We start from the raw sequence: 115343 nt of genomic DNA on the forward strand, positions 1-115343 counted from the left end.
CAACGGCCGGCTCGAGCACCTCCGCGGCTCCGCACTGGGCTTCCGCAACCTCGTCCACTACATCGCTCGCAGCCTCCTCGAAGCCGGCGGCTTCAGACCCCTCCTACACCCTTAAATGCGAAGAGCCACTTAAGTATACCGGCGACAGGAAACGGCACGGTCGCCGCGCCCGGTTGCCAGGCGTTCTCAGGGATCCTCTCGCCGGAGAGCATTCCCTGCCATGCGGCACGCAAATGGGTCTCGTCCATCTCCCCAAGGCGGCGCCAGTGCCACCCCGCTTCAGGGCTCAATTGAGTCGCGGCGAGTGCCCGTGATCCGTGCTCCACCTTGGCCCGGAACTGCTCGAAGCTGCGCCAGGGGAGATGGACGATGCCGAGTCCAGGCACGATGTCTCCGGGGCGCATCACACGGTGATTCCCCATGCCGATCACCGTTCCTCGCATTGGGCGGAAGGCCATCTTTGGGTCGTGGTGGGCCGTCGGATCCAGCCGCCACGCCCCGTCCTGAAGAGGATCGGGAAAGGCATTCACGAGCTCAGCGAGGACGATGGGCGCTGCGGTGCCGCGGAGCACGTCGGCGACGGAGCCGCCCTGCCCCATCCAGCGCTCGTCGGCGTCGAAGGGCAGAACCCATGAGGCACCCGCTCGCCGTGCGGCATCGGCGAGGACTGTCATCTTCGCGGACTGCTCGAACGCCGTCCAGGAGTCGTGACCGACGATTAACGGGAGATCTCGCGCGGCGGAGGCGAGAACGTCCCGCGTGGCATCGGTCGAGCCGTTGTCCACGCAGAGCACGCGGTCCACGCCCTGTGATGCCAGCTGAGTGACCGTGCCCTCCAGGACGTCAGCCTCGTTCCGGACCATGGCGATGCCCCAGATCTCGCCCCGCCCCGCGGTCGGCAGTGGGGGAAGAGTGATCCCCGTCGCTGCACGTCGCAGTGCATCACGACGGCGAACTCGGAAGGTGACGGCATCGGAGGCTGCAGCAGCGCTTCGGCGAGCGACGAAGAGACGATGCTTGGCGGCTCGTGCGGTCGCCAGTGGATCGAATGACGGCAGCGCGCTCATCCGGTTGCTCCTCGGCGCGGTGAGTATTCGGTGCGGGGCCAGGACGGGTCGAACATCGGGGCGATGGGGTTGCCATCCGGTGCGATCTCGTGATGGGACGGCGCGATCGCAAGATGCTCGTCGTCGAACGAGGAGGCCAGGTGGCTACCCCAGTAGGAGAACGTCGAGTTCGCGAGGACCAGTGTGGTGGCTGAGGACAGGGCGGCGAGATCGTCGAACGGCGAGGATCTGCCCTCCAGTGTCCGGATGTCGCCGAGCGCAGGTGTGAGCTCCCGACGGCACCAGTCGACGTCGTCGGAGACGACCAGGACGTCGTCGACAGGGCGACCGGCCTGTCGCGCGAGCTCGACTGCACCGGCGACGTGGCTGTGGATGTCCAGGCCGAATCGTGCGAAGAACTCGGGCACCTCGTAGTAGTCGCCACGGCGCACGTTCACGACAAGAGTCTCTGGATCGATCTGAGCTCGGATACGTGACCGTCGTTCACGGAAGGCGTCGCTGCTGTCCACGAGCGCCAGGCAGAAGTTCCGGTTCTGCGAGCGATCGAAGTCGTGGTCGAAGAAGAAGCGGGTCGCGAACCGTCGGCGATCGAGGATCGAGACGTCCTTCTGGTCGATCGTGAGGTCCCTGAGGAGCGGGAACTCCTCGATCCAGTCGGGCATGGTGGCGGAGCGCAGCACGGCGGCACGTCGTCCGGCGCGTTTTTCCTGATGGGCCCACTGCCAGAGGTACAGGTTGTTCCCGCCTCGGATGCCGTCCGACGATCCCTGTACGGTGCGCGCCCCGGGGCGTTCGCGCACGATGTCCAACAGGCGCCGTGCCGCGCTCTCCGCCGCAGACCTGATCATCGGTTGCACCCTCCCGTCTCGAGTTCGGAGAGCTCATCCTGGAATCGTGCGGACGGTGCGAGTCCGAGCGCGAGAGCGATCTCGTGGATCCTCCATCGCCAGTCCAACGTTGCACGTGCATGAGCGTGAGCCTGCCCGGGGACCAGTCGGGACCAACGGTCGACGGCCTCACGGATCTGCTTGATTCCGTGGGAGAGGTCTGTGGGATCGATTTCGACCGTGCTGCCCGGACCGAGCGTCCGGTCAGAGGCGCGTGGCGCAACCCCGGCGACGATCGCGCCCGCACCCAGCGCATCGGTCCAACGGCCGGTGACGTAGTCCCTGGTCGGATGTGTGTAGTCGGCAGGGCTCACGAGATTGGAGAAGGCGAGCACGAACTTGGAGCGCAGTAGGGTCGAGCGCACGTTCTGCTGATTCACTGCAGGATCCGGGTCCATGGCAGGCCGACCCTCGAACGTCAGCCCCACTGCCGCAGCGGCTTCCGCGGTGCGACGGTCGTCGTCCCAGGCGGCTGGCTGTCGCCCGATGCGGAGCAGGTCCACGGGGCGTTCGGTCGGCAGCTCGTCGATCGCGAGCGTGTCCGTGCCCCACGGTGCCCAGTGGATCTGGGTCCCCGTCGTGGACGCCCACTCGTCCTGCAGCTCGCGGTCGGTGATGAAGATGTGGTCGAAGTGGCCACGATCCCGGGCCATGCGCGAGATGCGATCGCTCCAGAACGAGTCGATGACCCAGGCGGCAGTCGTGCGATATCCGGGCAGCCAATGGCGGAGGCGGGCGGCGTAGGCGAGGTGCGCCGGGTTCGAGGCGAGGACGAGGAGCGTCCGGCGGCCCGAACGGTGCCGAGGGAGCTGGCCGAGGAGCTTTCGGGCGATCGAGACCTCGCCCTCGTCCTGCAGGGTGACGAGATTGCCCTCCAGGAGCCGTGCGGTGAGATCGGCGAGCTGATCGATGGGTCCCCAGCCGTTCCCGCCTGCTCGGATGTAGAGGATGTCGAGAGTCATCGGGCAGACACCTCCGACGTCGTCACCGTGATGGACTGCGGTGCGGGGTTACGGTGCAGGATTCGGAAAGCGAGAATGCCCTGCAGAGCCCCTACGTTGCCGCCGAGGATCTGTGCCGTGCGCAGGCGGTCGGCTCGGCTCTGTTGTCGCAGCAGATTCGGGACCTGGCGCGCGATCTGGATGAGCGAGTACTTGAGGCTCGGCCCGGTCATGCTGCTCGAGCGATAGCGGGTCCACAGGAGGATCCGTGCGTAGTGCTGGATGCGTTGTTGGCGGAAGAGTGCCCTCGGCGCGTGCTTGAGTCGGTAATGCACAACAGCTCGGGGACGCGTGACCACCTCGGTCCCTGACAGCTGCGCGCGCCACGCGAAGTCTGTCTCCTCTGCCCCGCCTGGATAGGAGGGGTCCATGCCGTCGAGCGCGAGATAGCGGTCGCGCCGGATGGCGAAGTTCCCGCCTGGGGCGGTGGGCAGGTAGCCGGCGTACCCCTCTGGGGTCAGGAATTCCGGAGTGGAGGCCGGATCGGGATCCGGGGCGATGCTGTACGCCGCGAGGACATCCGTGTCGTTGAACCGCTCATGGTGCAGGGCACCGGCGGAGATGACATCAGCTCCGGCCAGGAGCGGTGCCGAGAGCTCGCGCACCCAATGCGCATCGACGAGGTCATCCGCATCGCAGAACAGCAGGACGGAACCGCGTGCGGCGGCGGCGCCACAATTCCGGGCGTGACTCGCGCTCGACGGACCAGCGGCGTCGACCACGCGGAGATCAAGGGCGCCTGCGTGCGCGTTGGCGACAGCTCGGGTTCCGTCGCTGCTGTTGTTGTCGCACACCAGGACCTCGAAGTGCTCTGCGCCTTCTTGGGCGCGCAACGATTCGAGCTGCTCGCCCAGCACGTTCGCGGCATTGTGTGCGGGGATGATGACACTGAGCCGGGGCGGGGTCTCGCTCACGTCAGTCCGCCTCTCCGCCCTGATCTCCAGGCTCCAGGTCGCGCAGCTTCCTGGCGGGCACTCCTGCATAGACGCTGTCGGGGAAGCAGTCGGAGGTCACCACGGCCCCGGCGCCGATGATGCTTCCGGCGCCGACGGTGATGCCCGGGAGCAGGATGGCTCCTGCTCCGATCCATGCGCCGGCGCCGACGGTGATGCCTCGGTGGGCGCCATCTGCGGCCCGTCGAGCGGATGGGCCGATCCCGTGATTGCCGGTCACGAACATCGCTCGAGGCCCCACGGTGACGTTGGTTCCGAGCTGGATCGGGCCGGCGTCGAAATAGACCTGGTTGTTGATGAAACTGCCGGCGCCGACACGAATCGAGTTCGGGTTGCAGAAGGTGATGCCATGTCCGAGGGCTACGTCGTCGATGCCGGCGAGCCCCAGTCGAGCCAGGAGCTGAGCGCGATATCGGATGGGCACCACGGAAGACCCGGCGGTCTGGAAGAGCGCGCGCCTCACGGACCCTGCAAGCGGCATCTTCATGCGGACATCGTCCCCTCTGAAGGATCGTTGTGTCGGGTGGACGGCGCGGTGAGCCCGAGCCCCGGCGCCGACACGGGCGGCGTGCGCGGCCAACCGAAACGGAGCGCACCGCTCGCATTGCCGAGGGCATGGGACCACCGCATGCCGACGTCGAACGGCGAGGCCGAGCGACGGAACGGCATCAGGACCGTCGCCGCCAGGCATCGGGCGATGTCGACCGGCCACGGCGGGACGGGCGACTGAGAGGACGCTCCGTGGACGATCAGCAGTCGCCGTCGGGCCCGTGCGTCCTGGAACCCGCGGCGCATGCGCTGCTTCGCGGACCACTTCCCCCGATAGCCGATGCGGACTGCCTCCGCGACTGGGACTCGATGGCCGGTGCGCCGGGAACGGAAGGCGAGATCGTTGTCGTCGCCGTAGTGAGCGAAGCCCTGGTCGAAGCCGCGCAGCTCGAGAAGCGTCGACCGGGCCCCTCCGAAGTTTCCCGCCATCAGGACGGGGAACGGGCCGGTCTGCTTGTCCACCGGCGCAGTCCACTCCGGGGGAGAGGCGTCGAACTCCCGGCGGACCGTCTCGAGGCCGTCTGCAAAGGGCGCCTCGGCCAGCAGGATCGACTCCCCGGTCCAGAGCTCGGTGTGCTGGGACGCGAGGTATCCGTTCCTCACCCAGGTCCGTGAGACGACGTCGTCCGCATCGCAGAACTGCAGTGACTCGGCGTGAGCATGGGAGATCCCCACGTTGCGCGCATAGGAGGAGCCCTGGTGCTCGTGTGCGCGGACGATCCTCAGCTCGAAAGCGGTGGAGTGCAGGAAGTCCGCAGCGGCCTCATCGAGTCGTTGCGCGGGGTCGTTGTCCACGAGGATCACCTCGAACGGCGGCGCGTCGATCTGATCCGAGAGCGATGCCAGCTGGAGCGCGATGGTCGACTGCGCCTGGAAGCACGGGATGACCACGCTGACCGATGGACCGGTCACGTCCCCTCCTCGCTCCTCATCCGGGCCCGCGCTCGGTGCGCGCGCGACGAGTCGAACGATAGCGGCAACTCACCAGCCCGGGCCGAAAGTCTCGTCGCCTCTTCTTGCCTCTCAGACCGCGATCGGGCCTCGAGTCCGGGTGCATCGCGGTCGGACGGTCGCGGATGTGACGCCACCCACCGATCGCAAGCGAGAAAAGTTCTCAGTTACCCCTCGGGGCGAGTCGCCGCGCTTCAGCGGCGATGCCGCGCGAGACGGGCGCGCGGCATCGGCAGTGAGGCGTCAGGACCAGCACAGTCACGGGGACTCCAGCCCGCCGGTCAACGCGCCTCGATGCCAACTTCGAGTTCCGCGGGACCGTGCCGAGACGGCATCCGAGAAGTCGGTCCTGAGCAGGGGCTGCGACGGCTGAGCATGGTCCCCCTAAGCCCCGTTGAAGGCGACGCCGTCGTGGATTCGTCACGCCGCTCGCACAGTGCTCAGGGGCATCGAGAGACCAGGGGATGAGAGATGGCCACGCCAGAGCAGGAGATCAGGACGACGCGCCGCGCCGTCGTACGCGGTGCCGCGTGGGCGGCACCCGTCGCACTCGCGACCGTCGCCGCGCCCGCGGTCGCGGCGAGTCGGCCGCCCGCGCAGCACGAGATGGATCTCGGGATCTTCGTCTCCGCCTCGGCGTCGGCGGACACCGTCGGACGCGTCGGCTACTTCGGAGGCAACGCCGGCGGAGTCCAGACCACGGCCGACACCCCTGAGGAATCGTTCCGCAACGGAACGACCTGGGCGGAGTCCGACCTGAACTGGGTGGACGGGCGAGGGACGACCGCGACCACCTGGAATGCCATGAACGCCGACAACGGCGAGGGCAGCTTCACCCCGGCCATCAGTCCAAGAAACGCGGCGAAGGCCTTCACCTCCACGGCTGGCATCTCGGGGACCCCGAAGTACGTCTCGCCCCTGTCCGCGAAGGGATCCCCCACCTTCAACGCGCCGACCGTCACCACCAACAGCAAGGGGCAGGTCGTGGTCACGATGAGCTACACGTTCACCACGAACCAGGCGGTCACCGCCGGCACCGCGAAGCCGTACGCGCAGATCATCTCCCCGCACACCTTCGGGCTGTCCAAGCCCGGCCTGCTGGGCTTCCAGATCGCCGCCGACATCACCGGCACGCTCACGCCGAGCACCACGCAGCAGCCGCTCCAGCTCTCTCGTGCCCTCACGCAGCGGACCTACCTCTCGCTCTCGGGTGCGTGGCCGCCCGGGTGAGCTCAGCGGCTCTGATCACAGTTTCTGCACAACTGTGCTCGACTGTCGCCACCGACCATTAAAGTCGCAATCAAACGTCGCTTCGCCCGTTATCTCCCTAGGGGGCTCGAGGCGGTGGGGGTCGGGCCGAGCGGTCCGACGAGGGCTGTGAGACGGTGGCGGTGGCTGCCGATGAGCCGTGGAGGGCCATTGAACGCTGTTCCCGGGGACCTGGGAGTGGGGACCATGACTGAGCTGGACGCCGAGCGGACCGCTGCGGCACGCCGTCGAGCCGCGACGCGGTCCCAGCGCACGTCGGTGGCACAGCTGCGCCGACTGACCCTGCCGGCGATGATCGTTGCGGACGTGCTCGCGCTCGCCCTCGCGGTGGGCATCGCGTTCGCCGTCCGCCAGCTCCTCCTGCCCCCGGCCGGCGATCTTCGCGAGAACGTCGCCAGCGCCTCCCTCGTCATGGCGCTCGGCTGGCTGGCCGCGATCGCGATGCTCGGCGGGTACGACCGTCGCCAGCTCACCTCCGGCCCGCAGCTCTACCGCAACGTGCTCCACGCCTCCGGCGCCGCCTTCGGCGTCATCGGCGCGCTCGTCTACCTGCTGGACCTCGAGCTCTCACGCGCCTTCTTCATCGCCTTCTTCGTCACCGGCCCGCCGCTTCTGTTGCTGAACCGGTTGCTGCTGCGCCGCGCCCTGGCGTCCGCCCGCGTGCGCGGGCGCTTCCGCCAGTCGCTCATCGCCGTGGGCTCCCTCGCGCACGTCGACGGGATCGCCGCGACCCTTCACCGGGAGCGATGGCTCGGCTACGACATCGTCGGCGCGGTGACCCCCGGCGGCATCGCCGACGCCTCCAAGCTCGGCATCCCCGTGCTCGGCCCGGAGCGGGAGCTTCTGCGGATCGCGGAGACCGCAGCGCCCGACATGCTCTTGTTCACCGCTGGCTCCACGGCGAGCGCGGAGGAATTCCGCCGCACCGCCTGGAAGCTCGAGCACGAGAGGATCGGCGTGATCGTGGTGCCCGCCCTCACCGAGATCTCCGCTGACCGCGTCACGATGCGCCCCGTCGCGGGCCTGCCGCTGGTGCACATGGATCTCCCCCGCGCCCGCCAGGCCCTGCGCTGGACCAAGCGTCTGTTCGACGTGGTCGTCGCCGCGCTCGTCCTCGTCGTGATCTCCCCGCTGCTGGCCGTGATCGCGCTGCGCATCCGCGCCCACGACGGAGGACCGGTGATCTTCCGCCAGCAGCGCGTGGGGCGCGACGGGAAGCACTTCGAGTTCCTGAAGTTCCGCACGATGGTCACCGACGCCGAGGCCGTGAAGGTCGAGATGGTCGAGCGCGCCGTCCAGGACCGCGGCAACACGGTCATGTTCAAGATGAGGAACGACCCCCGCATCACCGCCCCCGGACGCTTCCTGCGCCGCTTCTCCCTCGACGAGCTGCCTCAGCTGTGGAACGTGCTGCGCGGCGACATGAGCCTCGTCGGCCCCCGTCCCGCCCTGCCCGGCGAGGTGGAGCGCTACGACGACGACGCGAAGCGCCGCCTCCACGTGCGCCCCGGGATCACCGGTCTGTGGCAGGTCTCCGGCCGCAGCGACCTCTCCTGGGAGGACACGGTGCGGCTGGACACGTACTACGTCGACAACTGGTCCTTCACCCAGGACCTCCAGATCCTCATGCGCACGGTCAAGGCCGTGCTCGCCTCCTCGGGTGCCTACTGACGATGGCCCGGCTCGCCCCGGAGGCGGGGGCCGCGCAGCGCACCGGCCCTGCCCTTCCCCGCCCCCTCCGCCTCCTCGCCGCGCTCGTGCTGCTGCTCTACCCGCTCGCGGCGGGCGCGCTGCTGCTGACCTCGGACGGCTGGGCCGTGAACCGTCTGAACGTGCGGATCTGGTACGCCGTCACCGGTGCCTTGGGCCTGCGTGAGCAGGTCACCCCGGAGATGTTCGCGGCGCTCGCGAACGTGGCGCTGTTCGTGCCGTTCTTCGCGGCGCTCGCCGTGCTGGTGCCCACCTGGTGGTGGGTGGCGGCCGGCGCGGGGCTCTCGATCGCGGTCGAGCTCTACCAGGGCGAGATCGGCACGCGGGAGCAGGACCTGGTCGACATCCTCGCCAACACCGCCGGGGCCGCGCTCGGCGTCGGCCTCGGGCTGCTCGTGCGACGGTTCGCCGGGAGTCGCGCACGGAATCGCCGCACGGAGCGGCCGGCCGACGCGTCGGCCCGTCAGCCGGGACTCAGCGCCGCAGGAAGCGCCCCCAGCGCGCCCACCACTCCCGGCGCACCTCGCGCCGAGACGGGGCATGGCCCAGGCGGAGGCCCAGATGATCACGATTGACCTGCAGCGCCTCGGCCAGCAGCCGCGCCTTCGCCAACGCGCCGTCGGCGTCCCGCAGCCTCGCCCGCCACACCTCCCGCGGGGCGGCGCCGTCGTGCACCGCCTGCCACACCCGCGCCCCGGGCAGGCCCTCCACGGTCTCCGGGCGACCGATCGCGAGCGCGAGCGGCACCTGGGCACCGAGCTCGGCGGTGAGGCCCTCGATCCGCAGCCGCTCGGCATCGTCCACCTCGGTCCAGGCCACGCGCACATCGCGACGGGAGCGGCCGCTCGCATCGCGGGCGGCGTGCACCAGCAGCACCAGCCGCTGCGCGGTGAGATCCGGGACCGCGCACGCAGCGCCGCCGAGATCCACGCTCTCCCGGTGCGCCCACAGCTGCTCGAAGGTCGCCGCCGCATCCCGGTCCAGGCCCGGGAAGGCGCGGTGCAGATCGGCCGTGCCCCACACGCGATGGTGGAACGTCGCCGCATGCGCGAAGACGCTGCCGTGCTCGAAGGTGGTCACCTGCTCCCAGCCGTCGGCCTCGAGCGCGGCCACCAGCGGCGCGACCTGCGCCGGGTCCACCAGCACGTCGCAGTCCGAGGAGCCGGCGCGGCCCTCGGCCAGCAGCGGATGCAGTGCCTCGCCCTTGAGATGCAGGATCCTCACACCCGCACCTCGGGCAATATGGTCGAGGCAGCCATGGGCCATGCGCAGACGCACCGGGACCGGCACCTGCACGGCGGATGTCATGGGGGCAAGTGTAGGAGCCGCAGGCCCCTTGCCGCAGGATCGACAGCGGCGCCGACGGGCGGAAGGACGCTCGTCATGAGCGCAATAGGACGCAGGGACGAGAAGGGAAGGGGGAGCGGACGTGTGGGAGCTCGATAGCCGCATCCAGCGCTACGACTGGGGATCGACCACCGCGATCCCCGAGTTCCTGGGCCGTCCCGCCGACGGCGCCCCCTGGGCCGAGGCCTGGTACGGGGCGCATCCGCTGGCGCCCTCCACCCTCGCCACCGGGCAGGACGCCGGCGCCGGGCTCGACGCTGCGATCGCCGCGGACCCGCGCCGCATGCTCGGCGACGGCGTGGAGCGCGCCTTCGGCGCCCGCCTGCCGTACCTGCTGAAGGTCATCGCTCCCGAGAAGCCGCTGTCCCTGCAGGTCCACCCCGATCGCGAGCACGCCCAGGAGTCCTTCGCCGCGGAGACCGCGGCCGGGCTCCCGCTCGAGTCGCCGCTGCGCAACTACCGCGACGACAACCACAAGCCCGAGATGCTGATCGCGCTGACCCGCTTCACCGCGCTGTGCGGGTTCCGCACCCCGCGCCGCGCCGCCGCGCTGCTGGAGGGGCTGGGCACCGACCTCACCGACCGGCTCCACACCCTCCTCACCCGCAGCCCCACCGCCCACGGCATGCGCGCCGCGTTCCGCACCCTGGTCTCCTCGGCGATGCGCCCGGACCCCGAGGCGGTGCAGCAGGTCGTCGAGGCATGCCGGGCACGCGCCGAGTCCGGCCACTCGCCCTCCCCGCGCATCGATCAGACCGTCGCGCTGCTGGCCGAGCATCACCCGGGCGATCCCGGTGTGGTCGCCGCGCTGCTGCTGAACCCCGTCACCCTCCGCCCCGGCGAGGCGATGTTCGTGCCCGCCGGGACCCTGCACGCCTATCTTCACGGCGTGGGCCTGGAGATCATGGCCGCCAGCGACAACGTGCTGCGCGCGGGACTGACCCCCAAGAAGGTCGACGCCGACGAGATGCTGCAGTGCGTGAGCGTGCAGGCCGCGCCGCCGCTGCGCGTCGCGCCGGAGCGGCAGAACGCGACGTCGGTCGCCTACTACGCGCCCGTCGACGACTTCGAGCTGTCGCTGACCACGCTCGCCGATCCGCCCGGCACCTTCCGCACCCGCCACCGCGTCCCCGGCGGCGGGCCCCGCACCCTCCTCGGCCTCGAGGGGGAGGTGCTGGTGCAGAGCGCCCTGGGCCGCCACGTGCTCACCGCCGGCAAGGCCCTGTTCGTGCCCGCCGCCGCCGGTCAGCTCCACGCCGGCGGCTCCGGCCGTTTCGTCCAGGCGAGCGTCCCGTGACCCGCTACCGGCTGCGTCCCGTGGTCAGCGAGTGGGACGGGGAGGACCTGTGGGTGGGGGCGCTGCCCCACGGCCCGATCACCCGCATCCAGGGCGCCGGCGCCCTCGTGCTCGAGCTGCTCGCCGAGGCGCCGGACCGCGCCGCGAGCCCCGCCGAGCTCGCCGACCGGCTGCGGCAGGAGGTCGAGGACGTGCCCGAGGACGCCGAGCAGATCATCACCGGCTTCCTCGCCGAGCTCGATACGGGCGGGATCCTCGAGACGATCGAGGAGGACGCCGCATGACCGCTGCACCCACCACCGTCGCCGCGACCCGGCTCGAGGTCGCCGGCCACAGCGTGCTGCTCAGCTTCGGGCCCGGCCTGGAGACCGTGGCCGAGGAGATCGACGCCCTGTGGTCCCACCTGCGCGCGGCCGACGACGACGGCGCGACGCCGCAGATCCGTCTCGACTATGCGCTCGCCGGCGGCGACCTCCCCGCCGGGACCGTCCCGCTGCCGGCGCGGCTCGAGGCGAGCTACACGGTCTCCGGCCACCTCACCCGCGAGGTGATCCGCCGGCTGATCGGCACGCGCCTGCTGCTCCACGCCGGCGCCGTCGCCCACCCCGAGCTCGGGACCCTCGTGCTGGTCGGCGCGTCCGGGGCGGGGAAGTCCACCGCCTCGTCCCTGCTGGGCCGGGCCGGCGCCTATCTCACCGACGAGCTGACGATCATCACACCTGGCAGCTTCGCGCTCACCCCGTATCCCAAGCCGGTCTCCAAGCACGACCCGGAGCTCGGTGCGAAGCGGGATCTCGCCCTGGGCGACCTGGGGCTCCGTCCCGCCGATGAGGTGGCCGTCGCGGCGCCGGCGATGGTGCTGCTGCTCGAGCGGATCCGGGACGAGGACGAGGCGGGGGAGGGGGCCTCGGTGATGCGGGTGCCGCTGTCCGAGGCCCTGACCCGGATCGTGTCGCAGACCTCCTCGCTGTGGGAGGTGCCCGGCGGCCTCGCCGAGCTCGCCGCCCTGCTGGACTCCGTGGGCGGGGCGCTCGAGGTGCGCTACCGGGAAGCCGCCGAGCTCGAGGAGCTGCTGCGCCACCTGCCGCCGGCCGAGCACGTCGAGACGGTCGAGATCGCGCCGTGGCCCGGAGACGCGGCGGCCGGAGAGGACGCGGCGCCGGCGCCCGGCACGATCGCCGCCGCTCCGTTCCGCCAGGCGCTCGCCGTCGAGTCCGGGCTGTTCGTGCTCGGCGAGCACGGCGCGATCCACCTGCCCGGCCTCGCGGGTCTGGTCTGGGACCTGCTCGCCGACGCGGGCCCCCTCACCGTCGACCAGCTCGAGCAGCTGGTGGTCGAGGAGATCGGAGAGCACCCCGAGAGCACGGCCCTCGTCCGCGGCACGGTCGAGGAGCTCGTGGACCACGGCTGGGCCCGCCAGGGCTGATCAGGGGGCGACGACGCCCCGGCGCAGCACCGGCACCAGCTGCTCCACCCGTTCGGTCAGCAATGCGGCTGTCCGTGTCGCCTGCGCCGCGTCCTTGCCGTAGGGATCGGGGACGTCGAGGCCGGAGGGAATCGCGCGGCGCGTCCACGCGGAGATGATTTCCTTCAGCGGAGCGTCCGGATTCTCCGACGCCATCCGAGCGAGTTCTGGAATATGCCCCATATGTCCGATGCGCCGGGCAGCGGCGGGGAATTCATCCAGGAGGTAGGCGCGCTGTCGACGCGACATCGTGAGGATCAGATCTGCTCCGAGGTCCGCGGCGGATAACTGGCGGGCGCGGAAGCCCTGCGAGTCGACGCCGCGCGCCGAGAGCTCGCCCGCCATCTGCGACTCCATCGCACTGCCCTCGAGAGCGAAGATGCCCCTGCTCAGGGTGTGGATGTCGGGCAGTCGATCGCGCAGCAGATGTTCGGCGAAGGGGGAGCGGCAGACGTTGCCGGTGCACACGAACAGGATCGAGGGCAGCTGCGGCTCCGGGCGGCGCGCGGGGGCGGGATACCTCATGTGCACAGACTAGACACCGCAGGAGACTTGTCGGAAATGCCCGGACAGAAGCGGAGGCGCGGGAAACTCATGGAAACTTACCCGACGGTAAAGTCATGGAGAAGTGTCGGAGGTGAAGAATGGTGACCGCCCTCCCTCCCTGTTCGCACTCAGCCGTCGGCCGGCAGTTCCCCGCCTGCCTGCGCCTCCGCCAACTGCTCCCGGATCTCCTGCACGAACTCGATCACCGCGCTGCCGCCGTTGACGGGGCCGCCGGCGAGCTGGCCGTCGGCCCCCAGCAGCACCGCGCTCGGCGCGCTCGTGCCGCCGAGCGCGGTGCGGGCGGTGAACTGCAGATCATGCAGGGCGTACCCCGCCACGCGGTCCGTCGTCCGCTCGCGCAGCTGGTCCAGCGGGCGGGAGAACACGAACCGCACCTGCAGCGTCTGCTCCAGCTCGCCGATCCACTCCTCGGCGTGGTCCAGCACCCGTTCGCACGGCCCGCAGCCCTCGGTGACGAACACCAGCAGCGCCGCCCGCTGCGCGGTGAGCTGGGTGAGGGTGATCAGGCGGCCGTCGGGCTGCTGCAGCACCGCCGCCGGGATCGGGGAGCGCTCGTAGTCCAACAGCTCGTCCTCGTCCGCATCGGCCGCCGCAGGGGCGGGAGCGGTCGAGGCGTCGGCATCGGTCTCGGCGACGCTGCCACCGATCGTGGCGGCCGTCAGCGCGATCGCGATCAGCAGCGCTAGCCCGAGACCGATCAGCCCCATCGGCGCCTGCACCAGGAGAGTGGTCATCGCCCCGCTCGCCGCCGCGACCACGGCCAGGACGCCCAGCACGCTCAGGAGCACGTTCCGCACCAGCGTCGTGCGGGAGACGGTGGGGGAGGCGAGGGTGCCGAAGCAGGAGCAGTGCACCTGCTCCTCGAAGGTCAGCGCCCGCGCGATGATCGCCAGGTAGGTGAACATCAGGAGCGCCACCAGCCCTGCGAGAAACACCTGCAGGGGCGGCACCGGGATCCACAGCGCGAGCGCGAGGATGATCTCCGCGGCCGGGAGCGCCGAGGCGACCGAGGCGTGGAACGCCGGCAGCGGGAGGCGCAGCGAGCGCATCGCGTCCTTCGTCCCCTCGCGTGCCCCGAGCTTCGCGAGCCCGGAGATCAGCAGGGTGATCGACAGCAGGATCGGTGCCGCCAGCAGCACAGCCATTCGGGGAGCCTCCTCACGTCGGCCCGGCCTTCGGGACGGCGTCACCCACTATTCTCCGATATCGAGGGCGGTCGGAGCGGGGCCGGACCAGCCTTTCGCCCACGGCGCATCGCGGCCCGTCGGCCCTACCCTGGAGCCATGTCGACTGACGCTCAGCAGGCCTCCACCGTCCTCGACGACGTCCGACGGGGCGAGATCCTCGCCGACGTCGCCGCGCTGCGGGACTCCTTCGACGCCGGCACCACTCGTCCGCTCGAGGCGCGGCTCGCCCAGCTCGATGCGCTCGCCGCCGGGCTCCGCGCCGAGCGCCCCCGCCTGCTGAAGGCGCTCGAGCTGGACCTCGGCAAGTCCCGCACCGAGTCGCTGATCACCGAGCTGGGCGTCGTCTCCCAGGAGATCGCGCACATGCGGAAGAACCTCCGCGCCTGGCTGAGACCGGAGCGCTTCGGGCCCGGCCTGATGCTCGCCCCCGCCAGTGGACAGATCCGCCGTGAGCCGCTCGGGACCACGCTGATCATCGCCCCGTGGAACTACCCCGTGAACCTCGCGCTCGCCCCGCTGATCGGCGCGATCGCCGGCGGGAACACCGCGATCCTCAAGCCCAGCGAGGTCGCGCCCGCCACCTCCGCCGCGCTCGCCCGCCTCGTGCGCACCCACCTCGACCCTGCCTGGGTGAGGGTCGTCGAGGGCGCCGTCGAGGAGACCACGCTCCTGCTCGAGCAGCGCTACGACCTGATCTTCTACACGGGCAACGGGACCGTCGGCCGGATCGTCGCCCGCGCCGCCGCCGAGCACCTCACCCCCACCGTGCTCGAGCTCGGCGGGAAGTCCCCGGTGTTCGTCGATGCGGGCATGGACCTCGAGACCGTCGCCCGCCGCATCGTGTGGGGGAAGTTCACCAACGCCGGGCAGACCTGCGTCGCCCCCGACTACCTCATGGCCGAGCGCTCCACCCTCGACGCCCTCGTGCCCCATCTGAAGGACGCCGTCGCCGCGATGTACGGGCGCGACCCCCGGCGCAGCCGCGACTACGGACGCATGGTGAACCAGAAGCACTTCGACCGCGTGCTCGCCCTGATCGACGACGACAAGGCCGTCATCGGCGGCACCTCCGCAGCCGATCGGGCCGAGCGCTACCTCCCGCCGACGATCCTCGACGGCGTGGACTGGGACGATCCGGTGATGGGGGAGGAGATCTTCGGCCCCGTTCTCCCGTTGCTCGCCGTGGACGGGCCCGACGAGGCGATCGCCCGCATCAATGGGGGTGAGAAGCCGCTGACCGCCTACGTGTTCAGTCCCCGTCCCGAGATCGAGGAGCAGTTCATCGCCGAGACCTCCTCGGGATCCCTCGCGTTCGGCCACACCCTCGCGCACCTCGCCTCGCAGACCATGCCTTTCGGCGGCGTGGGGGAGTCCGGCATAGGCAAGTACCACGGCCGCGCGAGCCTCGAGGTGTTCACCCACGCCAAGCCCGTCGTGAAGAAGCCGCTGCGCCCCGACACTCTGCGACTGGTCACCCCGCCGTATCGCGGGGCGAAGCGGGCGCTGCTGGGGCGACTGTTTCGCTGACTGCCTGGGAAAACGCCCAAAACGACTGAACCCGGGCGTAGTGCGTCGTGCGGCGTGACACATCGGTCGAACATAGCCGCGAGACCGTTGCGCCGGCGCGAGGTTGAACCGTAGCTTGGCTACCGTTCAGGACTTCCAATGCGCCGGCGAGCATGGGCCGCGACCGCACGCCGTGCTCTAAAGTGAATCGTCCGGGGTCTGTTGGCGGCTTTGATCTCACGGGAGGATGAGCGTCATGGCAGCCCCGAGGAAGTCCCCCGATGAGCTTCGGGAGAGGGCCACGAGGATTGCTGTGGAAGCTCGACTGGATCCTGTGACGAGGTCGGGACCGTTCCGTCGCGTGGGCGAGCACCTCGGAATCCATCCGGAGACTTTGAGGAACTGGGTCGTGCAGGCCGAGATCGACGAGGGCCACCGCCCTGGGACGACGGCCAACAACGCCGATCGGCTTGCTGAGCTGGAGAAGGAAGTGCGCGAGCTTCGCCGAGCGAACGCTATCCCGCGGTCGGCTTCGGCATTTTTCGCGGCGGGCCTCGACCGCCTACCGCGTTGACCGTCCAGTTCATCGAACAGTACAGGCAGGAAATCGGCGCCCGGCCGATCTGTCGCACGCTCATTGCAGCAGGCACCCCGATCGCGCCGAGCACCTCCTACGCCTTCAGGACCCTCCCCCCCCTCGACGCGGGCTATCCGTGACCGGGAGCTACTGGTCCATATCCGGCGCGTGCATGAGAGGAACTTCGGGGTCTACGCGAAGAAGATCCGCGCTCAGCTGCGCCGGGTAGGCGTCCGGTTTGCACGCTGCATCGTGGAACGGCTGGTGCGGGAGGAAAGGCTTCGCGGGATCAGGCGAAAGAAGGGTTCGCAGAACGCGCTCCCCGACGATGGCCCGAGCACTCGCCTCTACCTGGTCGAACGTGACTTCACCGAGAAGGTCGCGAACCAGCTGCGGGTCGCGGACATCACCTGCAGCCGCGCGTTCGCAGGCTGGATCTGTGCTGCGTTGGTCATCGATCTGTTCTCCCGCCGCGCGGTCGGCTGGCAGCTGTCGAAGTCGCTGCGGACCGCCCTAGCCCTGTACGCGCTAGAGATGGGGCCGTGGAGCCGCGAGTACGCAGGTCGTGACGTCTTCGGGCTCTCGCACGACAGTGACGAGGGAGTCCATCACGTCGCCACCCGTTACACCCAGCGCCTCGCCGAAGCCGGCGCAGTCGCGTCTGTGGGATCGACCGGCGACTCCTATGGCTACGCCCTGGCCGAGGTCTTCGACTCGCTGTTGAAGGCCGAGCTGGTCCGCAACTGCGGACCCTGGAGGAGCATCGACGAGCTCGAAATCGCGACCGCTGAATACATCGACTGGTTCATCCATCGATGGCTCCACGGCGAGATCGGCATGATCCCGCCCGTCGAACTAGAGGACACCTACCTTCACTACCAGGCCGTGCCGGCGACCGCTGACGCGGCGCTTGCGAGCCTCTAACAAAACCGGGGCGATTCACCCTGCATCAGCGTAGTAGTGGCGCAAGTACCTGCCGGACCGTTGGGATCCAAAGTGAAGGGGCTCAGATATTCAGGACTCTTCCTGGAGGTTCTCAGCTTCATCGTCGACTCGATCACATGTCAGGAGGCGCCGGCTCGTCACTCGTCACCCGCGGGTAACGTGCGACCGAGACCAACGATGCCCCGGGGTGCTGCGCCATCGCGCGGCCGTCGGGACATCTCTAGACCCCCAGGCCTGGAGGCGACGTGCCACGATCCCAAAGTTCTCACTCGACGACTCGACGAAGCGTGATGCGGGGAGCTGCGCGGGCTGCGCCGATTGCCATTGCCAGCGTCTCGGCACCCGCCCTCGCCGTTTCCCCCACCTGCGCGAGCCAGGACGTGACTCTCAACTGGGGCTTCGCCCAGTATTCAGGGACTCCGTCGCTGACCTCGTCGTTCACGACCAACGTGACCTTCAATCCTAACCCGCCGAACGGAACTTATCCGAGCCTCAACTCGCCGCTCCGGGCCACGATCGTGCACACGTACTTCGGTCAGGCGCGAGGCTCCACCCCGAACGGCACCATCTCGACCTTCAACGTCGGCGGCATCGGTCAGGTCGGCTACTACGTCCGGCAGCAGACCGGGGCGACGGGAAGTGCGACGCCCAGCGCCAACGACTATCAGACGATCCGATTCACGTTCAGCGAGAGCGTCAGCAACCTGCGCTTCTCCATCACCGACATCGACCGCGTTTGGACGACTACGACGAAAGACTTCATCGACGGCGTCTCCCTGACCAGCGGCTCGCGGTTCACTGCCACCGTCCCTAGCGGGTCCACCGTCACGGGAGCAGGCACCGTTGCGAGCCCGTGGCGGAACAGCACCGACGGGAACAAGAGCGAGGATGAACCTGGCGGACAGATCGACATCGCCTTCACAGGGCCGGTCGAGACGTTCACTATCCGCTACGACAACTTGGGGCGACAAGCGATCTCCAGCGGCGTGAATAATGACCAGGCAGTGTTCATCACCGGATTCCGAGCGAATCGGCCGACTCAGTGCTGAACGCGCGTCCGGCAAACGCACGAGATGGGACTGCTGCACTGATAGTTGACATCCGATCTGGCTTGCATGCTGAACGGCCTGTAGGGATGTGCGTCACGCCCGCCCCCTAACCCCGAGAGTTTCGCGAGGACATCGTGGGTGTGGCCCGGTCCCGTGAGGACGGCATCACCATCGCGCAGATCGCGAAGGATTTCGGTGTCCACGAGATGACGCTCCATAGTGGATTCGCCATGCCGACATCGACGACGGCAACCGTCCGGGCAGGACCCGGCAGGAGTCGACCGAACTGCGTGATGCTCGGTAGGAGATCCGGCTGCTGGAGCAGGATAACGAGGTCCTCCGCCGCGATATCGCGAATCTGTCCCAGGCGAAGCCTCCGGGAAAAGGTTCTTCCCGCTCGTGAGCGAGCGCGCCGCGGACTGGAACACCGTTTCGGTGTCCCTGCGGGCCCTGAAGCTCGCCCGCCAGCCCTACTACCGCTGGCTTAAGCACTAGGTCTCCGAGGCCGAACTGGTCGGGGCCTATCGCGCCAACACTCTGTTCGACGCTCACCTGGATGATCCCGGGTACGGGTATCGCTTCCTGGCCGACGAGGCCGCCGATGCCGGCGAGGTGATGTGCGAGCGGACTGCGTGGCGGATCTGTCGAGTCAGCCGGTGGTGGTCCGTCTTCGGGAAGAAGCGCGGCAAGAACGGAAGACAACCAGGACCGCCCGTCCACGAGGACCTGGTCAAGCGTGACTTCTCCGCCGATGACGTGAACGAGCTGTGACTGACCGGCGCTCCCCCGCTGCGCGCTCGGCGCATGATCGCATCGCGAGGTGCCCCCTCCGAACACTGGACTGACGAGGGAAAGCTCTACCTCTGCGGGATCGAGGATGTGTTCTCCGGACGGATCGTGGGCCACTCGATCAGCGACCGGATGAAGGCCCGCCTCGCAGTGAACGGGCTGAACAATGCGGTATCCCGGCGTCGTGACGCTGCCGATTGCGTCGTGTACTCGAACCGAGGATCCCGGTTTCGGTCACGCAAACTCGCGCAGACGCTGAACCGTCGTCACCTTATCGAGTCGATGGGGATAGCCGGTGCCGCTGGGGACAACGCCGCGATGGAGTCCTTCATCGCCCTGCTGCAGAAGAACGTCCTGGACCGGTACGAAGGTTCTGGCACGCGGCGGACAGCCCGGTTCGAACAGCGGTCCGGGCCTCGGCGGGGCGCAAGGCAACGTCGCCCTCGCGGTCGGCACGGATTCCGAGACGACGCAGATCAGGCGGGCACTGGACGGAGCTGCGGGCACTGGCGTCGGCACGGGGACCGGCGGCGGTGGCATCAGAGGCTGGGGCGGCGGAGGCGGTGGCAGCTACATCAGCACCGCGGTCGCAGGGAGCACGACCGGGCACGCCAGGAACAGCTCTGCTGTCGAGGGCCAGCGCAACGCCGGCTCGATCACCATCACCTACTGACCGCGCGGGCCCGGCGTGTTGCCACCCGCGTCGCCACGGGCATCGGTCGCCCGCCCGACCCCCGTCGGCCGCGCGGACGACCCCACTGCGACGAACGTCGCCGTTCCCTCCTCCCTGCGGCCATGATCGGGCCTGACCAGCACGATCGGTGATGCGCAGCGAGGCTCGCGGGTCTACCGTCGGACCATGGCCCGCACGGGTCGACCGACCCTTCCCCGTGAGCAGAACCGCTCGAGGAGTACCCCATGACCTATCCGCCCACCGCCGCGCAGGTGTCACCGACGCCTTCGGCCCCGAAGAAGCCGTCCCTGTTCAACGGCGCCACCACCCACGGCGTCCGCGGCCAGCGCCGGATCCGCCACCCCTGGGAGCTGCCGCTGCTGTGGGCGGGCGCGGCCGCGACCGTGCTCGGCTACCTCTCCTGGGGTGGTGCGATCGGCGGCACGATCTGGCTGTTCGCCGCCGAGGGCGAGGACGCGGTCTCCAAGGCGTGGGAGTACGCCTCGATGCTCCCGCTGGTGATTCAGCTGGTGTTCCTGCTACCGCTGCTGCCGTTTCTGATCTGGTGGATGCGCGCGATCATGTACGCCCAGCTGCGCGCGACCTCCGTGCGGATGAGCCCCACCCAGTTCCCCGAGGGCTACCGGATGGTGGCCGAGGCCGCCGCCCAATTCGGGATGCGCAACGTGCCCGACGCCTACGTGACCATGGGCAACGGCGTGATCAACGCCTTCGCCGCCGGCCACGGGTTCCGCCGCTTCGTGGTGGTGCACTCGGACCTTTTCGAGGTCGGCGGCCAGGGCCGTGACCGCGACGCGCTGAAGTTCGTGATCGGTCACGAGGTGGGCCACCTCGCCGCCGGCCACGTCTCCTACTTCCGTCTGCTGTTCACCAACCTGCTCTCCCTGGTCCCGCTCCTGGGCCCGGCCCTGTCCCGCTCGCAGGAGTACACCGCCGACAACTTCGGCTACAGCTTCGCCCCCGAGGGCTCCGCCGGCGTGATGGGGCTGCTCTCCGGCGGCAAGTACCTGGGCACCGAGGTCAACGTCCACGAGCTCGCCGACCGCGCCGCGACCGACCCGAGCTTCTTCGTGCACTGGGTCAACTGGGGCTCCTCCCACCCGATCACCACCTGGCGCGCCCACGCCCTGCGCGACCGCTCCAAGCCCGGCGCGCTGTGGATCCGCCCCAAGGGCCATCTCTTCGACTCGCCGCTGCCAGCCGGGCACCGCTGGTCCTCCCAGTACCCGAGCCCCGGCGAGGCGATCACGCTGCTCGACGCCGCCGACGGTGTCCGTCCCGCGGGATACGGCGACCAGTTCGGCCGCTTCACCCGCGTGCCCACCCCGGACCGTCCCGGGGTGCGCACCCTGCAGACCTCCGCGCCGCTGCTCAGCGACCGCACCGGCTACGTGATCCCGGCCGGCCCCTACCGCGACGACGCGCGCCGCACCCCGCCCGGCGACGAGTCCGCGAGCCCCTTCGCCGCCCCTGAGCAGCAGGCCGCGACGGGCACCGGCTTCGGGACGGCAGGCACCGACACGACCTCGGGGCCCCGCACGGACGAGTCCGCCGCCGGGCCGGGCGACGAGGATCCCTCCCAGTCCTGACCCGCACTTCCCGCAGCGGCCGGTCCCTCCTCGGGCCGGCCGCGCCGGTGTCCCTCCGGTCACCCCACCCTCCACAAAGGTGCACTCACTGCATAAGGTGGCCGGGTGATCCCCCACTACAGCGCGCCGACCCCTGCGGTGCGTCGCAAGCCGCTGCTCGCCGTCCTCCTCGCACCCCTGTTCATGGCCCTGATCGCCGTGAGCGTCATCAACGTCGCCCTCACCGCGATCGGCGAGGGTCTCGAGGCGGACACCGGGTCGCTGCAGTGGGTCATCTCCGGCTACGCCCTCTCCTTCGCGATCCTGCTGGTCCCCGCCGGACGCCTCGGCGACGCGACCGGGCGTCGGCGGATGTTCGTGATCGGCGTCGGGCTCTTCACCCTCGGCTCGCTGATGTCGGGCCTCGCCCCGAACGCCGAGATGCTCAACATCGCCCGCATCCTGCAGGGCATCGGCTCGGGCCTGCTGAACCCGCAGACCGTCGCCCTGATCCAGCAGCACTTCCGCGGCCAGGACCGGGCGCGGGCCTTCGCGCTGCTGGCCACCACCGTCGCCGTCGCCACCGCCATCGGCCCCGTCATCGGCGGCCTGCTGATCCAGGTCCTCGGCCCGAACTGGGGCTGGCGCTGGATGTTCCTCATGAACGTCCCCATCGGGTTCGCCGCGATCATCGGCACCTTCCGCTACATCCCCGACGACCGCGCCCGCGGCAGGGAGAAGACGGACCTCGACCCCGTGGGCACCGTGCTGCTGTGCCTGGCGATCCTCGGGATCATGCTCCCGTTTCTCGAACGGGGCGCGGGCGTGCTGGTGTGGCTCTCGTTCCCGGCCGGCCTGCTGGTGCTGGGGCTGTGGTGGACCTGGGAGCGGCGCTACAAGGGCCGCGGCGCCGCCCCGATGGTGGACACCGCGATCTTCGCCAACAAGGCGTTCCGCAACGGCATCCTCATCGTCTCGGTGTACTTCCTCGGCGCGACCAGCGTGTGGATCATCGTGCCGCTGTTCCTGCAGATGCACCTCCACCACACCGCCTTCGAGGCGTCCCTGCTGGGGCTGCCCTCCTCGATCGCCGCCGCGATCAGCTCCCAGATCGCCGGCCGCTACGTGCTCACCCTGGGCCGGCGCATGGTGATCGCCGGATTCGGCGTCGCGTTCCTGGGCCTGCTGGGAACGACGCTGCTGGCCGGCTTCGTGGAGTCCGGCGCGGTCGCGTTCTGGTGGCTCGCCGCACCGCTGATGCTGATGGGCCTGAGCCAGGGCATGACCATCTCCCCGAACCAGACCCTCACCCTGAACTCCGTGGACCCCCGCTTCGGCGGCGTCGCCGGCGGCATCCTCCAGCTCGGCCAGCGCCTCGGCGCCGCGATCGGCACCGCGATGATCCCCGGCATCATCTTCTCCCTCACCGACGGCGGCACCGCCTGGCTCGAAGCGTTCACGATCGCGCTGGTGATCATCATGGCGCTGACCCTCGCCGCGGTGGGCGTCAGCTTCGCCGACCGCGCCCGCGAGAAGGAGGCGCCCGGGGCGCTGTGAGCCCCGGGCATGCATCGCACCTCGGGCCGACCATCCGCGCCCGCAGCCCACGCTCGTCGCCGCCGAGAACGCGGCGGTGCCGAAGGGCTCGGCATCATCACCCTGCGCGCGCTGCCCGGGCCCTACGAGATCGAGACCCCGCGCCGCGATGGGCGTCTGGACCCGGTCCCCGCCCGGATGAACGTGCTGCCGCTGCTGAGCCACTGGACTCCGGTGCCACTTCTGGCCGGCTACGCCACGGGCGCCCAGGATCGCGATGGCGAGCTCGTGACCACGCCGAACGCGTGAAACGGCAGGGCAGCGCCTCCGGATGGACGGCACCGGGATACCCTCTCCCGAGGCATAGACGCGAACAGGGGGCGCAGTGGGGCGCAGCAGCCGGCGGGGGAGCGGACGGGATCAGCGGGCGACCGGGCGCGTCATCGCCGGGGGATGGGACGGGGCTGAAGAGCGGCCCCTGTCGGGCCCAAGCCCGTCGGCCGAACTCCCGGCGGCCGGAGTGCCGCCGACTCCCGCCGCCGCGGGGCCCTCTCCCGCGCCGCACCGCCGCCGGCGCTGGTGGCTGCTCGGCGGGATCGCCGCGCTGCTCGCCCTCGTGCTGGTGCTGCCGCAGGTGCTGGTGGGGGAGCGATCGCCGGAGACCGAGGCGCGCAGCTTCGTCCAGGCGATCCTCGACGCCGACACCGACACCGTGCGCGAGCACATGGTCGAGCCCGAGGACGGGGTGCTCGACGTCGCCCTCACCGACCAGGTGGTGCTGGCCGCCGAGGAGCGCGTGGACCGGTTCACGATCGAGGAGACGACCGTCGACGGCGATACCGCCCAGGTCAGGGCCACGCTCCAGCTCGGCCGGCGCACCCAGGAGACGACCCTTCATCTCACCCGGCACCGCGAGGGGGCGCTGCGCCGCCCCGTGTGGGAGCTGGAGCCCGTGGAGCTGCCGGTGATGCGGGTCTCCGTGCCCGTCAGCGCCCCCGCGGTGCTGATCAACGGGGTCGAGGTCCCGCTGTCGGACGAGGCCCGGGCCGACCAGGCCTTCGGGCTCGTCGAGGTGCACCTGGTGGTGCTGCCCGGCGTGTATCAGGTCAGCGCCCCCGAGGGCGGGGAGGCGGTCACCCCGACCACGGTCCGCTCGACCATCCCGCCCGTGCTCGGGCCCTGGCTGAACTCGCTCATCGAGATCGGCTACGACCTCACCGACACCGGCAAGGAGCAGTTCAGCACCTACCTGATCGACACGGCGCTGCTCGAGTGCGTGCGCAGCACCCAGCCGCGCCCCGAGAACTGCCCCTTCGGCGCTTCGGAGGAGGTCACCGGCGAGGGCGCCTGGCAGATCCTCACCCCGCCGCAGATCCACGTCGCGGGCGGGGCGGTGGGCTACTACGACGCCTACGGATACGGCGGCCTGGCCGAGTTCACCGTGACCGCCGAGGACGGGGGCACCACCGTGCACCGCGTGCCGATCGAGGAAGCCGCGATCGGGATGATGGACCGGGACGGCCGTTTCTACGGCACCTGGTTCGGGAACCAGGAGACCACCTACTACTGAGGTGCCCGGCCGCGACGGCTCAGGTCGGGGCGGCCGTCTCCTCGGGCTCGGCCGGTCCGGCCTCGACGGGACGGTCCCCGGCGTCGGCCGGATTGCGGCGGATGAACAGTGCGATCGCCACGGTGACCAGCCCCAGCACCGCCGAGATCGTGAACGCCGCCGAGGTGCCCGCGGAGATCCCCGCGAGCTCCGTGGCACCGCCCGCGGTGGTGCCCGCCGCGACCCGCGCCATCACCGAGACCATCAGCGCGGCACCGGCCGCGCCCGCGACCTGCTGCACCGTGCCCACGATGGCCGAGCCGTGCGGGTACAGCCGCCGCGGCAGCGAGCCCATCGCCGTGGTCATCAGCGGCGTGAACACGAACGCGAGGCCCAGCGACATCACCACGTGGCCCACCACGATCAGCCACGCCTGCTCCGGCACGCGGGACATGATCCCGATGCCCACCACCACGGCGGCGAGGCCCGGCAGCAGCAGCGGCCGCGGGCCGACCCGGTCGAACAGCCGCCCGACGAACGGGGCGAGCAGACCCATCGCGAGACCGCCCGGCAGCATCATCAGCCCCACCGACAGCGTGGACAGCTCCAGCACCCGCTGCAGGAAGATCGGCAGCAGCACCACCACTCCGAACATCGAGCCCATCATCACCACCATCAGCCCGACGGCGACGGCGAAGTTGCGGCTTGCGAAAGTGCGCAGGTCCAGCAGCGCCCGCTCGTGGCGCTGCAGCCGCAGCTGGCGCAGCACGAACAGCGCCAACGCCACCACGCCCACCGCGAGCGCCACCAGCGCCGCCACGGGCGGGCCCGACGGAGCCTCCGCCGCGCCGCCGTGACCGCCGCCGCTGATCCCGGTCAGCCCGTAGACCAGCGGCCCGAAGCCCACCGCGGACAGCAGCACCGAGAGCGCATCGGCCGGCTTCGGATCCGCCTCCGAGACGTTCTCGATGCGGCGCAGTCCGATCGCCAGCGCCGCCACCGCGATCGGCAGCACCAGCACGAACAGGAACCGCCACGGCGCGAAGGAGAGGATCAGGCCCGACAGCGTGGGGCCGAGCGCCGGCGCGACCGAGATGACGATCGAGATGTTGCCCATCACCTGGCCGTGCCGCGAGGGCGGCACCAGGTTCATCACCGTGGTCATCAGCAGCGGCATCATGATCGCCGTGCCCGAGGCCTGCACGATCCGACCCAGCAGCAGCGGCAGGAACGCGGGGGAGACCGCGCAGATCAGCGTGCCGGCCGTGAAGGTCGTCATCGCGATCGCGAACACCTGCCGGGTGGAGAAGCGCCCCATCAGGAAGCCGGTGATCGGGATGACCACGGCCATGGTGAGCATGAACCCCGTCGTGAGCCACTGCGCGGTGGTCTCGGCCAGATCGAGGTCGTCCATGATCGGCGGCAGCGCGACCGACAGGATCGTCTCGTTCAGGATCACCACGAAAGCGCTGATCAGGAGCAGGACGATGACGCTGCGATCGCGCGGGGAGAGCGCGGCGGAGGAGGGCGCGGCAGGGGCGGGGGAGCGGGTCACCGAGGGAGTGTAGGCACGGGGCATCCGGGCGGGACAGAGAATTCCGGGTGCATCACAGCGGCGTGCGATGTCCGACGTCCGCGCGGTGCCGTCTGTCCGGGTCCGACGGATCCCGGGGCGGGAACGACAGCGCTGTATTTCCTCGATAAACACAGCGACGTCATTCCCGGTCGGTAACGAGTCTCCCCATGAAACGGCAAAGAATTGCGCCGCGACGGGGAATCTTCGCGGGATCGCGCTGTCCGAACGGGGGAGCGGGCGGCACCGTGGAGGGGTGCCCGGCGCGGGCGCGCAGGTCAGCGGGGTCCCCGTCGGCCGCAGTGCCCGCCGCGCGGGCATCCCGTCCGATCCCCATCCCCATCCCGCGAGGAGTCCCCGATGACCGCGAGCCGACCCAATACCCACCGCGCCCCCGGCCGGGCCGTCGCCTTCCGCGGCGTGCGCGTCGCCCCGAAGGTCGCCGCCGCCACCGGCGGCGTCGTGGTCGTCGCCGGGCTAGGTCTCGTCGGCACCCAGAGCGCCACCGCCGCCGGCACCGTCTGGGACGAGGTCGCCCAGTGCGAGTCCGGCGGCAACTGGTCCATCAATACCGGCAACGGCTACTACGGCGGCCTGCAGTTCTCCAGCTCCACCTGGAAGGCCTACGGCGGCGGCGAGTACGCCTCGACCGCGAACCAGGCCACCAAGGCCGAGCAGATCGCCGTCGCCCAGCGCACCCTCCAGGCGCAGGGGCCCGGCGCCTGGCCCACCTGCGGGAAGAAGGCCGGCCTCACCCGTGCCAACGGCGGCGCCGACGTGAACGCGCAGCCCGGCGGGTCCTCCTCCCGCGACTCCTCCGCGTCCCGCGACGCGGACCGCACCAGCCCCGCCTCGGGGCAGCTCGTGGTCGACGGCAAGTTCGGCCCCAAGACCACCAGCGCCCTGCAGGCCTGGGTCGGCGTGCCGGAGGACGGCTCGCTGTCCACCTCCGACATCAAGGCGCTGCAGAAGAAGGTCGGCGCGGTCCCCGACGGCAAGATCGGCTCCGAGACCACCGGCAAGCTCCGTGCCGCGATGGGCCTGAGCTACAACGGCGTGTGGGACTTCCGCACCAGCTACGGCACCGTCAAGGCGCTCCAGCAGCACCTCAACGGCTGATCCCGCTCCCGACGCGCGGCCGCCTCGCCCCCGACGGCCCTGGGGGAGGGGCGGCCGCGTGCGGTGCGTCCGAGCGCGGAGGGCGTCCGGCGCCCGTCCGTCATTGAGAACCCCCGCGACGCCGCGCTATGGTGTGTCCGAAATGGGCGAAATGCCCGGAGGGTAGTGACAGCGGGGCGCACGCGAGACGACGCCCCGGGATGGGGGCCTCGGCCGTGTCTTCCGCCAGCGACACCAGGAACGACGAGGGGATGGCCGTGCTGCCGCGCCCGGGCGTCACCGCCCGCGCAGCCGCCCGCCACGAGGGGGAGGCTCGATGAACGGCGAGGGGAGGGTCCTCGACCCGGCCGACCGGGACGACCTCGCGACCTGGCGCCGGCTGTGGGAGGAGAGCACGCACCAGCTCCCCTTCGCGCACCCCGGCGTCGCCGGCCCCCTGGGGGAGGGCGCGGGTCGCCTGCTGGCGGTGACGATGCAGTGGCAGGACTCCTCGGTCCTCTACCCGCTGATCCTGCGCGATGCACCGGGCGGCCTCCGCGACGTCGTCTCCCCCTACGGCTACGGCGGCCCGCTCGTCAGCGGAGACGCCCCGGTCGACGAGCTCGCCGCGCAGTTCTGGGCCTACTTCGAGGACTGGGCGCGCGAACAGCGGGTGGTCAGCGAGTTCGCGCGCCTGTCGCTCTTCGACGACGTCCTGCCGCACCCCGGGCGCCTCCGGGGGCGGAACCCGAACCTCGTGCGCGAGATCGAGCCCGACCGCGAGGCGCTGTGGGCCGCGAGCTCCTCGAAGGTCCGCCAGAACGCCCGTCGGGCGCTCCGGGCCGACCTCACGGTGCGCTTCGTGGAGGACGCCTCGATGATCGAGGACTTCCACTCCGTCTACACCGGGACGATGGAGCGCCTGGACAGCGCCTCCTGGTACCGCTTCGACGTCCCCTTCTTCTCCGCGCTCCACGACGGGGTGCCGGATCGGCTGCTCTACGTCGCCGCCGAGCGCGATGGACGCCCGATCTCCATCGACCTCATGCTGCTGGGCAGGGACACCGCCTACTACTTCCTCGGCGGCACGGAGATGGAGGCCTCCCGGGACCGGCCCAACGACCTGGTCAAGATGAGCGTCATGGAATGGCTCTCCGACCACGGCTATCGCTGGTACGTCCTCGGCGGAGGGCTGACCTCCGGCGACGGGCTCGAGAGGTACAAGCGCGGCTTCGCCCCGAAGGGCGAGCGGATGTTCCGCACCGCGGAGCGGGTCCTGGACGCCCGCCTCTACGACCGACTCGTCGCAGAGCGCCGCGCCGAGGCGGCCGACGCCCGGCGCGCCTTCGACGAGGAGTCCGCCTTCTTCCCCCTCTACCGGGCACCGCTGGGGGAGCCGCTCGACCTCCTCGAGGCGGCCGGCGCGACCTCCTGATCCCCCGCCGGTCGGGACCGCTGCGGCGTCCCGGTCGGCGAGCCGTCCCCGAAGGCCTCGGGCGCAGCGTCGCGCCCGGGGCCTTCGTCGTGCCCTGCTCGGCGGGCGCGACCGGGATCCGTCGCGGATGCGGCTTCACAACCCCCCAAAAGTGACGTATGGTGCGAATCGTCTTAAGGCGGGCAAAACGGACATTCGCGACTCTGTCGCGGGGCCGCGGTCCGCAACGCCGATCGAGGGGGACCCGTGTCCATCATCTCTCTGCACTCCGTCCTGCGTGCTTCGTCGACCCGCCGACGCGGCGCCGTCGGCGAGGGCGAGCTCTCCGCCGAAGCGGCGCAGGGCTCGCTCCACGGCCGCGACCTCCTCCTCGCACCGCCGCTGCTCATCGGCGTGGACGCGGTGATGTGGTTCGTCGGCCTGTGGGCCGCCTCCGCCCTGCGGCTGGAGACTCTCTCCTTCTCCTTCGGCCTCTCCCTCGACGGGACCGGCACGCCGGTGCTCGGCCTGCTCGTGCTCACCGCGATCGCCGTGACCGTCTACACGCTCCTCGCCCGCGCCGTGCGCCTGCACCAGGGCCGCCACCTCGTGGGCAGCTTCGACGAGATGGCGCCGCTGGCCGGAGTCGTGCTCGCCACCGCGTTCGTGATCACCGCCGCCAACGCGCTGTGGCCGGCGCAGCTGCTGCCGAGGACCGCCACGGTCATCGCCGCGCCGCTGGTGATCCTCGCCGTCGCGGCCGCGCGCTACCTGGTGCGCCTGGCCGAGCTGCGCGCCCTGCGCACCCGGCGCGAGACCGAGCCCTCCCGCGCGCTGATCGTCGGCGCCGGCGACGTCGGCCGCGCACTGGCCGACTCGATGATGCGCGACCCCTCGTCGACGTGGGAGCCCGTCGGCTTCCTCGACGACGACCCGCGCAAGCGCCACCTGCGCCACGGCGGCGTGAGCGTCGCAGGCACCACCGACCAGCTCCGCCCCGCCCTCGAGCGCACCGGCGCGGACGTCCTGGTCATCGCTACCACCCACATCTCCGCCGAGACGATCGGCACCCTCACCGCCGCCGCCACCGAGCTCGAGCTGCCGGTGAGGATCGTCCCGCCGCTCGGCGAGATGATCGACGGGGTCCACCACGCCGACCTGCGCGAGATCCAGCCCGCCGACCTCCTCGGCCGCCGCCCCGTCACCACCGACCTCTCCACCATCTCCGAGATGCTGCACGGGAAGACCGTGCTGGTCACCGGGGCCGGCGGCTCCATCGGCTCCGAGCTGTGCCGCCAGATCGCCGACTTCGACCCCGCCGAGCTGGTGATGCTCGACCGCGACGAGTCGGCCCTGCACGCGCTGCTGCTGAGCATGAGCGGCACCGCCGACCTCGGCGACGACAACATGGAGCTCGCCGACATCCGCGACGCCGAGCGCCTCGACGCCGTGTTCGGCCGCCACAAGCCCGACGTCGTCTTCCACGCCGCCGCGCTCAAGCACGTCAACATGCTCGAGAAGTCGCCCGACGAGGCCTTCAAGACCAACGTGCTCGGCACCCACAACGTGCTCGAGGCCGCACACCGCCACGGCGTGGAGCACTTCGTCAACATCTCCACCGACAAGGCGGCCGACCCGCACAACGTGCTCGGCTACTCCAAGCGCATCGCCGAGGGGCTCACCGCCCACAAGGGCCGCACCGCCGGCCACGGCACCTGGCTCAGCGTCCGCTTCGGCAACGTGCTCGCCACCCGCGGCTCCGTGATCCACACCTTCATCGCCCAGATCGAGCGCGGCGGCCCCGTCACCGTCACCGATCCCGATGTCACCCGCTACTTCATGACGGTCTCCGAGGCGGTGCAGCTGGTCCTCCAGGCCGCGGTCGTGGGGGAGAGCGGCAAGGCCCTCGTGCTCGACATGGGAGAGCCCGTCCCGATCGTGCAGCTCGCCCAGCAGCTCATCGACGCCTCCCGCAAGGACGTGGAGATCGCCTTCACGGGCCTGCGCCCCGGCGAGAAGCTCCACGAGGACCTCTTCGCCCCCGGCGAGGACTCCGTGGTGACCTCCCACACGCTGATCCGCGGGGTGCCGGTCGTCCCGGTCGCCTCCGACGAGCTGCCCGACCTCCGCTCGCTGCACAGCGACGCGCAGGTCCTCGACGTCCTGACCACCGTGTGCGAGGCGATGGAGGCCACCCGGCCCGCCGCCGCCCGCGCCCCGATCGCAGTGGGGTTCTGAACCATGGCACGCATCCTCATGTCCGGTCCCGACGTCACCGTGCTCGAGCGCACGGCCGTCGCCGACGCCTTCGACTCCGGCTGGATCGCGCCGCTCGGCCCCGCCGTCGACGCCTTCGAGACCGCCATGGCGCAGCGGATCGGCAGGCGCCACGCCGTCGCCCTCGCCTCCGGTACCAGCGCCCTCCACCTGGGGCTGCTGGCCTGGGGCGTCGGCCCCGGCGACGTGGTCCCCACCTCGACGATGACCTTCGCGGCGACCGCCAACGCGATCAGCTACACCGGCGCGACCCCGTACTTCGTCGACTCCGACCCGGCGACCGGGCAGATGGACCCGGGCCTGCTCGCCCAGGTCCTCGAGGAGCTGGCCGAGGAGGGCGTCTCCGTCCCCGCCGTCGTGCCCGTGGACCTCCTGGGCCGCAGCGCGGACCACACCCGCATCGTCGAGATCGCCCACCGCGCCGGCGCGAAGGTGCTGGTGGACTCCGCCGAATCGCTTGGCGCCCACCACGCCGGGCTGCCCGCCGGCAAGCACGGCGACGCCGCGATCTTCTCCTTCAACGGCAACAAGATCATGACCACCTCCGGCGGCGGCATGTACCTCACCGACGACGAGGACGCCGCCTGTCGCGTGCGCCATCTCGCCACCCAGGCGCGGGAGCCCGCGGTCCACTACGAGCACCGCGACATCGGCTTCAACTACCGCCTCTCGAACCTGCTGGCCGCGATGGGGAACGCCCAGCTGCGCCGGCTCGACGAGATGATCGCCCGCCGCCGCGCCCGTCGCGAGGCCTACGCCAGGATCGTCGAGGACGTGCCCGGCGTGGAGGTCTTCCAGCGCGACGGCGACGAGCAGGACAACTGCTGGCTCACCGCGCTCGTCGTCGACCCGGAGGTCGCCGGGGTCGACGCCGCCTCCCTCAGCGCCGCCCTCACCGAGGCCGGGATCGAGAGCCGCCCGCTGTGGAAGCCGATGCACCTCCAGCCCGTCTTCGCGGGGATCCCCGCCGCGGTCAACGGCGCCTCCGAGCGACTGTTCCGCACGGGCCTGACCCTGCCCAGCGGCTCCGCCCTCACCGAGGCGGAGTGCGAGACCATCGACCTGACGCTCCGCGCGGCCCTCGACCGACGCGCGGTCTCCGCACCGTTGACGGAGGCAGCGACATGACGCAGTCCGGCGCACCGGGACGAGGGCGCCGGGCCCGCGCGATCGTGGGCCCGATCCAGCACCTCACCCCGATCCGTCTTTCCCCGGCGCAGCAGACCTATCTGCGCCGGCGCCGACGAGCCGATGCGGTCCTCGCGGGGCTCGGGCTCGCGGTCTCCGCACTTCCCATGCTCGTGATCTCCGCCGGCGTGATGGCGACGATGGGCAGGCCGGTCCTGTTCACCCAGGAGCGCGTCACGCAGGACGGGCGCATCTTCCGCCTGCGGAAGTTCCGCTCCATGCGCGCCGTCGCCCCCGACGGCTCCGACGACGACGCCGCCCGCCTCGTCCCCTTCGGGAGGCTGCTGCGCGAGACCAGCCTCGACGAGCTGCCCAGCCTGTTCAACGTTTTGCGCGGCGACATGAGCCTGGTCGGTCCGCGCCCGCTGACCACCGACTACATCGGCCGCTTCAGCGCCGAGCAGTTCGCCCGGCACACGGTCCCCGCGGGGCTCACCGGGTACTCGCAGGTGCACGGTCGCAACTCCCTGGCCTGGGACGACCGGCTCACGATGGACCAGGAGTACGTGCGCCGCATCGGCTCCGACCTCGACCTGCGGATCCTGATCGACACCGTCATCGCGGTGCTGCGCCGCGACGGCGTGACCGACGAGGGCGGGGTGTCCATGGCGGACTTCCCCGGCCCCCAGTCCACCACCGACCTCGAGCTGCATGGCCCCGAGGACGACGGCACCTGGGTCTGCCGCGACCGTGAGGAACGCATCGTCCTCGAGGGCACCGCCGCTCTCCTGGAGCCGGGGCTCGTCGAGCTGACGATCCGACTCGGCCCGGGCGCGGAGGGGGCCGCGGACACCCTCCTGGACGAGGCGCTGCTGCTGCTGGCCAGCAGGCTGCGCGTCGTGCACGAGGCCGAATGGGCCTGCCTCGCCCCCGGCGAGGAGCCCGCCCCCGAGCTCGCCGCCTCCCTCGCCCGCAACGGCTACGCCGCCCCCGGCGCCGCCGTCCGCCACCCCACCGCCGATCTGCCGCCCACGACGGTCCCCGACGGCACGCCCGCCCTGATCGCCTTCCTCGGCCTGCCCGAGGAGGGCTTCGCACGCCCCCTTCAGCCGGTGAGAGATTCTGAGGAGAGGACTTCATGAGCATGCTGTCGATCAGCCCGGCCGGTGCGCACCGCGCCCACGGCGCCGATGCCGCACCCCGGGAGCAGGGGACCCTCCCGGCCCCGCAGGACGTCTCCTTCGCCGTGCTCGACGGCGCCGACCCCGAGGAGCGCCGCCGCTGGACCGAGGCCTGGCAGCGCGCCGGTCAGCGCGACCTGTTCACCCATCCCGACTTCGTCGAGGCCGAGGCGCGGGACGGCGAGCAGCCGATGTGCGCCGTGATGGCCTTCCCGGACGGCACCGAGATCTACTACGCCTTCATCGTCCGCCCCATCACCCACGACGCGGCCGGGAACGTGCTGGACGAGGAGCTGCGCGACCTCTACACCCCGCTCGTCTACGGCGGGCCGCTCTCCGCCGGTGCCTCCCCGGCGCAGCTCGACGAGTTCTGGGCGGCGCTGCGCGAATGGGCGCACGAGCAGGGGATCGTCAGCGAGATCATCCGCTTCACCCCCGTCGAGCGCCACCGCCTGCCCTATCCCGGCACGCTGCGCGAGCAGGCCCCGCACATCGTCGTGGACCTCGACGGATTCAGCGAGGAGGACGTCATCGCGGCGCTCCGCAAGAGCGTCCGACGCGGCTACCGCAAGGCGCTCGAGGGCGGGATGACCCTGCGCGTGGTGCGCGACGAGTCCGGCATCGAGGACTTCCTGCCGATCCATGCCGAGACCATGCACCGCCGCGAGGCCCAGCAGAGGTTCCACATCGGCGAGGACTTCCTGCGCACGATCCATCGCGCCGTCCCCGGCCAGGTCGCGTACGTCTTCGCCGATGAGGACGGCGTCCCGCAGTCGGCCGAGATGGTGATCCTGCGCGACGACTCCAGCGTCGCCTACATCGCAGGGACCCTCACCGAGGCCCTCCGCGGGAACGCGACCACCCTCGCCGCCGTCGGCGCGCTGCTCGTCGCGCGCGAGGCCGGCAGCCGCGAGCACGTCCTGACCGGCGGGATCACCAATACGGCCGACGACAGCCTGCTGCACTTCAAGCGCGGCTTCACCCGCGACGGCGACCGCGCCTACTTCACCGGCGAGCAAGTCTTCCTGCCCGAGGCCTACGAGCGACTCTGCGCCCCCGCCCAGGAGCGCCGCGCCGAGAGCACCTTCTTCCCCTTCTACCGTTCCGCCCCGCCCCGGACCGACGGACCTGCGGGCCCCGGGCCGAGCGAGGAATCACCTGGAGATCGAACGGACGATCGACGATGAGCAGCGCGGTGCAGACCGACCCCCGACAGCGCCAGGACACGCATGCGGGCTTCGATGTCCGCACCGAGTACTCCGTGAGAAGGATCGACGAGCGCACGTTCTCCGCACATCTGCACCGCTCCTCCTCCGGCAATTTCCAGCAGACCCCGCACTGGGTTCGCGCGAGGGAGACCGACTGGGACTCGGAGCTGCTGGGCGTCAGCGACCGCGACGGGGATCTCGTCGGGATCGCCGCGGTGCGGCTGCGGGCACTCCCCGTGGGGCCGTGGAAGCTCGCCTACATCAACCAGGGCCCCGTCATGGACTGGGAGGACGGCGATGTCGCCGGGATCCTCGGGGCTCTCGTCGCGCACCTGCGCAACGCCAAGACGTTCGCCATCCGGATCGTGCCCCCGCTCACCGTCCACCGCTGGGACCCGGAGCCGATCCGAGCCGCGATCCAGGACGAGGCCCACCTGGCGCTGTCCCAGCTGCCGCCCGACGAGATCGACGAGACGGGCCGGCGCACCATGATCGCCCTCGACCAGCTCGGCTGGATCCGCCAGGACCAGGAGAAGGTCGAGGACGCCCAGTCCGTCTACAACGTCTGGGTGCCGCTCGACGCGGTGGAGGAATCGGAGATCCGGGGCCTCGCCAGCGGCTCCTTCCGACGCAACGTCCGCGGCGCCGAGCGCAAGGGCGTCGAGATCGTCGAGGCCACCAAGGCGGACCTGCCCGAGGTGAAGCGGCTCTACGACGACACCTCCGCCAAGCACGGGTTCGCGACCTTCTCCCTCGAGTTCCTCGAGTCGATGTGGGACTCCTTCACGGACGAGTTCCCCGGGAAGTTCCACGTCCTGCTCGCCGTGCACGAGGGGGACGTCCTCTCCGTGATGGGCACCGTGCAGACGGGCCGACGGGCGCAGGCGGTGCTCATCGCCAACAGCGATGAGAAGCGCCAGCTCAAGGCCTCGAACCTGGCCTACGACGCCGCTCTGCACCGTGCGTACGCCGACGGCGCCGTGCTCTACGACCTCGGCGGCGTCGGCGGCTCGCTCGACGCGGAGACCGCCGACGCCGGCCTGCTGCGCTACAAGGCCTCGGCCGGCGGCGTGACCTACGAGTATCTCGGCACCTGGGACCTGCCGCTGAACCCCGTTCTGTACCGGGCGTTCACGACCCTGCTGCCCCTGTACGGCCGGCTGCGCGCCTGGAGGTCGGAGTGGTGACGCTGAGCGACGCGCGGGACCGGACCAGGCACCCGCGCGGCTCGGCCGGACGCAGGCGCGACCTCGCCCCGCATCCCCGCACCACGGTGCGCGGCATCGACGAGGACGCCTACTGGGAGTACCTGGGCTCGTCCGCCCATGCCGGCTACCAGCAGAGCCCGCAGTGGGGGAGGGCCCGCAGCGGGGACTGGGACCCGGAGCTCGTGGGCTGGTACGACGCCGACGACCGCCTGGTCGGGGTGGCGCTGCTGCGCAGCCGCTCCCTGCCGGTGGTCCGTCGCCGCTTCGCGATGATGGCGCAGGGACCGGTGATCGACTGGGAGCACGGCGACCTGCCGGATCTCCTCGCCGCCCTCGAGGCGTACGCGAGAGGGCACGGGATCTTCGCGCTGGTCGTCGTCCCCTCCCTGGCGCTGCGGGTCTGGGGGCCGACCGGGGTCAAGGCCGCCCTCGCCGATCCCGAGGTGACCAAGTGGTCCCAGGTGACCTCCGATCGCGAGGACCCCGTCGGCCACCGGGCCGTCCAGGCCCTCGCCGCCGCGGGATGGCACCGCCTGCCGCAGGACGGGATGCTCGACGCCAGCCAGCCGCTGTTCACCTTCTGGATCCCGCTGGGCGGGCGCACCAAGGAGGAGGTGCTGGCCGGCATGACCCGCGCCTGGCGGAAGAACATCCGCAAGGCCGAGCGGGAGGACGTGGTGGTCATCGACGGGACGCGCGAGGACCTCCCCACGGTCCAGCGCCTCTACGCGGAGACCGCCGCGCGGCAGGGGTTCTCTGTACAGCCGCTGGAGTACTTCGAGTCGATGTGGGACGCGCTCGCCGGCGACCAGCCCGGCACCTTCCACCTCCACCTCGCCCTCCACGAGGGGGACGTCCTGGCCGCCAACGGCACCGCCCGCGCCGGAGGCCACGCCCAGGGCGTCTTCGCCGCGCGTGGCGACCTGCGGCGACAGCTCAAGGCGGCCAACGCGCTCTACGCCGAGATCATCCACGGCGCGATCGCGGAGGGCGCCGACCAGCTCGACATCGGCGGCGTCGCGGAGACGCTCGAGGCCGACGGCCCCGAGGCCGGTCTGCTCGTCTTCAAGGCGGACATGGGCGGAGAGGTGCGCGAGGGCATCGGCGGCTGGGAGCTGGTCCTCTCGCCGCTGCTCCACGCAGGCTTCACGCGGCTGCTCCCGCTCTACGGACGCATCCGGCACCTCGCCGACGCCGGGCTGCGGCGTCCGATGCGGCGCTCGAGGTCGTGAGGCGCTTCCGCCTGTCGGCGCCATCACCTAGAGTAGGATCCACCCCAATGGGACAAAACGGACATCGCGGCACGCGGTGCCGAGGCGGTCGCCCTGCGCCCCGCCGGCGTCCCTCGTGACAAGGAGGCCCGTCGTGACGGGAAGTGCAGATCTCGGAACCGCCGCGGCTCCCGAGCGGCGTGCGGACGTCGCAGCGCCCGTCGTCGGGCTGCTGACGTCCATCGGGGGGACGCTCGACGCCTTCTTCCTCGAGATCACCGAGCGGTGGCGCGAGCAGGGAGCCGTGGTCGAGAGCGCCGCCGGGTCCCTCGCCGAGACCTTCGCGGAGGCGACGGTCCTGCCCTCGATCACCCGCAGGCCCTCCCCGCGCAACTGGCGCGCCCGGGCGGAGCTGCGCGAGTGGGTGCGCGGCAGGGGCATCGACGTGGTCATCACCAACACCGCGACCGCCTCCATGCTCGTGCGCGCCGCCGGGGTGGGCGTGCCGGTCGTCTACTTCTGCCACGGCCTGCACTGGAACGGCGACCGCCTCGCCGACCTGCCCTTCCGAGCGATCGAGCGCGCGCTCGTGCACCGCACCGACGGGATCGTCTGCATCAACTCCGCCGACCAGGACTGGTTCGACCGGCACGCGACCCGCATCCCGCGCCTGCGCCTCCTGGGCGGCGTCGGCCTGGACACCGAGCGCTTCGTGCGCCGTGCCCCGATGCCCTGGCGCGAGGGGGAGGAGCCGCTTCGCCTGGTGTGGTGCGGGGAGTTCTCGGAGCGGAAGAACCCCGCCGCCGCCGTCCGGCTCGCGCACGTGCTGCGCGACCGCGGCGTGGACGTCGTCCTGGACATGCTCGGCGAGGGCGAGCTCTTCGACGACCCGAGCTCCCGCAGCGACGTCGAGGGGCTCGTGATCCGCCACGGCGTCGCCGACCCGGTCCCGCACTTCGAGCGCTCCCACGTGCTCGTGCAGACCTCCCGCTGGGAGGGCCTGCCGCGCGTGGGCCTCGAGGCGATCGCGATCGGCCTGCCCGTCGTCGGCTTCGACGTCAAGGGCGTGCGCGACCTGCCCGCCGTGCAGCTCGCCCCCGAGGACGACGTCGAGGCGCTCGCCGACCGCGTGCTCGGCGCCGCCCGCGGCGAGGGCCCCGCCCTGCCGGAGGCGTCCACCCTCTCCTACGTCCATGCCGCGGACACCCTGCTGGAGTTCGCGCGCTCGACGATCAGCGGCGAGTACCCGCACGGGACGAGGTACGCGCTGTGAGCCATCCGCCCGCCGCACGGGGAGCCGCGGGCCTCGGGAACGGGGGAGGGACCCGATGACGCCGTACTTCATCCTGCTCGTGGTCGTGACGGCGCTCGCCGCGCTCAGCTTCCGGGTCGCCCTGAAGAACCCGCGCGAGACGCCCTCGACGGAGGCGGCCGACGCCCCGGCCCGGACGGGCGGCATGAGGACCCCCGGCATGAGGACAGCCGGCGCGAGGGCGACGGGGACGAAGAGCCTCTCCGCGTCCCGCTACCGTCCCCGCTCCGGCGGCCTCGGCCTTGCGACGAGGACGGCGAGCTCGACCAGGTACCGCGCCCGGTCCGCCGGCGCGATCGTCACCGAGGAGGAGACCGCCCGGGCCGCACGGCGATGGACGGTCTTCGACGCCGCGGCCGTCACCGTGCTCATCGCGTTCTCCGGGCTCCGCTACGACGTGGGCACCGACTACCCGACCTACGAGCTGGTCTTCAACAGCATGAACCCTGACGACTGGGCGAGCGACTTCGCCGAGTCCACGCAGGAGGTCGGGTACACGCTCCTGATGCTGGTGATCAAGACGTTCACGGAGGACCCGAAGGCGCTGTTCTGGGTCGCGGCGGTCCTGACCGTGCTGCCCGTCTATCTCGGGATCAAGCGGCTGTCCATGGATCCGGGCTTCGCCGTCGCGCTCTTCGTCGCCTTCGAGTACACCTCGTCCTTCAACGCGCTGCGCCAGTACATCGCCGTCGCGCTCCTCTTCCTCGCCTGGACCTACCTGGGCAGGAAGAACGTCGTGTTCTGGGTGCTCGCGATCATCGCCCTCAGCTTCCACATGACGGCGATCCTCGCGATCGTCGTGATGCTGGTGGTGCGCCGCTGGCGGCCCACCGTCCAGACCACGCTGTTCTTCCTCGGAGGCGCGCTGGTGGCCGCGGCAGGCGTGCGGGCCGCGCCCTTCCTCGTCTCCTTCCTCGAGGTGCTCAACCCGCGCTACGGGGACTACCTCGACTCGGGGCAGACGGGCATCGGCTCGTACCTGTCGATCTTCGCCTACCTGGCGCTGATGATCCTGGTCGTGTTCGTCGGCAGTCGGAAGGCGCCGCTGACCCGCCTGGAGTCGCAGCTCGCCGTGCTGGTCCTCGCCGGCGTGGCCCTGATGATCGTGGGGACCCAGGCGATCGTGCTCAGCCGACTGTCGGGCTACTTCGGGATCTTCGCGATCCTGCTCGTGCCCAACCGCATCGCGAAGATGCAGGACCGCACGCTGATCACCCTGCTGGTCCTCCTGGCCGCCGTCGCCTACTACGCCCTGGGTGTCCAGAACTACGGCGAGGTCATCCCGTACCGCACCTACCTCGGGCAGTGACGGGCGCCGGCCCCGAGAGGGGCGACGGGCGCTGCCGACGAGCAGCGACGGGGCGCCGTCGCCGACGGACCGACGGACCGAGCGGCAGCCTGACGGACCGACGGACCGAGCGGCAGCCTGACGGACCGGCGGACCGAGCGGCAGCCTGACGGGCCGGCGGACCGAGGGACCGAGCGGCAGCCTGACGGGCCGGCGGCGGGACGGAGCAGCGGCTCCACGTGCCGACGGACTGACGAGGGGGCATGCGCCTGAACGGCGCACGCCCCCTCGTCCCCTCGCCCACCGGGCGGAGAGCGACGCTGCTCTCAGCTCGGCAGGGGCTCCTCGAGGCTTCGACCGATCGCGCGGGCCGAGGTGTCCACCGCGGCGGCGATCATGCCGAAGCTCTTCACGTATCCCGCCGGCGGGCCGCCGTAGGGATCGGCGATGTCCATCTCCGCCCGGGACGCGTTCGCGAGCCGTCGGAGAGGGGCGCAGGCGCGGACCAGATCGGCGAGCGAGTCGTGGACCTCGTCGTCGCCGAGCAGCTCGGTGATCCGCGCGAACTCGAGCATCGTGAAGGTGCGGCGCACCGCGCGGGGCGAGAGCGCGGTGACCGAGGCGCGCTGCCTCGTGCTCATCGTGAGGATGAGATCAGCGGCCTCGACCGCCTCGAGGGTGAGCTGTGTGCCCCTGCCGCGCAGCTCCTCGCCGGTGGACTCCAGCACCGTGCTGATCGCCTCCGGGACCGGACGGCGCCCCACCACGGCGTGCGTTCCTGCGCTGCTGACGGCGATGCGCCGAGGAGCAAGGCGATGGCGCAGCAGCCCCTCGCCCACGGGGGAGCGGCAGATGTTCCCCGTGCAGACGACGAGGATCGAATCGATCGAATCGGTCGTCATGCGGACCTGGCCCCCTGTCGACCTGCGCCGCCGGAGACGGTCAGGGTGGGGCCGTCGGCCGGGACGTCGGCCTCGTGGGTGCCACCGGAGGAGCGTTCGGCGTCGGCCGGCCCGGTGCCGTCGGGGCGCGTGGCCTCGGGACGGCGCACCGCACGGCGCCGCGGCGCGGCGGGGCGGCCGCCGTGCATGGCGGTCGGGCGTGCGGCCCGGGCGGCCGGCAGGGCCTCCGGACGGTCGCCGGTGGCCTCCTCGGCCTCCAGCGCCTCCTCGTGCCGGTGCTCGGACGATGCCGACCTCGAGGGTCGGGCGTCCTCGGGCCACGCCTCCGCGGGACGATCCTCGGCGGGCACCACGCTCACCGCGGGCTCGGAGGACTCCTCGTCGGGGAGGTAGGTGTAGACGTCGCGGACGTCCCGCGGTGCGTTGTTCACGACCACGCCGAGCACTCGGGCGTCGACGGAGTCCATCTTCGCGAGCGCCTCGCCGAGCTGCTGCTTCTTGACCCGGTCACTCTGCGCGACGACCAGCGATCCGTCGACGAAGCGGGAGAGCGCCACGGCATCGGTCACGGCGAGCAGGGGAGCGGTGTCGACCACCACGTAGTCGTACGCCTCGGACGCCGCCTCCAGCAGCGAGCGCATCGCCTCGCTGCCCAGCAGCTCGCTGGGGTTCGGGGGGATGGGGCCCGAGGTGAGGACGTCCAGGCCCGCCGTCTCCAGCGGCTGGGTGACGTCGTCGAGCTCGACATCGCCGATCAGCACGGTGGTGAGGCCGACGGTCCGCTCGAGGCCGAGCTCCGTGGCGAGGGAGGGACGGCGCAGGTCGGCGTCGACCAGGAGCACACGATCCCCGGCCTGGGCGAGCACCTGGGCGAGGTTGATCGCAGTGCTCGACTTGCCCTCGCCGGAGAGCGAGGAGGTCACCAGGAGGGTGTTCATCCTGTCGGCGGTGAGCATGAAGTGGAGATTGGTGCGCAGCTCGCGATAGGCCTCCGCCTGCACGCTGCTGGGCTTCTGCGCGGCGATCAGCGCGACGTTCTGCGAGGAGTGCACCGAGGGGATCGATCCGATCACCGGAAGGTCGTACAGGGCCTCGATGTCGGCGGGGCGACGCACCCGGTTGTCCAGGAAGTCTCGCACCACGGCCGCCGCCAGCCCGGCGAGCAGCGCGAGCAGCACGCCGAGCGCGAGGTCACGGGGGATGTTCGGCGACGCGGGGGAGCTCGGCGTCGCGGCGGCGGAGATCACGGTGAGCTCGACGGTCGAGGGGACGGCCTCGAAGCCGTCCTCGGTGGTCCCCGTCGCGGCCGCCTCCTGAGTCGGCGCCTCGAGGGTCGAGACCTGCGTGCGCAGGCTCTCCGAGGTGGCGTTCGCGATGGCAGAGGCGACCTGCGGGTCCACCGAGGAGGCCGTGATGTCGATGATCAGCGTGTCCTCGGGGATCCGGGTGCTGATGCGATCGGCGAGCTGGTCGGCGGTGAGATCCAGCCCGAGCTCCTCGATCACCGGGTCGAGCACGATCGGCGTCTTCGCGAGGTCGGCGTAGGTGATGATCTGCTGGCTGGCGAAGTTCACGCCGCTGCTGCGCTCGGAGACCGAGCCGCCCGCCTCGGTCTGCACGAACACTCGGTTCGTGGCGGTGTAGGTCGGGGTGCGCGTGAGCGTCAGAGTGCTGACGACCGCCAGCACGATCACGGCCGCGATGGCGGCTGTGCTCCACCGCTCCTTCAGGATCGTCAGGTACTGCTGCAGCTCCACGGGAGTCCCCTCGTCCGAATCGATGTGCTCGGGTGGCTGGGGGTGCGCACCGGCGCGGCCGGCTCGGCTCGCCTCCCGGTGGAGCCCCTCGCCCCGAGACCGAATCTACCCCAGAATGCCCCGATATGGGTAGGTTCGTCCGGAATGTCCGATTCAGGACGATCGAGGGCGGCGAGGGCCGGCGAGTCGGCCGGGGAGGTCCCGCACGGCACGCAGCGCCAGGCGCCGGGCGATCCGGGCGACCATGATCACCTCCGCGGCGAGGAACTGCGGCAGGGAGAGCACGCCGTCGCGCCGCAGCAGCACGAAGGTGCGCTGCTCGCCGGCGATCATCTTCCAGATCCTGCTGGACAGGCCGCTCGTGCCGAAGGGGTCCTTGTGGAAGTACGCCAGCGGAACGGGCACCGAGAGGACGTCGCCGAGGGCGGCGACCCGGATCCACAGCTCGTAGTCCTCGGCGTAGAACCGCCCGGGGGTGAAGCGGACCGGGAGGTCGCGGCGCAGGAGCACGGAGGAGGTGGTGTGCGGGTTGCTGACGATGTGGTGGCCCATGCCGAGACGCACCGGCGCCGGCACGCGCGCTGGCAGCGGGGCGGGGGAGGGGTCGTCCTCGGAGAGCACCAGGGAATGCGTGCTGGCCATCAGGGTGGCGGGCGTGAGCGCGCGCGCCTGCAGCTCGAGGCGTCGTGGATGCCAGGAGTCGTCGCTGTCCAGGAACGCGATCCACTCGCCGTGCGCCGCCTCCCAGCCGCGGTTCCTGGCCGCCGCGGGACCCTGGTTCCGCTCCTGCTCCAGCACCCGCACCCGGAACGGGAACGTCTCCTCCTCCAGGCCGCGCAGCATCTCGCGCTCCTCGGGTGCCGAGCAGTCGTCGACGACGACCACCTCGAGCGGGAGCAGCGTCTGCGCCGCGATCGATGCCAGGGCGCGCCCGATCGTGTCGGTGCTGTTGAAGTGCGGGATCACCACGCTCACGGAGAGCTCGGGGACGGGCTGCTCCTCGCCCTGTCGACGGGTCTCGGGGTGCGGATCAGTGAGGGACATCGGAGACCACCCTTCGCGGGGTCAGCAGGAGTCGTGCCGTGACGAAGCGGACGAGATAGGCGCCGGTCATGGAGAGGATCCCCACCAGGACCCACTGCGTGGTGCCGATCATCGTGGCGAGCGCGAGCGGGAGGGCCGCGCCCACCAGGGTCGCGATCGTGGTGAGGAGCTGGCTGCGGTACCAGTTCAGGACCAGCAGCACGGTGGAGTTGAGATAGCCGAGGATGCACAGCGCCGCGGTCGCACCGAAGGCGAGCAGCTCCAGCGGGCTCGCCCCGAAGGCATCGCCGTAGACCAGGCGCAGGAACGGATCGCCGAGGAGCACGACGGTCACGACCGCGGGGACGGCGACCGTCCCCAGGAGCAGGGTGTGGCGCCCCATCGAGCGCAGCAGCGAGGCGGCCCCCTCGTCGGCGAGATGGCGGCGGTAGGTGGTGATCAGGATCGTCTGCGCGCTGGCGCCGAGGAGGTTCGCGGCGACGATCAGATAGGCGGCGGCCGTGAAGCGGCCGACCTCCGGCGCGCTCGTGTGCGCCCCGAGGAACCACACCGGGATCGAGGCGACCAGGCTCATCAGCCCGGTCGAGGCCGTGATGGGCAGGGCGGCGGCCAGCAGGCGGCGCACCCCGATCTCCTCCTCGGCCTCGAGCGAGGCCCGGCTCGGACGCGAGAGGGCGAGGGCGACCAGGCCCATCGTCAGCGAGACGCCGCCCACGCACGCCAGGAGCACCCCGGTGGGCGCCGACAGCCAGGCGGCGACGGAGATCGCGGCGACAGTGGCGACCGCGCCGACGCTGGTGAGCGCGCCGAGCGCCGTGAAGCGCCCCTGGCGCTGGAGGCGGGCGAGGGCCAGCTCGGACAGGCCGTCCGCCACCTTCATCACCGCCATGCCGAGGAAGATCCCCCAGTAGGGCGCCGCGATCAGGCAGTACACCGCCAGGAGCGCGAAGGCGAGGGCGAGCCCGCCCACCCGCCAGCGCAGGAACGTCCCCCAGCGCGGGGAGCCGGCCAGGGAGACGTAGACGTTGCGCAGCCCCAGCCCCAGGAAGATGAACAGCGGGGTGGCGCCGGCCAGGACCACGGAGTACTCGCCGAGGCCCGCGGCGCCGTAGGTCGCCGCGATCAACCAGACGATGAACCAGTGGGAGACCCCGCTGCCGATCGTCCCGCCCAGGACGAGCAGGAAGCTCCCGGCGCGGGCGAAAAGGCCGGGTGAGCGGCCGGGCGGGGCCTCGGCGGGGGCGGTGCGCGTCTCAGGCATGGGCCATCTGCCCCAGGTAGATGCGCTCAGCGTGGCGGATGTACTCCTCCGGGGCCCGCACCGGGGACCTCTCGGGGGAGAGCGCCGCCTCGAGCGCCTCGGAGAGGTCCGGCGCGTCCACCGGGACGCAGACGGCCGCATCGCCGGAGACGTCCTCGACGAACGCGCGGCACTTGGCGTGGTGGTCGAGCATCAGGAACCTCCCGCCGGAGAGATAGGCGACGATCGCCCCGTGCAGGCGCTGGCTCAGCACCAGGGAGGCCGAGCCGAGCGCCGCCAGGGTGCCCTCGAGGCCGATCTCGAGGAAGCTGCTCGTCGTGCACTCGACGCCCTGATCGCGCAGCGCCGCGGCGAGCGCGCGGACCAGCTGCTCGTCCCCGTTGCGGGGGTGGCCGTTCAGCGCCAGGATCCGCACCGGAGCGGGCAGCCCGCGCAGCCGCATGGCGCGGCGCGCCTGGAGCACCTGCTCGGCGAGCAGCTCCACGTCGGCGTCGGCGGCCGCGGAGGGGCACACCACCAGCCCGGAGCGCTCGTCGTCGGCCGCCCGGGTGATCAGCGGGCTGAGCGCGGCGAGGTCCCCGCCCTGCTCGATGCCCGCCGGCGGGCCGGCGACCGGCTCGGGCAGGAGGGGGAGGTCCTCCTGGAGGAGGGTCCAGGAGTCGTCCCGGACCACGATCCGCTCGAACTCGCCGAGGTACTGCCTCACGTCCTGCCGCGCCTGCTCGTCGGCGAACGGGCCCACCGAGACGCCGAGCGCCTGCACACGGGCGGGGCGGAGCCGTCGGCGCAGCGCGTCGACCCCGGACACGTCGGTGAACACGGAGCCGCCGCAGTACGCGAGCACGTCCGCGCGGCGCAGGATCCGCAGGGAGTGTGCGGCGCGGACGAGCGCGCCCAGGGGGCCCGCGGTCGCATGGCGGCCGAGGTCCCTGCTGGTCAGGGCCAGGATCTCGGAGGAGCCCGGCCACAGCTCCTCCCGACGCCGACGGACGGTGTCGAGGAACAGCTGGTCACCGAAGTTCCCCCAGCCGAAATAGCCGACGACGGCGATGGTCTTCACGCTTCACTCCTTGTGGTGGAGGCATTCCGGGCGCTCCCGGAGCTCGTGCCCTGCAGGTCGGTCCCCAGCGGGACGGTGCGTCGGCGCCGCCCGGTGCGGGGCCCCGCACCGGCCGCCACGGCGTGTTCGGGGACGGCGGCGGCCGCCTGCGGGGGCAGCTCGTAGTAGGTCTCCAGGTCGCCGCGCTGGACGCGGTTCAGGACGATCCCCAGAGCGTCCGCGTCGACGAGCTGAAGCTTCCGCAGGGCCATCGAGAGCTGGACGCTGCGGACCCTGCCGCTGCCGGCGACCAGGAGCGTCCCGGACACCTGCTGGGCGAGGGTCGTGCTGTCGCTGAGCGCGAGGACGGGCGGGGTGTCGATCAGCACGATGTCGTAGCGGTCCGCGGCGTCGCGCAGCAGCGTCGTCATCCGGAAGCTGTCCAGGAGCGCGCCGGGGTTCTGCGGGCGGGGGCCGCCGGCGAGGACGGAGAGGCCCTCGAGCGCCGTGGGCTGGACGAGCGCCGTCCAGGCCGCCCCGCCCCGCAGCGCGGTGCTGAGCCCGTCGCGATGGCCGAGCCCGAGGCCGTGGTCCGTCCACGTGCCGCGCAGGTCCGCATCGATCAGCAGGGTCCGGTGCCCCTCGCGGGCGAGGGTGGAGGCGAGGTCGAGCGCGGTGCTGGTCGCGCCCTCGCCGTGCACGGCGGAGGTCACCAGCAGGGTGCGCAGCTCGGTGCCGAGCCCGAGGTGGCGCAGCGTCGTGCGCAGCCCGCGGAGCGCCTCCGCGCGTCGGCCCTGCGGGGCGACGTCCTCCAGCGGCAGGAACGGCGGCTCCCCGGCGCGGGCCTCGGGGATCGAGGCGAGCAGCGGGCGCTCGGTGAGCGCGGTGAGGTCCTGGGCGTCCCGCACCCGGTCGTCGAAGGTGCCGCGTACGAGCGCGGCCGCGATCCCGGCCGCGATCGCGGCGAGCAGGGCGAGGCCGAGCAGGAGCGGCAGGTCGGGGCGTGCGGGGTGCTCCGGGGGGAGCGCCGGCGCGACGGTCGTCAGGTGGATCGGGGAGGGCCCCGAGGCGGACTCGAGCCCGGACACCTCGGTCCTCAGGCTCGCCGCGACGAGGTTCGCGATGCGCGCCGCCTGCTCCGGGTCCGTGTCCTCCGCAGAGATGGTGAGCAGGAGGGAGTCCTCGGGGATCTGGACCGTGAGCACGGAGGCGAGCGAGTCCGCGTCGGTCTGCAGATCGAGGGACTCGATGACGGGGTCGAGCACGAGCGGGGAGGTGGCGAGATCGGCGTAGGTGGTGATCCGCTGCACCGCGTAGTCGGAGGCCTCCGTGCGGTCGAACACGTCGCCGGACGCCCCGGTGCGCACGAACACGCTCGAGGAGGCCTGGTAGACAGGGGTCTGGACCCAGATGGCCGCGGCGGCGGCCGCGAGCACGAGCAGCGAGGCCAGCAGCGCGGTGCGCCATCTCTCCTGCACGAGCGCGAAGCAGCGCTGAATCGTCATGGGTCTCCCCGCTCCCGGTGCGCGGTCGGGCGAGGATCCCCCTGGCCCAAACTGCTCAAATCGGACATACTGGTCACGTTCAATCTAGCCCATCCCGCCGTGGATGAGTAGATCGGGCGGACCACTGATGCAGGAGGGGCTCCTCGAGCCCCGGCATCGCCGAGCCCGAGAGAGGTCACTGTGCAGAGAACCGTGATGAAGGAGCATGCCGAGAAGAGCTCCCGGCTCCCCCCGGCGGAGACGTTCGTCCTCATCGCGGCCGCGGCATGGACGGTGTACGTCGCTCTGACGTGCTTCCGGCTCGAGGGCGGTGCCGCCGAGGTGCTCGCGACGTCCTGGCCGTATCTCGCCTTCGCCCCGATGCTCGTGGCGGGGGCGGTGCTGGGCCATGTCGCGAAGCGGGGGGTGCTGCCCCTGGTGGTGTCGCTCCTCGTAGTCGCTCCTGCGTTGGTGCTGCTGCTGGGCGCGCCCTCCTACGTGAACGCCCTCGCCGCGGCGGGGGTCCAGCTCGCGGCGCTCGGCGCGCTGATCCTCGAGGGCAGCGCGGGCGCCGGGGTGCGGGGCCTGCGCGGGGCGCCGATGGTGCGGACCCGGGACCCCGGCGACGTCGCCCTCGGGGGATGGGACCGCGCGCAGATCGCCTGGCGCCGACAGCTCGTCCAGGTGATCGGGGCCTGCATCGCCGTGCTCGGCGTCGTGCTCGCGACCAACGCCAAGGCGGGCCTCGCCACCCTCGCGGTGGTCCTGCTGGCCGCCGCGCTCGCCGCCTGGGGGCGCCTGCACCTCTCCCGCCGCACGATCGTCGGCCTCGGCCTGGGCGCCGTCGGTCTCGCCGCGCTGCTCGTGGTGGTGCTCGGAGTCGTCAGCCGCTGGCCCTCCTGGATGACCGGACCCCAGTCGCTGAGCAGCGCGCGGCATGCGCTGTGGCGGGACGCGCTGACCCTGTTCGCGCAGCACCCGGTCCTCGGGGGCGGGCCCGGCGCGTTCTCCGACTGGTCGGACATCGCGGAGTACAACCCGCTGCTGTACGCCGCCCACTCCTCGGTCCTCCAGGTCGCCTCGGAGCTCGGCGCGGTGGGCGTGTTCCTCTTCGGGGCGATGCTGGCCGCCGGTATGAACCTGGCCGCCCAGCGGGGGCGGGGTCGAGCGCTGATCGGCGTCGCCGCGTGGAGCGCCCTGGCGGTCCACTCGATGATCGACCACCTCTACGAGTTCCCGATGGTGGTGCTTCTGGCCGGGATCGTGATCGGCTGGGCGGGGGCGCGTCCCGTCCGCCGCGCCGGGACTCCGCCCGGTCCCGAACCTCGGCCCGGCCGCTGACGAGCCCCGCGGCCTCTGGCACCCTGGCCCCATGACCTCCCTTCCCGCCGGCCTCCCCGCCGACAGCCACGTCCACAGCGAGTTCTCCTGGGACACCGGCGGCCCGGACTCCGCCGCGCGCGGCACCATGCGCGCGACCTGCGCGCGGGCCGTCGAGATCGGGCTGCCCGCGCTGTTCTTCACCGAGCACCTCGACCTCGAGGACGCCTGGTTCACGGACCTCGAGGACTTCGCCGACCATGAGCGGCACCTGGTGGGGGAGGACGGCGTGGTCGCGGTGCCGCGCTTCGACGTCGACGGCTATCTCGAGGAGATCGACCGCTGCCGCGCCGACTTCCCGCAGCTGCGGATCGGCACCGGTCTCGAGTTCGGCCAGCCGGGCCTGCGGCTCGACGCCGCCCGCGCCCAGCTCGACCTCTCCGCCTTCGACCGCATCATCGGCTCCCTCCACACGGTCCCGCTCGAGCGTCCGTCGGCCGACGGGGAGACCGCCGGCGAGGAGCAGTCCGCCGACGGGGCGCGGACCCCGCGCCCGGAGCACCGCGCCGAGCCGAACACGCTGTTCCGTCGGCAACCCGCCCTCGAGGTGATCCGCGACTATCTCGCCGAGGTGCCCGCGCAGGTCGCCGGCGAGGGACCGCACGAGGTCGTCACCCATCTCGACTACGCGGTGCGCTACTGGCCCGAGGAGGTCGAGGGCCCCTTCGACCCGCGCCCGCTCGAGGAGGAGCTCCGGGGCGCGATGCGCGCGATCGCCGCGAGCGGACGCGCGCTCGAGATCAACACCCGCCGTCTGCGCCCCTGGATCCCGCAGTGGTGGGCGGAGGAGGGCGGGGAGGCGATCAGCTTCGGCAGCGACTCCCACACCCCGCTCGCCCTCGCCGCGAACTTCCCCGAGGCGATGGCGCTGGCGGACTGGGCGGGCTTCCACCCAGGGCGCGACCCACGCGAGCTCTGGCGGCGCTGACCCCGGGGGCAGTGCCGGGGCCGCTGGGACCGTCGTGACCTCGAAGGTTGCTGACCTCGATGCGACCGCGGCCCGTCGCGGTCGCCGTCGCGGCGGACCGTCGCTGGCTTCGCCCTCTCCGACTCGCACCGTATCCTCGTCGCGTCGGTCCACACCCCGGACCGTCGGCCGTCCCGCCGCGGGCCCCACCCCCGTCCCGCCCGATCGACGTGCCACGCACAGCTCCCGCGCGGAGCAGGACGAGGAGGTCTGATGCGCGCACTGCGCAAGGTCGCGCCCGGCGCGGGCCTGGAATGGACGAGGGTCGACGAGCCCGACTGCGGCCCCTGGGACGTGAAGGTGCGCGTGCTGCGCACCGGGATCTGCGGCACCGACCTGCACATCCTCGCCTGGGACTCGTCCGCGGAGGCGATGTGCGACACCGTCCCCTTCACCCCCGGCCACGAGTTCTACGGCGAGATCGTCGAGGTCGGCTCCCAGGTCGACGACGTGCGCGTCGGCGACCGCGTCTCCGGCGAGGGGCACGTGGTGTGCGGGACCTGCCGCAACTGCCGCGCCGGACGGCGCCAGATGTGCAATCGCGTCCGCTCCGTCGGCGTGCAGCGCGAGGGCGCCTTCGCCGAGTACGTCACCGTCCCGCACGAGAACGTGTGGGTCCACGAGCACGAGGGCGGGCAGGAGCTGATCAGCCCCGAACTCGGCGCCGCCTTCGACCCGCTGGGCAACGCCGTCCACACCGCACTGAAGTTCCCGCTGGTGGGCGAGGACGTGCTGATCACCGGCGCCGGCCCGATCGGCCAGATGGCCGCGGCCGTGGCCCGCCACGCCGGCGCCCGCTACATCACCATCACCGACATCTCCCCGGAGCGCCTCGCGATGGCGGAGGACTGCGGCGCCGACGTCGTCCTGGACGTCTCCACCACCCGCGTGCTCGACGCCCAGCGGCAGCTCGGCATGCGCGAGGGCTTCGACGTGGGCCTGGAGATCACCGGCCAGGCCCGCGCCCTGCAGGAGATGATCGAGAACATGAACCACGGCGGGAAGATCGCGCTGCTGGGCCTGCCCTCGCGGCAGTTCGAGATCGACTGGACCGCGGTCGTCACCCGCATGCTCACCCTCCAGGGCATCTACGGCCGCGAGATGTACGAGACCTGGAACGCGATGTCCGCGATGCTCTCCACCTCCCGCACCCTGCGCAGCGCCATCGAGCGCACCATCACCCACGTGCTGCCCGCCGCGGACTGGGAGGACGGCTTCGCCCTCGCCCGCGAGGGGAAGGCCGGCAAGGTGCTCCTGGACTGGAGCGACGTCGCCGACTGACCTCGGCCGGTCGCCGGCCCTGCAGCCCCGGCGTCGGCCCTGCAACCCCCGCGCCGGCCCATGCCTACGTCGCCCCCCACCCCGTCGCACAATTCGGCGCTCCCTGCGTGACCTCGACTCCCATACGCCGCTGAGGTCACGCACAGGACGCAGAACTATGCACCCCCACCCCCGCGACCTCACCCCAGCCCCGCTCCCGACCCCAAGGACCCACACCCATGTACAGCGACCTCAAAGACCAGCTGACCGCCGAGCTCGACGAGATCGAGCAGGCCGGCACCTTCAAGCACGAGCGCGTCATCTCCACAGCGCAGTCCGGCCGCATCACCGCCGGTCCCGTCGGCCGCGACGGCGCCGAGGTGCTGAACTTCTGCGCCAACAACTACCTGGGACTCGCCGACGACGAGCGACTCGTCGCCTCCGCCAAGCGCGCCCTGGACGAGCGCGGCTTCGGCATGGCCTCGGTGCGCTTCATCTGCGGCACCCAGGACCTCCATCTCGAGCTCGAGCAGGCGCTGTCCGCCTTCCTCCGCACCGAGGACACGATCCTGTTCTCCTCCTGCTTCGACGCGAACGGCGCCGTCTTCGAGCCGCTGTTCGGCAAGGAGGACGCGATCATCTCCGACGCCCTGAACCACGCCTCCCTCATCGACGGGATCCGCCTGTCCAAGGCCGCCCGCTTCCGCTACGCCAACGCCGACCTCGACGACCTGCGCACCCAGCTCGAGGCCGCCGCCGCGCTGCACGACGGCAGGGGCGCGAGGCGCACCGTCATCGTCACCGACGGGGTGTTCTCGATGGACGGCTACCTCGCCCCGCTGCCCGGCATCTGCGACCTCGCCGACGAGTTCGGCGCGCTGGTCATGGTCGACGACTCGCACGCCGTCGGCTTCATGGGCGCCACCGGCGCCGGCACCCCCGAGCACTTCGGCGTCTCCGACCGCGTGGACATCTACACGGGTACCTTCGGCAAGGCGCTCGGCGGCGCGAGCGGCGGCTACGTCTCCGGCAGGCGCGAGATCGTCGCGATGCTGCGCCAGAAGGGCCGCCCGTACCTGTTCTCCAACTCGCTGGCCCCCTCGATCACCGCTGCGACGCTCACCGCGCTGCAGCTCGTCGAGGGCAGCGCCGAGCTGCGCGCGACCCTGTTCCGCAACGCCGAGCTCTTCCGCGCCCGGATGGGCGAGGAGGGCTTCGAGCTGCTCGACGGCGAGCACGCGATCGTGCCGGTCATGTTCGGGGACGCCGCGCTCGCCGCCCGGATCGCCGACGCGATGCTCGACCAGGGCGTGTACGTCACCGCGTTCTCCTACCCGGTGGTGCCGAAGGGGCAGGCGCGCATCCGCGTGCAGCTCTCCGCCGCGCACACCGAGGAAGACATCGAGGCGGCCGTGCGCGCCTTCGTCGCCGCCCGCGAGGCCGTGCAGGCCGGCTGACGGCGGCAGGCCGGCGGCCCCGAACCGGCGGTTCGGGCTCGGCCGCGGACGTCCGGCCGGGTGGGCCGAATGAAACTGCGCTCCCTTCGTGACCTCAGCCCGTATATGGCGTTGAGGTCACGCAGGGAGCGCAGAATCATGCGCGGCCCGGAGGGGTGGCGTCTCGTCACCCCAGCCGCATCCAGTCGTCCGTCCGCACGCGCAGGCCGAGGCTGATCGCGCGCAGCACCATGAAGAAGAAGTTGCAGGCCAGCCACAGCAGCGCGAGCCCCAGCGGGCCGCCCGGCGCCCACAGCGCCACCGCGACCGCGCCGGGCAGGACCAGCACCGCGATGAGCGAGCCGACCTTCGCCAGGTAGGGCGCGTCCCCGGCGCCCATCAGCACCCCGTCGAGCACGAACACGTAGCCGGCGATCGGCTGGGTGATCACCAGCACCCACAGCGCCGCGCGCAGGCTCTCCTGCACAGCGACATCGGGCGTGAACAGCTCGGGCACCACGTAGCTGGCCGCCAGCAGCAGCACCGCGACGACCGCGCCGCCGCCCACGCCCCACACCATCAGCCGCCGCGTCACGGCGTGGACGGTGCGCGGGTCGGAGGCGCCGAGATACCGCCCGGTCAGGGCCTGGCCGGCGATCGCGAGGGAGTCCAGCGCCAGGGACAGCACCGTGAACACCGTGGTGGTGAGCTGGTGCGCGGCCAGCTGCACGTCCCCGAGCCCGGTGGCGACCACGGTCGAGGCGATCACCACCACCCGCAGCGACAGGGTGCGCACGAACATCGGCACGGCGTCCCGGCCCACGGCGACGAGGTTCGCCGGCTGCAGCCCCAGCCCGATCCCCTCGCGCCGGGCGCGACGGACGATCGCCGCCAGCAGCACCAGCGCCATGCCCCACTGGGCGATCACCGTGCCGATCGCGGAGCCGGCGATGCCGAGGTCCAGCCCGAAGATCAGCAGCGCGTTCAGCGGGATGTTCACGATCGCGCCGCCGACGGCGACCGCCAGCGGCAGCGTCGCGTCCTGCAGTCCGCGCACCAGACCCGTCGCGGCCTGCACGGCGAGCATGGCGGGCAGGCCGAGGGCGCTGATGCGCAGGTAGATCGTCGCCTCGGCGAGCACCTCGGGGGAGGGGCCGAACAGGGCCAGCAGCGCCTCTCCGGCCACCAGCAGCACGAGCGCTGCGGCGGCGCCGACGAGCAGGGCGAGCCAGCAGGCGTCGATCCCGCGGGAGATCGCCTCGCGGCGTCGGCCGGCGCCGAAGGAGCGGGCGACCGCGGCGGTGGTGGAGTATGCGAGGAACACGGCCAGGCCCACGACGGTGGTGAGCACGGTCGAGGCGAGGCCCAGGCCCGCGAGCGAGGTCGTCGAGACGCGGGCGATGAACGCGGAGTCGGCCAGGACGAACAGCGGCTCGGCCACGAGCGCGCCGAGGCTCGGGATCGCCAGGCGCAGGATGTCGCGGTCGACGGTGCACCGCGCCCGCTCCTCGTGCGGCTCGGCGATCGGCGCTTCCCGCGGCTCGACCGTCGGCTCCTCGCGGTCGCCGCCCGTCCGCTCCTCGCGGTCTCCGGCCGTCGGCCCCGAGAGTCCGCCGTCCCTCAGCTCGTCGGGCTCGTCGGGAGAAGAGGAAGGGGTGGGCACCCCACCATTGTGCGACGAGCACCCGACCATCGTCGGTGCCGGGGTCACAGGTGCACATGAGACAGTTCCTGCGGAGCACTCCGCCCTGCGCCCCCGGCGCGGCGACGGGGCCCACGCCCCGCCGGTCGGCGGGACCCACCCCCGTCGGACCGCCTTCCCGAGGAGCAGGATGAATCGCCTCGCCCGCCTGAGCCTGAACAACAGGTCCTTCATCGCCCTGGTGTGCATCGCCGTGTCGATCATCGGCGCGTTCATCATGACCACCATGCGCCAGGAGCTGATCCCCTCGGTCTCCCTGCCGCAGATCCAGGTGATGACCACCGCACCCGGATCCTCGTCCGAGCAGGTCAGGGACCGGATCACGAGCCCCGTCGAGCAGTCGCTGCAGGGGCTGGAGAACGTCGAGGCCACCTCCTCGACCTCCCAGGCGGGGCTGTCGATGGTCACCGTCGAGCTCACCTACGGCACCGACGTGGCCCGCTCCTCGAACCAGGTCGACGCGGCGCTGAGCCGCATCGAGGAGCAGCTCCCCTCGGACGCGGACCCGCAGGTCATCTCCGGCGGCACCAGCGACCTGCCCGCCGTGGTGCTGTCGGTCTCCTCCCGCCTGGACCCCTCCGACCTCGCCTCCCGCCTGGACGCCTCGGTGACCCCCGAGCTCGAGCGCATCGGCGGGGTCTCCTCCGTCGCGGTGATCGGCGCGCCCGAGCAGATCGTGCGCATCACCCCGGACGAGGCCGCGCTCGCCGAGAACGGCCTGACCGAGGACGACATCTCCACCGCCCTGGACGCGAGCGGCCTGTCCCTGCCCGGTGGCTCCGTCACCGACGGGGACCGCACGATGGACGTCGTGCTCGGGCAGAGCCTCGACAGCCTCGAGAGCCTCGAGGGGATCGTGCTGATGCCGTCCGACGGCGCCTCCGGCTCCGGCGGCGACGACGCGCAGGGCGCCGGCCAGCAGGGCGCCGACGGTCAGGCCGCGGGCGGCCAGCAGGGCGCCGACCAGCAGGGCGCGCAGGGGGCCGACGGGCAGCAGACCCAGCCCGGCACCGCCCCGGGCGAGCCCGCCGAGCCGGTCACCCTCGGCGAGGTCGCCACCGTCGAGCAGACCACCCAGGACCCCACCTCCGTCTCGCGCACCAACGGCCGCGAGTCGCTCGTGGTGATGGTGACCGCGACCGTCGACGGCAACGTCGTGGACATCTCCGGGGACGTCGAGAGCGTCCTGGACGACACCCTCGCGGGCGTCGGCGGCGACGCCCAGGCCGACGTCGTCTTCGACCAGGCCCCCTTCATCCAGGAGTCGATCCTGGCGCTGGCCGAGGAGGGCCTGCTGGGCCTGCTCTTCGCCGTCGGCGTGATCCTGCTGTTCCTGCGCCGGGTGCGGCCCACCGTGGTCACCGCGATCTCGATCCCGACCTCGCTGCTGATCGCGTTCATCGGCATGTACGTCACCGGGTACACGCTGAACATGCTGACCCTGGCGGCGCTGACGATCTCCATCGGCCGCGTGGTGGACGACTCGATCGTGGTGATCGAGAACATCATGCGCCACCTCGCCTACGGCAAGACCAAGCGCCGCGCGATCCTCGACGCGGTCGGCGAGGTCGCCGGCGCAATCACCGCCTCCACCCTCGCCACCGTCGTGGTGTTCCTGCCGATCGCCGTGGTCGCGGGCATGGCCGGGGAGCTGTTCCGGCCCTTCGCCCTCACCGTCGGCATCGCGATGCTGTCCTCACTGCTGGTGGCGCTGACGATCGTGCCGGTGCTCGCATACTGGTTCCTGAAGCCCCCGAAGGGCCACGAGGACATCGACCCCGACGACGCGGCGCAGGTCGCGGCGATCCGCGAGGACGCCGAGGCGAAGGAGGAGGGCACCTGGCTGCACCGCCTCTACGCCCCCGTGCTGCGGGCGACGCTGGACACGCTGCCCCGCCGCCTGCTCACCCTCGGCGGCGCGGTGATCGTGCTGATCGGCACCGTGCTGCTGATCCCGCTGGTCAACGTCAGCTTCCTGGGCGACACGGGGCAGAACATCGCCTCGATCACCCAGACCCTCCCGGCCGGCACCAACCTCCAGCAGGCCTCCGACAAGGCGGCCGAGTCGGAGGACGCGCTGCTGGAGATCGACGGGGTCGAGACCGTGCAGACCACCATCGGCGGCGGCCAGTTCGGAATGGGCGGCGGCGGCGGCGAGAACGAGGTCAGCTTCTCCATCACCACCGATGCCGACGCGGACCAGGAGGCGCTGAGCGACGAGATGGTCGCGGCGCTCGAGGCCCTGCCCGAGCCCGGCGAGGTCGAGGCGGCCGACGTCGCCTCGCCCACCGGCTCGAACTCGGTGGACATCATGATCACCGGCCCCACCGCGGAGGACCGTCAGGCCGCGAACGACGCGATCCTGGCCGAGCTCGACCCGGTGCCCGAGGGCGTCTCCGAGGTCGCCACGGACCTCGAGGGCGACCAGCCGACGGCCGTGGTGACCGTGGACCGTGAGGCCGCGGCGCGGATGGGGCTGACCGAGGAGGCCGTGGTCGGCCTGGTCGCCCAGCAGATGTTCCCCGGGGCGATCGGCACGATCACCCTCGAGGACGACGAGCTGGACATCTACGTCGAGGGCGGCGAGAGCGTGGACACCTTCGCGCAGCTGCAGGACCTCGAGCTGATGGGCTCGATCCCGCTGACGGACGTCGCCTCGGTCGACGAGGAGCTCTCCCGCCCCTCCATCTCGACCCAGGACGGGCTCGAGACGGTGACCGTCTCGGTGACGCCGGCCGGTGAGGACGTGGGTATCGCGACCCGCGCCGCGAACGACGCGATCGCCGCGGCGGACCTGCCCGAGGGCGTCGAGGCGACCGTGGGCGGCACCGCCGCGGACATCGACGAGACCTTCGGACAGCTCGGCATCGCCATGGTCGCCGCGATCCTGCTGGTGTACGTGCTGCTGGTGTGGATCTTCAAGTCCCTGATCCAGCCGCTGATCCTGCTGGTCTCGATCCCCTTCGCGGCGATCGGCTCGCTGGGCCTGCTGGTCATCACCCGCGTGCCGCTGGGGCTGCCCTCGATGATCGGCCTGCTGATGCTGGTGGGCATCGTGGTCACCAACGCGATCGTGCTGATCGACCTGGTCAACCAGTACCGACGCCACGGGATGGCTCTGGACGAGGCGCTGCACCTCGGCGCCTCCAAGCGTCTGCGCCCGATCCTGATGACCGCGGCGGCGACGATCTTCGCGCTGATCCCGATGGCGCTGGGGATCACCGGCAACGGCGGGTTCATCGCCCAGCCGCTGGCCGTGGTGGTCATCGGCGGTCTGATCTCCTCGACACTGCTCACCCTCGTGATCGTGCCGGTGCTGTACCGGATGGCGGAGGGCCCGGGGGAGCGGCGCCGGCTGAAGGAGGAGGCCCGGATCGCGGAGCGCCGGGGCGGCCGCTCCCGCCGTGCGGAGGCCGAGCGGCGCGAGGCCGAGGGCGACGCGCCGGTGGACCACCTCGCCGAGAGCGAGACCGTCGGCGGAGCCGCGACGGGCGGCGACGCCTCCGCCGCACACGGCCGTCGCGCGACGAGCCGTCGTGCGACGCCCACCGAGCAGCAGCGGGACCTCGCCCAGCGGCGTCCCGACCTGCGCGGGAGCTCCGCCACCGGGGCCGACGGCCGGGGTGGCGGGGGCCGGTCGATCAAGGAGCGCGGCGGGATCGTCGGGATCGTGAAGCGGCGCCTCGGCCGCGACTGATCCACGGGGCGGACCCACGAGGGGCCGGGCGACCAACGCGTCGCCCGGCCCCTTCCCGTCCGGCCCGCTCTGCCCGGCGCGGTCCGCCCCGGCGCGGTCCGGCCGCTGCCTGCCTGTCCCTTCCCACCGTCCCGCCGGCCTCGTCGGTCCGGGATGGTCAGGTGATGGCGCATGTCGTACCTCTATGCCGTTATTGGCATAGTGGTGCGGTATACGCCATCGGTCGACCATGGCCCTGCGCCGTCCCGCTCCGGGACCGGGTGGGAATCGGAGCACGAGCGGGAGGAGCACATGGTGGCCGACGAGACCCGCCCCAGCGGCCCCCGCACCTCGCCCCGCCCTGACGCAGAGTCTCGCCCCGGCACGGGACCTCGGCCCGGCACCGAACCCCGGTCCGGCGCCTCCGCCCGCCCCCGCTCCTCGCGCCGCTCCGGCACCACGCGCCGTCCCCGCACCTCGCGCGGCTCCTCGCGTCCCCGCATCCGGCGCAGTCCCCGCCGCTGGACGGTCCGCACCCGCGTCCTGTCCACCCTCCTCGCCTTCATCGCCGGCGGCCTCGCCGTCACGGGGGTGCTCACCTTCGCCGCGCAGTTCCGGGCCCTGGACCAGCGGGTCGAGGCCGAGCTGTGGCAGGAGCACAGCGAGCTGTCCCTGATCGCGAACTCCACCGACGCGGAGGGCGAGACGATCCACACCACGGTCGACAGCGTGCTGGTCAACGCCACCGACTCCGCCGCTCCCTCCGACCACGAGTCGGTGATCGCCCTGATCGACGGGGAGCCGCGCTACCAGCCCCGCCAGCAGGACTTCGCGCTGCTGCCCGAGCCGCCCGAGGACGCCTCGCACGCGGACGCCGCCGCGGTCACGGCCGAGTCCGAGATGGTTCTGGCCGAGATCCTCGACGCGCAGGTGCCGGACAGGACGGTGATCGTGCCGATGGAAGCCCACGGCCGGGACCTGCGCGTGCTGATCGCGTCGGTCTCGGTGGCCGGCGACGAGCAGCAGGGCGTGTTCGTGGTCGCCAACGACATCGGCGCGCAGCGACGCGAGCTGTGGCAGAGCGTGGCGCTGTTCTCGGGGATGTCCGTGCTGGTGCTGCTGCTGGCCGGCTGGGTGGGCTATGTCGTCACCGGGCGTCTGCTGCGGCCGCTGGTGGACCTTCGCGGTGCGACCGAGCAGGTCACGGTCACGGATCTCGAGCACCGGGTGCAGGTCCCGGACGGCGGGGACGACATCTCCGCGCTCGCCCAGAACTTCAACCGCATGCTCGAGCGGATCCAGGAGGGCTTCGCCGAGCAGCGCCGCTTCATGAGCGACGTCGGCCACGAGCTGCGCACCCCGCTCACCATCGTGCGCGGCACGCTGGAGACCACCGACGTGCAGGATCCCGACGACGTCGTCGAGTCGCATCAGATCGCGATGGAGGAGCTGGACCGGATGGGCCGCGTGGTCGGGGACCTCTCCGAGCTCGCCGCCTCCAGCCGCCCCGACTACGTGAAGCTCCGCCCGGTGGACCTCGCCTCCTTCGCCCGCTCCGCCTTCGCCCGCATCGAGCACATCGGGGAGCGGGAGTGGATCCTCGAGGGCACGGCCGACGTGGTCGCCGAGGCCGACGAGCAGCGCCTCACCCAGGCGGTCGTGCAGCTCGCCGCGAACGCGGTGCGCTACAGCGACGACGGGAGCCGGATCTGGTTCGGCGTGGACCAGGTGCTCGGGCCCGAGGGGCCGGAGATCCACGTCAGCGTGCGCGACGAGGGCGTGGGCATCGACGAGGAGGACCAGCAGCGCGTCTTCGAGCGCTTCGCCCGGGCCGAGGGCGCGCGCGGCGCCGGCTCCGGGCTGGGCCTGCCGATCGTGCAGGCGATCGCGGAGGGCCACGCCGGGGCGGTGCGGCTGCTCTCCCAGCTCGGCAGGGGATCGACCTTCACGATCGTGTTCCCGCAGTTCAGCGCCGAGGCCCCCAGGGCTGTCGGCGAGGGTGCGGAGCCCGGGAGCGGTCATACTGGGACGCGGGCGACGTACCGCTCCGACGACGAGACCGACGAGCCACCCCGGAGGGAGCAGGGATGAGGATCCTCATCGCCGAGGACGAGGCGCGGATCGCGCGCTTCATGGAGCGGGGCCTGAAGGCCAACGGCTACGCGACCACCGTGGTGGAGGACGGCATCGCCGCGCTGGACCTCGCCTCCGGAGGGGAGTTCGACCTGCTGATCCTCGACGTGGGCCTGCCGCGCATGGACGGCTTCCAGGTGCTGAAGGCGCTGCGCGACATGGACGTGCAGATCCCGATCCTGATGGTCACCGCCCGCACCGGCGTGGAGGACACGGTGCAGGGGCTCGAGAGCGGCGCGAACGACTACATCGCCAAGCCCTTCCGCTTCGAGGAGCTGCTGGCGCGGGTGAAGCTGCGCGCCCGGGAGGCGACCGCCGGCGCCGGCGCCGTCAGCGCCGACGTGCTCACCCTCGGGGACCTGTCCCTGGACCTGCGCAGCCGTATCGCCAAGTGCACCGTCGACGGCGCCCCGCGCGAGGTGGAGCTGTCCTCGCGCGAGTTCACCATGGCTCGCGTGTTCCTGGAGAACCCGAACCAGGTCCTCACCCGGGACCTGCTGCTGTCGAAGGTGTGGGGCTACGACTACGACGGCGCCTCGAACGTGGTGGACGTGTACGTCGGCTACCTGCGCGGCAAGCTCGGCCCGCCCCGCCTGGTGACCGTGCGCGGAGCGGGCTACAAGATGGTCGACCCCGCCGCCTGAGCGCCCCCGCCGCCTGAGCGCCCCCGCCGGCCGAGCCCTCGCGGGTCGAAGCCCCGTCGGCCGCGCCCCCGCAGACCGCACCCGTTCTCCGGCCGCGCCTCTCCGGCCGCGTCCGCGGTCCGGCCGCGCCTCTCGCCGGCCGCCCCCCTCGACGGCGCGTCGCCGCAGGCCACGGCCCACGGAGTGGGTTCATGAGAGTCCTCTCATCGACCCTTCACAGGGGTCTCATCGCGTGCTGGGAGCCTCGCCGACATGAAGGCTCTTCGCACCACCGGGATCATCGTGTCCGTCGCGCTCGCCGCGGCCGCGCTCGCCGTGCTGCCCTCGGTCGAGGAGGAGGGCCCGCAGGAGCGGGCCGGGATCACGATCGGCGACGCCTCCGATGCCGGCGGCGACGCACGCGCCGGCGGTGGCGCCGGCGGGGAGGAGCCCCGCTCCGCCGACGGGACCGACCCGGCCGCCGCGGGCGCGGATCCGTCGGCCGACGGCGCCGCCGTGGCGCTGCCGCGCCCGAGCGCGACCGAGCAGCCCGTGGGCGGGATCCACTCCGACACCGGCATCGGCGCGATCGAGTCCGAGCCCTCGCCCGAACCCGCCCCGGCGCCCGCTCCGGCCCCGGCGCCCGCCGCCCCGGCCGACGGGAACCCCTCGACCGGCGGCTCGTCCTCCGGCGGCTCCTCGTCGGGCGGGTCCTCCTCGGAGGGCTCGAGGCCCGCGCCCGCGAAGCCCGCACCGGCGCCTCCGCAGCGTCCCTCCGGCGTCTGCGAGTGGGACGACGGCGAGCTCGAGTGCGACGACGACGGCGGCGACGATGATGACGAGGATGATGATGACGATGACGATGACGGCGAGGACGACGACTGACCCGGGCCGGCGCCGCCCCACGGCGGACGGCTGAGCCCGCCCCACAGGCGCAGTCCCCGCACAGATCGAGCCCGGACGGCAATGGCGCCGTCCGGGCTCTCTCCTGCGGTGGCCTCGGGGTTCTCGTCGTCCCCTCAGTCGTCGTCCTCGCCGTCGGGGCGGCCGCCCACCGTCTCGTGCTGCGGCATCGTCCCTGCCTGCAGGGCGTGCAGCCGGTGCTCCCGCGCGCCCAGCAGCTGCGCGAGCTGCCCGGAGCCGGCCATCACCACCACGCCCGGATAGGAGCTCAGCACCCGGTCCAGCATGCGCCGGCCGTCGTCGTCGAGGTCGCCCTCGAGGCCGTCGATCAGCAGCAGCGGCGGGGTGCCGTACATCGCGCGGGCGAGTGCGAGACGGGCCCGGTCCGAGCGGTCCAGCGGCTCGCCGCCGCGGCGCAGCGGGGTGCGACCCACGCGGGGGAGGGAGTCGACGTCCAGCCCCACCAGGTCCAGCATCTCCTGGTCGTGGGCGGCGTCGAGGTCGGGGCGTCGGTAGTGCAGCGCCCGGCCCACGGTGCCGCGCTCGAACACGGTGCCGGAGGCGGCATGGCCCACCAGGCGCCGCACCCGCTTCGGGCCGAGAGCACGCAGGTTCTGCCCGTCGACCCACACCGAGTCCGGCGCGGCGAGCTCGGGGCCGGGGGAGAGCTCCAGCACCCGGCGCAGCAGCTCCTGCGGGGAGCGCGGGTCCTCGGAGACCAGGCGCACCCGGTCCCGGGGCCCGGCCACGAGCGGGGAGTCGCCCGCGGTGAGACCTGGCAGGTGCAGGTGCACCGGCGCGTCCCCGGACCCGACCGGATGCGGCGCCTGGACCTCGGCGGAGAGCCGGCGGCGCTCCTCGGCACGGCGGCGGCGCTGCTCGGCACCGGCCAGCGCCGGGCCCAGCACCATGCGGGCCGCGAGGTGGGTCTGGCGGTACTCGACGATCCTCCCGATCTCCAGCACCGGCGAGGAGGCGATCCCGGCGACGGCCATCGCCGCCATGGTCACGCCCGGGGACTGGCCCAGGTAGATCCCGGCCGCGGCCACCAGCAGGGTGGTCAGCGTCGAGGCGACCACGCCGCCGGCGCGGAGGGTGCCGACGGTCTCGGCCCGGTCCACCGCGATCTCCACCAGGTTCCCGGAGGCCTCGCGCAGGTTGCGCAGCTCCCGCTTCGACCCGCCCGCGGCGAGGATCCCCTCGGAGGCGGTGACGGTGTCGGCGATGCGAGAGGCGAGGCGGCCGCGGGTTCGGCGCATGCGGCGGGTCTTGATCAGCGCGGTCCGCGCCCACACCAGCAGGCACAGCCCGAGCACCACCAGTGGCATCGCCATCGCGAGAGCGAGCAGCGGATGCAGCACGACGAGGGTGCCGAGGCTGCCCAGGATCAGCGGCACCCCGACCGTCAGCGGGGCGATGCCCTGGGTGACCCAGTTGCGCACCCCGGAGAGGTCGTTGGTGGTGCGGGCGACGGTCACGCCGAGCGAGGTCGAGTGCCCGGGGGTGAGCGCATCGCCCAGCAGGGTCAGTCGCAGCTGGTGGACGTAGTCCTGGCCGAGCTTCTCGGCGAGCACGCGCTGGTGCACGGTAAGCGCCCCGATCGCCAGCGCGGTCAGCACCAGCAGCAGCAGGGCCCGCAGCAGGATCGGGGACATGCCCGCCGGTGCGCCCTGCATGGTCACCAGCGCCCAGGCGGACAGCGCGCCGAGAGCCGCCTGCCCGAACCCCAGCAGCACCAGCCCGGCGAGCCACAGCCGGCGCCGTCCCCGCATCAGCGGGGGCAGCGGGGGAGGGTTCTTCAGCAGGCCGTTCGCCTGCAGCTCCGGCTCGCGGTCACGACGCATCGGCGAGGCGCTCCTTCAGCAGGTCCTCGACCAGACCGCGCGCCACCTCCGCCTCGGTGAGGTCGAAGGTGCCGGCCACGGGCACGTCCAGGGCGCGGCGCGCCTCCGCGGTCGCGAGCGGCGAGCTGGTCACCACGCCGGAGACGACCGACGGGGTCCGGCCCAGGTCCGCGAGCGCCGCGACGCCGCCGACGGCACCGAGCGCGTCGCCGGCCGCGAACACGACCCGGTCCACGACCGCTCCGACCTCGGGGTCGGCGAGCAGGCGCGCGGTCTCGCCCTGGTAGACGCCGTCGGCGATCTCCAGCAGCACCACGTCGGGACGGGCGGCGCCGCCGGCGAGCTCGTCGGCCATCGACAGGAACAGGTCGCGCACCTCCTCGACGTCGACCTGGAAGGTGGAGGAGTAGCCGAAGTCGGTGAAGTCCAGGACGCGGTGCGCGCCCGCGTCGAGGAAGAGGTTGTAGTCGTTGCCCGCGCCGGTGCCGGTCGCCTTCCCGGCGGCCACGCGCAGCCCGGCCGCGGCGAGGCCGTGCGCGAGATGGGCCAGCACCGTCGACTTCCCGGAGTTCATCGAGGTGCCGAGCACGGCGATCACGGGGACGTGATGGGCGGGACGGTCGGTGCGCGCGGTGATCGAGCGCAGCACCTGGTGGGGGGCGGTGCGGGTGAGGGTGAGGGGGCCGTGCTCGTCGCGGATCACGCCGATCGGCTCGATCTCTGTGGGGGAGCCGACGCCGGAGTGCTGCTCGAGCACACGGGAGGCCAGACCGCCGGCGGCCGCGAGATGGGCGGGGCCGAGGTCCGCGGGGACCATCGCGAGGAACTGGTCGGCGGCGTAGCGGCTGCCGTAGGCGACGACGATCTCGTCGCCGGGGAAGAGGATCTGGCGGCGGGAGACGGGGCTCTCCAGACGCTTGTGGTGGCCGACCTTCGTCACCCGGGCGAGCAGCACCTCGCCGGGCTGCGGGACGTGCTCGCCGGTGATCAGCTCGACCTCGCGGGCGCGGCGCAGGTGGGCGCCGACGGTGCGGGTGGAGAAGGCGTGCTTGGCGCGCTCGATGCGGGAGCGCACGTCCTGCGGCGCCCTTGCGGAGCTCGTGGCGGTGAGCGGCGCGGCGGTGGTCTCGGGGTGCAGGATCGTCATCTCGGGGCTCCTCGGTGGGTGGGTCCGTGGCGGACCCTGGAGCGGGCCTGCCGTACGAGGAGCAGTGAACCGGCGGCGGATGAAGCGCCGATGAACCGATGATGAGACGGATCTCAGGAAAGAACCCGCAGGTCAGGCGGGCACGCCGAGGCGCGCGAAGGCGCTGCGGAAGATCGTCAGCCCGTCCAGGCCGTGCATCTTCTGGACCCGCTTGTCGAGCTTGTCCAGCTCGTCGCCCTGATGGGCGAAGAGGTGGTTCATCACGTGGCGCACCTCGGACTCGTCCATCATCCCGCTGCCCACCGGCTTCCACACCTTCGACATCACCAGGCGCACCAGCTTCGGCGCCCGCTCGGAGGCCTCGAGGTACCTCCGCGCCGAGGTCGTGTAGTAAGCGACGTGCCGCGTCTCCTGCTGCGCGATCCGCTTGAGCAGCGGGGTCATCACCGGGTGGTCGACCATGGCGGAGAGCCGACGGTAGGCGGCCACGGCGGAGAGCTCGTTGGCCGCGCCCCAGGTCATGTGCACTGCGAGGAAGTCCTTGCCCACCAGGTTCGACAGCGAGGACTGCTTCATCGGACCGAGCGCGGCACGCCAGCCGAGCTTGACGCGCTTGGCCTTGACCTCGTCGTAGTCCACGACGATGCCGTGCCGGCCGAGCACCCGGGCGAGGGCCTCGCCGTGCCAGTACTCCTCGCGGTTCCACACGGTCATGAAGCCGCCGGCCTCCTCCTCGCGGTGCGAGGGGGTCACCAGCAGATCGCGCAGGAAGCAGGAGGTGTGGTACTCGACGTCGCACATGTAGCGCAGGGAGCGCAGGGTCTGCGCGTCCAGCGGCTGCTCGTCGAAGAGGTCGAAGTCGAGATCCGCGTACTTGACGGGCAGCGAGGTCTCGGCGAAATGATCGATGTCGAAGGCCATGTCACGCTCCGGAACGGGGCAGGGAGAGCAGGTGGGCGTCGGGGAGGTCCGGGCCGGGCAGCAGCCGGGTGATCTCCCGTCGGGCGCGGTGGAGACCGGCGCGGTCGCGGGGATCAGCGCCCAGCACCTGCAGCGCTGCGTCGAGATCGGGATCGGGCACCCCGCCGCCGTGCAGCGGGGAGCTCAGGCTCAGCACCAGCCGTGCGACGACGGCCTCCTTGCGTGAGCGGGTGATGCGGCCGATGGCCTCCTGGGTGAAGAAGTCGACCGCCGCCTCCTGGCGGGCGCGCACGGTGCGGACCACGCGCTCGGCCTCGCCGCCCAGGCGTCGCGCGATCGCGTCGAGGCCCGCCGCGAGCGAGGCCTCCTGGATCGCCATGCGGGCCATGTGGCCGGCGGCGACGGGCTCCCCGGCCGCGGCGTTCCACAGCGGGGTCAGCAGCGGCTGGACGCGGTCCACGTGGATCCGGCGCAGCGCGGCGACGCGGCCCGGCCGACGGGACGGGGCGGGGCGCTCGACGGGGTGGTCGCCGGTGAGCAGATCGCGCAGCGCACGGGCCTGCCAGTGGCGGTCCACCAGCCAGGTCGCGAGGAAGGCGGTGATCCGGGCCTCGTTCGCGGTGACGGTCGAGAGCATCGTCCGCGCCTCGGCGAGCCCGGAGGACTCCATGCGGTGCAGCACGCCGAGGGCGAGGCGCTCCTGGTCGCGCAGCGGCTCCTGGGAGCCGAGGAGCTCGGTGTCGACGGCGATCCGGCTGGTGCCGCGCTTCGTGTACGCCTCGACGTCGAAGTCGGTGCGCAGCACGGGGGTGATCGTCTCGTCGAAGTGGAGATGGCCGGCGTAGCGGCCGGTGGTCGGCATCGACGCGTGCGGATCCGGGGTCCCGACGGGGCCCGGGGACGCGGCGGCCTCGGGGGAGGCAGCCTCTGCGCTCCGTGCCCTCGTGGTCCGGTCCCTGTCGTCGTCGGCATGAGCCGACGGGTCCGCGGTGAGGTCGACGGTCACCTTCCACCTCTCTCTCAGGATCGGGTCGGCGCGCGGCGCGGAGCCCCGCACCGCGGCGGCGCGACCGGGAACAGTGTACGGAGAAGCCCTGGAGGATGCCCGAGCGCGAGGTCAGGCGGGGTGATGCCCGGCTTGGTAGGTTTCGTCGTGTGATGACCTCAGGTGCCGCCTCGCTGCCGGTGCCGGGCGACGACCGCGCCGGGCGGGACCTGCCCGGACCCGAGGCGCTGCGCATCGCGCTGCATCCCGCCGAGCTGCCGCTCGCCCGCCCCCGGGACGTGGCGCAGGCGGCCGCCCGGGTGAGCGATCTCATATCGGCCGGTCGCCTCCGGGAGGCCCGCCGCCTCGCCGCGGAGTTCCGACGCCGCACCGCCCGCCCCGCGGACCGCGCCTCGCTGCTGCGGGCGGCGCTGCGCGGCGCGCTGCGGAGCGGGGACGCCGCGCAGGCCGAGAGCGACTCCGCGGACCTCGTCTCCCTCCTGCATCGCAGCGGCCGCACCGAGCAGGCCGCGGCCGTGGTGCAGGTCCTGCTCGAGCACGGCCCCCTCGCCGAGGCGCCCGAGCGGACGGGCGCCGGGGCCCGGGGCCGACGCCGCGGCGAGGCCCTCCGCGCCTCCGCCCCGATGCTCGCCGTCGTGCGCGCCCTCGAGGCCAGCTCCCTGCCCGGGCCCGACGGGGGACGGGGCGGCACCGTCGACCCGCGCCGCGCCGTGGCCCGGCTCCGTGCCGCGCTCGCCGCCCTTCCCGAGGTGCGCGAGGCGCTGCTCGAGGACCCCGAGCGCGAGCTGCGTCTCCGGCTCGCGCAGGCCCTCGAGGCCGTCGGGGACGTCGACGGGGCCGTGAGCCTCGCCCTCGACGTGCTCGAGCTGACCGCGCAGCAGGCGACGGAGCGCGGCGAGGCCCCCGCGGATCCCTGGCGCCTGGAGACCGGGGCCCACGCCCTCCTCGCCCGCACGCTCCGGCAGGAGCGGCCCGTCGTCGCCGCGCACCACGCCCTCGAGGCGCTCGGCGGGCTCGCCGACGTGGACGACCCCCCGCTGCGGATCGGGCTGATCACCTCGCTGCTGCAGGCGCTGATGGCGGCCGGCGCGACGGACCTCGCCGGCTTCACCGCAGGACGCCTGCTCTCCCTGCAGCGCACCCTCGAGCAGGACCGGCTGCGGATCGCCCCGCTCCTGGCCGTCACCGCCCAGCGCCTCCAGGCCGAGCGGCTGGACGCGGCGTGGGTGCCGCTCGAACAGGCCCGCGCCCTCGCCCGCGAGCACCGTGACCACCGCTCCCTGCTCGAGGCGGCGCGGCTGGCCGCGAGCCTCCACGAGCGCGTCGGCGACCACGCCGCCTCCCTCGGGGAGCTGCAGCGTCTGGCCGCGGCGGCGCGCTGGCTCGTCGACGACCTCGACACCCCGCGCGAGGAGCGCTCCGAGAGGCTGCGCACCGAGCTCAGCGCGAACGCCCTGGCGATGCGGCGGGCGCTGGACCTGGGGCGCCCCGGGGCGGTGCACGTCGCCGCCCGCGAGATCGAGCGCCGCACCCGCCCCGACTCCGGCTGGGACCTGCCGCCCGAGCTGCTGTGGGACCACCTGGTCGACGCCCGGATGGGGGTGCTGATCGTCGCCGGCGACGCGCTCGCCCGCGGCGAGCAGGGGACCGACCAGACCGGCTACGAGGCCCGCCGCCGCGAGGTGCTCGAGGCGATCGGGCGGATGCCCGAGGGTCATGACGCGCGCGCCCGCTACTGGGCGGCCTATCTCGACGACCGCCACGCCGACCTGCTCGCCCGGCGCGGCGAGACCGCGGCCGCGCGCCGCGCCGCCCGCCGGGCCCGCTCCGCCTACGAGGCGCTGGGCCGGGACGAGGACGCCGCCCGCGTCGCGAGGCTCGTGACGGAGCTGGAGGCGGCTCGCGAGGCCGAGGGCGGAGCCGAGCGGGCCGGGCACGGGGCAGGGCACGGAGCCGAGGGCGACGCCGACGCGCGGGCCGGGCGCGACTGCGAGGACGGCGGCGACGAGCGGGCGGGGAGCGCCTGAGCGCTCAGCTCCCGTCGGCCTCCCGCATCGTCTCCTCGAGCACCGCGATCACGGCCCACGGATCCGTCGCCGGGTTCACGAAGGCCAGCCGCAGCGCGATCTCGCCGCGGAAGGCGGTGGGCACGCACAGCATCGTCCCGTCCTTCGCCAGGCGCTGCGACCAGCGGCGATAAGCGGCAGGGGTCCAGCCCGGCCGACGGAACACCACCACCGACAGCTCCGGCTCCACCAGCAGCTCGAGGTGCTCGCTCGCACGGATCGCCTCCGCGACGGCGCGGGCGGAGTCCAGGCAGCGGTCCACCGCCGCGGCATAGGCGGCGGTGCCGTGGGTGGCCAGCGAGTACCACAGCGGCAGGCCGCGGGTGCGGCGGGTGAGATGGGCGGCGAGGTCCGAGGGGTTGGACTCGCCGCGGTCGATCGAGTCGAGATAGGCGGCGTGCTGGGAGTGCGCGGCCGCCGCCGGGCGCGCATCCCGGTACAGCAGCGCGCAGCAGTCGTAGGGGGCGAACAGCCACTTGTGCGGGTCCACGATGAAGGAGTCGGCCTGCTCGATGCCCGCGAAGCGCTCCCGCGCGCTCGGCGAGGCCAGCGCCGCGCCGCCGTAGGCGCCGTCCACGTGCACCCAGGCGCCGTGGCGGTGCGCGACCTCGACCACGGAGGCGAGGTCGTCGACGATCCCGGCGTTCGTGGTGCCGCCCGAGGCGACCACCGCGCAGATCCGCGGATCCTCCGCCAGCAGCGGTTCGAGCGCGGCGCCGGTGAGATGTCCGCGGTCGTCGACCGGGACCGTGACCACGTCCATGTCCAGCAGTCGCGCGGCGGAGGCGACCGAGGAGTGGGCGGTCGAGGCGCAGGCCAGCGCCCAGCCGCCGCCTGGGCGTCGGCCCCGCTCGCGCAGCGCGTGGTCGCGCGCGGTCGCGAGCGCCGAGAGGTTCCCCTGGGTGCCGCCGGAGACGAACACCCCGGCGGCGTCCGCCGGCCAGCCCAGCAGGTCCGCGAGCCAGCGCAGCACCTGGTTCTCGGCGAAGATCGCGCCGGCGCCGTTCTCCCAGATCCCGCCGAACACGTTCGCGGCGGAGACGACGGTGTCGAAGGCGACCGCGGCCCGCGTCGGCGCGGCGGGGATGTACGCGAGGTTCATCGGGTCCTCGCTCGAGCGGGTCGCCGGCAGCAGCACCTCGTCGAACAGCTCCATCGCGCGGGCGGCGCCGATGCCGTCCTCGGTGATGGTCGCGCCCACCTCGGCCTGCAGCTCCTCGGCACTGCGGGCGGTGGTCTTGGGATCTGTGGCGACGGTGGTGTGCGCGGCGGCCCAGCGCAGGGCGAGGCTCACGGCCTCCCGCTCGTCGCCCCAGACCTCCGAGGGCTCGCGATGGCGCTGCAGCGCGTCCGCGGCGCGGGAGAAGGCGGAGTCCTCCGCGGTCGGGGCCGTGCTCTGCGGTGCCGGTGCGTCGGGAGCGGGGGAGGGGGTGAGGGGCTGCGCGGGGTCCTGGATCACGTCCAGCATCGTCGCACGCGCGCGGCCGACGGGAGGGCCGGGCGGGGCGACCCGCCTGCGCGTCCTGACAGGGACGTCCGCCTGGCGTAGCGTGGAGGCACCGGCCGAAAGGGGGCCCCGCCATGACGATCGGAGCCGACGGCCTCCCCGAGGCGCACGCGCATGGGCCCGGGGAGACGATCGCCGTGAGGGACAACGCCCGGGCCGGACGCTATGAGGCGGTCCGGGGCGGTGAGGTCGTCGGGATCATGATCTACGAGCGCACACGGCGCCGGATCGAGCTGATCCACACCGTCACCGACCCCGAGCACCGCGGCGAGGGCGTCGCCTCCGTGCTCGTGCGCACGGTGCTCGCCGAGGCGCGGGCCGCCGCCCTCCCTGTGCTGGTGATCTGCCCCTTCCTCGAGAGCTGGCTGCAGCACCACCCCGATCAGGCCGTCGGCGTCATCGCCGAGGACTGAACGCCGCACGGGCCGCGCCCCACCTGCGCCGCGCCTTCCCGGCCCGGCTCCTGCGCCCGCTCGGCTCCCGCTCGGACCTGTCCCGCTCGCCTTCGCACGGACCTGTTCCGTCGGCTCTCGCCTGGCCCCGCCCCTGCTCGCCCGGCCCAGCGCGGCTCTCGCCTGACCCCGCCCCTGCTCGCCCGGCCCAGCGCGGCTCTCGCCTGACCCCGCCCCTGCTCGCCCGGCCCAGCGCGGCTCTCGCCTGGCCCCGCCCCTCCCGGCCCTGCTCTCGCCCCGCCGCGGGGGACCCTGGTCGAGTAGTGGCGTATGGCGTACCTGTATGCCTATATAGCCGTAGTGGCACGCCATGCGCCGTGACCTGACCACGCCGCCGGCCCTCCGGCCCGCAGGCACCCTGATGTGCCGGACCCGGGTCCTGGTCCTGGCGCGGAGCCCGCACCTGCTGAGGCCATCCTCGGCGACCGGCGGACCGAGGGGCGCGCCGACGGGTACCGTCGGACCATGGACGCCATCGACCTGCTTCGCGACCTCGCCTCCCGCCCCCGTCACGTGGCCGACTCGCTGCGCGGCCGACTGGGGCCCCTCGAGCTCGCCGCCCACCCCGGCGGGCACCCCAACTCCGTCGCCTGGCTGCTGTGGCACACCGGGCGCGAGATCGACGTACAGCTCGCCGCGCTCACCGGCCAGGAGGAGGTGTGGGCCAGGGGCGACTTCGGCGAGCGCCTCGGGCTCGGCGCGGAGGGGGCCGCCGTCGGCTACGGCCACAGCCCCGAACAGGCCCGCGCGATCGAGGTCCAGGACGGCGAGGCGCTGCTGGACTACGTCCTCGCCTCCCTCGATGCGCTGGAGTACTACCTCGACGAGCTCGCCGCCTTCGACCTCGGCGACATCGTCGACGAGGCCTGGGACCCGGCCGTCTCCCGCGGCGCCCGCCTGGTGAGCATCGTCGACGACGCGATACAGCACCTCGCCCAGGCCTCCTACGTGCTCGGGATGCCCCAGCGCGGCTGAGCCCGAGCCGAATGCGCTGTGCCCGGCACCGCCCCCGTCAGGGGCCGGTGCCGGGCACAGGTGGTGGCGGCCGGAGACGCCGGAGCGGGACCCTCCCGGGTCAGGCCGCCGCGGAGGCGGCGGAGGAGGCGCGGCTGCGGGAGCCGCGTCGGCCGCGCAGCAGGGCGTCGAGCGAGAGGCGTCCCGCGCCGACGACGGCGATCGCGAGCGCGCCGGCGCCGAGCGCGCCGACCAGCTCCCAGCCGCCGGCGTCGATGAAGACCCCCTGGGGAAGGTGCACCAGGAGCGCGGCGACGAGCATGTCGATCGCGAGCAGCAGTCCGACGATGCCGGTGAAGGCGCCGGCGATCAGCGCGATGCCGCCGACGAGCTCGACGATCGCGACGACGGGAGCGGCGATCTCGGGGGCCGGCACCCCCATGCTGCGGAAGCTCTCGGTCGCTCCGGCGAGGCCGAAGGTGACGAGCTTCTGGTAGCCGTGCGCGGCGAAGATCGCGCCGAGCAGGATGCGGGCCACGAGCAGGCCGAGGTCAGAGGCCATTCCGGTGCGGGACGAGGCGGCCATGGGGGTCCTTCCGTCGGGGGAGAATGCCCGGCGAACGTAGAGGAGGAGCAGCCCTGACTTCAAGGTTTGAGTGACCCGGCGAGGGATGCGCCTCATTCCCTCTCGGGATCCGGGGCCGCTGTGGCGGGGGCTGATCTGAAAAGCGACCGGAACCCACCGGCGCCGACGGGGACCGACCGGGAGCGGCCGGCGCGCCGCGAGCCCGTCGGCCGATCCGCCGCCCGACCTCTCCTCCCCATCGGGGCGTCCTCCACCGACGGAAGGATCACGTCCCGCCCGTCCGCCGGACTTCCTACACTGGCTCGGTGACATCCACCGAAGCCTTCGAAGCCGGATCCGACCGCGCGCTGGAGCGCACCCCGCCCCAGGACCTCGCCGCCGAGCGTGGCGTGCTGGGCGGCATGATGCTGTCCAAGGACGCGATCGCCGACGTCGTCGAGACCGTGCGCGGCAACGACTTCTACCGCCCCGCGCACGAGATGATCTACGAGGCGATCATCGACCTGTACGGCCGCGGCGAGCCCGCGGACCTGGTCACCGTCTCCGACGAGCTCTCCAAGCGCGGCGAGCTGCAGCGCGTGGGCGGCGGCGCCTATCTCGCGGACCTCATCGACATGGTCCCCACCGCCGCGAACGCCGGCTACTACGCCGAGATCGTGGTCGAGCGCGCCCAGCTGCGACGCCTCGTCGAGGCCGGCACCCGCATCGTCCAGCTCGGCTACGCGGCCGACGGCGGCGAGGTCGACGAGGTCATCAACGAGGCGCAGGCCCAGATCTACGCGGTCACCGAGCGCGGCCAGAGCGATGACTTCCTGCCGCTGGGCGAGGTGATCGACGAGACCCTCAACGCGATCGAGGCGACCCAGAACCGCGGCGGCCAGGTCACCGGCGTGCCCACCGGCTTCGCCGAGCTCGACGAGCTCACCCAGGGCCTCCACGGCGGGCAGATGATCATCTTCGCGGGCCGCCCCGCCATGGGCAAGACGACCCTCGGCATGGACGTGCTGCGCTCCGCCTCGATCCACAACGGCCAGACCTCGGTCATCTTCTCCCTGGAGATGGACAAGACCGAGATCACCATGCGTCTGCTCTCGGCCGAGTCGCAGGTGCCGATGAACCGCATGCGCGACGGCTCCATGGACGACCGCGACTGGCAGTCCATGGCCCGCGCCATGAGCCGCATCGCCGATGCTCCGCTGTTCATGGACGACTCCGCGAACATGTCGCTGATGGAGATCCGCGCCAAGTGCCGCCGCCTGAAGCAGAAGCACGACCTCCGGCTCGTGGTCATCGACTACCTGCAGCTGATGAGCTCGGGCAAGAAGGTCGAGTCCCGTCAGCAGGAGGTCTCGGAGTTCTCCCGTGCCCTGAAGCTGCTGGCCAAGGAGATCGACTGCCCCGTCATCGCGATCTCGCAGCTGAACCGAGGCAGCGAGCAGCGCACCGACAAGACCCCGATGATGTCGGACCTGCGAGAGTCCGGCTCGATCGAGCAGGACGCCGACGTCATCCTCCTGATCCACCGCGAGGACTACTACGAGAAGGAGTCCGCGCGCGCCGGCGAGGCCGATCTGATCGTGGCCAAGCACCGTAACGGCGCGACCAAGACGATCCCCGTCGCCTTCGAGGGCCACTACTCGCGGTTCAAGGACATGGCGCACTCCGGCGGCTTCAGCGGCTGACCCGCGGCGCCGACGGTCTCGCAGCGACGACCGGACCGCGGCGACCGTCCCCCTCGGCGCAGGCGAACGATCGGTCGGTGGCCGGCGGATCCGGTTGCCGAGTCCTCGGGCGGCCAGTACGTTCGAATCCCGACCTGATCCGGAGGCGCCCGATGGGCCATCCAGTGCACCTCGTCATCGACGGTCAGCCGCACGACCTGACCGTCGACCCGCGCACCACCCTGCTCGACGCGCTGCGGGACCACCTGGGGAACATGTCCCCGAAGAAGGGCTGCGACCACGGCCAGTGCGGTGCCTGCACCGTCCTGGTCGACGGCAGGCGGCTGAACTCCTGCCTGCTGCTGGCCGTGTCCCTCGACGGCGCGGAGGTGCTCACCTCGGACGGCCTCGCCCCCGACGGCGAGCTCTCCGCCATGCACGCCGCCTTCCTCGAGCAGGACGCCTTCCAGTGCGGCTACTGCACCCCCGGGCAGATCTGCTCCGCGACCGGCGTGCTCCGCGAGGCGGCCGACGGGCGCCCCAGCGTGGTCACCGACGACCACGTCGACGACCAGCCGATCGAGCTCACCGAGGACGAGATCCGCGAGCGGATGAGCGGGAACCTGTGCCGCTGCGGCGCCTACGTCAACATCGTCGCCGCCGTCCAGCAGGCGGCCGGGGCGAGCACCGCGAGCGAGGGGACGGACCGATGAGACCCTTCGACTACGCACGCGCGGACGATCCTGCCGGCGCCGTCGCCGCGGTCGCCGAGCGGCCCGATGCGACCTACCTCGCCGGCGGCACCAACCTCGTCGACCACCTCAAGCTCGGGATCACCGCCCCCGATCTCCTGGTCGACCTCGGCCGTCTCGACCTCGCGGACATCGAGGAGCTGCCGGACGGCGGCCTGCGCGTGGGCGCCATGGTCCGCAACAGCGATCTCGCCGCCGACCCGCGCGTGCGCCGCGACCACCCGATGCTCTCCCGCGCCCTCCTCTCCGGCGCCTCGGGACAGCTGCGCAATGCCGCCACCACCGGCGGGAACCTGCTGCAGCGCACCCGCTGCGTCTACTTCCAGGACCCCACCACCCCCTGCAACAAGCGCGCCCCGGGCAGCGGCTGCTCGGCGCTCGGCGGATACACCCGCTACCACGCGATCCTCGGCGCCTCCGACGCGTGCATCGCCACCCACCCCTCCGACATGGCCGTAGCGCTGGCCGCCCTGGACGCCACCGTGGTCGTGCTCGGCGCCGGGGGCGAGACGCGGATACCGGTCACGCAGCTGCACCGCCTGCCCGGCGACGAGCCCGAGCGCGACACTGTCCTCGAGCACGGCGACCTGATCACCGCCGTCGAGTTGCCCCCGCCGGCGAGCGGCACACGATCGACGTATCGCAAGATCCGCGACCGCGCCTCCTTCGCCTTCGCCCTGGTCTCGGTCGCCGCGGTGCTCGACCTCGACCCGGACGCCGCGCAGCCGACGGTCCGCTCCGCGAGGATCGCCCTCGGAGGCGTCGCCCACGCCCCTTGGCGCGCCCGCCGCGCCGAGCAGCTCCTCGCCGGCGCCCCCGCCACCCGCGAGAGCTTCCGCCGGGCCGCGGCGGCCGAGCTCGAGCAGGCCCGGCCCGTGGAGGGCAACGAGTTCAAGGTGACGATGGCCCGTGGCGTGATGGTGAGCGTGCTCGCCGAGCTCGCCGGCCTGGGCGAGGAGAACGAGGAGCCCCATGATGAGTGACCTCCTGCGCGCCTCCTCGATCGGCACCCCGCGGGTGCGTCTGGACGGACCCGACAAGGTGCGTGGCCTCGCCCCCTACGCCTACGAGCACCCGGTCGAGGATCCGCTCCATCTCTTCCCGCTCTGCTCGACGATCGCGCTCGGCCGCGTCACCGCCATCGACGCCACGGCCGCGCTCGCGCTCGACGGGGTGGTGCGCGTGATCACCCACGAGAACGCCCTCCGGCTCGCCGACACCGAGGACGGCGAGCTCGCGATCCTCCAGGACGACCGGATCGGCTACCGCGGCCAGTACCTCGGCGCCGTCCTCGCCGACACCCCCGAGACCGCCCGCCACGCCGCCGACCTCGTGGTGGTCACCGCAGAGGCCGCACCGCACGACGCCGACTTCCGCCACGACCACCCCGCGGTGCGCGAACCCGAGGGCGGCGGTGACGACATCGACACCGGTGACCTCGAGGCCGCGCTCGCCGCCGCGGAGATCGTGGTGGACCAGCGCTACTCCACCCCTCTCGAGCACAACAACCCGATGGAGCCGCACACCACCATCGCCCGATGGGACGGCGAGCAGCTCACGCTGTGGACCTCGACCCAGGGCGTCCACCCCGCGAGGCAGACCCTCGCCCCGATGCTGGGCATCGACCCCGAGCAGCTGCGGATCATCAGCCCGCACGTCGGCGGCGGCTTCGGCTCCAAGGGCCTGCCCCATGCGGACATGATGCTCACGGCGCTGGCCGCGCACGCCGTGCCCGGCCGCGCGGTGAAGCATGCCGTCACCCGCCAGCACATGTTCGCGCTGACCGGGTACCGGCCCGCCACCTCCCAGCGCTTCCGGATCGGAGCCCGGGCCGACGGCACGATCACCGCCTTCGGGCTCGAGGCGGTCTCCAGCTCCTCGCGCACCAAGGAGTTCCCCGAGGTGGCGATCAAACCCTCCCGACAGATGTACGCCGGCGAGCACCGTCGCATCACCCAGCGCGTGCTCCCGCTGGACATCGCCGTCCCCTCCTGGATGCGCGCCCCCGGCGAGGCACCGGGGATGGTGGGCCTGGAGATCATGATGGACGAGCTCGCCGAGGCCTGCGGGCTGGACCCGATCGAGCTGCGGGTGCGCAACGAGCCGGAGCGCGACCCCGACACCGGGATGCCCTTCAACCGGCGCCGGCTGATCGACTGCCTGCACGAGGGCGCCGCCCGCTTCGGCTGGGCCCAACGCGACCCGAGGCCCCGCGCACGCCGGGAGGGCGGGTGGCTGATCGGCACCGGCGTCGCCTCGGCGACCTACCCCGCATCCCGGCAGCCCGGCTCGAAGGCCCGGATCCGTCACGAGGCGGGGGTCTACGAGGTGGGCATCGGCGCCGCCGACCTCGGCACCGGCACCTGGACCGCTCTCACCCAGGTCGCCGCCGACGCCCTCGAGGTCGACCCGGACCGCATCGCGCTGCGGATCGGCGACACCGCGCTGCCGAACGCGACCGTCGCCGGCGGCTCCACCGGGCTCGCCAGCTGGAGCGCGGCCGTGCTGGCCGCCGCGGACACCTTCCGTCGCGAGCACGGCACCGCCCCGGCCGACGGCGTCGAGGCGATCGGGGAGGCGGCGGAGAACCCTGCCGAGAAGCAGTTCGCCATGCACTCCTACGGCGCCCAGTTCGCCCAGGTCCGCGTCCAGGAGGAGACCGGCGAGATACGTCTGGACCGCATGCTCGGGGTGTTCTCCGCCGGACGGATCATCAACCCCCGCACCGCCCGCTCCCAGCTCCTGGGCGGGATGACCATGGGGGTGGGGATGGCGCTGCACGAGAAGGGCGAGCTCGACCCCCGCTTCGGACACGTCGTCAACCACGACCTCGCCGAGTACCACGTGCCCGTCAACGCGGACATCCGCTCCCTCGAGGTGCACTGGCTGGACGAGCAGGACCCCCAGGCCGGGCCGCTCGGCGCACGCGGCATCGGCGAGATCGGCACCGTCGGCGCCGCCGCGGCGATCGCCAACGCCATCCACCACGCCACCGGGGCGAGGGTGCGGGACCTGCCCGGGTTCGGCAGCGACCTCCTGGCACGGTGAGCGCCGCGTCATTCGACGGCCCCCGACAGGCGGCCGCGCCTCCCGTCGGCCTGATCCTCGCCGCGGGCACCGGAAGGCGCCTGGGCCGCGGCCCCAAAGCGCTGCTGCTCCTGCGCGGCACCACCCTGGTCGAGCACGTCGCCCGCGCCCTGCGCGAGGGCGGTTGCGGCGAGGTCGTGGTGGTCACCGGCGCGGGCGCCGAGCGGGTGGGCGCCGTCGTGGACGGGATGCCGTGGGTGCGCACGGAGCAGAACCCGCGCTGGCGCGAGGGGATGGGCACCTCGCTGCGCACCGGCCTGGCCGCGATCGGCCCGGGCCGCGACGTGCTGGTCACGCCGGTGGACCGCCCCGGGACGTGCGCGGCAGAGGTGGCCCGGGTGCTGGCCGCCCACCGCCGCGGCGGGATCACCGCCGCCGCCCACCGCGAGGCCTCCGGCGGGCTCCGACGGGGCCATCCGGTGCTGCTCGACGCCGCCTGGACCGCCGCCGCCGCGGAGGCCGCCCACGCGGACATGGGCGCCCGTGACCTGCTCCGCGCCCGACGGGATCAGGTGCAGCTCGTGGACTGCACCGATCTCGACGACGGCGCGGACCTCGACCTCCCCGAGGACCTGTGGCGGCTGGACGTGCGGGGCTGACCTCTCAGCCGCTCGCAGCGCTGCGCGCATGCAGCGGACCGCTGCCGTCGCGCAGCGGCTCCACGGTGCGGCGCTCGGCCCGCACGGCCAGGATCTCCGCGAGGATCGCGACCGCCACCTCCGCCGGGCTCCCCGCCCCCAGATCGAGGCCGATCGGGGAGCGCAGCCGCGACAGCGCCTCCTCGCCCACCCCGGCCTCCCTCAGCGCCATGCGCCGATCGTGGTCGCTGCGCCGGGACCCCATCGCACCGACGTAGGCGATGTCCAGGCGCAGAGCGGTGGCGAGCACCGGCACGTCGACCTTCGGATCGTGCGTGAGCACGCAGACCATGCTGCGGGCATCGAGGTCACCGCGCTCCGCGGCCGCGGCCAGGAACCGGTGCGGCCAGGCACGCACCACCTCCGCCCCCGGGAACGCCGTGGGATCGGTGAACGCCGGCCGATGGTCGCACAGCGTGATCCGCAGCCCGAGCGGCCGCGCCGCCTCCACCAGCGCCTGCCCGAAGGCGTTCGCCCCGCACACCACCAGGTGCGCGGGCCGGATGCGGGACTCGACGAAGAGAGCGATCGTCGAGGCGCCCGCGGGGAGGCGGAGGGTGCCGGTGCGCGCCTCGCGGAGCATGGCGGCGACCCGGGCGCTCCCCGCCTCGAGCATCTCCGGGGGGAGCAGGGTCGTGAGCGCGCCGCGGACCTCGTCGGCGCCGTCGCCCGCGAGCAGGACGGCGCGCGGACCGTCGGCGCCGTCGCCCTCCGGCCGGGCCGGGCGCCGTGCGTCGTCGCCCTCGGGAGCGACCGTCCGTGGTGCGTCGGACCCGTGCGGCAGCCGGGTCACGTAGGCGGCGGGGGCGGGGTCGTCGACCGTGCCGAGGGGGCTCTGCGCCCCCGGGGGCAGGGGAGCGAACGGCTGGATCAGCACCTCGAGCGAGCCCCCGCACATCAGCCCGACGGCGAAGGCGTCCTCCTCGCTGAACCCGAAGCTCCGGACGCTGCTCCTCCCGGTCTCCAGCGCTTCGCGGCAGGCCTCGAGCACCGCCCCTTCGACGCAGCCGCCGGAGAGCGAGCCGTGCAGTTCGCCATCGGCACCCACCAGCATCGAGGTGCCCACGGGCCGCGGCACGGAGCCCTGAGCGGAGACGATGGTCGCCACGGCGCAGGGAACCGGATCGGAGGCACAGGCGAGGCGCTCCCGGGCGCGGTCCAGGATGTCGAGCACCTCCTCACCCTATGCGGCGGCCCGGACCGGCACGACGGTCCCGACCTCTCGATCGGCCGGCGGGTCATCGCGGACTCTGCCTATGACCGGGGTCACACCTGCTACGGTCTCCGGGAGCGTCGGTCCTCCTCGCCGGGCCGGGGCGATGAACAGAACGAAGGAGTTGTGTCCGTGACCACCCCGCCCCCTGCGGCCTCCGGCCCCTCGCCCGAGCCGGGCCTCTCGCCGGACCGCGGCCCGGCGTCGCCTCCCGGCGCCGCGCCCTCCCCGACCCCCGAGCAGTTCCAGGCCGTCCAGAAGTCCGAGGAGTTCGGCCGCCTGCGCTCGAGCTTCCGCAGCTTCGCGATCCCGATGACCGTCGCGTTCCTGGTCTGGTACTTCGCCTACGTGCTGCTGTCCACCTACGCCGAGGGCCTGATGTCCACCCCGGTGCTGGGCAATCTCAACCTCGGCCTGCTGATGGGCATCAGCCAGTTCCTGATGACCTTCCTGATCACCTGGCTGTACATCCGCCACGCGAACCGGAACCTCGACCCGATCGCGGAGAAGCTGCGCGATGAGCTGGAGGGGGAGCACTGATGGAGTTCGGCAACCCCCTGTTCAACATCGCGATCTTCCTCGCCTTCGTGGTCGTCACCCTCGTGGTGGTCATCCGCGTCTCCAAGCAGAACGTCACCGCCGGCGACTTCTACCACGGCGGCCGCGCGTTCTCGGGCCGGCAGAACGGCATCGCCATCGCCGGCGACTACCTCTCGGCCGCCTCCTTCCTCGGCATCGTCGGCGCCGTCGCGCTCTACGGCTACGACGGGCTGCTGTACTCCGTCGGCTTCCTCGTCGCCTGGCTGGTGGCGCTGCTGCTGGTCGCCGAGCCGCTGCGCAACACCGCGAAGTACACGATGGCCGACGTGCTGAGCTTCCGCATGCGCCAGCGCCCCGTGCGCACGGCGGCGGCCACCTCCACCCTCGCCGTCACCTTCTTCTACCTGCTCGCGCAGATGGCGGGCGCCGGCGCGCTCGTCTCGCTGCTGATCGGCATCGAGGGCCGAGTGGGCCAGTCGATCGTGATCGCCGTGGTGGGCGTCGTGATGATCGCCTACGTGCTGATCGGCGGGATGAAGGGCACCACCTGGGTGCAGATCATCAAGGCGGTGCTGCTGGTGACCGCCGTCGGCGTCTCGACGGTGTGGATCCTGGCGCTCAACGGCTTCAACCTCTCCGAGGTGCTCGGCAAGGCCGTCGCCGAGCACCCCGACGGCGCGACCATCCTCGAGCCGATGCACCAGTACGGCACCTCCGGCGCGTCCAAGCTCGGCTTCGTCTCCCTCGCGATCGCGCTGGTGTTCGGCGCGGCCGGGCTGCCGCACGTGCTGATGCGCTTCTACACGGTGCCGACGGCGAAGGAGGCCCGCCGCAGCGTGGTGTGGGCGATCGGGCTGATCGGCTTCTTCTACCTGTGCACCATGGTGCTCGGCTTCGCCGCGGCGTACATGGTGGGCGTGGACGTGATCGGCACCCTGCCCGGGGGTTCGAACTCCGCCGCACCGGCGCTCGCCTACGCCCTCGGCGGCACCGTGCTGATGGGCATCATCTCCGCGGTCGCCTTCGCGACGATCCTCGCGGTCGTGGCGGGCCTGACGATCACCGCCTCCGCCTCCTTCGCGCACGACATCTACAACGGCGTGATCAAGGAGGGCAGCGCCACCTCGGCGCAGGAGGTCCGGGTCGCCCGGCGCACCGCCGTGGTGATCGGCGGCGTCTCGATCATCGGCGGCATCCTCGCCGCCGAGCAGAACGTCGCCTTCCTGGTCTCGCTCGCCTTCGCGATCGCGGCCAGCGCGAACCTGCCCTCGATCCTGTACTCCCTGTACTGGAAGCGGTTCAACACCCGCGGCTCGCTGTGGAGCATCTACGGGGGCCTCGGCAGCGCCCTGGTCCTGATCACCTTCTCCCCGGTGGTCTCCGGCTCCGAGACGGCGATGATCCCCGGCGCCGACTTCGCCTGGTTCCCGCTGACGAACCCGGCGATCATCTCGGTGCCGCTGGGCTTCTTCCTCGGCTGGCTCGGCTCGGTCACCTCCTCGGAGACCAACGAGCTCAAGCAGGCCGAGATGGAGGTCCGCTCCATGACCGGCGCCGGCGCGGAGAAGGCGACCCAGGCGCACTGAGCCGGGGAGCCGGACCGGAGGAGCGGCGACCCGGCCCCGGCTCCTCTTCCCGCTGCCGCCATGTCATGTGACGCCCTGTTCCACCCATGGAACAGGGCGTCACATGACATGGTGCGGGCGCCTGCCGTCCGCGCTCAGGCGAGCGGCAGCCCGGACTCCGGGCGGGTCGCCCGGTCGTGCAGGTCGATGATCCGCTGCTCCTCGGCCGACGGGGCAGGGCCGGTCACCTCGAGCAGGCGGCACACCGCGACCTGCGCGGAGGCGTCGCGGTAGCGCCGCACCCAGTCCTGGTGCTCGGGGGCCGAGGCAGTGCGAGTTCCGAGCGACTCGAAGCGGTCCACCTCCACCCGCCACGGCTTCGGGGTGAGGCGGGCGCGGTAGGTGTCGTGGACCCGGCACAGCAGCATGTACAGCGGATCGCTGCGCACCTCCGCCATCAGCGTCCGGGCCCGTTCGCTCGCAGGATGGGCATCCGCGCCGGAGACCAGCAGGCGGAAGCCGTGGCGGGTGCGATAGGCGCGCACGCCCAGCTCGGGATGCCGCGCCCCGAAGTCGCGGATGCTGGTCAGGAGCTCGGCGTGGACGCGGCCTCGCTCGCCGGAGCCCGGCCCGCCGAGCTCGTCGGGCAGGCCTGCCGCGTCGCGGATCCCGTCGGTCGCGCCGTCGGCTCTGCCGATCGCGCCGCCGCCGAAGAGCCGCGAGAGCAGGCCGGGCCGCTTCCCGGCCCGGCCGCCACTCGACCGCGACCGGCCGACATCCTCCTGGGGGAGGTCGACGTCGCAGATCAGCAGCGCATCGGTGTTCAGCACGGCCGCGCCGTAGCGGTTGCGGGTGATCGCCGCGATCAGCGTGCCGTCCTCGCTGTGGACGTCCTCGAGCAGCTCCTCCGGCAGGCGCCGGCTCGGGTAGTACTCGAGGCCGGAGTCGTGCTCCTGCTCGGGGCCGCCCGCGGCGACGAGCGCGTCCATGCGCTCGCGGGCATCGCGTCGGGCGTCCTCGACCGAGATGTCGGAGGAGCCGTGGATCGTCAGCGCGAAGGGGCCGTGGCCCGGGAATGTGTGCGTCGCGCGGACGGCGGCCCAGTGACGGGGGATCGGCTGCATGGAGCCGACCGTACCCGCCACGGGCCGCCCGCCGGGAGGGGCTTCAGCCGAGCGAGGCCTCGAGGGTGATGTCCACGCCCGCGAGCGCCTTGGAGACGGGGCAGGTCTGCTTGGCCTCCTCGGCCAGGCGCTGGAAGTCGGTGTCCTCGATGCCGGGCACCTGCGCGGTGACGGTCAGGGCGATCCCGGTGATGCCGCCCTCGCCCGCGTTGAAGGAGACCTTCGCGGTGGTGCTGATCGACGTGGGCGGGGTGTCGTTCTCGGCGAGCATGTTCGAGAACTGCATGGAGTAGCAGGCGCTGTGCGCGGCGCCGATCAGCTCCTCGGGGGAGGTGGTGCCCTGCTCGGCATCCTCCGAGCGGGCCTTCCAGGACAGGTCCATGGTGCCGAGCTGCGAGGTCTCCAGGGTGGTGCTGCCGGAGCCGGAGATCAGGTCGCCGTTCCAGGCGGTCGAGGCGGTGCTGACGACGGTGCGGGGCATGGTGACTCCTTCGGTCGAGGGTCGCGCCCGCGCTCCTGCGGGGGCGCTCCTGCCACGCTAGCCCGGACCCGCGCCCACGTCGATGCCCGCCCGGCGGAGCCGTCGGCCCCGGCCCCGTCACCTCACTGCAGCGACTCGAACTTCCTCGCCCAGGCGGAGCCGATGGGGTTCGCATCGGCGACCATGATCCCGAAGCGGTCCCCGGCGATCTCGGCGACCTCGGTCAGGGCCACGCGCCGCTCGTGCTCGGGGGAGTGGGCGAGGCGTCGCACCCCGTCCTCGAGGATCTTGCGGAAGGAGTCGGTGCGGCCCAGGAACGCCACGAACGGCAGGCCGAACCGCTCCTCGTAGCGGGCGGAGAGGTCGCGCAGCGCCTCCACGTCCTCCTCGGCGAGGCTGTCCAGGGCGAGGGAGCCGACGTCCTGGCTGATGCTGCCGGCATGCTCCTCGTCGGCCGTGACCAGGGTGGCCATGTCCGGATAGGCGCGCACCAGGGCGTCCTGCTCCTCGCGCTCGGCGGTGAGCACCGCGTCCTCGATCGCCGCGCGCAGCGCGGGCGCGTCGGTGAAGGGGCGTGCCTCCCAGGCGCGCTCGAGCGGCCAGGTCGCGCCGTTGAACAGGGTGCCGAAGGTGCCCACGAACTCGTCGCGGTCCATGGCGTTCACGTCCTCGATGCCGATCCGTCGGCCGGCGGCGTCGGTGGCGACGTTCGCGCCGCGCTGGCGGCCGAGGTGGAAGAACAGGATGTTCAGCACGATCGCGGTGAGCGCGCCGACTGTCACGCCGGAGGAGACGAACACCTGTGCCCAGGAGGGGAACACGCCCGCGATGTCGGGCTTGAAGCTCACCAGCATCGCCAGGCCCAGCGAGGTGCCGACGATGACGGAGTTGCGGTTGTCGGTGAGGTCGACCTTCGACAGGGTCTGGATGCCCACCAGCGCGACCGAGGCGAACAGGGCGAGCGAGGCGCCGCCGAGCACGGGGGAGGGGATCGCGGCGACGACCGCGCCGGCCTTCGGCAGCACGCCGAGGACGATCATGATCACGCCGGCGCCCGCGACGACCCAGCGGGACTTCACGCGGGTCAGGCGCACCAGGCCGATGTTCTGCGCGAAGCAGGTGTAGGGGAAGGAGTTCAGCACGCCGCCCAGCAGGGTGGACAGGCCGTCGGCGCGGATCGCCTCGGAGATGTTCTTCGGCCGGATGCGCTTGCCGACGATCTCGCCGGCGGCGAAGACGTCGCCGGTGGTCTCCACCATCGTGATCAGCATGACGATGATCATCGAGATGATCGCGGTGAGCGAGAAGGTGGGGATGCCGAAGTAGAAGGGGGTGGTGACCCCGAAGGCGGAGGCCTCCGTGACGCCGTTGAAGGAGGTGTCCCCGAGCAGCACGGCCACGGCGGTGCCGATCACCAGGCCCAGCAGCACCGCGATCGTGCCGAGGAAGCCGCGGAAGAACCGCTGGACCAGGACGATCACGGCGAGGGTGCCGAGCGCGTAGAGGATGTCGCGGGTGGCGGGGACGCCCTCGGCGTAGTTCGTGATGTCCCCGGCGGAGACGCCCAGCAGCGTGATGCCCATGGTGGTCAGCACGGTGCCGATCACGACCGGCGGGAAGAACCGGAGGATCCGCGCGAAGTACGGTGCGACCAGGAAGGTGAACAGTCCCGCGACGATGATCGAGCCGTAGATCATCGGCAGGCCCTCGGCGCCGCCCTCGCCGCCGGTGGCCGCCAGGCCGATCGCGATGATCGGGGAGACGGCGGTGGTGGTCACGCCCTGGATGATCGGCAGGCGCACGCCCACCTTCCAGAAGCCGACGGACTGGATCAGGGTGGCGATGCCGCAGGTGAACAGGTCCGCGTTGATCAGGTGGATCGTCTGCTCGGGCGTGAGGCCGAGGCCCGAGGCGATCAGCAGCGGCACGATCACGGCGCCCGCGTAGAAGGCGAGCACGTGCTGTATCGAGAGCACGGTGAGCCGGCCGGGCGGCGGCACCTGGTCGACGGGGTGCACGGCGCGCGGGGCGGTCGCGTCCGGGGCGGGGGCGGCGGCGGAGGTCATGGGCGTCCTAGGGATCCGTCGGGCGAGGGGCCGACGCAGGGGTGGGGGCGGGCCCGGCGCACCGGGCCGCGCACCAGCGTAGGGCGGGGCAGGCGGCCGCGGCCTCCCCGTTCGGCCCGCGACCGGCCCTTCCGAGGGTCGAACGGGCCCCTGACCGGCGCGGCGAGGGCCGACGTGAGATCGATGGCACCGGATGGAACGCCCTGGCCGATCGCGGCGGGGAGGGGTACAAGGGTGGGATGAGCACCCCCGAGCAGTCCGACGACCCGACCTCGAGGACCTCCGTGGCCTGTGTGCCCGCGGATGCCGTCGGCCGCGTCGACGTCCCTGCTCCCCGGAGCGCCGCGCCCGAGACCGCCCAGCCCGACACCGCCGCGCCCGGCGAGGCCGTGCCCGGCACCGCCGCGCCCGCCGCCGTGGCGGCCGAAGCCCCTGCCGCGCCCACCGCCCACGTCGGCCGGGGTGGCCGGGTCGTCGGCGCGGTGCTCGCCGTGCTCGCGGTCGCGACGATCGCGGTGAACCTGCGGCCCGGCGCGACCGGCGTCGGACCGCTGATGGAGCCGATCGTCGCCGCCTACGGGCAGGGACCGGCCGCCTCCGGCCTGCTCACCGCCCTGCCCTGCCTCGCCTTCGGTGCCCTGGGCCTGCTCGCCGTGCCGATATCGCGCCGCCTGGGCCTGACCGGCTCGATCGTCGCCGCCTTCGTGCTCTCCGGGGTCGCGCTGCTGCTGCGGCCGGGCACCGAGGTGTTCTGGCTGTTCGTCACGCTGTCCGTGCTGGCCCTGATGGGGCCCGCCCTTGGGAACGTGCTGGTGCCGGCGTGGATCAAGCTGCACGGCGGGCGCCGCACCGTGGGGCTGATGACCCTGTACAGCGTGGTCCTCGCGATCGGCGGCTCCGCCGGGGCGTCCCTCGCCGTGCCGCTCGCGGGCGGCGCCGCCGACGGCTGGCGCGGCTCCCTGCTGTTCTGGGGGGCGGTGATGGCGCTGCCGATCGTGGTGTGGGCCGTGGCCCTCACCCGCACCGGGCACGACTTCCCGCCCGCCGCGCCGAGCGCCGGCCGGGCCGGCGCGCCCCGCGCCTCCCTGCTGCGCTCGCCCACCGCGATCGCGCTGACGTTCATGTTCGCGCTCCAGTCGCTGAACGCCTACACCCAGTTCGGCATGCTCCCGCAGATCCTCGCCGACGCCGGGATCAGCCCCGCGAAGGCCGGGATGCTGGTCGGGGTGATCGCCGGCTGGGGACTCGTGGGCGGGCTCGTGATGCCGACGGTCATCGCGCGCGCCCCCGGCCTGCGCTTCGTCGTGGCGAGCTTCGGCGCGCTGACCACGATCGGCTATCTCGGTCTGCTGCTCGCCCCGACCGCGAGCCCCCTGCTGTGGGCGTGCGTGCTGGGGATCGGCGGCTTCGCCTTCCCGACTGCGATCGCGCTGCTGCCCGCCCGCACCCGCTCCCCGCAGGTCACCGCCCGTCTCTCCGGCGCGACCCAGCCCGTCGGCTATCTCCTCGCCGCGATCGGCCCGATCCTCGCGGGCGTGCTCCTGGACGCGACCGGCTCCGCGGCCGTGGTGCTGTGGTTCCTCGCCGGCACCGGCGTGCTGCTCGCGATCGCGGGCTTCCGCTCCGGGCTGCCCAGGATCGTCGACGACGAGCTGGCCGGCTGAGCGAGGGCCGACGGGCCGCCCGCGCGCCGGTGCGCCCGGCAACTCGCGGCGCTCCGACGCGTCGCCGCGGATCCCGTGGGAAGATGCCCCCATGAGCCTCGTCCGCACCCTGCGCATCCTGGCCTCGCAGCGGCCGTCCCTGCCCCCTCGCTCCGTCGCCGACCCCTCGCGGGTGCGCCGTGTGCGCCATGACCACGTGCCCGTGACCTGGATCGATCCCGAGCTCGCGAGCACCGCGACGATCGTGCACCTGCACGGCGGCGCCTACGTGCAGGGCGAGTCCCGGCAGACCTGGGAGTGGCTCGAGGAGGTCGCCCGCCGTGCGGGCACCGCCGGGGCGATGATCCACTACCGCCTCGCTCCCCGCCACCGCTACCCGGCGGCGGTCGACGACGTGCTGCGCGCGCTCGCCGACATGCAGCGCGAGACCGTGCTGCGCCCGGGCCGCTGGGTGCTCTCCGGGGACAGCGCCGGGGCCGGGCTCGCGCTCGCCGTCGCGCAGACCCTCGCCGCCACCGCGGGCGAGGTCCCTGCCGCGCTGCTGCTCGAGTCGCCCTGGTCGGACCTCTCGCGCGAGGATCACGGGGAGGAGAGCCTGAAGGTCGCCGCCCGCCTCTACGCCGGCGCCGTGCCCCGCACCGAGCCGCGGCTCAGCCCCGCGCTCGGCGACCTCACCGGTCTGCCGCCCGTGCACCTCGTCGGCGGGGACCGCGACCCGCTGGTCCACGACAGCCGGCGCCTGATCGCCGCCCTCGCCGAGGCCGGCGCCGAGCACGAGGTCCTCGAACTGCCCGGCAGCGGCCACCAGGTCGCCGTCGCGGCCGACGGTCCTGCGGCGCAGGAGGCGCGACGCTTCCAGATCACCGCCGTCCGCACGGCCCTCGGCATCGACGAGCGCGCCGCCCGCTGACCTGCCGCGACAGCACCCGCCCGGCCGGCGGTGCGCGTCGGCCTCCACGGCACCCGCTCAAAACATGACGCTGTTCAGAATTCCGCGGGGGAGAGGGGTTATCCTCTCGCCATGAGCGGAGCAGACCGAGGGGTCGGCGGGTACGTGATCTGGGACAGCAGTCCGCGGGCGGTCGCGCGGGTGCGCGATGCGGTGGTCGGGCATGCCGCGACCGGGACGCTGCGCCTGGTCGTCCAGCAGCTCGCCCTCCACGAGGAGGGGCGAGAGGTCGGCGTCCACGAGATCATCGACGCGATCGTCGACGTCGGCGGGAACCTCGTCGCCTATCCGGTGCGGGAGGCGGTGCGGGCCGATGCCGCCGCCTCCGCCGCGCTGGACGGCGCCCTGGCCCAGCTGCGGGCCGACATCGCCGAGGAGCTCACCTCTGCGGTCGACTCGCTCGAGGTGGTGCTGGACCGCGACGGTCGCCGCGAGGTGCGGCTGCTGCTGCAGGTCGAGGTCTCCCCGGGCGAGCTGGAGGACGATCCCGCCCCCGCCGCCCTGCACGACGGCGACTTCCACATCCATCACCACGCGCCCGCGCTCGACGACCTGCGCGACCGTGTCGCCGAGCCGGCGCCGAGCCCGCTGCGGCGCGTGCTGGGCCGGATGCGCGAGAGCCTCGCGCACCGACGCGCCTGACGCGCCGAGGCTCTGACGCCCCGGGACGTCTGTCGGTCCGAGGCGCCTGACGCTCCGGGGAGTGACGCTCCCCGTCAGCTGCTCTCGACGACCGGGGCGGAGGCGTGCGTGCCGGTCCCGTCAGCGCCGGCACCCGGGCACATCCCCGCCGCGGTCGCACCCGGCAGCGTCAGCCCCATCGACGCGGCGAGGGTCACGCCGAGATCCGCCCAGGAGCCCTCGACCCCGGCCGGCGGCAGCCCGGGCCCCTGCGCCAGGGCGACCGCCGGGGCGGACGGGTCGCTGACCGCGCGCGGCCCCGCGTAGTAGGGGTCATCGCCCTCGACCAGCGGACGACGGGTGGCGGAGAGGCCGAAGACCGTGCCCGAGGTGCCCTCGAGCACCGCGACCACGTCGGTCTCGGCGGTCGCGCCGACCCCGTCGTCCACCGTGCGCAGCTGCAGGCGCGAGTGCGCGGCGAGCCCCGTGAGGGCCTCGAGGGCGAGGTCCCGCACCGCCGTCCCCTGGCCGCGGCGCACGTGCACCACGCCGCGCGGCCCGTCGGGCCAGACCAGGACGCGGAAGTCCTTCAGGCGGGTGCCCTCGGTGCGGACGAGCCCCTCCTCGGCGAGCACGGCGTTGGGGTGCACGAGCAGCGCGGCGGGGACCAGCCGGCGCCCCGGGACCAGGAGCACGCGGTCCTCGGGACCGGGGGAGAAGGCGCTGAGGATCGCCTCGATCTCCTCGGCCGCATCGCGCAGCGCCCGCGTCGCGGCGGGGGCGTCGAGCCCGGCGGCGCGGCGCGCGATCCCCAGACCGCTCAGCCGCACGGCGAGCAGGTCGATGCGGTCGCGGGCCAGGGCCTCGACGGCGATCTCGGAGACGAGCTCGTCGGGGACGGCCTGGGAGAGCTGCACGCCCATCTCGCGGCGCGGCGCGAGATGGTCGGCGACCATCCGCGGCGAGCTCGTGCGCTCGGCCATGTCCCAGCGGTTGCGGTAGCGGCGCAGGTCCTCGACCAGCGGCAGGCACAGGTCGATGTCGCCGCCGGCCGTCGCGGGCCACTGCAGCGCTGCGGTGCGCAGCCCGGCCTGCCGCGCGGCGGTGAAAAGGCTCGGCGTCGCCATCGCCTCGGCGTACCAGGTGGAACGGCTCTCTGGTCGCTCGGGGTCGAAGGGCTGCTCGGTCGCGACGCCGGTGTGCGCGACGGTGGTGCCGGTGACCAGGGTCGCGAGCGCCGGGGCGGGTTCCGAGGGGCCGCCCGGCCGGATCCGCAGCGGCGAGGCGGCGGCCGCGAGCGCCGCCAGTGGACCGCGCGTGCCCTCTCCGGTGCGTGCGCAGTCGGCGAGGTCCTGCTCGTCGAGCCCGTCGACCGCGATCATCAGGGTCCGTCCCGAATCCATGTGCACCCCCGAGTGTCGTCCGTCGCCGTGCCGGGAACCCTAGGGGTGCAGTCTGGCCGCGGTGCGGGGGGTGGATGAGCAGGCGGTCACCGAGAGGTGAACAGGAGGCGACCTGTGCGGCAGGTCGCCTGGGATCGCGCGGCGGACCGTCCGGGGGAGGTCAGCGCAGCTCGGGGTCCGAGACGTCCGCGCGGCCGGAGTCCGCGTCGAGGCGGCGCCGGATCAGCGCGGCACGGCCGCGGTCGCCGTCGACGGCCTTGTCCACGAGCGGCGTGGTGTCCTGCTCGGGCTCGTCCGGCTGCAGCACCAGCCACACCACGAAGCCGATGGTCAGCAGCAGGAAGCCCGCGCCGAGCAGTGCCATCAGCGGCCAGGTCGCCGCGACGGGGTCCCAGAACGAGCCTCCCGCCGGGGCTGCGTGAGACGGGGCGGCGAGCAGCAGCGCGTCCACGGGCACCCCCTTAGGTCGGGACGGTCGGGCCGGGCAGACGCCCGGACGGCAGGGATCCACGTCAGCATAACCTCGGCCGGAGCGCTGAGGTTATGCTGGGAAAATCATGGCTGACGTTATTGTCGGGCGCTTCGCGCTCATCGACCTGATCGCCAAGGGCGGGTCCGGGTCCGTGTGGCGCGCCTGGGACTCGAAGACCCAGGAGCTGTGCGCCGCGAAGGTCCTGCGCCAACGCGATTCCGCCGACCTCATGCGCTTCGTGCGTGAGAAGGGCGTCAGCTTCGACCATCCGCACCTGCTGACCCCCTACGGCTGGGGTGCTGAGGACGAGCACGTCGTGATCGCGATGCCGCTGGTCTCCGGCGGGACTCTCGAGTCGGTGGTCAAGACCCGCGGCAAGCTGGCCGAGCCCGCCGTCGTGGTGATCCTCGACCAGCTTCTGGACGGGCTCTCCCATGTGCACGCCGAAGGCTGGATCCACCGCGACGTGAAGCCCGCGAACATCATGTTCGAGCCCCGCGGGCGGCAGTTCCCCGTCTCTCGCCTGGCCGACTTCGGGATCGCCGTCCACGAGACCGATGTGCGCTTCACGCACGTCGGCATGGTCAACGGCACCCCCGGCTACATGGCGCCGGAGCTGTTCGCGATGGCGGAGCCCGCCCCCTCCCACGACCTCTACGCCGCGGGCGTGGTCGCGCTGGTCGCGCTGAACGGGCCGATCAAGCTGCACGACGGCGCCTTCCGCCCCGACGAGCTCAGCCAGCTGCTGCGCGGCGTCACCCCGAAGCTCTCCGCTGTGATCCGCCGCCTGGTCGCCGCCCAGCCCGAGGACCGCTACCAGGACGCCGACGCGGTGCGCCGCGATCTGCCGCGCGTGCCGCCCGGCTACCCGCTCACCCACGCCGACGGTGCGCCGCTGACCTTCCAGGACACCCTGGACCCGCTGCCGCCGAACGGCCCGGGCGCGGTCCGTCCCGAGCGGCCCGCCGCCCAGGTCGCGCCCTCCTCGATGGAGGCGATCCGCGCCGGCCAGGTCCAGCAGGGCTTCTCCGTCGGCTCGGCCTCGCCGCAGACGGGCCCGCAGTGGGCGCAGGGGCAGGGCCCCGGCGGCCAGGGCCCTGTCGGCGGAGGCCCCGCGGGTGGTCAGGGACCGGGCGCGGGCGGTCCCGGCACCCGCCCCGGCCAGCCCGGCCCGGGCACCTCGCCCCACACCTTCGCCGGCACCACCACGACCACCGGCGGCACGACGGGTGGACGCCCGCCGCGCGACCGCAGCACCATGATCGCGATCGGGCTCGGCGCGGGCTCCGCACTGGTGCTCGGCGTGATCGTCGCGATCGTGCTGCTGGTGATCTTCGACGGGACCGCGACCGCTCTGCCGGAGGGGCCGGCGGCCGACGGGGCCGCCATCGCCCAGGTCGAGGCGGCAGAGGATCTCCCCGCCGCCGACGGGCACCCCGCCTGACCACCCGGCCCCGCGCCCCGATCAGCGCGCGATGGTGTCCAGGGACTGCACGAGCCCCTCGCGCCGCGGGTCCATGAGCATCTCCACCTGCAGCGCCGACGGCGCCGTCGCGGTGCTGCCGGCTGACCCGGCTCCACCGGCAGCCGCCCCGCTGCCGCTCGCGCTCCCCGCCGAGCCCGCACCGCTTCGGGCGGGCACCGTCCAGCGCAGCCGTGCCCGGCTCAGCACCTGGGCGTCCTCGACCCGCAGCGCCTCGAGCGCCGAGGTGTCGAGACCGGTCGCGGCCAGCGCCTTCTCCAGTCGGCGGCGTCGCTCCGCCCGCGGCACGTCCAGGTCCATGTTGTCCGCGAACCAGGCGTCGGCCAGGGCGTCCTCGTCCGTGCGCAGCCAGTCCAGCGCCGCGCTGGCCGCCTCGAGGGTGTGCGGCGCCGGCTCCGGCGCGCGACGGGCCAGCAGCTCCGGCGCCTCGCGCTGCAGGATCCGCAGCGCCTGCATCGACAGGGGAGTGGCCGGGGCGTACTTCGAGTTCGCCAGCGCCACGACGCCCACGCCGGAGTCGCGGTGCCAGACCATGAACGAGCCGTAGCCCGGGTAACCGCCGGAATGGGAGATCACCTCGCCCAGGTCCGGGAAGTGCTCGATCACCAGGCCGAAGCCGTAGCCGCGCACCCGGTCGAAGCCGGGGGAGACCCCGTCCTGTCCGGCGGGGAGCGGCGCGAGCGCCTGATGGCGGTGCAGCTGCTGCATCTCCCGGCGGGAGGCGGTCGCGAGCGGTCCCGCCCCGCGCGAGGCGCTGCCCTCGGCGTCGGCCGCGGCGAGGAAGCGCCCCCAGGTCGCCACGTCGTCGACGCTCGAGAACAGCCCCGCCATCGCCCCGTACACGCCGGGGGAGTCCAGCGGCACGGCCTCGAAGCGGGTCGCGTCGGTGCGGTCGGCGAGCCGGTGCCCGGTCGCGAGGCGGCCGGTGTCGATCTCGCCGGCGGACCAGCCCGTGGCCGTGAGGCCGAGCGGGTCCAGGAAGCGGCGACGGATCTCGGTCGCGTAGTCCGAGCCGGTGACCTCGTCGATCACCCGGCCCAGCAGCGCGTAGCCGGTGTTGGAGTACTCGAACCCGTCGCCGGGCCGGTGCACGTGGCCGAGCCCGCTGCGGAGCACGGCGGCGAACTCCTCGCGGGTCATCGCCTCCTGGCGGTCGCCCCAGGGGTTGTCGGTGATCAGCCCGGCGTCCATGGTCAGCAGGCGGCGCAGGGTCGGCTCGCGGTCGTCGTCCGCGAGCTCGAAGGCACCCTCCGCCTCGGGCACGTGCGCGGAGATCGGGTCGTCCAGCGACAGCCGGCCCTCGTCGCGCAGGGCGAGGATCGTCGCGGCGGTGAAGGACTTCGTCATCGAGGCGATGCGGGAGACGGTCGCACGGTCCATCGGGGAGGAGCCGGGGGCCGGGCGGCCGTCCGCGAGCTCGCGGTGCCCGGCCGCGCCGTGGGCGAGGATCGCCTGATCGTGGGCGTAGCCGCCGATGATCGCCCAGGTCACGCCCGAGGTGCGGTGCTCGGCGACGGCGTTCTCGGCGAGGGCGGCGATGGCGGTGACCGCCTCCGCGGGGACGTGGGGACGGGGGCTCTCGGCGCTGGACGGCATGGATTCCACTGTAGTGCGGCACGGCGACCGCGCCGACCGGACGCGCTGCCGCTGTGGACGGCCCGATCGTGGACCGCGCTGCGGGCGCTCAGTCCCGCTCCGGGCCTCCGCCCGTCCCGTCGACAGGCTCCCCGCCCGACCCGTCCACCAGCTCCCCACCCGGGTGCCCGGCCGGGCCTCCGCTCGACGCCTCCGCGGTCCCCGCGTGGTAGAACGCAGCGATGATCGCGGCCACCTCCTCGCCGACCACCTCGGCCAGGCGCGCGGGATCGGTGTGCCGCGGGTCGTAGGGCGCAGGCTCCGGCGCCGCCTCCGCCTCGTCCGACGCGTCGGGCGGCCCGTCGCCGGAGCCGTGCGCGTCCTCGCCGCGGGGCGGGCCCGCGGCGCCCGCCGCCGGGGCCACCGGTGCGACGAGCTCCTCGAGCCGGATCCCGCGCAGGGTCAGCAGGTGCACGGGATGCTCGTCCACCGCCTCCACCAGCACGTACACCAGCGCGGAGACGTGACGGCAGGGACCGGGCCAGTCCAGGCAGTCGCAGTCGTGGGAGAGCTCGGCGGCGTCCCGCGGCAGCAGCGAGAGCATCGAGGGGGCGAGCTCGGTCTCGATCTGCTCGGGATAGGTGCCGGCGGCCAGACGTGCGGGCAGCTCGGGATGGGCGCGGGCGACCTGCAGGAACACCTCCCGGTCCCCGTCGCGATAGGCGGGCAGGTCCAGACGGGCCTGGTGCAGGCCGCCATCGGGGTCCTCGACCGCGGCGCGGGCGGCGCCCGGCTCGACCTCGAGCCACTGCACGCGGCCGGCGCGCGCGTCGGTGCGGCCGCGGCCGGCCCTGCCCGGTCCGAGGAGCCGCTCGGCGGCCTCGCGCAGGGCGACCGCCTGCCACGCTGTGCCGATCGGCCCCCGACGAGAGCGCAGCTGGATGCTCATCGGATCCCGTCCCCTCGGTCCTCGTCCGTCTCGTCCAGGGAGAGCAGATCCAGCAGGCGGTCGTCGTCGAGCTGGGCGAGCCAGTCCTCCCCGTGACCCACCGTGAGGTCGGCCAGGGCCTGTTTGTCCTCGAGTACGGTGTCGATCTTCTCCTCGACCGTCCCGGCGCTGACCAGCGTGTTCACGGTGACGTCGCGGCGCTGGCCGATCCGGAAGGCACGGTCGGTGGCCTGGTTCTCCACCGCCGGGTTCCACCAGCGGTCCAGGTGCACCACATGGTTCGCGGCCGTGAGGGTCAGGCCCGTGCCGCCGGCGCGCAGGCTCAGCAGCATCAGCCCCGGCCGGTCCCGCTGCTCCTGGAACTCGGCGACCATCGCGTCCCGGTCGCGCTTGGCGACCCCGCCGTGGAGGAAGGGCACCGAGTCGATGCCGAGCTCGGCGAAGCGCTCGGTCCAGTAGGGGACCAGCAGGTGCCCGAAGGTGGTGAACTGCGTGAACAGCAGCGCCTTCTCGCCCTTCTCGAAGGCGGAGGTGAGCAGGTCGTCCACCAGCTCCAGTTTGCCCGAGCGGTGCTCGCCGCCGCGCACCAGCGGCGAGCCGTCCCCGAGATAGTGGGCGGGGTGGTTGCACACCTGCTTCAGCCGGGTGATCGCGGAGACCACGAGGGTGCGCCGCTTGTTCTGCTCGGCCCCGTCGAGCTGGACCATCAGCTCGTTCACGATCGCCTCGTAGAGCCCGGCCTGCTCGGGGGTCAGGTTCACCACCCGCTGCAGCTCGATCTTCTCGGGCAGGTCCTGGATGATCGAGCGATCCGTCTTCACCCGTCGCAGGATGAACGGCGAGGTCACGAAGCGCAGGCGGCTGATCGCGCTCGCATCGCCGTCCTCCTCGATCGGGGTGGCGATCCGCTCCTGGAAGCTCGCCGCGCTGCCCAGCAGGCCCGGGTTCACCGCCTCCATCAGGGAGTGCAGGTCGCCGAGGCGGTTCTCGACCGGGGTGCCGGTCATCGCCAGGCGGTGCGGGGCCTGCAGTGCGCGGGCGGCCTGCGTGACCTGCGTGCCGGGGGTCTTCACGTGCTGCGCCTCGTCGAACACGATCCGGTGCCAGGGCACGGCCTGCAGCAGCGGCAGGTCCCGGGCCAGCAGCGAATAGGTGGTGATCACGAGGTCGAGGTCGGAGGCGCCGTCGACGAAGGACTCGTCCCGCAGCCGGTCCCCGCCGTGGTGCACGTGCACCGAGAGATAGGGCGCGAACTTCTCCGCCTCGCGCTGCCACGCCCCGACCACGGACATCGGGCACACCAGCAGGGTGGGGCCGACGGGCATGGGCGGGATCTCGCGTCGGTCCGTGAGCGGGCTGTCCACCAGGCGCTCCCTGCGCACCCCCTCCCGCTCCCGGCACAGCAGCGCGAGGACCTGCATCGTCTTGCCGAGCCCCATGTCGTCGGCGAGGATCCCGCCGAGGGACTGCGTATCCAGCGCCCACAGCCAGTTCAGCCCGTCGAGCTGGTAGGGCCGCAGCGTGGCCTGCAGCGTCTCGGGCTGCGGATAGGGGTAGGGGCCCTCCGCGCCGGGCAGCAGCCGGGCGAGGCCCCGGCTGCCGCCGGAGACCAGGGCGGACATTCCGAAGTCGACGTCGGCGACCTCGGGGGAGAGGATCATCGAGAACATCTCGATCCACGGCGCGCGCCCCTCCATCTCGGCGGGGACCGGTGCGGGTGGCGGCAGCGCCGGTGCGGCGGGGCGGTCCGGCCTTCGCCGGGAGTCGCGGGCTCGCTCCGCCTCCTCGCGGTGCCCCTCCTGCACCTGGCCGTCCTCGCCGGTGGCGAGCCGGTTGCTGCGGGTGCGGCGGCTGAACGCGTCGAGGAACCGCTCGGCGGCGCGGAGGGTGGTGGGGTCCAGGCGCACCCACTGGCCGCGCAGCTGCACGATCTCGGCCTGCGCTTCGCGGATCTGCGCGATCTCCTCCTCGGTGAGCTCCGTGTCGCCGACGGCGACCCGCCAGCGGAAGGACGCCATCGCCCCGAGCCCCACCCCGGAGCCCTTGCGCTCGCCGGGCTCCTCCTCGGCCTCCTGGGGGCGCAGGGTGGTGCGCTGGGCGGTCCAGTCGCGGGGCAGCAGCACCGTCACCCCGGCCTGCTCGAGCGCGGGGGTGTCCAGGGCGAGGAAGGCGGAGGCCTCCTCGGTGGTCAGCAGCCAGTCCACGCCGGTGTCGTCCACGGCGGCGGTGCGCACGGTGGGGGCCAGTCGCAGCACGGCGGCGGAGGCCTCGGCGGCGCCGGCGGCGGTGAGGTCGCCGACGGCGCGGAGGTCCGCGACGGGGTGCACGGTCCCGTCGTCCTCGCGCAGGCAGGTCTGCAGCGGCCAGGCCGTGCCGACCGGCGGCTGGAACAGCCGCACCACCAGTTCGCTGTCCCCGGGGCCGAGCCGCACGCCGGGGCGGCCGGAGTCGACGAAGGCGTCGAAGGCGGTGGTGAGGCGGCGCTGGGCGGGCAGGTCGGCGCGCAGCTCGCCGTCGTCGGCCAGCGCCCACAGCACCCCGGTCGGATCGGCGGACGGCGGCGGGGCGCTGCGCAGGTGCTCGGCGAAGGCGGTGCGGGCATGGCCGTCGACCAGCGCGTGCAGCAGCGGCGGCGCCGCGGGATCGGGGGCGCGCCACTGCATGACGGGCCGGCCGTAGCGCTCGGTCGCGCGGGCGCGCAGGTGCCGTGCGGCGAGCAGCTCCTGGGCGCGGAGGTCCAGCACGCAGGCGGCCAGCAGGTTCGGCATCGCGATCAGGGCGTCGGCGAGGCGGGCGGCGGTCCCGTCGGCGAGCAGCTCGGCCAGCCGGTCCGTCAGCTCGTCCCCGAAGCGCGCCTCGAGCAGGGCGGTCGCGGCGCCGACCAGGCCCGTCAGGCCCGTGCCGGACAGCGGCAGGGCGGGCAGGCGACGGTCCCCGTCCTTACCGGGGATCCGCACGCGGTGGCGCAGCTGGTCGGGGGCGTCCTCGAGCGCCGCCGCGATCGCGGCGGGGGCGTCGGCGCGCAGGCCGGCGAGGTCCTCCAGGGCGCGGGAACGGCGCGGGCCGGTCTGCTCGGCCACCCACAGTGCGGGCCCGAGGTCCTCGTCGACGACGAGGTGGAGGCGGCGATCGGGCATGGCGCCCACCCTAGGCGTCGGCGCCGACGGACGAGCCGGTCGGCGCCGCGCTGTGGACGGCCGCGCGGGGCGGGACGCTGGGGAGGAACGGTCCGGACGGCCGCGGGGACGTCCCCGGCGCGGCCCGACCGCGCTCGGCCGACCTGCTCGCGGCCCGCCCGTCCACCGCCCGCCCGTTCACCGCCCGACGGCTCACAGCCCGTCGACGATGAGCGCGGTCGCGTCCAGCCAGGCCTTCTTGGTGGCCTTGGAGACCCGGCTCCAGTCCAGGTGGGTGCCGTCGACGAACTGCTGCTCGTAGGGCACCTCGGCGACCGCGCGGGTGTGCGCGCCGAAGTGCGCGAGCAGGCGCGAGCGCAGCGTCGGATCGAACTTCCCCTTGGAGGAGTGGGACAGGATCGTCACCGCGTGGTCGACCTGCTCGCCCAGCCCCGTCGCGCGCAGCTCGTCGATCATCCAGGCCGCGGCGTTGAAGGTGTCCTCGCGGACGGTGGAGATGATCACCAGCTGGTCGGCGCTCTTCACGGCGGCGAGCCAGTTCGAGGCGCGCACGTTGTTGCCGGTGTCGATCACCTTGATGCGGTAGAAGCGCGAGAGCGCCTCGTCGAGCTCGCCGAAGGCGTGGTCGTCGATCAGCGCGGCCGAGCCCGGGTCCTCGTCCGAGGCGAGGATGTCGAAGCGCATCTCGCCCTGCGGCCGGACGTACGGGTCGAGGTCCGCGTTGCTCGCCGAGGGGGAGCGGAGCGACTCGATGTCGTGCAGCAGGTCCACGGCCGTGCGGTGGTGCTCGGTGGGCACGCCGCGCCAGCCGAGGGTGCCGCGGGTCTCGTTGTTGTCCCAGGCCAGGACGTTGCCGCCGCGGCTCACGCCGAGGGTCGCGGCGATCATGAGGGAGGCGGTGGTCTTGTGGGCGCCGCCCTTGAGGTTCACCACCGCGATGTTCCGCGGGCCGTCCAGGGGTCGACGGATCCGCTCCAGGCGCTCGATCTCCAGACGCTCCTTCTTCCCGGGGCCGGGGGAGATCACCCCGCGGGTGGCGCGCGTGATGACGCCGCGGAACCCGCGGGTGGCCTTCACCTTCCGGTGCTTCGCGGTCGAGGACTGCAGGTCCTGCAGGGTGGGGCGCCCGTCGGCGGGCACCGTCGCGCGCGAGGGCAGCGGCCGCTTCGCCGCGGGGGTCGACGACGCGGCGGACGGCGCAGGGGCGGAGACCCCGGGGGAGGACGGTGCGGGGGCGGCCGACGGTGCGGACGGCGCGGAGACGGCCGAGGGCGCGGACGGTGCGGAGACGGCCGAGGGCGCGGACGGTGCGGAACGGGCCGAGCGGGCCGACGGCGCGGAGGCCGCCGAGGAGGCGGAGGCGGCCGAGGCCGCGGAGCTCGAGGCGGACGCGACAGCCGACGGTGCGGACGCCGAGGACGCGGCCGCTGACGGTGCGACACCGGCCACCGGCACGTCGCCGGCCTCGGGAGCGAACGGCGAGATGCGGGCGTGCTCGCCCGTCGTCACCGCCGCATGCTCCCCGGTCGACTCGGCGGAGCCGCCGGCGGAGCCCGGTACGGTGCTCGGCGGCTTCGCGGCGGCCCGGCGCCGGCGCGCGCGGTGCGGACGCGCAGCAGGGGCACCCTCGGCGTCGACCGCGGGCTGCTCGCCGGTGACCATGAGCGGCGGCGCGATCAGCGGATCGTCGGCCCCGGGGCCGAAGAGCGGGCGGTCGTCGGCCTCGCGCGGGGAGATCCGCCCGCTCGGCTCGACGCGCAGGTGGTGACGCACGTCGGGCTCGACGATGACCACGTCGAGCTCCTCGTCGGCGCTCTTGGCGGAGGTGATGAAGACCTGCTTGACCCGGTCCCGGATCTCGGGGAGGTCGGCCCCGGAGACCTCGACGGACTCGTCCGCGAGATGCACCGTGGCGGTCGTCTCGGAGGTGATGCGCGCCTGCGCGATCATCTGGTCATCCCTTCCATGCTGAGCGCCGCCGGACGGGGTCCGCGGCAGAGGTCCGGGACCACTCTACGGGCGCGGCGGCCCCCTCCCGCGCCTACAGTGGCGGCGTGCACATCACGTCCCTCAGCGACCCGGCCGTGCCCGGTGCGGACGAGGACGCGGCGGGGGTGCTGGGCGAGGTCGCCGTGGTCCTGGACGGGGCCGGGGTGCCCGCCCGCTTCCGCTCCGGCTGCCGCCACGGCGTCGCCTGGTTCTCCCACTCCCTCGCCTCCCGCCTCCTCGCCCGCGCCCAGGACCCCGCCGTCCCGCTCGCCGGCGCACTCGCCGCCGCGATCGGCGAGGTCCGCTCCCTGCACGAGCACGAGTGCGACCTCGAGGCGGGCGGTCCCTCGGCCACCGTCGCCGCGGTGCGCCGCACCGGGACGCATCTCGAGCACCTCGTGCTCTGCGACGCCTCCCTGCTCCTGGAGCACTGCGACGGCTCCGTCGTGCGCCTGACCGACCGGCGGATCGAGGAGGTGGTGCGCCGCGAGCGCGGCGCCGAGGCGATCGAGGCGTGCCGCAACGCCCCCGGCGGCTTCTGGGTCGCCCGTCACGAGCCGGCGGCCGCGGACGAGGCGCTGACGGGCCGGGTCCCGCTCGCGGACCTCGCGGCCGTCCATCTGCTCAGCGACGGCGTGACCCGGGCGGTGGAGCTGCTGGGGCTGCACGACGACGACTCGCTCGCTCGCGCCCTCTGCGCGGATCCGCGGGCGGTGATCTCCTCGATCCGGCGAGCGGAGGACGCGCTGGACCCGGAGCGGGCACCGCGCAAGCGCCACGACGACGCGACCTCGCTCACCCTCCATCTCCGAGCGCCCACCACGGGGGATCGGGCATCTCGGACCAATCGCCCCTGAGGCGCGGCTGGGAGAACCGTGCATGCACGGAGGGAGCGCGGAGCCGACGTCGAGGGTGACCGGAGCGCCGACCATCCGGCCGGGCGACGGCGCCGCGTTCGCGAAGGGCCCTCCGGCCGCGTCTCTTGACGCTTTCATGGGGATCGCTCGACCTTTTCCCGGCGTGTCGTCCGAGCTATGTTTCCTGCACGTCACCTGCAAGAACAGGGAGCCCCCTTGCGTTTACAGACGGCGATCCAGGGCCTAGACTCGGTCTCACGACGTCGATCGGGAAGGCGTTGCGAGCCCCAGCGGGGAGCGTGACGTGAAGAACAGACGGAGTCGGTCTTCGGGGGATGAAACCCCCGCGTTCGGCTGGTAGTGTTCCGAGCGTCGGAAGACATTGAAAATTTGAGAGATGTGCCGTTCCTCAAGACCCCCCTCATGGGGAGCGGCCGGACGGGCGACAATGCCAGGTTCCCCCACCTGTGGCAGCCCGTCCAGCCTGTTCGCCCGCACCCACCCCTGACGGACGACAGGCCTGACGAGCGGTCCGTGAGCCCCCGACACTGTCGGCTGAGAGCTCCGGGCCGCTCGTCGCATTCCATGGCAGTTCCCCGCCGGTCCCGCACGGCCGACAGCGCGGCCGGAGCACGGCACGCGCGACCGGCGACCCAGCCGGAGCCCGGCAGACCCGGTCGGCGCGCAGCGGACGCGGCCGGAGCGCGCCGGGCCCGGAGCGGGGACGACCCCGCCCGGCCCGGCGCCTCAGGACCCCAGGACCGCGACGTCGCTGCCCGGGTCCAGGCGGTAGCCGGCGCCGCGCACCGTCGAGATCAGGCGGCGGTAGCGGCCGAGCTTGGTGCGCACGCGGCGCACGTGCACGTCGACCGTGCGCTCACCGGTGTCCTCGGGCGCATCGGCCCAGACCGACTCCATGAGCTCGGTGCGGGAGATGGTGCGGCGCGAGTCGCGGGCCAGCTTGGCCAGCAGCTCGAACTCCTTGTGGGTGAAGTCCACATCCTGCCCGTCGATCCGCACCCGTCGGCCGAACAGGTCGATGACCAGCGAGTCCTCAGGGGCCAGGGAGGGGCTCGCGGGGCTGACGGCCGTGGCCTGCAGCTGGCGGCGGCGGGCCGCCTCCGCGTCGCGGCGCGCCGGCGAGTTCGGGGAGACGATCCCCTTGCGGCGCGGCCGCAGCGGGCTCACCGCGGCGGCACCCTGGGCGCGGGGCGGCAGGGGGCGGGTCGTGCCGCGGCCGGTCGCGGCGAAGGGACGGGGGCTGTCCACCGAGACCGTGGTGCGGCCGTCGCGGGCGGCGACCAGGCGCTGGGCCCGGGTGCGCAGCTCGTCGGCGATGAGCGCGGCCTCGACGTCACCGGTCCCGGCGGGCAGGGAGACCGACACCGTGATGGTGACGGCGTCCTCGGTGGCGACGGGGCGCGAGGTGGTCCCGCCCACCCGCTGCAGGCGGGGAGCCGCGGACCGGGTATGCGCGGCGGTGCTGCTGGTGGTGCTGGTGGTGGGGCGATCCAGGGCGATGGTCATGATGCGAGTTCTCCGAGATGCGGCGCGTCCTGCGCGGCGGGCGGTGGGCCCGGGATCCCTGGGTGATCGACGCCTGAGGCGGATCGGTGAGGGGCGTGCTCCCGGTGGCACCTGGAGCCCGCGCCCTCCGGCCGGCTCCTGTCAGCCGATCTCGGAGAGGTCGTGAGCGCTCAGAGGCTCGGCTGACGATGCATCATCGGCATCATCATCATGAACATCATCGCGCGCATGGCGGAGCGGACCACCCGGGGGGCGGTCTCGCGGTGCGCGGCGATCGAGGTCATGACACGAGGATGCCCCGCCCCGTCCCGAGGAGCAAGCGGCTGTTCACATTCCGGGACGGCGACGGGGCGTCAGGGTCCTGCGTCGAGGCCCTCGCGGAGGGCCTTCGTGCAGGTCAGTGGCCGCGTTCTCAGTCGACGACCCCGAAGAGGCGGTCGCCGGCATCGCCGAGGCCCGGCACGATGTAGCCCTTCTCGTCGAGCTTCTCGTCGATCGCGGCGGTGACCACGGTGAGGTCGATCGCGGGGTCCAGCTGCTCCTCGAGCGCCTTCAGCCCCTCCGGCGCGCACAGCAGGGTCACGCAGGTGATGTCCTTCGCGCCGCGCTCGTGGAGGTACTCGCAGGAGGCGATGAGGGTGTGGCCAGTGGCGAGCATCGGGTCCAGCACGAAGCACTGACGGCCCGAGAGGTCCTCGGGCAGACGGTTCGCGTAGGTGGTGACCTCGAGGGTCTCGTCGTTGCGGACCATGCCCAGGAAGCCCACCTCGGCCGTGGGCAGCAGGCGGGTGAGGCCGTCCAGCATGCCCAGGCCCGCGCGGAGGATCGGCACGACCATCGGCTTGGGGTTGGTCAGGCGGGTGCCGGTCATCGTGGTCACCGGCGTCTCGATCTCCACCGGCGCGACGGCGACGTTGCGGGTCGCCTCGTAGGCCAGCAGGGTCACCAGCTCGTCGGCGAGCTGGCGGAACACCGAGGAATGGGTGGCGCGATTGCGCAGCACCGACAGCTTGTGGGCGACGAGGGGGTGGTCGATCTCCAGAACGCGCATGGGAGGGAATCTACCGGAGCGATCGGGGAGCGGCCGACCCATCGGCAGCGCGCGTGCGGAACCCCTCCCGCGGGTACCGCCGCCGAGGTGCGCAAGTTCGGTCGGGCGGCGTGGCCGGGCCGTGCGGATACTGGAGCCATGACCGGCACGGACCCCCTGCGACGGCTGCTCGACGCGGTGCTCGAGGCCGAGGGCGCCTCCCTCGAGGAGATGGCCGCCGACGCCCACCTCTCTCCCTTCCACTTCCAGCGCACCGTGCGGCGCCGTGCGGGGGAGAGTCCCTCAGCCATGCGCCGACGGGTGCGGCTCGAGCAGGCCGCCTGGAGTCTGCAGGGCGGGACGTCGGTCACCGATGCGGCCTTCGCCGCCGGCTACGACTCCGTCGACGGGTTCTCCCGGGCCTTCCGCCGGGCGTTCGGATGCGCCCCGTCGGACCTTCCCGCCCGCGCGGAACGGGGCCACTGGCTCCCGGCCCCCAACGGGATCCACTTCCACTCGCCCACCGCCCTGTACATCGACGCGGGCCGCCCCCAGGAGCACTCCTCGGGGGACGTGCTGATGCTGCTGGTCCAGCACGACCTCGACGACATCGACGCACTGCTGAGCGCGGCCGACGAGCTGCCGGAGCAGGAGTACCGGGCCGTGCGCCTGCACGGCAGCCGTCCGCGCGGCTTCGACGGACCCGACGAGACCCTCGCCCAGGTGATGCGCCACCTGGTGCTCAGCCGGGAGCCGTGGCTGGCCAGCATCGCCGGGGAGGCGGAGCCCGACCTCTCGGGCCCGGACGACCCCGCCGCGCTCGCCGAGCGCCACCGGCGCACCGCCCCGCGCTGGCTCGCGATGGTCAGGGACGTGGAGCGCCGCGGCGCCTGGCAGGACGCCATCGTCGATGCCCTGTGCGACCCGCCCGAGTCGTTCCTGCTCTCGCAGATCCTCGCCCACGAGCTCACCTTCTCCGCGCACCGGCGCCAGCTCACGCGCTGGATGCTGGCCGACGCGGGCGTCGACCTGGGCGCGCCGCCCCTGGACCCCGACCCGATCCTCTGGCACCGACGACGCACAGGAGAGACGCCATGACCCGCTACCGCTTCTTCACCGCGACCTCGCTCGACGGCTTCCTCGCCGACGAGCACGACAGCCTCGACTGGCTCCTCTCCCAGCCCACCGGGCAGGAGAGCATCCTGCCCTTCGACGACTTCATCGCCGAAGTCGGCGCGATCGTCACCGGCCGCACCACCTACGACTGGGTGCTCGAGCACGGCGACTCCGTGGAGGGCGCCTGGGTCTTCACGCAGCCGACCTTCCTGTTCACCCATCGGCCGATCGCGGAGCCGCGGTCCGGGATCACCGCGGTCTCCGGATCTCCGACCGAGCACCGCGCCGCGATCGAGCAGGCCGCGGACGGGAAGGACGTGTGGATCGTCGGCGGCGGCGACCTCGCCGCCGAGTTCGCGCGCGCCGGGATGCTCGACGAGGTCTTCGTCTCGATCGCCCCGGTCACGCTCGGCGCGGGCAGGCCGCTGCTCGGCGGACGCTTCGCTCTCGAGCTGCGCGAGCACGGCACCAACGGCGCGCTCCTCGAGGCGCGCTACGCGCTGGTGGGGGAGCGGCGCTGAGCGCGGACGGGACAATGGCCCCATGACCGACCCCCTGGACGACAGCGCGCCGACGGGATCCGTGCCGACGGACGCCGCGATGACGGATGACGAGCTGATGGGCCTCGCGCTCGCCGAGGCGCGAGCCGCCGCCGACCGCGAGCCCGCCGACGTCCCCATCGGCGCCGTCGTCCTCGGAGCCGACGGTCGGGTGCTCGCCGGTGCCGGCAACCGCCGCGAGGCCGACGAGGACCCGACCGCTCACGCCGAGATCCTCGCCCTGCGCGCCGCGGCCCGGGCGACCGGCCGCTGGAACCTCACGGGCACCACGCTCGCCGTCACGCTCGAGCCGTGCACCATGTGCGCGGGAGCGATCGTGCTCGCCCGGGTCCGCCGCGTCGTCGTCGGCGCCCCCGATCCCAAGGCAGGGGCGGCCGGCTCCCTCTACGACCTGGTGCGCGAGCCGCGGCTGAACCACCGCGTCGAGCTCACCAGCGGCGTGCGGGAGCAGGAGTGCGGGGACCTGCTGCGGGACTTCTTCCGCGCCCGCCGGAAGCGCTGACGCCTGTGCACGTTAGTCCCGCAGGTGGTACTCGGTGGTGACGTGCCCGGTGGAGTATCGCCACTGCTCGCCGAGGCGCCCCACGAGCGGCTCCCGGGTGGGCGGCGTGAAGCCGAGCCCCTCGCCGACGAAGGTCGGGACGGTGCGCAGCCGGATCGTGTCCACCAGCTCCGCGGCGAGCAGCGCCCTCGAGAGCGAGAGACTGCCCCACACCACGACCCTCGCGAACGGCGCGATCGCCTCGCGCAGTCCGTCGACCCCGCCGCGCACGATGCGGGCCTCGTCCTCGCCCCAGGGAGCGGAGGAGAGGGTCTCGCTCACCACGAGCTTGGGGAGGGCGTTGATCGGCCCGGCGAGCCGGTCGTGCTCCGGGTCCGCCGTCGGCCAGTACGAGGAGAACATCTCGTAGGTGACCCGCCCCAGCACGATCGCATCGACCGTCGCGACGAACTCCATCTGGTGCTCGTCGGTGCGGTCGAGGTCCTCGAAGCTCACCGCCTCGACGAAGCGCATCCCGCCGTCCGGCTCGGCCGCGAAGCCGTCGGCCGAGACCAGCTGCTCGAGCACGATCCGCGGCCGTCCCCGGCCCGTGTCGCCCGACAGCTCGCCCAGCAGCGGCACGAGCACCTCGTCGAGCGCGGAGCGCCAGCCGTCCTGGACGTCCTCGTCCTCGCCGGGCTCGGCGGGCACCCGCCGCTCGAGCGTGAACACCATCAGGGTGCGGTCGGCGCCCGCCTCCTCGAGCTGGACGGTGACCAGAGGCGCGATCTCGTCGGCGTCCTCCGGACCGTGCCAGGTGAAGCGCAGCAGCTCCGGCTCGCGGATCTCGAGGTAGGTGCCGGCCGTCGGCCAGCGCTCCCCGTCGACGGTCATCGTGTAGGCGTACTGCCCGCCCTCGCGCAGGTCGATCGCGACCGAGTCGGGCTCGACCTCGACCTCCGCGGGGTGCCACCAGCGGGCGGTGAGCGCGGGATCGGTCCAGGCGCGCCAGACCAGCGCGCGCGGGGCACGGAGGGTGCGGGTGAGGGTGAAGGAGGTGGGGGTGGTGGTGTCGCTGTCGGTCATGAGGGGTCTCCGTCCTGTGTGGCCTGCGCGGTGCGCAGCACGTCCTCGAGGGCGTCGAAGCGGCCGGACCAGATCCGTCGGTGCTCCTCGACCCAGTCGGTCGCCGCCTCGAGCGGCTCCGGGGTGAGGGTGCACAGTCGCCACTGCGCCTGCGGCGTCCGGGTGATCAGCCCCGCCTCCTCCAGCACCCGCAGGTGCTGGCTGATCGCGGGACGGGAGACGGCGAAGGGCTCGGCGAGGTCGCCCACGCGCAGCGGCCCCCGGGAGAGGCGCTCGATCATCGCGCGCCGGGTCGGGTCCGCCAGGGCGTGGAAGACCCGCGAGAGCGGATCCGCCGCAGACTGCATGTCACCAACTCCTTAAGTAAGAAACTGCTTACACAATCCTCCTCGTCGTCGCCCCTGTCAAGGGAGGTCGAAGGGTCCGTTGTTCGAGATCGAGGGTCCGCACTTCGAGACGCTCGACTAGTGTGGGCTCGCTGTCCCGCCCTCGATCCCTGCCCCAGTCCGCCCGATCCCTCACGTCCCCGTCGGTCGCCGATGACGCCGGCCGCCCCGGGACCCAGGAGCCCGCATGCACACCACACCACCCGCCCCCGGCGCCGTCGTCGCCGAGGACGTCTCGAAGGTCTTCTTCTCCGGCACCGACCCCGTCTGGGCGCTCGAGGACTTCTCCCTGACCCTCGAGCCCGGCTCCTTCACCTGCATCGTCGGCCCCTCCGGCTGCGGGAAGTCCACTTTCCTGCGCATCCTCGGCGGGCTCGAGGAGCGCACCGTCGGCTCCGTGACGATGCCGGACGAGGGCCACCGGATCCCCGCCGCCTTCGTGTTCCAGGAGCACGGCGTCTTCCCCTGGATGACGGTGCGGGAGAACGTCGCCTTCGGCCTGCGGATGACCGGCACCGGCACGGCTGAGCGCCGACGCATCGCCGACGACTGGCTCGCCCGGGTGCGCCTGACCGACTTCGCCGACTCCTACCCCCATCAGCTCTCCGGCGGCATGCGCCAGCGCGTCGCGATCGCCCGCGCCTTCGCGACCGGCTCCCCGGTGCTGCTCATGGACGAGCCGCTCGGCGCGCTCGACGCCCAGACCCGCATGCTCATGCAGGAGGAGCTCATCGCCCTGTGGGAGGCCGAGCGCAAGACCGTCCTCATGGTCACCCACGACATCGACGAGGCGATCGTCCTCTCCGACCGCGTGATCGTGATGTCCGGCCGTCCCGGCACCCTCCGCGAGGACATCACCGTCCCCTTCGACCGTCCGCGCTCCTTCGAGATCGAGCGCGACCCCGAGTACGCGGCGCTGCGCTCGCGCATCTGGAACCTGCTGCGCGAGGACGCGCGCACCGCCGAGGAGACCGCATGAGCACCGCACCCGCCGCCCGCACCACGACGACGGCCGACGACCGCGAGCACCGCACCCTCGTCGCCGCCCGCGCGCAGCGCGCCCGCGACCGGCGCCTGGCCACCCGAGACCTGGTCCTCTCGATCGCGACGCCGATACTGCTGCTGGTGCTGTGGGAGCTGTGCGCCCGCGTCGAGGTCATCGACCCGCGCTTCTTCCCGCCGCCCACCCGCATCGTCTCCGCCGGCGGGGAGATGCTGGTCAGCGGCGAGCTGTGGCAGCACACCGCGCCCACCCTGATGCGACTCGCCGTCGGCGGCGGCCTCGGCGCGCTGTGCGGGATCGTGGTCGGCCTGCTGATGGGCTCCTCCCGCGCGCTGAACGCCGCGCTCGGCCCGCTGTTCTCCGCGCTCTACCCGCTGCCGAAGATCGCGATCTTCCCGATCCTGCTGATGATCTTCGGGCCTACCGAGCTGCCGAAGATCATCGCCGTGTTCATCACGACCTTCTTCATCATGCAGATCAACACCGTCTCCGGCGTGTGGGCGATCGACCGCAAGCTGCTCGAGGCGGGCGCCGCCTACGGCGCCACCGGCCTCTCCCGCTTCCGCCACGTGATCCTGCCCGGGGCGATGCCCTTCGTGTTCTCCGGGCTGAAGACCGCCACCGGCACCGCCGTCGTGGTGGTCACCGCCGTCGAGTTCACCGGCGCGACCACCACCGGGCTCGGCTACCTGATCTGGAACTCCTGGCAGCTGTTCATCCCGGAGAAGCTCTACGTGGGCCTGGTCGTCATCGGACTGATCGGCGCCCTGGTCACCACGATCCTCAGCCGCTCCGAGAAGCTGCTGCTGCCCTGGCGCCGAGAGCGCTGACCCCCACCTCCCACCCCACCACCTGCACCCCCAGGAGCACCGATGCGACGACGCACCCTTCTCTCCCTCACCGCCGCCACCGCCCTCGGCGGCGCCCTGACCGCCTGCGGCTCCGCCATCACCGGCGAGGACGCCTCCGGCGGCTCCGGCGGCGCCAACGGCACCGTGCGCGTGGGCCACCTGCCCTCGGCCCTGTTCGCGCCGCTGTACGTCGCCGACGCGATGGGCTACTTCGAGGAGGAGGGCATCACCCTCGAGCTCACCCCGCTGAAGTCCGGCCAGGACGGCGTGCCGATGCTGTCGAACGACCAGCTCGACGTGATGGTCGCCGGATTCAGCGCCGGGATGTTCAACGCCCTCGAGCAGGGCGTGGCCTTCAAGCTCGTCGGCTCCATGGGCATCTCCCCGGGCGACCCCGAGAACTCGCCCACCGCGCTCGAGGTCCGCCAGGACCTCCTGGACGACGGCACCGTCAGCGAGGTCGCGGACCTCCAGGGCCGCACCATCGGGGTCGCCGGCGGACCCGGCGCGACCGGCGGCTACCTGCTCGCGGCGATGCTCGACGAGGGCGGGCTGACCCTGAACGACGTGGAGATCTCCAACCTCGCCACCCCCGACCAGGAGCCGGCGCTCACCAACGGCTCCGTCGACGCGGCCACCCCGTCGGCCCCCTTCTCCTCCTCGATCGAGGAGGCCGGGATCGCCTCCCCGCTCGCGGTCCCCGCGAAGGGCACCACCGGCACGGGCGTGATGTACTCCGAGACCTTCGTCGGCGCCGAGCTCGCGCAGGGCTTCTTCACCGCGCTGGCCAAGGGCGCCCAGGAGCTCTCGGCCGACGGGAAGCAGACCGACGAGGTCTACCAGATCCTCGCCGACACCCTCGGCCAGGACATCGAGGTGCTGAAGGCCTCCCCGATGTACACCTACCTGCCGGATCTCGCCCCGCAGCCCGATCAGCTCGAGGCGATGCAGTCCGTGTGGATCGAGGCCGAGCAGATCACCTACGCCGAGCCGCTGGACATCGCCGGCATCGTCGATGCGAGCTTCGCGGAGAACGCGGCCGGCTGAGCAGCCCGGGCCTCGACCTGACCAGGTTGCCAGAGCCAGGTCGACCAGATCGCTGTCCATCTGGTCGACCTGGTTCTACGATGAGGCCATGAGCGCAGCGGAGACGTCGGTTCCCGATTCCAGGACGGTCAAGGTGCAGGAGGCGAAGACCCGCCTCTCCGAACTCCTGCGCGAGGTCGAGGAAGGCGCCGAGATCACCATCTCGCGCGGGCGGACCCCTGTGGCGCGCCTGGTACCGGTCGAGCCTCCGGCGCCTGAAACGCGGCGGAGGCCGCTCGGCTACCTCCGCTACGAGCTCCCCGTGACGTTCTTCGACAAGCTCCCGCCTGAGGAAATGGACGCCTGGGAGGGCGAGGAGTGACCACGGTCCTGGCCGACACTCACGTGCTGCTGTGGGCGATGACGGATCCCTCGAAGCTCACGAGCCCGGTGGAAGCCCTGATCTCCGATCTCGACACGGAGGTCCTGGTCTCCGCCGCCACTGCCTGGGAGATCTCCACGAAGGTGCGCCTAGGCAAGCTCCCCGAGGCCGAGTTCCTCGTGCTGGACTACGGAGACCATCTCCGGCGCGGCTACTTCGAAGCACTGCCGATAGAGAGCGCTGACGCACTGGTCGGCGGCACACTCGCCTGGTACCACCGTGACCCGTTCGACCGCATGATCGCCGCGCAGGCGATCCGTCGGGGGATCCCGCTGATCAGCGCGGACCGAGTATTCGATGATCTCGGCTCGCTCCAGCGGATCTGGTGACAGTGCGGCAGTCCGGGTTCTTCGCTGGATTCAGATCCAGCCCTGGCGGCGGGCGATCGCGGCGGCCTCGTGCCGGTTCGCGGCCTGCAGCTTCGCCTGGGCGCTCGAGAGGTAGTTGCGCACGGTCCCCGGGGCCAGATGGGCGCGGCGAGCGATCTGCTCGACGGGGGCGCCGTCGGCCGCGAACTCGAGCACGTCCGCCTCGCGCGGCGTGAGCGGCGAATCGCCCGAGGAGATCGTCTCCGCGGCCAGCTCGGGGTCGATCGCGCGGCGCCCGTTCGCGACCGAGCGCACGGCGCGAGCGAGCTGCTCGGCCGAGGTGGTCTTCGGCAGGAAGCCCAGCACGCCCTGGGCGAGGGCGCGCTTGAGATAGCCGGGCCGCGCATGCGAGGTGAGGATCAGGCAGCGGGGCGCGGGGGAGGCCTCCGCGATCTGCTCGCACAGCTCGAGCCCGTCGCCATCGGGCAGCTGCAGGTCCACCACGGCGATGTCCGGCGTGGTCTCGGCGATCAGCCGCGCGCCCTCGGCGACGGTCCCGGCCTCGCCGAGCACCTCGAGGTCCTCCTCGAGGGACAGCATCGTCGCGAGCGCCGAGCGGATCAGGTGCTCGTCGTCGACGAGCACCACGCGCAGCGCGGCCGGAGGAGCGGTGCCGGTCATCGGGACCCTCCCGGGGGATCGAAGCGGACGTCGAGGGTGAAGGTGCCGTCCTCGCGGCGCACGTCCAGGCGGGCCTCGCCGTCCAGGCGCTCGCGCATCCCGGCCAGCCCGCTGCCCTCCCGGAGCTCGGCGTCCTCGCGCGCGCCGTCGTTGACCATCGTGACGCCGTCCGCGCGGAGGGTGATCTCCACGGCCGACGGGTCGGCATGGCGCAGGATGTTCGTCCCGCCCTCTCGCAGCACCCAGGCGGCGGTGCCGGCCCGTGCCGCGGGGACGTCCTCGGCCGCGCCGTGGACCGTGACCTCGACGTGCGCGGACCGCAGAAGGGATGCGGTGCCCTGCAGCTCGGTCGCGAGATCCGCCTCGCGGTAGCCGCGCACGAGCGAGCGGATCTCGGCGAGCGAGGTGCGGGCGATCTGCGCCGCCTCCCGGCCGTGCTCGGCGGCGCGGGGGTCGCCGCGCTCGGCCAGCTGCGCCACCAGCTCGGACTTCACGGCGATCACGGACAGGTCGCGACCGGTGACGTCGTGCAGGTCCCGGGCGAAGCGCAGCCGCTCCTCGGCGACGGCGAGCTGGGCCTGCGCCTCGCGGGCGTCGTCGAGCTCGCGCACCATCGCCGCCAGCCACAGGGAGATCCGCACCGTGAGCACCACGGCGAGCAGCAGCGCGCCGGTGGGGAAGGCGACGGGGGCGGAGAGCCCGAACGCCATCGCGATCACCGTCGTCGCGACTGCCGCCGCCGCCCCGATCTGCCAGCGCCATCGCAGGAGCGCTGCGGCGGCGAGCAGTGTGAGCGAGGCGGCGAGCACGGGGGCCGCGGAGAGGCCGAGCAGCTGCAGCAGCACGATGACCGCTGACGGCACCGCGGTGGCGAGCAGCGAACGGTCCGCCGGGATGCTGCCCACCTGCGGGAGGTCCCAGCGGTCTCGCGCCTCGGGCAGCGCGTCCGCCGACCACAGTGCGAGCGCTCGGTGCCCGGACCAGGCGCCGACCACAATCTGCACGAGCAGCACCGCGGTCGCCGCCGGGGCCTCGGCCAGCAGCGCGGGCACCGGGGTGCCGAACGCGAGCAGGACCCCCAGCGGGAAGATCGCCTGGATGAGCACGACCGACCACGCCGTGTAGGCGTAGAACACGCTCCACTGGCGTGCGGTGCGGGTCTCCACAGCGGTCCTCCCCTCGGCGCGGGAACGGTCGACGAGCTGGGGCGAAGCGTATCCGCTCAGCCGATCGCGGCGAGGAACAGGCCGCCGAAGGCGCCGAAGACGATGCCCCACAGGACGATGGAGATGCCCATCCAGAGGTAGACCCGGCCGCGCGCGGCGCCGAGCGCGATCAGTGCAGGTCCGGAGATCTGCGAGGCGACCACGAACGGCCCCAGCAGGCACACCCCGGGCACGCCGTACTTCTCCAGCGCCGCGGCGACCTTGGTCCGGAAGCGGGAGGGGCTGGGCTCCTCGGCGGAGCGGCCCCCGCGCATCCGACGACCCTGGGCGATCGCGTCCCGGGTGCGGCCGGCCAGCGCGATCACCACGAAGGTCGCCACCAGGTTCCCCAGCACCGCCGCGGGGATCGCGAGGGCCGGGTGGATGCCGAGGGCGGTGCCCAGGAAGGAGCCGAGATAGCTCTCGATGAAGGGGGCCGCTCCGGCGGGGACGAGCGCGAGCACCTGCTGCCACGGCGCGAGGCCGGAGACGAGGTCGTGGAGCTGGACGAGGAGGTCCTGGAACATGGGTGGAGTCCTTCCGGGTGGCTGATGGTTCCAGCCTCCTCGTGCACGTCGCTGCGCGGCAGGGCGCGGTGTCATCGACCGGGATGTGTCTCTCACGGCCCGCCCATGACAGATGTCAGACCGCACGGCGTGACCCCGTCCACATGGGGACCTGCAGGTCTGTGACGTTTGTTGCGGCAGATGAACGCGTGCTCGGCGTGCGGGGCGCTCGATGCTTGAATTCCGGGGTGATCACTCTCGACGCACTGCGCAAGGTCTTCCCCGCACCCGGCGGCGGAGGCCCCGTCGTCGCGCTCGACGGGATCGACCTCCACCTCGGGCCGGGCCGCATCCACGGGATCGTCGGCCGCTCCGGGGCGGGCAAGTCCACGCTCATCCGCTGCCTGACCGGGCTGGAGAAGCCCACCTCGGGCCGGGTCGAGATCGACGGCACCGACATCGCCGCGCTCGAGGGCGCCCAGCTGCGCGCCGCCCGGCGGAACATCGGGATGGTCTTCCAGCACGCGAACCTGCTGGACTCCCGCACCGCCGCCCAGAACATCGCCCACCCGCTCGAGATCGCCGGGGTGCCCCGCGCCGAGCGCGAGCGCCGCGTCGCCGAGCTGGTCGAGCTCGTGGGGCTCACCGGCCGCGAGCACAACCATCCCGCGCAGCTCTCGGGCGGGCAGATCCAGCGCGTCGGCATCGCGCGCGGCCTCGCCGCCGAGCCGAAGGTGCTGCTGTGCGACGAGCCGACCAGCGCCCTGGACGGCACCACCACCCGGCAGATCCTGCGCCTGCTCGCGGACCTCCGCGAGCGCCTCGGCATCACGGTGGTGATCATCACCCACGAGATGGGCGTGGTGCGCGAGGTGTGCGACACCGTCACCCTGCTCCAGGACGGGCGGATCACCCAGAGCGGCGACCTGCTCGAGGTCGCCGCCGATCCGCACGGCCCCCTCAGCGCCGAGCTGATCCCGCTGCCGCCGGCCCCTACCGGCATCGAGGCGCTGGTCGTGAACTGCGACTACGGCGACTCCGAGCGCTTCCGCACCACAGATGACCTGATCCGTCTGGCCGAGACCTACGAGGCCGAGGCGACCCTCGTCGCCGGCACCATCGAGACCATCGGCGGCCGCCAGGTGGGGCGGGTCCAGCTCGCCCTGCGCAACCGCTCCGGACAGCCGATCTCCCGCCAGGGGCTCGATGACTTCCTCGCCGAGCTCGAGAGCGCCGGCGTCGTCGCGAAGGAGGTGACCGCATGATCGAGTGGCTCGCCAACCCCGTCTTCACCACCTGGGACTCCAACACCTCGCTGTGGTCCAACACCCTGATCACCCTGTACATGACCGTGGGGACCATGCTGTTCTCCACCCTCATCGGTGTTCCGCTGGGCCTGCTGCTCTTCGAGACCTCCGGCGCCCGCGGCGGTCTCGCCCGCTGGGTGAACCGCGTCGTCGGCTTCGTCGTGAACGTCGGGCGGTCCTTCCCGTTCATCATCCTGATCATCGCGCTGATCCCCGTCACCCGTTTCATCGTGGGCCGCGTGACCGGGCCGAACGCCGCGATGTTCGCGCTCGCGATCTCCGCGATCCCGTTCCTCGCCCGTCTCATCGAGATCAACCTGCGCGAGATCTCCGCCGGGAAGGTCGAGGCGGTGCAGATGATGGGCGCCACCCGCTGGCAGATCATCCGACAGGTCCTCCTGCCGGAGGCGCTGCCCGGCATCATCGGCTCCCTCACCACCACCACGATCGCCGTCATCGGCTACACCGCCATGGCCGGCACCGTGGGCGGCAAGGGCCTGGGCGACCTCGCGATCCGCAACGGCTACCAGAGCTACGACAACGTGGTCATGGTCGCGACCGTGGTCGTGCTGGTGGTCATCGTGATCGCCGTCCAGGCGCTCGGCTCCGCCCTCTCCCGCGCCGTCGACCACCGCGCCGCGGCCCGCTGACCTGCTTCATCCCACCCTCGTCGAGAAGGACATCCCCATGACCCACATCTCCCGCCGCACCACTCTGCTCGCCTCCGGCGCGGGCCTCGCCGCGCTCGCCCTCGCCGCCTGCGGCGCCGGCGGCAACGAGGGGCCGACGGAGGAGAACGGCGTGACCACGATCCGCATCGGCGCCTCCCCGGCCCCGCACGCCCAGATCCTCACCTTCGTGAAGGACAACCTCGCCGAGGGCGCGGGCCTCGCGCTCGAGATCAGCGAGTACACCGACTACCAGCTGCCCAACCAGGCGCTGAACGACGGCGACCTCGACGCGAACTTCTACCAGACCCCCGCCTTCCTCGAGGGGCAGATGTCGGAGAAGGGCTACGACTTCCACGCCTTCGAGGGCGTCCACGTCGAGCCGCTCGGCGTCTACTCCGAGACCCTCACCTCGCTCGACGAGCTGCAGGACGGGGACGAGGTCGCGATCGCGAACGACCCCACCAACCGCGGCCGCGGGCTGGACCTGCTCGCCGCCAACGGCGTGATCACCCTCGCCGACGGCGTCGCCCCCACCTCGGCCACCACCGGCGACATCGCCGAGAACCCGAAGAACCTGCAGTTCACCGAGCTCGAGGCCGCGCAGATCCCGCGCTCCCTCGCCGACTTCGCGATCGCCGTCGTCAACGGCAACTACGCCCTCGAGGCGGGCCTGAACCCCTCCGAGGAGGCCATCGTCATCGAGGAGGGCGAGGGCAACCCGAACGCGAACATGATGGTGGTGCGCACCGCCGACGCGGAGAACGAGGCCCTCGTGAAGCTCGACGAGCTGCTCCACAGCGACGAGGTGCGCGCCTTCATCGAGGAGACCTACACCGACGGCTCGGTCATCCCCGCCTTCTGAGCCCGGGCTCAGTAGCCTGGGGCGATGAGCCCCGACCAGCACCAGCGTCCCCTGTCCGGCCGCAAGGCCCTCATCACGGGAGCGAGCCGAGGGATCGGCGCCGATATCGCCCGCGCCTACGCGGCGGCCGGCGCCGATCTGGTGCTCACCGCCCGCGACGGCGCCGTCCTGGCTGCGCCCGCCGAGCGACTGGCCGCCGAACACCGCGTCCGCACGGTGGTCCTCTCCGCGGACCTCGCCGACCCGGACGTCCCGGACCGCCTCTGGGACGAGGCGAGCGGGCTGATGGAGGGACTGGACGTGCTGGTGAACAACGCCGGCCTGTCCCATCCGGAGACGGTCGAGGCGCTCGAGACCGCCCGCTTCGACGAGACGCTGCAGGTGAACCTGCGCGCCCCCGCACTGCTCGCGGCACGGGCCGGCGCGGCGATGGCGGCCTCCGGCGGCGGGGCGATCCTCACCATCGCCTCCGCCGCCGCGCTGCGCCCCCTGGTCGAGCACTTCGCCTACTCGACCGCGAAGGCGGGCCTCGTGATGGCCACCCGCACCCTCGCGCTCGAGCTGGGGGAGCGGGGCGTGCGCGCCAACTCGATCTGTCCCACCGTGGTGCTCACCGACATGGGGCAGAAGGTGTGGGGTGAGCAGCCGGACAAGGCCG

General features: G+C 72.7%; 99 protein-coding genes, 1 pseudogene and 1 other annotated feature (1 of these 101 running past the window's edge). Of the genes and pseudogenes, 60 read left to right on the forward strand and 40 right to left on the reverse strand.

The window, feature by feature from the left end; all coding sequences use genetic code 11:
- Positions 1-92: 92 nt before the first annotated feature.
- Genes DS079_RS11365 through DS079_RS11390 form a run of 6 tightly spaced genes read right to left on the reverse strand, consistent with a single transcriptional unit; the run spans position 93 to position 5369 of the window.
- Positions 93-1067, reverse strand: a complete 975-nt coding sequence (locus DS079_RS11365) for a glycosyltransferase family 2 protein (protein ID WP_126987803.1) — start codon at positions 1065-1067, stop codon at positions 93-95.
- Entirely contained in the window at positions 1064-1915 is an 852-nt protein-coding gene (locus tag DS079_RS11370) for an alpha-1,2-fucosyltransferase (RefSeq protein WP_126987806.1), read from the reverse strand. Before DS079_RS11370 ends, DS079_RS11365 begins: the two co-directional genes overlap by 4 nt.
- Positions 1912-2916: a glycosyltransferase family 1 protein gene (locus DS079_RS11375; protein WP_126987809.1), complete on the reverse strand. Its 1005-nt coding sequence runs from the start codon at positions 2914-2916 to the stop codon at positions 1912-1914. The genes DS079_RS11370 and DS079_RS11375 overlap by 4 nt, the downstream gene beginning before the upstream one ends.
- Positions 2913-3869, reverse strand: coding sequence for a glycosyltransferase family 2 protein (locus DS079_RS11380; RefSeq protein ID WP_164736223.1), 957 nt, complete (start codon positions 3867-3869; stop codon positions 2913-2915). The genes DS079_RS11375 and DS079_RS11380 overlap by 4 nt, the downstream gene beginning before the upstream one ends.
- A gap of 1 nt (position 3870) precedes the next feature.
- Entirely contained in the window at positions 3871-4395 is a 525-nt protein-coding gene (locus DS079_RS11385) for an acyltransferase (RefSeq protein WP_164736224.1), read from the reverse strand.
- On the reverse strand, positions 4392-5369 hold the full coding sequence (locus tag DS079_RS11390) for a glycosyltransferase family 2 protein (protein WP_164736225.1): 978 nt from the start codon (positions 5367-5369) through the stop codon (positions 4392-4394). Before DS079_RS11390 ends, DS079_RS11385 begins: the two co-directional genes overlap by 4 nt.
- 510 nt (positions 5370-5879) lie before the next feature.
- On the opposite strand from DS079_RS11390, the gene DS079_RS11395 reads away from it, so the two are divergent.
- From DS079_RS11395 to DS079_RS11405, 3 genes are all read left to right on the forward strand, one after another.
- Entirely contained in the window at positions 5880-6638 is a 759-nt protein-coding gene (locus DS079_RS11395; RefSeq protein WP_126987820.1) for a hypothetical protein, read from the forward strand.
- 225 nt (positions 6639-6863) lie between these two features.
- The gene (locus tag DS079_RS11400; RefSeq protein ID WP_126987823.1) at positions 6864-8348 is read left to right on the forward strand and encodes a sugar transferase; all 1485 of its coding nucleotides are present in this window, start codon (positions 6864-6866) and stop codon (positions 8346-8348) included.
- 2 nt (positions 8349-8350) lie between these two features.
- Entirely contained in the window at positions 8351-8962 is a 612-nt protein-coding gene (locus DS079_RS11405; RefSeq protein ID WP_126987826.1) for a VanZ family protein, read from the forward strand.
- Here DS079_RS11405 and DS079_RS11410 read toward each other — a convergent pair.
- A complete protein-coding gene (locus DS079_RS11410) occupies positions 8862-9695 on the reverse strand; it encodes a nucleotidyltransferase family protein (protein WP_241237630.1) in 834 nt (277 codons plus the stop codon). The two genes, DS079_RS11405 and DS079_RS11410, sit on opposite strands and share 101 nt — an antisense overlap.
- Positions 9696-9816: 121 nt before the next feature.
- Between DS079_RS11410 and manA the strand changes: the two genes are divergently transcribed.
- The 3 genes from manA to DS079_RS11425 are packed head-to-tail and all read left to right on the forward strand — an operon-like array spanning position 9817 to position 12457.
- The gene (gene manA / locus DS079_RS11415; protein ID WP_126987829.1) at positions 9817-11031 is read left to right on the forward strand and encodes a mannose-6-phosphate isomerase, class I; all 1215 of its coding nucleotides are present in this window, start codon (positions 9817-9819) and stop codon (positions 11029-11031) included.
- Positions 11028-11315 carry a PqqD family peptide modification chaperone gene (locus tag DS079_RS11420; protein WP_126987832.1) on the forward strand — a complete coding sequence of 96 codons (288 nt, stop codon included), beginning with the start codon at positions 11028-11030 and terminating at the stop codon, positions 11313-11315. Before manA ends, DS079_RS11420 begins: the two co-directional genes overlap by 4 nt.
- The gene (locus DS079_RS11425) at positions 11312-12457 is read left to right on the forward strand and encodes a hypothetical protein (protein ID WP_126987835.1); all 1146 of its coding nucleotides are present in this window, start codon (positions 11312-11314) and stop codon (positions 12455-12457) included. Before DS079_RS11420 ends, DS079_RS11425 begins: the two co-directional genes overlap by 4 nt.
- On the opposite strand, the gene DS079_RS11430 is transcribed toward DS079_RS11425, so the two are convergent.
- Positions 12458-12964, reverse strand: a complete 507-nt coding sequence (locus DS079_RS11430; RefSeq protein ID WP_164736226.1) for an arsenate reductase/protein-tyrosine-phosphatase family protein — start codon at positions 12962-12964, stop codon at positions 12458-12460.
- 206 nt (positions 12965-13170) lie between these two features.
- Positions 13171-14208 (reverse strand): TlpA family protein disulfide reductase, encoded by a 1038-nt coding sequence (locus tag DS079_RS11435; RefSeq protein WP_126987841.1) that lies wholly within the window; start codon positions 14206-14208, stop codon positions 13171-13173.
- Positions 14209-14346: 138 nt separating this feature from the next.
- Between DS079_RS11435 and DS079_RS11440 the strand changes: the two genes are divergently transcribed.
- From DS079_RS11440 to DS079_RS11490, 9 genes and pseudogenes are all read left to right on the forward strand, one after another.
- Positions 14347-15777: an aldehyde dehydrogenase family protein gene (locus DS079_RS11440; protein ID WP_126987843.1), complete on the forward strand. Its 1431-nt coding sequence runs from the start codon at positions 14347-14349 to the stop codon at positions 15775-15777.
- 235 nt (positions 15778-16012) lie between these two features.
- The gene (locus DS079_RS11445) at positions 16013-16330 is read left to right on the forward strand and encodes a transposase (protein WP_164736227.1); all 318 of its coding nucleotides are present in this window, start codon (positions 16013-16015) and stop codon (positions 16328-16330) included.
- Positions 16291-16419, forward strand: a sequence feature (AL1L pseudoknot). It overlaps the preceding gene by 40 nt.
- On the forward strand, positions 16394-17257 hold the full coding sequence (locus DS079_RS11450; RefSeq protein ID WP_126987849.1) for an IS3 family transposase: 864 nt from the start codon (positions 16394-16396) through the stop codon (positions 17255-17257). It overlaps the preceding feature by 26 nt.
- A gap of 401 nt (positions 17258-17658) precedes the next feature.
- Positions 17659-18327 carry a hypothetical protein gene (locus DS079_RS11455; protein WP_126987852.1) on the forward strand — a complete coding sequence of 223 codons (669 nt, stop codon included), beginning with the start codon at positions 17659-17661 and terminating at the stop codon, positions 18325-18327.
- Positions 18328-18458: 131 nt separating this feature from the next.
- Positions 18459-19575: pseudogene (locus DS079_RS17745) on the forward strand (transposase family protein); the annotation flags it as partial.
- 459 nt (positions 19576-20034) lie between these two features.
- Positions 20035-21399 carry a M48 family metallopeptidase gene (locus tag DS079_RS11475; protein ID WP_241237631.1) on the forward strand — a complete coding sequence of 455 codons (1365 nt, stop codon included), beginning with the start codon at positions 20035-20037 and terminating at the stop codon, positions 21397-21399.
- A gap of 105 nt (positions 21400-21504) precedes the next feature.
- A complete protein-coding gene (locus tag DS079_RS11480; protein WP_126987856.1) occupies positions 21505-22935 on the forward strand; it encodes an MFS transporter in 1431 nt (476 codons plus the stop codon).
- A gap of 9 nt (positions 22936-22944) precedes the next feature.
- Positions 22945-23223, forward strand: a complete 279-nt coding sequence (locus tag DS079_RS11485) for a hypothetical protein (protein ID WP_126987858.1) — start codon at positions 22945-22947, stop codon at positions 23221-23223.
- A gap of 211 nt (positions 23224-23434) precedes the next feature.
- Positions 23435-24484 (forward strand): hypothetical protein, encoded by a 1050-nt coding sequence (locus DS079_RS11490; protein ID WP_126987860.1) that lies wholly within the window; start codon positions 23435-23437, stop codon positions 24482-24484.
- Positions 24485-24503: 19 nt separating this feature from the next.
- Here DS079_RS11490 and DS079_RS11495 read toward each other — a convergent pair whose 3' ends face one another.
- Entirely contained in the window at positions 24504-26042 is a 1539-nt protein-coding gene (locus tag DS079_RS11495) for an MDR family MFS transporter (protein ID WP_373877729.1), read from the reverse strand.
- Positions 26043-26396: 354 nt separating this feature from the next.
- Between DS079_RS11495 and DS079_RS17630 the strand changes: the two genes are divergently transcribed.
- The 10 genes from DS079_RS17630 (at position 26397) to DS079_RS11545 (ending at position 39382) form a co-directional block, all read left to right on the forward strand.
- The gene (locus DS079_RS17630) at positions 26397-27155 is read left to right on the forward strand and encodes a transglycosylase family protein (RefSeq protein WP_126987864.1); all 759 of its coding nucleotides are present in this window, start codon (positions 26397-26399) and stop codon (positions 27153-27155) included.
- 316 nt (positions 27156-27471) lie between these two features.
- Positions 27472-28569, forward strand: coding sequence for a GNAT family N-acetyltransferase (locus DS079_RS11505; RefSeq protein WP_126987866.1), 1098 nt, complete (start codon positions 27472-27474; stop codon positions 28567-28569).
- A gap of 246 nt (positions 28570-28815) precedes the next feature.
- Positions 28816-30786: a nucleoside-diphosphate sugar epimerase/dehydratase gene (locus tag DS079_RS11510; RefSeq protein ID WP_126987868.1), complete on the forward strand. Its 1971-nt coding sequence runs from the start codon at positions 28816-28818 to the stop codon at positions 30784-30786.
- A 3-nt stretch (positions 30787-30789) separates the two neighbouring features.
- On the forward strand, positions 30790-31953 hold the full coding sequence (locus DS079_RS11515) for a DegT/DnrJ/EryC1/StrS family aminotransferase (protein WP_126987870.1): 1164 nt from the start codon (positions 30790-30792) through the stop codon (positions 31951-31953).
- Positions 31950-33095 (forward strand): sugar transferase, encoded by a 1146-nt coding sequence (locus DS079_RS17250; RefSeq protein WP_206516165.1) that lies wholly within the window; start codon positions 31950-31952, stop codon positions 33093-33095. The genes DS079_RS11515 and DS079_RS17250 overlap by 4 nt, the downstream gene beginning before the upstream one ends.
- Positions 33092-34321, forward strand: a complete 1230-nt coding sequence (locus DS079_RS11525; protein WP_126987872.1) for a GNAT family N-acetyltransferase — start codon at positions 33092-33094, stop codon at positions 34319-34321. Before DS079_RS17250 ends, DS079_RS11525 begins: the two co-directional genes overlap by 4 nt.
- Positions 34318-35529, forward strand: a complete 1212-nt coding sequence (locus DS079_RS11530; protein ID WP_126987874.1) for a lipid II:glycine glycyltransferase FemX — start codon at positions 34318-34320, stop codon at positions 35527-35529. The genes DS079_RS11525 and DS079_RS11530 overlap by 4 nt, the downstream gene beginning before the upstream one ends.
- Entirely contained in the window at positions 35526-36782 is a 1257-nt protein-coding gene (locus DS079_RS11535; protein ID WP_164736228.1) for a lipid II:glycine glycyltransferase FemX, read from the forward strand. Before DS079_RS11530 ends, DS079_RS11535 begins: the two co-directional genes overlap by 4 nt.
- 133 nt (positions 36783-36915) lie before the next feature.
- Positions 36916-38034: a glycosyltransferase gene (locus tag DS079_RS11540; protein WP_164736229.1), complete on the forward strand. Its 1119-nt coding sequence runs from the start codon at positions 36916-36918 to the stop codon at positions 38032-38034.
- A gap of 55 nt (positions 38035-38089) precedes the next feature.
- A complete protein-coding gene (locus tag DS079_RS11545; protein ID WP_164736230.1) occupies positions 38090-39382 on the forward strand; it encodes an EpsG family protein in 1293 nt (430 codons plus the stop codon).
- Positions 39383-39687: 305 nt separating this feature from the next.
- On the opposite strand, the gene DS079_RS11550 is transcribed toward DS079_RS11545, so the two are convergent.
- From DS079_RS11550 to DS079_RS11575, 6 genes are all read right to left on the reverse strand, one after another.
- The gene (locus DS079_RS11550; RefSeq protein WP_126987882.1) at positions 39688-40263 is read right to left on the reverse strand and encodes an arsenate reductase/protein-tyrosine-phosphatase family protein; all 576 of its coding nucleotides are present in this window, start codon (positions 40261-40263) and stop codon (positions 39688-39690) included.
- A complete protein-coding gene (locus DS079_RS11555) occupies positions 40260-42020 on the reverse strand; it encodes a tyrosine-protein kinase domain-containing protein (RefSeq protein WP_126987884.1) in 1761 nt (586 codons plus the stop codon). The genes DS079_RS11550 and DS079_RS11555 overlap by 4 nt, the downstream gene beginning before the upstream one ends.
- 153 nt (positions 42021-42173) lie before the next feature.
- On the reverse strand, positions 42174-43064 hold the full coding sequence (locus DS079_RS11560; protein ID WP_126987886.1) for a glycosyltransferase family 2 protein: 891 nt from the start codon (positions 43062-43064) through the stop codon (positions 42174-42176).
- The gene (locus DS079_RS11565; protein WP_126987888.1) at positions 43051-44325 is read right to left on the reverse strand and encodes a lipopolysaccharide biosynthesis protein; all 1275 of its coding nucleotides are present in this window, start codon (positions 44323-44325) and stop codon (positions 43051-43053) included. The genes DS079_RS11560 and DS079_RS11565 overlap by 14 nt, the downstream gene beginning before the upstream one ends.
- A complete protein-coding gene (locus DS079_RS11570; protein ID WP_126987890.1) occupies positions 44318-45385 on the reverse strand; it encodes a polysaccharide pyruvyl transferase family protein in 1068 nt (355 codons plus the stop codon). Before DS079_RS11570 ends, DS079_RS11565 begins: the two co-directional genes overlap by 8 nt.
- The gene (locus DS079_RS11575; RefSeq protein ID WP_126987891.1) at positions 45382-46869 is read right to left on the reverse strand and encodes a tyrosine-protein kinase domain-containing protein; all 1488 of its coding nucleotides are present in this window, start codon (positions 46867-46869) and stop codon (positions 45382-45384) included. Before DS079_RS11575 ends, DS079_RS11570 begins: the two co-directional genes overlap by 4 nt.
- 195 nt (positions 46870-47064) lie before the next feature.
- On the opposite strand from DS079_RS11575, the gene DS079_RS11580 reads away from it, so the two are divergent.
- The 4 genes from DS079_RS11580 (at position 47065) to DS079_RS11595 (ending at position 51912) form a co-directional block, all read left to right on the forward strand.
- Positions 47065-48189 (forward strand): O-antigen ligase family protein, encoded by a 1125-nt coding sequence (locus tag DS079_RS11580; protein ID WP_126987893.1) that lies wholly within the window; start codon positions 47065-47067, stop codon positions 48187-48189.
- A 31-nt stretch (positions 48190-48220) separates the two neighbouring features.
- Entirely contained in the window at positions 48221-49156 is a 936-nt protein-coding gene (locus DS079_RS11585) for a PHP domain-containing protein (protein WP_126987895.1), read from the forward strand.
- A 252-nt stretch (positions 49157-49408) separates the two neighbouring features.
- Positions 49409-50476, forward strand: a complete 1068-nt coding sequence (gene tdh, locus DS079_RS11590; RefSeq protein ID WP_126987897.1) for an L-threonine 3-dehydrogenase — start codon at positions 49409-49411, stop codon at positions 50474-50476.
- 218 nt (positions 50477-50694) lie between these two features.
- A complete protein-coding gene (locus DS079_RS11595; protein WP_126987899.1) occupies positions 50695-51912 on the forward strand; it encodes a glycine C-acetyltransferase in 1218 nt (405 codons plus the stop codon).
- 166 nt (positions 51913-52078) lie between these two features.
- Here the strand turns inward: DS079_RS11595 and DS079_RS11600 are convergent, their stop codons facing one another.
- Positions 52079-53554 (reverse strand): MATE family efflux transporter, encoded by a 1476-nt coding sequence (locus tag DS079_RS11600; protein ID WP_164736231.1) that lies wholly within the window; start codon positions 53552-53554, stop codon positions 52079-52081.
- A gap of 169 nt (positions 53555-53723) precedes the next feature.
- Between DS079_RS11600 and DS079_RS11605 the strand changes: the two genes are divergently transcribed.
- From DS079_RS11605 to DS079_RS11620, 4 genes are all read left to right on the forward strand, one after another.
- Positions 53724-57290: an efflux RND transporter permease subunit gene (locus DS079_RS11605; RefSeq protein WP_206516166.1), complete on the forward strand. Its 3567-nt coding sequence runs from the start codon at positions 53724-53726 to the stop codon at positions 57288-57290.
- Positions 57291-57581: 291 nt separating this feature from the next.
- Complete coding sequence (locus DS079_RS11610) at positions 57582-59360, forward strand: sensor histidine kinase (protein ID WP_126987901.1); 1779 nt, start codon at positions 57582-57584, stop codon at positions 59358-59360.
- Positions 59357-60046 carry a response regulator transcription factor gene (locus tag DS079_RS11615; protein WP_126987903.1) on the forward strand — a complete coding sequence of 230 codons (690 nt, stop codon included), beginning with the start codon at positions 59357-59359 and terminating at the stop codon, positions 60044-60046. Before DS079_RS11610 ends, DS079_RS11615 begins: the two co-directional genes overlap by 4 nt.
- Before the next feature lie 252 nt (positions 60047-60298).
- Positions 60299-60910: a hypothetical protein gene (locus DS079_RS11620; RefSeq protein WP_126987906.1), complete on the forward strand. Its 612-nt coding sequence runs from the start codon at positions 60299-60301 to the stop codon at positions 60908-60910.
- A gap of 134 nt (positions 60911-61044) precedes the next feature.
- Here DS079_RS11620 and DS079_RS11625 read toward each other — a convergent pair whose 3' ends face one another.
- From DS079_RS11625 to DS079_RS11640, 4 genes are all read right to left on the reverse strand, one after another.
- Complete coding sequence (locus DS079_RS11625; protein ID WP_126987908.1) at positions 61045-62772, reverse strand: ABC transporter transmembrane domain-containing protein; 1728 nt, start codon at positions 62770-62772, stop codon at positions 61045-61047.
- Positions 62762-63919: a DUF1611 domain-containing protein gene (locus DS079_RS11630; protein ID WP_126987910.1), complete on the reverse strand. Its 1158-nt coding sequence runs from the start codon at positions 63917-63919 to the stop codon at positions 62762-62764. The genes DS079_RS11625 and DS079_RS11630 overlap by 11 nt, the downstream gene beginning before the upstream one ends.
- A gap of 132 nt (positions 63920-64051) precedes the next feature.
- Positions 64052-64840, reverse strand: a complete 789-nt coding sequence (locus tag DS079_RS11635; protein WP_126987912.1) for a ferritin-like domain-containing protein — start codon at positions 64838-64840, stop codon at positions 64052-64054.
- A 1-nt stretch (position 64841) separates the two neighbouring features.
- The gene (locus DS079_RS11640) at positions 64842-65702 is read right to left on the reverse strand and encodes a hypothetical protein (RefSeq protein WP_241237632.1); all 861 of its coding nucleotides are present in this window, start codon (positions 65700-65702) and stop codon (positions 64842-64844) included.
- A 296-nt stretch (positions 65703-65998) separates the two neighbouring features.
- Here DS079_RS11640 and DS079_RS11645 point away from each other — a divergent pair, with 296 nt between their 5' ends.
- Positions 65999-67873, forward strand: coding sequence for a hypothetical protein (locus tag DS079_RS11645; RefSeq protein WP_126987916.1), 1875 nt, complete (start codon positions 65999-66001; stop codon positions 67871-67873).
- Positions 67874-67877: 4 nt separating this feature from the next.
- On the opposite strand, the gene DS079_RS11650 is transcribed toward DS079_RS11645, so the two are convergent.
- Entirely contained in the window at positions 67878-69371 is a 1494-nt protein-coding gene (locus tag DS079_RS11650; RefSeq protein WP_241237633.1) for a pyridoxal phosphate-dependent decarboxylase family protein, read from the reverse strand.
- Positions 69372-69493: 122 nt separating this feature from the next.
- On the opposite strand from DS079_RS11650, the gene DS079_RS11655 reads away from it, so the two are divergent.
- Positions 69494-69832, forward strand: coding sequence for a GNAT family N-acetyltransferase (locus DS079_RS11655; protein WP_126987918.1), 339 nt, complete (start codon positions 69494-69496; stop codon positions 69830-69832).
- 504 nt (positions 69833-70336) lie between these two features.
- Complete coding sequence (locus DS079_RS11660) at positions 70337-70846, forward strand: DinB family protein (RefSeq protein WP_053918124.1); 510 nt, start codon at positions 70337-70339, stop codon at positions 70844-70846.
- A gap of 100 nt (positions 70847-70946) precedes the next feature.
- Here DS079_RS11660 and DS079_RS11665 read toward each other — a convergent pair whose 3' ends face one another.
- Positions 70947-71411 carry a DoxX family protein gene (locus tag DS079_RS11665; protein WP_126987920.1) on the reverse strand — a complete coding sequence of 155 codons (465 nt, stop codon included), beginning with the start codon at positions 71409-71411 and terminating at the stop codon, positions 70947-70949.
- Between the two features lie 305 nt (positions 71412-71716).
- Here DS079_RS11665 and dnaB point away from each other — a divergent pair, with 305 nt between their 5' ends.
- The 5 genes from dnaB to DS079_RS11690 all read left to right on the forward strand — a co-directional run bounded on the left by dnaB (position 71717) and on the right by DS079_RS11690 (position 77510).
- Positions 71717-73093 (forward strand): replicative DNA helicase, encoded by a 1377-nt coding sequence (dnaB, locus tag DS079_RS11670; protein WP_010550821.1) that lies wholly within the window; start codon positions 71717-71719, stop codon positions 73091-73093.
- Positions 73094-73245: 152 nt separating this feature from the next.
- A complete protein-coding gene (locus tag DS079_RS11675) occupies positions 73246-73785 on the forward strand; it encodes a (2Fe-2S)-binding protein (RefSeq protein WP_126987922.1) in 540 nt (179 codons plus the stop codon).
- Positions 73782-74807: an FAD binding domain-containing protein gene (locus tag DS079_RS11680; RefSeq protein ID WP_126987924.1), complete on the forward strand. Its 1026-nt coding sequence runs from the start codon at positions 73782-73784 to the stop codon at positions 74805-74807. Before DS079_RS11675 ends, DS079_RS11680 begins: the two co-directional genes overlap by 4 nt.
- A complete protein-coding gene (locus DS079_RS11685; protein ID WP_126988109.1) occupies positions 74800-76872 on the forward strand; it encodes a xanthine dehydrogenase family protein molybdopterin-binding subunit in 2073 nt (690 codons plus the stop codon). Before DS079_RS11680 ends, DS079_RS11685 begins: the two co-directional genes overlap by 8 nt.
- A complete protein-coding gene (locus tag DS079_RS11690) occupies positions 76869-77510 on the forward strand; it encodes a nucleotidyltransferase family protein (protein ID WP_053918119.1) in 642 nt (213 codons plus the stop codon). Before DS079_RS11685 ends, DS079_RS11690 begins: the two co-directional genes overlap by 4 nt.
- Positions 77511-77514: 4 nt before the next feature.
- Here DS079_RS11690 and DS079_RS11695 read toward each other — a convergent pair whose 3' ends face one another.
- Positions 77515-78723: an XdhC family protein gene (locus DS079_RS11695; RefSeq protein WP_126987926.1), complete on the reverse strand. Its 1209-nt coding sequence runs from the start codon at positions 78721-78723 to the stop codon at positions 77515-77517.
- A 171-nt stretch (positions 78724-78894) separates the two neighbouring features.
- Here DS079_RS11695 and DS079_RS11700 point away from each other — a divergent pair, with 171 nt between their 5' ends.
- Together DS079_RS11700 and DS079_RS11705 are read left to right on the forward strand one after the other, a co-directional pair.
- Positions 78895-79302: a DUF485 domain-containing protein gene (locus DS079_RS11700; RefSeq protein WP_010550815.1), complete on the forward strand. Its 408-nt coding sequence runs from the start codon at positions 78895-78897 to the stop codon at positions 79300-79302.
- Complete coding sequence (locus DS079_RS11705) at positions 79302-80888, forward strand: solute symporter family protein (protein WP_126987928.1); 1587 nt, start codon at positions 79302-79304, stop codon at positions 80886-80888. The genes DS079_RS11700 and DS079_RS11705 overlap by 1 nt, the downstream gene beginning before the upstream one ends.
- 134 nt (positions 80889-81022) lie before the next feature.
- Here the strand turns inward: DS079_RS11705 and DS079_RS11710 are convergent, their stop codons facing one another.
- The 3 genes from DS079_RS11710 to DS079_RS11720 all read right to left on the reverse strand — a co-directional run bounded on the left by DS079_RS11710 (position 81023) and on the right by DS079_RS11720 (position 84538).
- Positions 81023-81991 carry a hypothetical protein gene (locus DS079_RS11710; RefSeq protein ID WP_126987930.1) on the reverse strand — a complete coding sequence of 323 codons (969 nt, stop codon included), beginning with the start codon at positions 81989-81991 and terminating at the stop codon, positions 81023-81025.
- Positions 81992-82034: 43 nt separating this feature from the next.
- Positions 82035-82472, reverse strand: coding sequence for an OsmC family peroxiredoxin (locus DS079_RS11715; protein ID WP_126987932.1), 438 nt, complete (start codon positions 82470-82472; stop codon positions 82035-82037).
- 122 nt (positions 82473-82594) lie between these two features.
- Positions 82595-84538, reverse strand: a complete 1944-nt coding sequence (locus DS079_RS11720) for a solute carrier family 23 protein (protein WP_126987934.1) — start codon at positions 84536-84538, stop codon at positions 82595-82597.
- Positions 84539-84777: 239 nt separating this feature from the next.
- On the opposite strand from DS079_RS11720, the gene DS079_RS11725 reads away from it, so the two are divergent.
- The 3 genes from DS079_RS11725 (at position 84778) to DS079_RS11735 (ending at position 87793) form a co-directional block, all read left to right on the forward strand.
- On the forward strand, positions 84778-86202 hold the full coding sequence (locus tag DS079_RS11725; RefSeq protein ID WP_126987936.1) for an MFS transporter: 1425 nt from the start codon (positions 84778-84780) through the stop codon (positions 86200-86202).
- A gap of 91 nt (positions 86203-86293) precedes the next feature.
- Entirely contained in the window at positions 86294-87112 is an 819-nt protein-coding gene (locus DS079_RS11730; RefSeq protein ID WP_126987938.1) for an alpha/beta hydrolase, read from the forward strand.
- A gap of 111 nt (positions 87113-87223) precedes the next feature.
- The gene (locus DS079_RS11735; RefSeq protein ID WP_126987940.1) at positions 87224-87793 is read left to right on the forward strand and encodes a hypothetical protein; all 570 of its coding nucleotides are present in this window, start codon (positions 87224-87226) and stop codon (positions 87791-87793) included.
- A gap of 74 nt (positions 87794-87867) precedes the next feature.
- Here DS079_RS11735 and DS079_RS11740 read toward each other — a convergent pair whose 3' ends face one another.
- Together DS079_RS11740 and DS079_RS11745 are read right to left on the reverse strand one after the other, a co-directional pair.
- Entirely contained in the window at positions 87868-89175 is a 1308-nt protein-coding gene (locus DS079_RS11740) for an alkaline phosphatase family protein (RefSeq protein WP_241237634.1), read from the reverse strand.
- A gap of 160 nt (positions 89176-89335) precedes the next feature.
- Positions 89336-89626, reverse strand: coding sequence for a hypothetical protein (locus DS079_RS11745; protein ID WP_126987942.1), 291 nt, complete (start codon positions 89624-89626; stop codon positions 89336-89338).
- A gap of 106 nt (positions 89627-89732) precedes the next feature.
- Here DS079_RS11745 and DS079_RS11750 point away from each other — a divergent pair, with 106 nt between their 5' ends.
- A complete protein-coding gene (locus DS079_RS11750; protein ID WP_126987944.1) occupies positions 89733-91091 on the forward strand; it encodes a serine/threonine-protein kinase in 1359 nt (452 codons plus the stop codon).
- A 21-nt stretch (positions 91092-91112) separates the two neighbouring features.
- Here the strand turns inward: DS079_RS11750 and DS079_RS11755 are convergent, their stop codons facing one another.
- The 4 genes from DS079_RS11755 to DS079_RS11770 form a co-directional block, all read right to left on the reverse strand.
- Positions 91113-92726 carry a serine hydrolase domain-containing protein gene (locus tag DS079_RS11755; RefSeq protein ID WP_126987946.1) on the reverse strand — a complete coding sequence of 538 codons (1614 nt, stop codon included), beginning with the start codon at positions 92724-92726 and terminating at the stop codon, positions 91113-91115.
- Positions 92727-92814: 88 nt separating this feature from the next.
- Positions 92815-93654, reverse strand: coding sequence for an SWIM zinc finger family protein (locus DS079_RS11760; RefSeq protein WP_126987948.1), 840 nt, complete (start codon positions 93652-93654; stop codon positions 92815-92817).
- Positions 93651-96791, reverse strand: a complete 3141-nt coding sequence (locus DS079_RS11765) for a DEAD/DEAH box helicase (RefSeq protein ID WP_126987950.1) — start codon at positions 96789-96791, stop codon at positions 93651-93653. Before DS079_RS11765 ends, DS079_RS11760 begins: the two co-directional genes overlap by 4 nt.
- Positions 96792-96983: 192 nt before the next feature.
- Positions 96984-98741: a MinD/ParA family ATP-binding protein gene (locus DS079_RS11770; protein WP_126987952.1), complete on the reverse strand. Its 1758-nt coding sequence runs from the start codon at positions 98739-98741 to the stop codon at positions 96984-96986.
- A gap of 104 nt (positions 98742-98845) precedes the next feature.
- On the opposite strand from DS079_RS11770, the gene DS079_RS11775 reads away from it, so the two are divergent.
- On the forward strand, positions 98846-99637 hold the full coding sequence (locus DS079_RS11775; RefSeq protein WP_126987954.1) for a protein phosphatase 2C domain-containing protein: 792 nt from the start codon (positions 98846-98848) through the stop codon (positions 99635-99637).
- A gap of 747 nt (positions 99638-100384) precedes the next feature.
- Here the strand turns inward: DS079_RS11775 and DS079_RS11780 are convergent.
- Together DS079_RS11780 and upp are read right to left on the reverse strand one after the other, a co-directional pair.
- The gene (locus DS079_RS11780) at positions 100385-101164 is read right to left on the reverse strand and encodes a winged helix-turn-helix domain-containing protein (RefSeq protein ID WP_126987956.1); all 780 of its coding nucleotides are present in this window, start codon (positions 101162-101164) and stop codon (positions 100385-100387) included.
- A 412-nt stretch (positions 101165-101576) separates the two neighbouring features.
- Positions 101577-102215, reverse strand: a complete 639-nt coding sequence (gene upp / locus DS079_RS11785) for a uracil phosphoribosyltransferase (protein ID WP_010550798.1) — start codon at positions 102213-102215, stop codon at positions 101577-101579.
- Positions 102216-102353: 138 nt separating this feature from the next.
- On the opposite strand from upp, the gene DS079_RS11790 reads away from it, so the two are divergent.
- The 3 genes from DS079_RS11790 (at position 102354) to tadA (ending at position 104372) form a co-directional block, all read left to right on the forward strand.
- Complete coding sequence (locus DS079_RS11790) at positions 102354-103292, forward strand: helix-turn-helix domain-containing protein (protein ID WP_126987957.1); 939 nt, start codon at positions 102354-102356, stop codon at positions 103290-103292.
- Entirely contained in the window at positions 103289-103831 is a 543-nt protein-coding gene (locus DS079_RS11795) for a dihydrofolate reductase family protein (protein WP_126987959.1), read from the forward strand. Before DS079_RS11790 ends, DS079_RS11795 begins: the two co-directional genes overlap by 4 nt.
- 79 nt (positions 103832-103910) lie before the next feature.
- Positions 103911-104372: a tRNA adenosine(34) deaminase TadA gene (gene tadA / locus DS079_RS11800; RefSeq protein ID WP_164736237.1), complete on the forward strand. Its 462-nt coding sequence runs from the start codon at positions 103911-103913 to the stop codon at positions 104370-104372.
- A 12-nt stretch (positions 104373-104384) separates the two neighbouring features.
- Here tadA and DS079_RS11805 read toward each other — a convergent pair whose 3' ends face one another.
- Both DS079_RS11805 and DS079_RS11810 read right to left on the reverse strand, forming a co-directional pair.
- Positions 104385-105437, reverse strand: a complete 1053-nt coding sequence (locus DS079_RS11805) for an SRPBCC domain-containing protein (protein WP_126987963.1) — start codon at positions 105435-105437, stop codon at positions 104385-104387.
- Positions 105434-105784, reverse strand: coding sequence for an ArsR/SmtB family transcription factor (locus DS079_RS11810; RefSeq protein WP_126987965.1), 351 nt, complete (start codon positions 105782-105784; stop codon positions 105434-105436). The genes DS079_RS11805 and DS079_RS11810 overlap by 4 nt, the downstream gene beginning before the upstream one ends.
- 226 nt (positions 105785-106010) lie before the next feature.
- Here DS079_RS11810 and DS079_RS11815 point away from each other — a divergent pair, with 226 nt between their 5' ends.
- From DS079_RS11815 to DS079_RS11835, 5 genes are all read left to right on the forward strand, one after another.
- Entirely contained in the window at positions 106011-106802 is a 792-nt protein-coding gene (locus tag DS079_RS11815) for an ABC transporter ATP-binding protein (protein WP_126987967.1), read from the forward strand.
- On the forward strand, positions 106799-107656 hold the full coding sequence (locus tag DS079_RS11820; RefSeq protein ID WP_126987970.1) for an ABC transporter permease: 858 nt from the start codon (positions 106799-106801) through the stop codon (positions 107654-107656). Before DS079_RS11815 ends, DS079_RS11820 begins: the two co-directional genes overlap by 4 nt.
- A 42-nt stretch (positions 107657-107698) precedes the next feature.
- Positions 107699-108724 (forward strand): ABC transporter substrate-binding protein, encoded by a 1026-nt coding sequence (locus DS079_RS11825; protein ID WP_126987972.1) that lies wholly within the window; start codon positions 107699-107701, stop codon positions 108722-108724.
- A gap of 88 nt (positions 108725-108812) precedes the next feature.
- Positions 108813-109085: a type II toxin-antitoxin system Phd/YefM family antitoxin gene (locus DS079_RS11830; protein ID WP_126987975.1), complete on the forward strand. Its 273-nt coding sequence runs from the start codon at positions 108813-108815 to the stop codon at positions 109083-109085.
- Positions 109082-109474: a type II toxin-antitoxin system VapC family toxin gene (locus DS079_RS11835; protein WP_126987977.1), complete on the forward strand. Its 393-nt coding sequence runs from the start codon at positions 109082-109084 to the stop codon at positions 109472-109474. The genes DS079_RS11830 and DS079_RS11835 overlap by 4 nt, the downstream gene beginning before the upstream one ends.
- A gap of 30 nt (positions 109475-109504) precedes the next feature.
- Here the strand turns inward: DS079_RS11835 and DS079_RS11840 are convergent, their stop codons facing one another.
- The 3 genes from DS079_RS11840 to DS079_RS11850 are packed head-to-tail and all read right to left on the reverse strand — an operon-like array spanning position 109505 to position 111866.
- Complete coding sequence (locus DS079_RS11840) at positions 109505-110134, reverse strand: response regulator transcription factor (protein WP_126987979.1); 630 nt, start codon at positions 110132-110134, stop codon at positions 109505-109507.
- On the reverse strand, positions 110131-111300 hold the full coding sequence (locus DS079_RS11845) for a sensor histidine kinase (RefSeq protein WP_126987981.1): 1170 nt from the start codon (positions 111298-111300) through the stop codon (positions 110131-110133). Before DS079_RS11845 ends, DS079_RS11840 begins: the two co-directional genes overlap by 4 nt.
- 56 nt (positions 111301-111356) lie before the next feature.
- Positions 111357-111866, reverse strand: coding sequence for a hypothetical protein (locus tag DS079_RS11850; RefSeq protein WP_126987983.1), 510 nt, complete (start codon positions 111864-111866; stop codon positions 111357-111359).
- 227 nt (positions 111867-112093) lie between these two features.
- Here DS079_RS11850 and DS079_RS11855 point away from each other — a divergent pair, with 227 nt between their 5' ends.
- The 4 genes in view from DS079_RS11855 to DS079_RS11870 are tightly spaced (at most 37 nt apart) and all read left to right on the forward strand, a layout consistent with a single transcriptional unit that may run on beyond the window.
- Positions 112094-113110 (forward strand): methionine ABC transporter ATP-binding protein, encoded by a 1017-nt coding sequence (locus DS079_RS11855; protein ID WP_164736232.1) that lies wholly within the window; start codon positions 112094-112096, stop codon positions 113108-113110.
- Entirely contained in the window at positions 113107-113802 is a 696-nt protein-coding gene (locus DS079_RS11860) for a methionine ABC transporter permease (protein ID WP_126987987.1), read from the forward strand. The genes DS079_RS11855 and DS079_RS11860 overlap by 4 nt, the downstream gene beginning before the upstream one ends.
- Before the next feature lie 37 nt (positions 113803-113839).
- Positions 113840-114685, forward strand: coding sequence for a MetQ/NlpA family ABC transporter substrate-binding protein (locus DS079_RS11865; RefSeq protein WP_126987989.1), 846 nt, complete (start codon positions 113840-113842; stop codon positions 114683-114685).
- A 24-nt stretch (positions 114686-114709) separates the two neighbouring features.
- Positions 114710-115343, forward strand: partial view of an SDR family NAD(P)-dependent oxidoreductase gene (locus DS079_RS11870; protein ID WP_010550786.1) — the 5' portion only. It continues 143 nt past the right edge of the window; the window shows 634 of its 777 coding nt (coding positions 1-634); its start codon is at positions 114710-114712; its stop codon lies beyond the right edge, outside the window.

Origin of the sequence: Brachybacterium paraconglomeratum (genome assembly GCF_003994255.1) — a bacterium.
GTDB lineage: Bacteria > Actinomycetota > Actinomycetes > Actinomycetales > Dermabacteraceae > Brachybacterium > Brachybacterium conglomeratum.

Excerpts from the sequence above, each read along its gene's own strand:
- DS079_RS11365 (WP_126987803.1), bottom strand. The coding sequence starts at position 1,067 with ATGAGCGCGCTGCCGTCATTCGATCCACTGGCGACCGCACGAGCCGCC.
- DS079_RS11370 (WP_126987806.1), bottom strand. The coding sequence starts at position 1,915 with ATGATCAGGTCTGCGGCGGAGAGCGCGGCACGGCGCCTGTTGGACATC.
- DS079_RS11375 (WP_126987809.1), bottom strand. The coding sequence starts at position 2,916 with ATGACTCTCGACATCCTCTACATCCGAGCAGGCGGGAACGGCTGGGGA.
- DS079_RS11385 (WP_164736224.1), bottom strand. The coding sequence starts at position 4,395 with ATGAAGATGCCGCTTGCAGGGTCCGTGAGGCGCGCGCTCTTCCAGACC.
- DS079_RS11395 (WP_126987820.1), top strand. The coding sequence starts at position 5,880 with ATGGCCACGCCAGAGCAGGAGATCAGGACGACGCGCCGCGCCGTCGTA.
- DS079_RS11400 (WP_126987823.1), top strand. The coding sequence starts at position 6,864 with ATGACTGAGCTGGACGCCGAGCGGACCGCTGCGGCACGCCGTCGAGCC.
- DS079_RS11405 (WP_126987826.1), top strand. The coding sequence starts at position 8,351 with ATGGCCCGGCTCGCCCCGGAGGCGGGGGCCGCGCAGCGCACCGGCCCT.
- DS079_RS11410 (WP_241237630.1), bottom strand. The coding sequence starts at position 9,695 with ATGACATCCGCCGTGCAGGTGCCGGTCCCGGTGCGTCTGCGCATGGCC.
- DS079_RS11425 (WP_126987835.1), top strand. The coding sequence starts at position 11,312 with ATGACCGCTGCACCCACCACCGTCGCCGCGACCCGGCTCGAGGTCGCC.
- DS079_RS11435 (WP_126987841.1), bottom strand. The coding sequence starts at position 14,208 with ATGGCTGTGCTGCTGGCGGCACCGATCCTGCTGTCGATCACCCTGCTG.
- DS079_RS11440 (WP_126987843.1), top strand. The coding sequence starts at position 14,347 with ATGTCGACTGACGCTCAGCAGGCCTCCACCGTCCTCGACGACGTCCGA.
- DS079_RS11445 (WP_164736227.1), top strand. The coding sequence starts at position 16,013 with ATGGCAGCCCCGAGGAAGTCCCCCGATGAGCTTCGGGAGAGGGCCACG.
- DS079_RS11475 (WP_241237631.1), top strand. The coding sequence starts at position 20,035 with ATGACCTATCCGCCCACCGCCGCGCAGGTGTCACCGACGCCTTCGGCC.
- DS079_RS11485 (WP_126987858.1), top strand. The coding sequence starts at position 22,945 with ATGCATCGCACCTCGGGCCGACCATCCGCGCCCGCAGCCCACGCTCGT.
- DS079_RS11495 (WP_373877729.1), bottom strand. The coding sequence starts at position 26,042 with ATGCCCCGTGCCTACACTCCCTCGGTGACCCGCTCCCCCGCCCCTGCC.
- DS079_RS17630 (WP_126987864.1), top strand. The coding sequence starts at position 26,397 with ATGACCGCGAGCCGACCCAATACCCACCGCGCCCCCGGCCGGGCCGTC.
- DS079_RS11505 (WP_126987866.1), top strand. The coding sequence starts at position 27,472 with ATGAACGGCGAGGGGAGGGTCCTCGACCCGGCCGACCGGGACGACCTC.
- DS079_RS11515 (WP_126987870.1), top strand. The coding sequence starts at position 30,790 with ATGGCACGCATCCTCATGTCCGGTCCCGACGTCACCGTGCTCGAGCGC.
- DS079_RS17250 (WP_206516165.1), top strand. The coding sequence starts at position 31,950 with ATGACGCAGTCCGGCGCACCGGGACGAGGGCGCCGGGCCCGCGCGATC.
- DS079_RS11525 (WP_126987872.1), top strand. The coding sequence starts at position 33,092 with ATGAGCATGCTGTCGATCAGCCCGGCCGGTGCGCACCGCGCCCACGGC.
- DS079_RS11530 (WP_126987874.1), top strand. The coding sequence starts at position 34,318 with ATGAGCAGCGCGGTGCAGACCGACCCCCGACAGCGCCAGGACACGCAT.
- DS079_RS11545 (WP_164736230.1), top strand. The coding sequence starts at position 38,090 with ATGACGCCGTACTTCATCCTGCTCGTGGTCGTGACGGCGCTCGCCGCG.
- DS079_RS11550 (WP_126987882.1), bottom strand. The coding sequence starts at position 40,263 with ATGACGACCGATTCGATCGATTCGATCCTCGTCGTCTGCACGGGGAAC.
- DS079_RS11560 (WP_126987886.1), bottom strand. The coding sequence starts at position 43,064 with ATGTCCCTCACTGATCCGCACCCCGAGACCCGTCGACAGGGCGAGGAG.
- DS079_RS11565 (WP_126987888.1), bottom strand. The coding sequence starts at position 44,325 with ATGCCTGAGACGCGCACCGCCCCCGCCGAGGCCCCGCCCGGCCGCTCA.
- DS079_RS11575 (WP_126987891.1), bottom strand. The coding sequence starts at position 46,869 with ATGACGATTCAGCGCTGCTTCGCGCTCGTGCAGGAGAGATGGCGCACC.
- DS079_RS11580 (WP_126987893.1), top strand. The coding sequence starts at position 47,065 with ATGAAGGAGCATGCCGAGAAGAGCTCCCGGCTCCCCCCGGCGGAGACG.
- DS079_RS11585 (WP_126987895.1), top strand. The coding sequence starts at position 48,221 with ATGACCTCCCTTCCCGCCGGCCTCCCCGCCGACAGCCACGTCCACAGC.
- tdh (WP_126987897.1), top strand. The coding sequence starts at position 49,409 with ATGCGCGCACTGCGCAAGGTCGCGCCCGGCGCGGGCCTGGAATGGACG.
- DS079_RS11595 (WP_126987899.1), top strand. The coding sequence starts at position 50,695 with ATGTACAGCGACCTCAAAGACCAGCTGACCGCCGAGCTCGACGAGATC.
- DS079_RS11605 (WP_206516166.1), top strand. The coding sequence starts at position 53,724 with ATGAATCGCCTCGCCCGCCTGAGCCTGAACAACAGGTCCTTCATCGCC.
- DS079_RS11610 (WP_126987901.1), top strand. The coding sequence starts at position 57,582 with ATGGTGGCCGACGAGACCCGCCCCAGCGGCCCCCGCACCTCGCCCCGC.
- DS079_RS11615 (WP_126987903.1), top strand. The coding sequence starts at position 59,357 with ATGAGGATCCTCATCGCCGAGGACGAGGCGCGGATCGCGCGCTTCATG.
- DS079_RS11620 (WP_126987906.1), top strand. The coding sequence starts at position 60,299 with ATGAAGGCTCTTCGCACCACCGGGATCATCGTGTCCGTCGCGCTCGCC.
- DS079_RS11625 (WP_126987908.1), bottom strand. The coding sequence starts at position 62,772 with ATGCGTCGTGACCGCGAGCCGGAGCTGCAGGCGAACGGCCTGCTGAAG.
- DS079_RS11630 (WP_126987910.1), bottom strand. The coding sequence starts at position 63,919 with ATGACGATCCTGCACCCCGAGACCACCGCCGCGCCGCTCACCGCCACG.
- DS079_RS11635 (WP_126987912.1), bottom strand. The coding sequence starts at position 64,840 with ATGGCCTTCGACATCGATCATTTCGCCGAGACCTCGCTGCCCGTCAAG.
- DS079_RS11640 (WP_241237632.1), bottom strand. The coding sequence starts at position 65,702 with ATGCCGACCACCGGCCGCTACGCCGGCCATCTCCACTTCGACGAGACG.
- DS079_RS11645 (WP_126987916.1), top strand. The coding sequence starts at position 65,999 with ATGACCTCAGGTGCCGCCTCGCTGCCGGTGCCGGGCGACGACCGCGCC.
- DS079_RS11655 (WP_126987918.1), top strand. The coding sequence starts at position 69,494 with ATGACGATCGGAGCCGACGGCCTCCCCGAGGCGCACGCGCATGGGCCC.
- DS079_RS11660 (WP_053918124.1), top strand. The coding sequence starts at position 70,337 with ATGGACGCCATCGACCTGCTTCGCGACCTCGCCTCCCGCCCCCGTCAC.
- DS079_RS11665 (WP_126987920.1), bottom strand. The coding sequence starts at position 71,411 with ATGGCCGCCTCGTCCCGCACCGGAATGGCCTCTGACCTCGGCCTGCTC.
- DS079_RS11675 (WP_126987922.1), top strand. The coding sequence starts at position 73,246 with ATGGGCCATCCAGTGCACCTCGTCATCGACGGTCAGCCGCACGACCTG.
- DS079_RS11680 (WP_126987924.1), top strand. The coding sequence starts at position 73,782 with ATGAGACCCTTCGACTACGCACGCGCGGACGATCCTGCCGGCGCCGTC.
- DS079_RS11685 (WP_126988109.1), top strand. The coding sequence starts at position 74,800 with ATGAGTGACCTCCTGCGCGCCTCCTCGATCGGCACCCCGCGGGTGCGT.
- DS079_RS11705 (WP_126987928.1), top strand. The coding sequence starts at position 79,302 with ATGGAGTTCGGCAACCCCCTGTTCAACATCGCGATCTTCCTCGCCTTC.
- DS079_RS11710 (WP_126987930.1), bottom strand. The coding sequence starts at position 81,991 with ATGCAGCCGATCCCCCGTCACTGGGCCGCCGTCCGCGCGACGCACACA.
- DS079_RS11715 (WP_126987932.1), bottom strand. The coding sequence starts at position 82,472 with ATGCCCCGCACCGTCGTCAGCACCGCCTCGACCGCCTGGAACGGCGAC.
- DS079_RS11720 (WP_126987934.1), bottom strand. The coding sequence starts at position 84,538 with ATGACCTCCGCCGCCGCCCCCGCCCCGGACGCGACCGCCCCGCGCGCC.
- DS079_RS11725 (WP_126987936.1), top strand. The coding sequence starts at position 84,778 with ATGAGCACCCCCGAGCAGTCCGACGACCCGACCTCGAGGACCTCCGTG.
- DS079_RS11730 (WP_126987938.1), top strand. The coding sequence starts at position 86,294 with ATGAGCCTCGTCCGCACCCTGCGCATCCTGGCCTCGCAGCGGCCGTCC.
- DS079_RS11735 (WP_126987940.1), top strand. The coding sequence starts at position 87,224 with ATGAGCGGAGCAGACCGAGGGGTCGGCGGGTACGTGATCTGGGACAGC.
- DS079_RS11740 (WP_241237634.1), bottom strand. The coding sequence starts at position 89,175 with ATGGATTCGGGACGGACCCTGATGATCGCGGTCGACGGGCTCGACGAG.
- DS079_RS11750 (WP_126987944.1), top strand. The coding sequence starts at position 89,733 with ATGGCTGACGTTATTGTCGGGCGCTTCGCGCTCATCGACCTGATCGCC.
- DS079_RS11755 (WP_126987946.1), bottom strand. The coding sequence starts at position 92,726 with ATGCCGTCCAGCGCCGAGAGCCCCCGTCCCCACGTCCCCGCGGAGGCG.
- DS079_RS11760 (WP_126987948.1), bottom strand. The coding sequence starts at position 93,654 with ATGAGCATCCAGCTGCGCTCTCGTCGGGGGCCGATCGGCACAGCGTGG.
- DS079_RS11765 (WP_126987950.1), bottom strand. The coding sequence starts at position 96,791 with ATGCCCGATCGCCGCCTCCACCTCGTCGTCGACGAGGACCTCGGGCCC.
- DS079_RS11770 (WP_126987952.1), bottom strand. The coding sequence starts at position 98,741 with ATGATCGCGCAGGCGCGCATCACCTCCGAGACGACCGCCACGGTGCAT.
- DS079_RS11780 (WP_126987956.1), bottom strand. The coding sequence starts at position 101,164 with ATGACCATCGCCCTGGATCGCCCCACCACCAGCACCACCAGCAGCACC.
- upp (WP_010550798.1), bottom strand. The coding sequence starts at position 102,215 with ATGCGCGTTCTGGAGATCGACCACCCCCTCGTCGCCCACAAGCTGTCG.
- DS079_RS11790 (WP_126987957.1), top strand. The coding sequence starts at position 102,354 with ATGACCGGCACGGACCCCCTGCGACGGCTGCTCGACGCGGTGCTCGAG.
- DS079_RS11795 (WP_126987959.1), top strand. The coding sequence starts at position 103,289 with ATGACCCGCTACCGCTTCTTCACCGCGACCTCGCTCGACGGCTTCCTC.
- tadA (WP_164736237.1), top strand. The coding sequence starts at position 103,911 with ATGACGGATGACGAGCTGATGGGCCTCGCGCTCGCCGAGGCGCGAGCC.
- DS079_RS11805 (WP_126987963.1), bottom strand. The coding sequence starts at position 105,437 with ATGACCGACAGCGACACCACCACCCCCACCTCCTTCACCCTCACCCGC.
- DS079_RS11810 (WP_126987965.1), bottom strand. The coding sequence starts at position 105,784 with ATGCAGTCTGCGGCGGATCCGCTCTCGCGGGTCTTCCACGCCCTGGCG.
- DS079_RS11815 (WP_126987967.1), top strand. The coding sequence starts at position 106,011 with ATGCACACCACACCACCCGCCCCCGGCGCCGTCGTCGCCGAGGACGTC.
- DS079_RS11820 (WP_126987970.1), top strand. The coding sequence starts at position 106,799 with ATGAGCACCGCACCCGCCGCCCGCACCACGACGACGGCCGACGACCGC.
- DS079_RS11825 (WP_126987972.1), top strand. The coding sequence starts at position 107,699 with ATGCGACGACGCACCCTTCTCTCCCTCACCGCCGCCACCGCCCTCGGC.
- DS079_RS11830 (WP_126987975.1), top strand. The coding sequence starts at position 108,813 with ATGAGCGCAGCGGAGACGTCGGTTCCCGATTCCAGGACGGTCAAGGTG.
- DS079_RS11840 (WP_126987979.1), bottom strand. The coding sequence starts at position 110,134 with ATGACCGGCACCGCTCCTCCGGCCGCGCTGCGCGTGGTGCTCGTCGAC.
- DS079_RS11850 (WP_126987983.1), bottom strand. The coding sequence starts at position 111,866 with ATGTTCCAGGACCTCCTCGTCCAGCTCCACGACCTCGTCTCCGGCCTC.
- DS079_RS11860 (WP_126987987.1), top strand. The coding sequence starts at position 113,107 with ATGATCGAGTGGCTCGCCAACCCCGTCTTCACCACCTGGGACTCCAAC.
- DS079_RS11865 (WP_126987989.1), top strand. The coding sequence starts at position 113,840 with ATGACCCACATCTCCCGCCGCACCACTCTGCTCGCCTCCGGCGCGGGC.